The 86,739-nt window shown below is 45.3% G+C and carries 74 protein-coding genes and 1 tRNA gene; 36 read left to right on the top strand and 39 right to left on the bottom strand.

Translation table 11 applies throughout. From position 1 onward, the window contains the following. Window positions 1-619: 619 nt before the first annotated feature. A complete protein-coding gene (locus QUA57_RS10830) occupies window positions 620-1,159 on the bottom strand; it encodes a SprT family zinc-dependent metalloprotease (protein ID WP_333060817.1) in 540 nt (179 codons plus the stop codon). A 71-nt stretch (window positions 1,160-1,230) separates the two neighbouring features. Continuing rightward, the gene (locus QUA57_RS10825; protein WP_333060821.1) at window positions 1,231-1,362 is read right to left on the bottom strand and encodes a hypothetical protein; all 132 of its coding nucleotides are present in this window, start codon (window positions 1,360-1,362) and stop codon (window positions 1,231-1,233) included. Between the two features lie 197 nt (window positions 1,363-1,559). Between QUA57_RS10825 and QUA57_RS10820 the strand changes: the two genes are divergently transcribed. From QUA57_RS10820 to QUA57_RS10810, 3 genes are all read left to right on the top strand, one after another. Continuing rightward, window positions 1,560-1,979 (top strand): GIY-YIG nuclease family protein, encoded by a 420-nt coding sequence (locus QUA57_RS10820; RefSeq protein WP_333060816.1) that lies wholly within the window; start codon window positions 1,560-1,562, stop codon window positions 1,977-1,979. Window positions 1,980-1,983: 4 nt separating this feature from the next. Continuing rightward, window positions 1,984-2,190, top strand: a complete 207-nt coding sequence (locus tag QUA57_RS10815; RefSeq protein WP_333060813.1) for a hypothetical protein — start codon at window positions 1,984-1,986, stop codon at window positions 2,188-2,190. Window positions 2,191-2,380: 190 nt separating this feature from the next. Further along, the gene (locus tag QUA57_RS10810; protein ID WP_333060811.1) at window positions 2,381-3,028 is read left to right on the top strand and encodes a peptidase M15; all 648 of its coding nucleotides are present in this window, start codon (window positions 2,381-2,383) and stop codon (window positions 3,026-3,028) included. On the opposite strand, the gene QUA57_RS10805 is transcribed toward QUA57_RS10810, so the two are convergent. Further along, window positions 3,029-3,472 (bottom strand): helicase-related protein, encoded by a 444-nt coding sequence (locus tag QUA57_RS10805; protein WP_333060819.1) that lies wholly within the window; start codon window positions 3,470-3,472, stop codon window positions 3,029-3,031. It lies immediately after the preceding gene. A 135-nt stretch (window positions 3,473-3,607) separates the two neighbouring features. Between QUA57_RS10805 and QUA57_RS10800 the strand changes: the two genes are divergently transcribed. The 7 genes from QUA57_RS10800 (at window position 3,608) to QUA57_RS10770 (ending at window position 11,609) form a co-directional block, all read left to right on the top strand. Further along, window positions 3,608-4,378 carry an SGNH/GDSL hydrolase family protein gene (locus tag QUA57_RS10800; RefSeq protein WP_333060809.1) on the top strand — a complete coding sequence of 257 codons (771 nt, stop codon included), beginning with the start codon at window positions 3,608-3,610 and terminating at the stop codon, window positions 4,376-4,378. Window positions 4,379-4,709: 331 nt separating this feature from the next. Continuing rightward, window positions 4,710-6,134 carry an aspartate ammonia-lyase gene (locus tag QUA57_RS10795; protein ID WP_333060808.1) on the top strand — a complete coding sequence of 475 codons (1,425 nt, stop codon included), beginning with the start codon at window positions 4,710-4,712 and terminating at the stop codon, window positions 6,132-6,134. 173 nt (window positions 6,135-6,307) lie between these two features. Next, window positions 6,308-6,634, top strand: coding sequence for a hypothetical protein (locus tag QUA57_RS10790; RefSeq protein ID WP_333060807.1), 327 nt, complete (start codon window positions 6,308-6,310; stop codon window positions 6,632-6,634). A gap of 125 nt (window positions 6,635-6,759) precedes the next feature. After that, window positions 6,760-7,719: a DUF362 domain-containing protein gene (locus tag QUA57_RS10785; RefSeq protein WP_333060806.1), complete on the top strand. Its 960-nt coding sequence runs from the start codon at window positions 6,760-6,762 to the stop codon at window positions 7,717-7,719. Window positions 7,720-8,488: 769 nt separating this feature from the next. Then, window positions 8,489-9,748 carry a glycosyltransferase gene (locus QUA57_RS10780; RefSeq protein ID WP_333060804.1) on the top strand — a complete coding sequence of 420 codons (1,260 nt, stop codon included), beginning with the start codon at window positions 8,489-8,491 and terminating at the stop codon, window positions 9,746-9,748. A gap of 740 nt (window positions 9,749-10,488) precedes the next feature. After that, entirely contained in the window at window positions 10,489-11,427 is a 939-nt protein-coding gene (locus tag QUA57_RS10775; protein ID WP_333060803.1) for a class I SAM-dependent methyltransferase, read from the top strand. 26 nt (window positions 11,428-11,453) lie between these two features. After that, window positions 11,454-11,609: a hypothetical protein gene (locus QUA57_RS10770; RefSeq protein ID WP_333060801.1), complete on the top strand. Its 156-nt coding sequence runs from the start codon at window positions 11,454-11,456 to the stop codon at window positions 11,607-11,609. 292 nt (window positions 11,610-11,901) lie between these two features. On the opposite strand, the gene QUA57_RS10765 is transcribed toward QUA57_RS10770, so the two are convergent. The 10 genes from QUA57_RS10765 to QUA57_RS10720 all read right to left on the bottom strand — a co-directional run bounded on the left by QUA57_RS10765 (window position 11,902) and on the right by QUA57_RS10720 (window position 23,890). After that, window positions 11,902-12,708: a WecB/TagA/CpsF family glycosyltransferase gene (locus tag QUA57_RS10765; protein WP_333039945.1), complete on the bottom strand. Its 807-nt coding sequence runs from the start codon at window positions 12,706-12,708 to the stop codon at window positions 11,902-11,904. Between the two features lie 117 nt (window positions 12,709-12,825). After that, on the bottom strand, window positions 12,826-13,908 hold the full coding sequence (locus QUA57_RS10760) for an NAD-dependent epimerase/dehydratase family protein (RefSeq protein ID WP_333060798.1): 1,083 nt from the start codon (window positions 13,906-13,908) through the stop codon (window positions 12,826-12,828). A 59-nt stretch (window positions 13,909-13,967) separates the two neighbouring features. After that, window positions 13,968-15,197, bottom strand: coding sequence for a glycosyltransferase (locus QUA57_RS10755; RefSeq protein WP_333060796.1), 1,230 nt, complete (start codon window positions 15,195-15,197; stop codon window positions 13,968-13,970). A 92-nt stretch (window positions 15,198-15,289) separates the two neighbouring features. Next, window positions 15,290-16,450, bottom strand: coding sequence for a glycosyltransferase family 4 protein (locus tag QUA57_RS10750; RefSeq protein WP_333060794.1), 1,161 nt, complete (start codon window positions 16,448-16,450; stop codon window positions 15,290-15,292). 1 nt (window position 16,451) lies between these two features. After that, window positions 16,452-17,360 (bottom strand): glycosyltransferase family 2 protein, encoded by a 909-nt coding sequence (locus QUA57_RS10745; protein WP_333060792.1) that lies wholly within the window; start codon window positions 17,358-17,360, stop codon window positions 16,452-16,454. Between the two features lie 62 nt (window positions 17,361-17,422). Further along, on the bottom strand, window positions 17,423-18,676 hold the full coding sequence (locus tag QUA57_RS10740; RefSeq protein ID WP_333060791.1) for a glycosyltransferase family 4 protein: 1,254 nt from the start codon (window positions 18,674-18,676) through the stop codon (window positions 17,423-17,425). A gap of 24 nt (window positions 18,677-18,700) precedes the next feature. Continuing rightward, a complete protein-coding gene (locus QUA57_RS10735; RefSeq protein ID WP_333060789.1) occupies window positions 18,701-19,642 on the bottom strand; it encodes a glycosyltransferase family 2 protein in 942 nt (313 codons plus the stop codon). A 19-nt stretch (window positions 19,643-19,661) separates the two neighbouring features. Beyond that, the gene (locus tag QUA57_RS10730; protein ID WP_333060788.1) at window positions 19,662-20,879 is read right to left on the bottom strand and encodes a hypothetical protein; all 1,218 of its coding nucleotides are present in this window, start codon (window positions 20,877-20,879) and stop codon (window positions 19,662-19,664) included. Then, complete coding sequence (locus QUA57_RS10725; RefSeq protein WP_333060787.1) at window positions 20,876-22,213, bottom strand: flippase; 1,338 nt, start codon at window positions 22,211-22,213, stop codon at window positions 20,876-20,878. The genes QUA57_RS10730 and QUA57_RS10725 overlap by 4 nt, the downstream gene beginning before the upstream one ends. Before the next feature lie 255 nt (window positions 22,214-22,468). Then, window positions 22,469-23,890, bottom strand: a complete 1,422-nt coding sequence (locus tag QUA57_RS10720; RefSeq protein WP_333060785.1) for an O-antigen ligase family protein — start codon at window positions 23,888-23,890, stop codon at window positions 22,469-22,471. Window positions 23,891-24,095: 205 nt separating this feature from the next. Between QUA57_RS10720 and QUA57_RS10715 the strand changes: the two genes are divergently transcribed. The 3 genes from QUA57_RS10715 to QUA57_RS10705 all read left to right on the top strand — a co-directional run bounded on the left by QUA57_RS10715 (window position 24,096) and on the right by QUA57_RS10705 (window position 28,728). Continuing rightward, window positions 24,096-25,568 (top strand): polysaccharide biosynthesis/export family protein, encoded by a 1,473-nt coding sequence (locus QUA57_RS10715; RefSeq protein ID WP_333060783.1) that lies wholly within the window; start codon window positions 24,096-24,098, stop codon window positions 25,566-25,568. Between the two features lie 135 nt (window positions 25,569-25,703). Then, window positions 25,704-28,040, top strand: coding sequence for a polysaccharide biosynthesis tyrosine autokinase (locus tag QUA57_RS10710; RefSeq protein WP_333060782.1), 2,337 nt, complete (start codon window positions 25,704-25,706; stop codon window positions 28,038-28,040). Window positions 28,041-28,362: 322 nt separating this feature from the next. Then, window positions 28,363-28,728, top strand: coding sequence for a response regulator transcription factor (locus QUA57_RS10705; RefSeq protein WP_039886668.1), 366 nt, complete (start codon window positions 28,363-28,365; stop codon window positions 28,726-28,728). A 65-nt stretch (window positions 28,729-28,793) separates the two neighbouring features. Here the strand turns inward: QUA57_RS10705 and QUA57_RS10700 are convergent, their stop codons facing one another. The 8 genes from QUA57_RS10700 to QUA57_RS10665 all read right to left on the bottom strand — a co-directional run bounded on the left by QUA57_RS10700 (window position 28,794) and on the right by QUA57_RS10665 (window position 42,020). Further along, window positions 28,794-29,291: a hypothetical protein gene (locus tag QUA57_RS10700; RefSeq protein ID WP_333039921.1), complete on the bottom strand. Its 498-nt coding sequence runs from the start codon at window positions 29,289-29,291 to the stop codon at window positions 28,794-28,796. Between the two features lie 346 nt (window positions 29,292-29,637). Then, on the bottom strand, window positions 29,638-32,556 hold the full coding sequence (locus QUA57_RS10695) for a PAS domain-containing protein (RefSeq protein WP_333060780.1): 2,919 nt from the start codon (window positions 32,554-32,556) through the stop codon (window positions 29,638-29,640). 425 nt (window positions 32,557-32,981) lie between these two features. Then, complete coding sequence (locus QUA57_RS10690; RefSeq protein ID WP_333060779.1) at window positions 32,982-34,457, bottom strand: ATP-binding protein; 1,476 nt, start codon at window positions 34,455-34,457, stop codon at window positions 32,982-32,984. Window positions 34,458-34,637: 180 nt separating this feature from the next. After that, window positions 34,638-35,099, bottom strand: coding sequence for a response regulator (locus QUA57_RS10685; protein WP_333060777.1), 462 nt, complete (start codon window positions 35,097-35,099; stop codon window positions 34,638-34,640). Further along, window positions 35,062-37,020: a CHASE3 domain-containing protein gene (locus QUA57_RS10680; RefSeq protein WP_333060775.1), complete on the bottom strand. Its 1,959-nt coding sequence runs from the start codon at window positions 37,018-37,020 to the stop codon at window positions 35,062-35,064. Before QUA57_RS10680 ends, QUA57_RS10685 begins: the two co-directional genes overlap by 38 nt. A gap of 722 nt (window positions 37,021-37,742) precedes the next feature. After that, window positions 37,743-38,951, bottom strand: coding sequence for a 4-hydroxy-3-methylbut-2-enyl diphosphate reductase (locus tag QUA57_RS10675; RefSeq protein WP_333060773.1), 1,209 nt, complete (start codon window positions 38,949-38,951; stop codon window positions 37,743-37,745). 274 nt (window positions 38,952-39,225) lie between these two features. Next, window positions 39,226-40,659, bottom strand: coding sequence for an ammonium transporter (locus QUA57_RS10670; protein WP_333060772.1), 1,434 nt, complete (start codon window positions 40,657-40,659; stop codon window positions 39,226-39,228). Between the two features lie 443 nt (window positions 40,660-41,102). Beyond that, window positions 41,103-42,020 carry an SGNH/GDSL hydrolase family protein gene (locus QUA57_RS10665; protein WP_333060771.1) on the bottom strand — a complete coding sequence of 306 codons (918 nt, stop codon included), beginning with the start codon at window positions 42,018-42,020 and terminating at the stop codon, window positions 41,103-41,105. 282 nt (window positions 42,021-42,302) lie between these two features. On the opposite strand from QUA57_RS10665, the gene QUA57_RS10660 reads away from it, so the two are divergent. Then, window positions 42,303-42,905: an IS607 family transposase gene (locus QUA57_RS10660; protein ID WP_333060769.1), complete on the top strand. Its 603-nt coding sequence runs from the start codon at window positions 42,303-42,305 to the stop codon at window positions 42,903-42,905. Window positions 42,906-43,328: 423 nt separating this feature from the next. On the opposite strand, the gene QUA57_RS10655 is transcribed toward QUA57_RS10660, so the two are convergent. Together QUA57_RS10655 and purE are read right to left on the bottom strand one after the other, a co-directional pair. Further along, window positions 43,329-44,930 (bottom strand): ammonium transporter, encoded by a 1,602-nt coding sequence (locus tag QUA57_RS10655; RefSeq protein ID WP_333060818.1) that lies wholly within the window; start codon window positions 44,928-44,930, stop codon window positions 43,329-43,331. 83 nt (window positions 44,931-45,013) lie between these two features. After that, on the bottom strand, window positions 45,014-45,535 hold the full coding sequence (purE, locus tag QUA57_RS10650; protein WP_333060767.1) for a 5-(carboxyamino)imidazole ribonucleotide mutase: 522 nt from the start codon (window positions 45,533-45,535) through the stop codon (window positions 45,014-45,016). A gap of 234 nt (window positions 45,536-45,769) precedes the next feature. Between purE and nagA the strand changes: the two genes are divergently transcribed. The 3 genes from nagA to QUA57_RS10635 all read left to right on the top strand — a co-directional run bounded on the left by nagA (window position 45,770) and on the right by QUA57_RS10635 (window position 48,502). Then, window positions 45,770-46,999, top strand: coding sequence for an N-acetylglucosamine-6-phosphate deacetylase (gene nagA, locus QUA57_RS10645; RefSeq protein ID WP_333060765.1), 1,230 nt, complete (start codon window positions 45,770-45,772; stop codon window positions 46,997-46,999). Window positions 47,000-47,207: 208 nt separating this feature from the next. Continuing rightward, window positions 47,208-47,894 carry a magnesium protoporphyrin IX methyltransferase gene (bchM, locus tag QUA57_RS10640; protein WP_333060764.1) on the top strand — a complete coding sequence of 229 codons (687 nt, stop codon included), beginning with the start codon at window positions 47,208-47,210 and terminating at the stop codon, window positions 47,892-47,894. 215 nt (window positions 47,895-48,109) lie between these two features. Further along, window positions 48,110-48,502 carry a DUF423 domain-containing protein gene (locus QUA57_RS10635; RefSeq protein ID WP_039886547.1) on the top strand — a complete coding sequence of 131 codons (393 nt, stop codon included), beginning with the start codon at window positions 48,110-48,112 and terminating at the stop codon, window positions 48,500-48,502. 40 nt (window positions 48,503-48,542) lie between these two features. Here the strand turns inward: QUA57_RS10635 and QUA57_RS10630 are convergent, their stop codons facing one another. Beyond that, window positions 48,543-49,637 carry a hypothetical protein gene (locus QUA57_RS10630; RefSeq protein WP_333060763.1) on the bottom strand — a complete coding sequence of 365 codons (1,095 nt, stop codon included), beginning with the start codon at window positions 49,635-49,637 and terminating at the stop codon, window positions 48,543-48,545. 881 nt (window positions 49,638-50,518) lie between these two features. Between QUA57_RS10630 and QUA57_RS10625 the strand changes: the two genes are divergently transcribed. Both QUA57_RS10625 and QUA57_RS10620 read left to right on the top strand, forming a co-directional pair. Next, entirely contained in the window at window positions 50,519-51,952 is a 1,434-nt protein-coding gene (locus QUA57_RS10625; protein WP_333060762.1) for a phosphoglucomutase/phosphomannomutase family protein, read from the top strand. A 368-nt stretch (window positions 51,953-52,320) separates the two neighbouring features. After that, window positions 52,321-52,596 carry a LapA family protein gene (locus QUA57_RS10620; protein WP_333060761.1) on the top strand — a complete coding sequence of 92 codons (276 nt, stop codon included), beginning with the start codon at window positions 52,321-52,323 and terminating at the stop codon, window positions 52,594-52,596. A 14-nt stretch (window positions 52,597-52,610) separates the two neighbouring features. On the opposite strand, the gene QUA57_RS10615 is transcribed toward QUA57_RS10620, so the two are convergent. The 3 genes from QUA57_RS10615 to QUA57_RS10605 form a co-directional block, all read right to left on the bottom strand. Then, complete coding sequence (locus tag QUA57_RS10615; RefSeq protein WP_333060760.1) at window positions 52,611-53,558, bottom strand: hypothetical protein; 948 nt, start codon at window positions 53,556-53,558, stop codon at window positions 52,611-52,613. A 154-nt stretch (window positions 53,559-53,712) separates the two neighbouring features. Next, entirely contained in the window at window positions 53,713-54,771 is a 1,059-nt protein-coding gene (locus QUA57_RS10610; protein WP_333038504.1) for a hypothetical protein, read from the bottom strand. Between the two features lie 561 nt (window positions 54,772-55,332). Next, window positions 55,333-56,007, bottom strand: coding sequence for an Npun_F0813 family protein (locus QUA57_RS10605; RefSeq protein WP_333038506.1), 675 nt, complete (start codon window positions 56,005-56,007; stop codon window positions 55,333-55,335). Window positions 56,008-56,946: 939 nt separating this feature from the next. On the opposite strand from QUA57_RS10605, the gene QUA57_RS10600 reads away from it, so the two are divergent. From QUA57_RS10600 to QUA57_RS10585, 4 genes are all read left to right on the top strand, one after another. Then, window positions 56,947-57,020: transfer RNA gene (locus QUA57_RS10600), tRNA-Arg, on the top strand. Between the two features lie 345 nt (window positions 57,021-57,365). Beyond that, window positions 57,366-58,994 (top strand): site-2 protease family protein, encoded by a 1,629-nt coding sequence (locus QUA57_RS10595; protein WP_333060759.1) that lies wholly within the window; start codon window positions 57,366-57,368, stop codon window positions 58,992-58,994. 240 nt (window positions 58,995-59,234) lie between these two features. Beyond that, complete coding sequence (locus QUA57_RS10590) at window positions 59,235-60,185, top strand: PIN domain-containing protein (protein ID WP_333060758.1); 951 nt, start codon at window positions 59,235-59,237, stop codon at window positions 60,183-60,185. Between the two features lie 268 nt (window positions 60,186-60,453). After that, window positions 60,454-61,122, top strand: coding sequence for a hypothetical protein (locus tag QUA57_RS10585; protein ID WP_333060757.1), 669 nt, complete (start codon window positions 60,454-60,456; stop codon window positions 61,120-61,122). A gap of 116 nt (window positions 61,123-61,238) precedes the next feature. Here the strand turns inward: QUA57_RS10585 and QUA57_RS10580 are convergent, their stop codons facing one another. The 3 genes from QUA57_RS10580 to glpX form a co-directional block, all read right to left on the bottom strand. Next, window positions 61,239-64,250: a UPF0182 family protein gene (locus tag QUA57_RS10580; protein WP_333060756.1), complete on the bottom strand. Its 3,012-nt coding sequence runs from the start codon at window positions 64,248-64,250 to the stop codon at window positions 61,239-61,241. Window positions 64,251-64,546: 296 nt separating this feature from the next. After that, complete coding sequence (locus QUA57_RS10575) at window positions 64,547-65,839, bottom strand: glutamyl-tRNA reductase (protein WP_333060755.1); 1,293 nt, start codon at window positions 65,837-65,839, stop codon at window positions 64,547-64,549. A 145-nt stretch (window positions 65,840-65,984) separates the two neighbouring features. Further along, window positions 65,985-67,022 carry a class II fructose-bisphosphatase gene (gene glpX / locus QUA57_RS10570; protein ID WP_333038520.1) on the bottom strand — a complete coding sequence of 346 codons (1,038 nt, stop codon included), beginning with the start codon at window positions 67,020-67,022 and terminating at the stop codon, window positions 65,985-65,987. Between the two features lie 494 nt (window positions 67,023-67,516). On the opposite strand from glpX, the gene QUA57_RS10565 reads away from it, so the two are divergent. Continuing rightward, window positions 67,517-68,134 carry a CP12 domain-containing protein gene (locus QUA57_RS10565; protein WP_333038521.1) on the top strand — a complete coding sequence of 206 codons (618 nt, stop codon included), beginning with the start codon at window positions 67,517-67,519 and terminating at the stop codon, window positions 68,132-68,134. A 113-nt stretch (window positions 68,135-68,247) separates the two neighbouring features. Here QUA57_RS10565 and QUA57_RS10560 read toward each other — a convergent pair whose 3' ends face one another. The 5 genes from QUA57_RS10560 to QUA57_RS10540 all read right to left on the bottom strand — a co-directional run bounded on the left by QUA57_RS10560 (window position 68,248) and on the right by QUA57_RS10540 (window position 72,860). Continuing rightward, the gene (locus QUA57_RS10560; RefSeq protein ID WP_333060754.1) at window positions 68,248-68,634 is read right to left on the bottom strand and encodes a VOC family protein; all 387 of its coding nucleotides are present in this window, start codon (window positions 68,632-68,634) and stop codon (window positions 68,248-68,250) included. A 150-nt stretch (window positions 68,635-68,784) separates the two neighbouring features. Continuing rightward, the gene (locus QUA57_RS10555) at window positions 68,785-69,456 is read right to left on the bottom strand and encodes an SOS response-associated peptidase (RefSeq protein ID WP_333060753.1); all 672 of its coding nucleotides are present in this window, start codon (window positions 69,454-69,456) and stop codon (window positions 68,785-68,787) included. A 106-nt stretch (window positions 69,457-69,562) separates the two neighbouring features. After that, window positions 69,563-70,507, bottom strand: coding sequence for a UV DNA damage repair endonuclease UvsE (gene uvsE / locus QUA57_RS10550; protein WP_333060752.1), 945 nt, complete (start codon window positions 70,505-70,507; stop codon window positions 69,563-69,565). A 233-nt stretch (window positions 70,508-70,740) separates the two neighbouring features. Beyond that, window positions 70,741-70,947 (bottom strand): hypothetical protein, encoded by a 207-nt coding sequence (locus QUA57_RS10545; protein ID WP_333060751.1) that lies wholly within the window; start codon window positions 70,945-70,947, stop codon window positions 70,741-70,743. Window positions 70,948-71,207: 260 nt separating this feature from the next. Continuing rightward, window positions 71,208-72,860 carry an AarF/ABC1/UbiB kinase family protein gene (locus QUA57_RS10540; protein ID WP_333060750.1) on the bottom strand — a complete coding sequence of 551 codons (1,653 nt, stop codon included), beginning with the start codon at window positions 72,858-72,860 and terminating at the stop codon, window positions 71,208-71,210. 1,044 nt (window positions 72,861-73,904) lie between these two features. On the opposite strand from QUA57_RS10540, the gene QUA57_RS10535 reads away from it, so the two are divergent. From QUA57_RS10535 to QUA57_RS10515, 5 genes are all read left to right on the top strand, one after another. Then, entirely contained in the window at window positions 73,905-74,609 is a 705-nt protein-coding gene (locus tag QUA57_RS10535; RefSeq protein ID WP_333060748.1) for a DUF1003 domain-containing protein, read from the top strand. A gap of 141 nt (window positions 74,610-74,750) precedes the next feature. Further along, the gene (locus tag QUA57_RS10530) at window positions 74,751-75,476 is read left to right on the top strand and encodes a cadmium resistance transporter (protein ID WP_333060747.1); all 726 of its coding nucleotides are present in this window, start codon (window positions 74,751-74,753) and stop codon (window positions 75,474-75,476) included. Window positions 75,477-75,595: 119 nt separating this feature from the next. Continuing rightward, window positions 75,596-76,222, top strand: a complete 627-nt coding sequence (locus tag QUA57_RS10525; RefSeq protein ID WP_333060745.1) for a hypothetical protein — start codon at window positions 75,596-75,598, stop codon at window positions 76,220-76,222. Between the two features lie 245 nt (window positions 76,223-76,467). Beyond that, on the top strand, window positions 76,468-76,971 hold the full coding sequence (locus QUA57_RS10520) for a hypothetical protein (RefSeq protein ID WP_333060744.1): 504 nt from the start codon (window positions 76,468-76,470) through the stop codon (window positions 76,969-76,971). Beyond that, a complete protein-coding gene (locus QUA57_RS10515) occupies window positions 76,940-77,179 on the top strand; it encodes a hypothetical protein (RefSeq protein WP_333060743.1) in 240 nt (79 codons plus the stop codon). Before QUA57_RS10520 ends, QUA57_RS10515 begins: the two co-directional genes overlap by 32 nt. Window positions 77,180-77,275: 96 nt before the next feature. Here QUA57_RS10515 and QUA57_RS10510 read toward each other — a convergent pair whose 3' ends face one another. Then, entirely contained in the window at window positions 77,276-78,337 is a 1,062-nt protein-coding gene (locus QUA57_RS10510; RefSeq protein WP_333060741.1) for a mannose-1-phosphate guanylyltransferase, read from the bottom strand. A gap of 218 nt (window positions 78,338-78,555) precedes the next feature. Beyond that, window positions 78,556-79,167 (bottom strand): thylakoid membrane photosystem I accumulation factor, encoded by a 612-nt coding sequence (locus tag QUA57_RS10505; RefSeq protein ID WP_333060738.1) that lies wholly within the window; start codon window positions 79,165-79,167, stop codon window positions 78,556-78,558. Between the two features lie 325 nt (window positions 79,168-79,492). Here QUA57_RS10505 and QUA57_RS10500 point away from each other — a divergent pair, with 325 nt between their 5' ends. From QUA57_RS10500 to QUA57_RS10475, 6 genes are all read left to right on the top strand, one after another. After that, entirely contained in the window at window positions 79,493-80,395 is a 903-nt protein-coding gene (locus tag QUA57_RS10500; protein ID WP_333060737.1) for an undecaprenyl-diphosphate phosphatase, read from the top strand. Between the two features lie 452 nt (window positions 80,396-80,847). Beyond that, window positions 80,848-80,994, top strand: coding sequence for a hypothetical protein (locus QUA57_RS10495; protein ID WP_333060736.1), 147 nt, complete (start codon window positions 80,848-80,850; stop codon window positions 80,992-80,994). Window positions 80,995-81,054: 60 nt separating this feature from the next. After that, complete coding sequence (locus QUA57_RS10490) at window positions 81,055-81,297, top strand: hypothetical protein (RefSeq protein WP_333060734.1); 243 nt, start codon at window positions 81,055-81,057, stop codon at window positions 81,295-81,297. A gap of 185 nt (window positions 81,298-81,482) precedes the next feature. Then, entirely contained in the window at window positions 81,483-81,686 is a 204-nt protein-coding gene (locus tag QUA57_RS10485; protein ID WP_333060732.1) for a hypothetical protein, read from the top strand. 86 nt (window positions 81,687-81,772) lie between these two features. Further along, entirely contained in the window at window positions 81,773-82,420 is a 648-nt protein-coding gene (locus tag QUA57_RS10480; RefSeq protein ID WP_333060730.1) for a GNAT family protein, read from the top strand. 161 nt (window positions 82,421-82,581) lie between these two features. Beyond that, on the top strand, window positions 82,582-85,140 hold the full coding sequence (locus tag QUA57_RS10475; RefSeq protein ID WP_333060729.1) for a sigma 54-interacting transcriptional regulator: 2,559 nt from the start codon (window positions 82,582-82,584) through the stop codon (window positions 85,138-85,140). Window positions 85,141-85,250: 110 nt separating this feature from the next. On the opposite strand, the gene QUA57_RS10470 is transcribed toward QUA57_RS10475, so the two are convergent. Together QUA57_RS10470 and QUA57_RS10465 are read right to left on the bottom strand one after the other, a co-directional pair. Continuing rightward, window positions 85,251-85,514 carry a hypothetical protein gene (locus QUA57_RS10470; protein WP_333060727.1) on the bottom strand — a complete coding sequence of 88 codons (264 nt, stop codon included), beginning with the start codon at window positions 85,512-85,514 and terminating at the stop codon, window positions 85,251-85,253. A gap of 42 nt (window positions 85,515-85,556) precedes the next feature. After that, a complete protein-coding gene (locus tag QUA57_RS10465) occupies window positions 85,557-85,940 on the bottom strand; it encodes a hypothetical protein (protein ID WP_333060725.1) in 384 nt (127 codons plus the stop codon). An 82-nt stretch (window positions 85,941-86,022) separates the two neighbouring features. Here QUA57_RS10465 and QUA57_RS10460 point away from each other — a divergent pair, with 82 nt between their 5' ends. After that, the gene (locus QUA57_RS10460) at window positions 86,023-86,634 is read left to right on the top strand and encodes a LysE family translocator (protein ID WP_333060723.1); all 612 of its coding nucleotides are present in this window, start codon (window positions 86,023-86,025) and stop codon (window positions 86,632-86,634) included. Window positions 86,635-86,739: the final 105 nt, after the last annotated feature.

Raw genomic sequence — 86,739 nt, 5'->3', positions numbered from 1 at the left:
TTGGTTAATCCACAGCACTTTAAAAACTGGTTTACAAGCTGCTGCTACTGTACTTCATAAACCTGGAATCGGCTGTAATACTGCAAATGTAAGTAATTGAACGCTTGGACTGCTTGAAGTTATTCCAACTAAAACCGATCCTGTTGCAAAAATTAAAAGGATTCCAAATATAAACAAGTATTCGGGTTGAACTTTTAACCCTTGAATTATTTCTAGATGTGCACTATTTTTTTCTGAATTATTAGTATCTGTAGGCATCTATTTAAATTGGCTCCTAGAAGATGATATTTTCAGTTAAATCATAACTTTTCAATTATGCTAGCGTCTAGTATTTACTTCGATTCAAAGTTGTCTCACCCTCCAGTAATGTCTCATATCAAATTCGGTTAATAGGCAGCACTATCAAAATCGGATAATCCAAGATGGGCGTTAGCTGGAGCATTTCTATTGTGTGTGCCATCAAACGGATTTGATATCACAGGTGAATAAAGGTATAGCGAGAGTTTCCAAGTTTCTAGAGCCCAATTATGAAAGCGATCGCAGCCACTTCTTACCCATCCCTAAAGGTCATAGCTTGCCCCATTCTGGGCTAACCACTGCTTACGATCGCACCAATCACTCACAATTTGCTCGACCCTATCCAGAACGCATAATTATGGTTCGGTTCAATCAAATGCACCCACTCGTGAGCCACCACATACTCTATCATGGTTCGCGGTAGCATCGCCACTCGCCAATGAAAATATAAATCTCCCTTGTTTCCGCAGGAACCCCAGCGATAGCCTAAATCTCGCACTTGCACCGAACGGGGAGAAGCTTCGAGGCGATCGACAACAGCAGCAATTTGTGTATCTAAAATCGAGGAAAGGCGATCGCAATACCATCTAATAAACGCTTCTCTCCCCTGCGTCTGGGCTTCCCGCTGCAATTCAAAGCGACTTTGATAGAATCTCAAGGGTGGCTTTCCCTTGACTCCATCCACCAGTTTGAGGCGATACCTGCGTCCCAGATAGTAAAATCCTTCGCCTGATACATATTCTTTAGCAGCAGTGGGAGGATTGAGGGATTCTTTCTCGATCAGTTTGCTGTAAATCCATAAACGCTTATCGTTGACAACTTTTTCTAATATTTTTATTGGCACTTCTGGGGGAGTTGCCAAAATTAATTTACCATCTCGTTCGATGGTGATGCCGATCGTGCCCCGTCTTTTTGTCTTTTATCTTTTTGGACTTATATGCGATAGTTGTAGCCCTGTTCGGTGAGGAAGAGTTGCCGGTGTCGGGCAAAATCTTCCTCGCAAGTTTGTAGCGATACTAATGTATAAAAACTCGCAGTATGTCCATCTGATTTCGGGCGGAGAATTCGTCCGACGCGCTGCGCTTCTTCTTGGCGAGAACAATACTTTCCGATACTTGAATCAACACATCGGCATCGGGTAAATCGACGGCAAAATTGCCCGCGCGAGATAGAATTAATCTGGGAATCTCTTTGTGACGGAATGCTTCGTATAACCGATCGGGTAGAAAACCATCCCTAGTGGATGATGATTGTAACAGAATTTGTGGGATTATGATTTCTGTGCAATCAGCGTTCTTGCCTTCATGCCAACGAATGATTCTGACCTACAAATCCAAGCGCGAAGAATTCTAGACGCGATTGCTTTCATTCCTTTTGAGCAATGTCAACCCTTGACCCGTGGGTTTGAGAGCATTCCTGCGCGTCCTGGCATTTATGCAATCAGGCACAGAACTGATGGATTGCTCTACATCGGTAAAACCAAGAGCTTACGAGGTCGCTTCAGTGGTGGGCACAAAGCTTTTTTGTGGGCATGGCTCGATAAATATAGCGATGAAGACATACGGATTGCAGTACAGACAATTTCTCACTGGGAGAACCCTGCGTTACTATTGGAGCTAGAAGCCATCATTCTAAGAGCTACTGAACCCCCTTACAACGTCCAAATTCCAACTGAGATGTAAAGCCATGCAAGCCAAACTTCAAGAGCAACTTTCCCTCGCTGATGCCGAAGTTATTTTAGGACGTTTTCCTGAACGAATTCGTGCTGCCCTAATTGCTCGTGCTGCTGAAATTGAATACCCAATCGAAGCAGTCATTGAGATGGCGATCGCTAGTTTCCTTGACACAGAGGCATTAGGTTTTGCAGATTGCAAACTGGGACGCGGACAATAACAGCGTCAACTGGCGATCGCGCCAGTCTAACAACCCGGTTGGATCGAACTACCGAAAGATATTGGTGGTGATGCAAAAGTTATTTCTAGCCACTCAACCGGAACGTTGCTTTTTGCTGAAACAATGCTTCTAAATTATCTGCCAGTGTTTAACATTAAGCTATTCACCTCTAATTGCTGTAGTTCATTCTATGAGAAAACCACAAACTGTTAAAGCTTTGGAAGAGCTAGGACGGGTTCAACTCTCTAAGAGTTTTTTCATGCGTGAGTTTCTTTATTCAGAAATCTCTCAAATTGAAGGTATCCCTAACATTCCTAGCGATCCTGATTTGGCGATCGCAGCAGGAAAGAATTTGTGTGAGAGGGTGCTTGAACCAATTCAAGATGCGCTTGGTCGGATTAGTATCCGCTCAGCCTATCGTTCTTGTGCGGTGAACGCCAAAGGAGCAGAGAATAAAAATCAGTACAACTGTGCCAGTAATGAGTCTAACTATGCACAACATATCTGGGACGTAAAAGATTCAGAGGGGTATATGGGAGCAACAGTATGTATTATTCTTACATCATTCATCCCTTACTATGAACGCACTCAAGATTGGACAGCATTGGCATGGTGGATACATGACCACATTGATGCTTATGCAGCAATGACCTTTTTCCCAAACTATGCAGCGTTCAACATTAGGTGGAGCGAGAATCCTAATGTTTCAAAAACCATTTCTAGCTACGTAAGAAACCCGCACACTGGTAAGAATAGCGGGTATCTGACAAAGGAGGGGATGGATAATTTCTTAGGTTTGCATGAGCAGTTTTACCAAGAATTTATCGACGATCGCTGACTAAACATCTTTTTGAACTTCTATGCGATAGTTGTAGCCCTGTTCGGTGAGGAATAGTTGGCGGTGTCGCGCAAAATCTTCCTCGCAAGTTTGTAGCGATACTAATGTATAAAAACTCGCAGTATGTCCATCGGATTTCGGGCGGAGAATTCGTCCCAGGCGCTGCGCTTCTTCTTGGCGAGATCCATATTTTCCCGATACTTGAATTAACACATCGGCATCGGGTAAATCGACGGCAAAATTGCCCGCGCGAGATAGAATTAATCCGGGAATCTCTTTGTGACGGAATGCTTCGTATAACCGATCGCGCTCAGCCTGTTTTGTCTTCCCCGTAATCAGAGGCAAATCGGTAATTTTGGCGATCGCATCTAACTGCTCCAGAAATTCACCGATAATTAAAAAAGGAGCGCATGAAGCGTTAACGGATGTAGAGTTAATAACAATTCGGGTTGAGCGATGGGAGAATTGGAACGAATATAACTTAGGGTGAATGGGAGCGCTATGCAGCTAACAGCGCTCGTAGATAACTCTTAATCGATCGTAAGATGAGAAAGTAAATTGCAGCCCAAGCCTAAAAACATGATATTGAGCAAACGTAGTATTTTGTTGAGCGCTCTTGTATTAGTAGTGCTGGGAAGTTCAATTTTTCTAAATATTAGTCTCTACAGTCGAGCTAAACAGTTTTATCGCGAACTCAATCAAACTCGTTTAGATCCTCTGGGATTGAACGAATATCCTACAAATCTCAAGCAAGTTACTAATACCGCTCAAACTCGTGTGGTTTTCTTTGGTGACTCTAGAGCAGCTAGTTGGATATCGCCTAATATCAGTGAATATGAGTTCATTAACCGGGGAATTAGCTCTCAAACCTCAGTTCAGACGCTCCAAAGATTTGCCGCTCATGTGCGCCCTCTAAAACCAAATTTAGTAATCATTCAGGTTGGTATTAACGATCTGAAAACCATTGGCTTGTTTCCCGAACGCAGAGATGCGATCGTTGCCAATTGTCAAGCGAATATTAGGCGAATTGTAGAAGAATCTAGGAATCTAGGTGCAGTAGCGATCGTGACTACTATTTTCCCAGTAGGAGAAGTGCCACTACAGCGCAAGCCTTTTTGGTCTGATGAGATAAGTCCGGCGATTAAAGAAGTGAATGCCTACATCGCCACATTAGCTGGAGAAAAAACTATAGTGCTTGATACCTTCTCTATTCTTGCCGATAGTCAGGGCATGATGTTGCGGAAATACAGATCAGATGAACTACACTTAAATGAACAGGGGTATGTGATTATCAACAAGCATCTGTCGCAACTACTCAATACAAGGGGAGGGAAAAAAGGACAGAATTAGGCTATGGTGTTAGCACATATTTTAGTTTAAAAATCTTGTGAAACGGGTTTACTTATATGATTACATCTGAGTCTATCTGCTGGACTGCGCTCGCCATTGTACGATTTAAGATTTGAGATTGCTTGTATCACCAAAGTTTAGATATTGCTTGCAGTTGCAGTCTTTTTGGAACTGGGATTAATTTGAGATTTAACCCCAAAGTGTGAGATAATTCTTTACAATCGTGACTTGTGCTTTTCGCCGCCAGCGGACCCAGTAAAGCAGCAGTGGCAGTCAGCGCTGTTACAAAAAAATTGTGCGTGCAATTCCTAATTATCACAAACCAGACAATATGACCCAAAAGCCAACCACAACCTATCGCACTGAAAGCGACTCGATGGGAGACAAACAAATCCCATCTAATGTCTACTACGGCATCCAAACCCTGCGCGCAGTTGAAAATTTCCCGATTAGCGGCATTAAGCCTTTATCAACTTACGTTGATGCTTGTGTTTTAATTAAAAAAGCAACGGCGATCGCCAATGGCGAACTCGGCTGCATTCCCCAAGACATTAGTCAAGCAATTGTCCAAGCAGCCGATGAAATCCTAGCTGGCCAATTGCGCCATCAATTTGTAGTTGATGTCTACCAAGCCGGGGCCGGAACTTCTCACCACATGAACGTTAATGAAGTTCTTTCAAATCGCGCTTTGGAAATTATGGGCGATGAAAAAGGCAACTACAAGCGGGTTAGTCCTAACGACCACGTAAACTACGGTCAATCGACAAATGATGTGATTCCGACTGCAATTCGGATCGGCGGATTGTTGGCATTAGAAAAAACTCTGTTTCCGGCTTTGTCGGATGCCGTAGTCGCCCTAGAAAACAAAGCAGAAGAATTCAAAGATATTGTTAAATCCGGCCGCACTCATATGCAAGATGCTGTGCCAGTTCGACTCGGCGATACCTTTGGCGCTTGGGCGCAAATTCTCAGAGAACATACCTTGAGAATTGACAGGGCATCCGATGATTTGACATTCCTGGGATTGGGGGGAAGTGCAGCAGGAACAGGCTTAAATACTCATCCTGACTACTGTCAAAAAGTTGCTGAAATTCTCTCAGAATTAATCGACCACCCCCTGAAACCAGCAAAGCATTTAATGGCTGCTATGCAGAGTATGGCACCGTTTGTAAATGTGTCCGGTGCACTGCGAAATCTCGCTCAGGATTGCGTTAAAATCTCCCACGACTTGCGTTTGATGGACTCCGGGCCGAAAACGGGTTTGAAAGAAATTCAACTGCCTCCTGTGCAACCGGGTTCGTCAATTATGCCGGGAAAATACAATCCTGTGATGGCAGAAATGACATCGATGGTTTGTTTTCAAGTTATGGGTTACGATAGCGCGATCGCCCTGGCAGCCCAAGCGGGACAATTAGAATTGAACGTGATGATGCCCCTGATTGCCTACAATCTCATTCACAGCATCGAAATTTTGGGCAATACCATCAGCGCTTTGACTACACAATGCCTCGCCAAAATTGAAGCTAAGGGCGATCGGTGTCTCGCTTATGCTGAAGGCAGTCTCGCCCTCGTTACCGCCCTCAACACTCACATCGGCTATCTCAACGCCGCCGCCGTCGCCAAAGAATCCTTAGAAACGGGCAAATCTTTGCGGCAAATTGTGCTAGAACGGGGTTTAATGAGTGCAGAAGACTTGGCAAAAGTTCTAGATTTAGAGAAAATGAGTGCGATGCCGGTATCTTCTGCTAACGTTTAGGATCTCGCAGGTATCAGCTAGAAACTAGAAGGCTGAACTCGATTGAATTCTGCCTTCTGCCTTCTGATTTCTGCCTAATCCCTGTCACAGGTTAAAGTTAAACAATTCAGAATTCAATTTTTTTATAATTAATTCTGATTTTTTTTATAGTCTAAAGTTTGGGAGCAAGATTTATGCGCGCAGGTTCCTTTGCAAAATTAACTCAAGATAAAGAGAACACAACTCAAGTGACATTTCATTATGTGGAAGGTCACACAGAAACGTTTACTATTCCAATGCCTGCACAAGAATTCCAAGAGGAAGTGCTGACTTTGTTAAGTCAACCTTGGTTGACTTTCCATTTAGCCGATCAAACGGTCTTTATTTGTACGGCCCGGTTGGTAAAAGTAGAAGTAAAACCCGCGCTTCCCGACCTACAAGGCCAAGGAATATTCTCTAACTCGCTGCGAGTTAGTACCATGCAGCGGGCTGCTGTGGGTAGATTGCCGATGAATAGTTAGGCTTCCTTTGCATTGAGATGATTCAAGGTAACGCACGCACGGATCACCCTACTTAGAGTGATCCGTGCGTGCGTTACATTTAGATTATTCCCGATCGATAACCAATTACCAATTAATTCATAATTATGTCTGCTGTTAGTTTAATTCGTGCCAATTCATACGATCGCCAAATCTTGCAAACCTCTTTAGAAAGTTTGCTGGCACCCTTGGGCGGAATCTCGGCTTTTGTCAAATCGGGCGATCGGGTTTTACTCAAACCCAATCTCCTGACAGGTTCTCGCCCTACAAAAGAATGCGTCACCCGCCCGCAATTGGTTTACTGCGTGGCTAAAATGGTGATAGAAGCGGGAGGAAAACCCTTTTTAGGCGATAGTCCAGCTTTTGGTAGCGCTATGGGTGTAGCCAAAGCTAACGGTTATTTGCCGCTGTTGGAAGAACTGAATTTGCCAGTAGTTGAGTTTCAAGGAAAACGCTACGAAACTGTCAGCGAAGATTTCAATCATCTGCGAATTTGCAAAGAAGCAATGGAAGCGGATGTAGTGATTAATTTGCCCAAACTCAAATCTCACGTTCAATTAACAGTGACAATGGGCGTGAAAAATTTGTTCGGCTGCGTCCCCGGCAAAATGAAGGCTTGGTGGCACATGGAAGCTGGCAAAGATAGCGCCAGATTTGGTGAAATGCTTGTAGAAACTGCCCGGGCAATTAACCCAAATCTGACGATTTTGGATGGCATTATCGGTCACGAAGGTAATGGACCAAGCGGCGGCGAACCGAAGTTTTTGGGAATTTTGGCCGCCTCTGATGATGTGTTTGCTTTGGACAGAACTTTAGTTGAAATTATTAATGCTGATCCGGCGGCGGTTCCCACTGTAGCTGCGGCGATGAGATTGGGACTTTGCTCGAATTTAGAGGATCTTGATTTTCCGCTTTTGCAGCCGGAAACTCTCAAGGTTTTGGATTGGAAGTTGCCGGAAAGCATGGTGCCAATTGACTTTGGTATGCCCCGCGTGGTGAAGTCGGCCTTTAAGCACCTTTATATCCGGTTTATTAAAGAAAAGTTCAGCATCAAGGCTTCGCATTAGCGAAGACAGAAGGGTAAAATTTGTTTTTTTTATTCCTTCTGCTTTCCATTGCTAATTGTAAAGAAATATTATTATATTACAACATATCTATTTATGTAAAGTTTTAATAAATTTCTTATAAGTTTATGGTTTAAGTAGGTAGGCGGGATTAAACCGCATAATGTAACACTATGTAAACAGGTTTAAGTCAGCCAGTAAGTAGGTATGCGGGACTAAACCGCATAATGTAACACTATGTAAACAGGCTTAAATCAGCCAGTAGAGAGCATTTGGAGACTTGGCCCTCATTTACCTAGGGGCGTTTTTTCGCGCCGACTTACTTAAAGCATTTGCCTCGCCGTACTCGCAACTGGCGCTCATTCTTGCTAGCTAGAAGCAGTTAGATAATTTCATTTAAGTATAAACACTTGTAACAGCCCTTGTTTTAACCAAATTTACCCTATAATTGCGCTTTTCTTTATAATTGACCGCTCAATTATAAAGATTGAGTAAAGCTCGTAAAAGGTTATTGACAGTTATACGTAGATCGCAGATGATGGCGACATATCAAACAGACCTTACCTTAAATAATAAAGGTCTAATCGAGTTGCTGCGTCCATCTTAAGTATTAGATATCTCCCAAACAGAGTCTGAAATGTTGCTTGTATCAGGCGGCGAAATTTAAATTCGGTAGATGTCTGTTATATAGATCGATCAACAGCCCTTGCAAAGTACAGCAAAGATTCACTACCGCATCCGTAAAAACTTCAAATCAGGAACTACCTTCCCTATGCTTACTAACAACAATCTGACAATCGTACAGCCACTAAAAGCCAAGTTTTTGCCAAACGGTGAAGTTTTACTCACCCGCAAATTGATTGAAGCAGTTGGTGAGTTAGCCAAGTATTGGTCGGGTGATATTACTGTGATGATGGAAGAAACGAAAGAAGACAACGACCAGATGGATGCAAAAATATTCAAACTTGATCTATTGCCATTCAAACTGGAAATAATTTCTTTTGATAAAATTACCCCAGCTTTACTACATCAGCATCAGAGTGCGCTGGTATTGGCAGCCCCGGAATACAGACAGAACCATATCAGTAAAGTGTGTAAAATAGCGGGAGTACCGTGTATTTACGTTTCCGAATACAGTCTGAAAACTCGCAAACAGATCGTGAATGTGAGTACGAGAAATCCCCTGATTCGCTTGCGGAGAATAATCTGGACTTACAGTCAGGAATATAAGCAGCGCAAGGCGATCGCAATGGCAGAGGGCTTGCAGTGCAACGGCACGCCTACATACCAAGAATACAAGCAGCTCAATCGCAACCCACAGTTGTTCTTGGACACGCGGATTAGAGAGGATATGTTAGCAACAGAAGCTGACATTGAACGTCGCACTGAAAACCGCTCTCAAGATATGCCTCTTCGGCTAGTATTCTCAGGTCGCCTAATTAAGATGAAAGGAGCAGATCATTTACTTGAGGTCGCTAGAGAACTCAAACAACTGAAGGTGAAATTTGAAATGTTCATCAGTGGTATTGGTGACTTAGAAGAGATGATGCACCAGCAAATAGCTGCAAATCAACTTAATGATTGCGTGAAAATGCTCGGAGTGCCTGACTTTAAAACAGATTTTTTCCCCTTTGTTAAGAACAATATTGATTTGTTTGTTTGCTGTCACCGGCAGGGCGATCCTTCTTGTACTTACATAGAAACTATGGCTGCTGGCGTGCCAATTGTTGGGTATGCTAACGAAGCATTCCAGGGAATTGCAGAAATGTCGGAGACAGGATGGGTGGTGCCAATGAATCAGCCTAAACAGATGGCGAAGAAAATTGCAGCACTCAGCTACAACCGAGAAGAAATTAAATCGATGTCGTTCAAGTCGCTGAAGTTTGCTCAACAGCACACCTTTGAGAAGACTTTTCAAGCTCGCATAAAACATATGCAGGCTATTGCCTACTCAACGCGGCCTCATCCAGTCACCGAAAGTCAAGTATGTGAGGCTCCCGATATGGTTTTGGCGTACACTCAACTGCGTTAAGAATCCTTCTGCCTATGATTGAGACAGGTTTCATTAAGGTAGCCACGGCAATTGGAGGTCTTGTAAAGGCAAGGGTTGGGGTGAGCGATCGCCATTAGATGTAGATGTTTTTTTCAAACTTAATAGCATCAAATTCTACTGGGCGATCGCACTTCTTCCATAGGTTCTCAAGTCTCCTTTAACGGGTTACATTTTCTTGGCAACTACCAGATCCCACACCAACTCTCAACCATCGAGTGACCCACTCATTTTCCTTTCCACCGGAACTGGCAAAACTAACAGGGTTTTTAGTTTAAATCTTGTTAAATCAACGGCTTCATTATTTATTAGGTATATGCACAAATGCTTTTATTAGTATCATACTTTAGAGGTATATGATGTTTCTAACTTAATGTATACTTTAATTATTGCTGAATTCTTGACTAGAGAAAAACTTACTCTCCGCCCGCTCGCTGAAGGTGTAGTTTTTTATCAAAAGTGACAAAGCCAGCTAAATGCGTTAACTTAAATTCGATGTTACGTGAAAACCGCGCCTCAGTAATGGTATTCCCAAAACTTCATAAGTTTTAGGCCTTCATCTCCTGTATAGAGGATAACACAATTATCACTGGCACATAACGTCCCGGAGTGATCTAACATAAGCGGTTATTAGTACATCCAGTTCCTAAGTAAGGAAAACTAAAATGCAAAGTCAAACGTGCTTAAGCCCTACCGTCGTCTGCCCGATATCGGGACAGAGTATGAAACCGTGGCTATTCATACCCGGTGATTGGCGCAGACCTCCAAACAATGAGTCATTTCAATTGTACTGGTGCGAAAAGTCACAACTTGGATGCATTCATCCTCTACCCGAACTCAACAAAATCGCCAGCTTCTACGACATCGATGAGTATTATACTCATCATATAGACTTTACAGGCTTCGTATCTGCCTCTTCTATTTCCTTTTTCGATAAATTGCGTACCCATCTAGCTTGGCGTTTCGATCGCGGAGTAGATGTCACAAGTAAATGGTGGAAGCAACAGTTCGGGACTGCTTCCTCCTCGATCTTAGAAATTGGTTGCGCCAACGGGCACCTGCTGCAAGAACTGCAAGCAGATGGTCACAAGGTCTGGGGCGTAGAACCCGATCAACAAGCTTTAGTGTTGGCCCAGCAGCGAGGTCTTAATGTACTTTATGGTACTGCTGAATCTTTGCCCCCGGAAGTCCAGTCTAGACAGTACGACATAATTGTGATGAACCACGTACTCGAACATACCAGAGATCCTTTACTTGCACTCCGCAATGCCATGCAGTTGCTCGTGGGTGGCGGCAAATTGGTGATGGAAGTACCAAATAACTCTTGTATTGGGCTGAAGTCATCAGGGATTGCATGGATGCATCTAGATGTACCAAGGCATTTGTATTTCTTCACACCGCAGAGCTTTCGCGCTATCTGTGAAAAAGTAGGATTTGAGATAATTTCTACCCAGTTTAATGGCTACTATCGCCAATTTGAAAACACTTGGATCAATGATGAAAGAAAAATTTTCAGTGTGTTCGATTTAATGGGATATCATCAGATAGTAAAGCCAAAGGAAAACAGTAAAGTCCAAGCTTGGAAGCTACTGCTGAAAACAATTTTTGCTGCTGATGAAAACAAGTACGATTCGATCCGGATTGTGGCACAAAAGCCATAGCAATCTCGAGGTAAGGGCAATAAACTTTGGCTTTGATTATCAAGTTTGGTTACACACTCACCATACTTTTGCGAGCCTCTGCCATCATCGCCCATGCCAGGAGTACAGTCAAACCAAATGCGACTATTGACCCAGCAATCCACCTGACTCGATCGAGACTGACGCACAAACTTTGTATGTAAGGTGTGCAGTCCGCAGCTTACCACATAGATAATGTAAAAAGTGTTTTCTGGCGTAATATAGTTTCGGGTTGCATCGGAATAATATATTGGGATCATGTCAGTGGGAGCTTAAGAGATCGCTACCAAAATCGCGTTCTCTTAAGCTCTCACTATAATTCGGATGCCACCGGATTTGATATAAATTTTATTGAATATGCGATCGCAGTTGCACCTCAGAACGATTAGTTACGATATGTTTGCTTTTTTAATTTTTTCTTGTGAGTACCCATAATTCACAAGAAACTTTTAAATTTCAACCATATAATACTTCTTCTGCGGGCGGCGTGGCGTCTGTGGGGTCGAACTGTTTGATTTTCAAAGCTTGTAGCAAAAACAGCCAGATATAAAGCGGATTCAAAAAAACATACCGCTGCCAAAGGCGCCGAGGTTCCTTAATCATCCGAAACAGCCATTCCAAACCTATTTTAGATAAAAAGTCAGGAGATTTAGCCAAATTACCCGCATGAAAATCGTAAGCAGCACCTACAGCAATCAGCGGCATTGATAACTCATCGCGGTATTCGTAAGCCCAGACTTCTTGTCGCGGACACCCCAAACCGACAAAAGTAATTGCTGCACCGCTGTTGCGAATTTGCTCTGCAATTTCTTGTTTCTCTTGGGGCGAAACGTGCCTAAATTTAGAAGGCTGAGTTCCAGCAATAATTAACTTGGGAAAACGCTGGCAAAGATTGCGAGATAAAGCTTCCAGTACAGAAGCTTGAGATCCGTACAAATAGATAGGTAATCCTTCTTCTGCCGCACGTTCGCAGATTTGTAACATCGCATTCGGCCCGCAAACTCGATCGGGCAATTCCGTATGGTAGAGCCAATTTAACGCCCACCTGACGGGCTGTCCGTCTGGCAATACTAAGTCAATGTGATTAATCCGATAACGATGAGTGCTGTCGAGCACTCCAGTCATTACCCCGTGAACCGCTAGAGCAGAAACTGACATTGGTTTTCCGGCGCTGGCTGCTGCAATAATTTTGCTAACAGCCGCTTCATAATTAACGGCATTAACTAATATGCCCAGTACATTCTTTTTCCCTTTATCAATCATGGAGCACCTCTTTAAGTCAACGCTCGCAGTTACACTCATAAATCTCCCCTAAGATTTGTTTAACCTTGTATTCTTCAATCTTTTACCGAAATTCCCAGCACATTCTTTTTGCCCCGCTCAATCATTGGAATCCTCTTTCAGCCAACGATCGCGGTTACATTCATAAATCTCCTGTAGGATTTGTTTAACGTTATATTTCATTTTCCAGTTGGGATAGTGACTGGAAAATTTTGAATTGTCGCTAATCCACCAAATGTGATCGCCAATGCGATTCCCTTCAGCGTAAGTCCAATTAAATTTGCGTTCTGCAATTGCCTCACACATCTGAATCGCTTCTAACATCGAACAATTGCTGTATCGGCCTCCTCCTGTATTATAAACTTGGGCGCTTCGGGGAGCTTTATAAAATTCATAAAATGCCGAAATTAAATCTGCGCTATGAATGTTATCGCGAACTTGCTTGCCTTTGTAGCCAAACACGGTGTAAGGAGTTCCCGTGACAGCACACTTCATCAAGTAGGCTAGGAAGCCATGCAATTGAGCTCCTGAGTGATTTGGACCCGTCAAACAGCCGCCGCGAAAACAAGCGGTGTTCATATTAAAATATCGACCGTATTCTTGGACTAAAACGTCAGCAGCTACCTTAGAAGCACCAAACAAACTGTGCAGGCACTGATCGATTGACATATCTTCCCGAATACCGCTTTCGTAAGTATGGCCTGGTTCAATTTCCCACCTGTGTTCTAATTCAATTAAAGGCAAATTGTTAGGCGTATCGCCGTATACTTTATTGGTAGAAGTGAAAATGAAAACCGCTTTAGGACAGTACAAGCGAGTTACTTCGAGAAGATTGAGAGTGCCATTGGCATTGACGGTAAAGTCTATTTTCGGAGCACGGGAAGCCCAATCATGGCTGGGCTGGGCTGCTGTATGAATTACTAATTCGATCGACTCGCCGTACCGCTGAAAGATATTGGTAATCGCTTCATAGTCGCGAATGTCCACATCTAAGTGATAATACTTGGTACCCAAAGACTTTTCTAGCAGTTGGCGGTTCCAGTTTGTAGAACCATCAGCACCAAAAAAGAACTGGCGCATATTATTGTCGATCCCAACTATATCTAAGCCTTGTTTGGCAAAGAACTGACACGCCTCAGAGCCAATTAAACCCGCCGAGCCAGTAATGATTGCAACGCCCACGTTTCACCGCCTGAAAAAATATAGTTTTCTTTGTTTTGCCCGATCGAACCCATCAGAAGTTATCCTGATTTTCCATCGAATACATCTTCGCACAATTGGGCAAAGAATAAACCTTTAACATCCCAATCATAGATTTCCCTGACGCGCGTTTGACCCGCTCGACCCAAGCGATCTCGCAATTCACGATCTTGGGCTAAACACACTATAGCTTCTGCTAGACCTTGCACAGTGCGATCGGGGTCAGTAGCAGCCACTTTAATCCCCGTTTGAGCCGTCACTTGAGTAGCCGGTCCCCCCAAATCCAAACAAATCGTGGGACGACCAACCCCCATCATTTCCGTGCAAACAAAACCACCAGAGTCATGCAAACTCGGATGGAGGAGAACGTGAGACTCCCCCATTTTAGAAAGAGTTTCAGTGCGAGATAAAGTTCCCCAAAAAAATACTTTATTTGCCAGTCCCAATTCTGTGGCCAAAGCTTCCAAACGCTGCCTTTCCGGGCCGTCTCCGACAATCCAGTATTCCGATTGTTCCAGCTTCGCCTCCGCAAATGCACGGAGTCCCAAGTGCACCCCTTTCCAATGTAAGAGACGACCAACACTGATGAATCTAATTGGTTGCTCAGGCGGGGTAGGAAATTGCTCTAGTTCTTGAATTTCCTGCTGCGACAAACCGACTTGTGAGAAAATCTTCACGTTTTTTGCTTTGAGAAATCGGAGTCTGGCTGCGGTTTCTTCCGTAGTCGCCAGCGCCACGGCACTGCGACGCGCCGTCAGACCCACAAACGGATCGCGTTCTCCTAGCCTTTGAGCCAATGCCCGCAGCGTTTCGTAAATTTTTCCCCGGCGGCTAAAATCTTGCCAAAAAGCCTTTGGTGCTGCTTCTGCACCCCCCACCGGCCCCCAAATAAAAGGATGCGGCAACAGCGCCAAGAAACTTGGAGACCAATGTTTGACATAAGTTACGTGATGTACTATGTCAAAACCAATTTCGCGATCGAGCTTCCGAGCGATAAAATAAGCCCAGATTTGCCACAGATAGTAGTGAAGTTGCAGCAATCCTTGTTTCCCCTTCCAATCTTCGCTCCACCCAAACGGATCAAAATAAACAAAGTGCAGGTTTGGCACTGGGTTCCGCTCTAGTTCTGCTTCAATGTACGATCGACAAAACGTGCGAGTAAACACCCAACTTTCGTGATGTTTAGCAGATTGGATAACAGTATTCCATCCTACTCCCTCTTCGGAGCCGAGATTCGGTTCGCAAGCAAACGCAGATAATAAAACTTTCATGGCTAATTGGTAATTGCTAATTGGTAATTGCTAAATTTCCCTCTTCCCTCTCTCCGTTAAATCCTTTACACTCATCCGTTGCCGAACTTGCTTCACCTATTCTCCATCAAAAAAGATGTAACTTCGACGTAAGCTTTAGCTGCTGTTTCGGGAGTTTTTTGAGAAATTATCTGTCGTGAACGCTCTCCCATCGACTCAATCAAATCAGGAGCATCTAGAAAAATTTGCATTTGAGCCGCTAAGTCTTGAGCACTGCTAGGGTCGAAAATATAACCGTTCTCGCCTGAAATAATTAACTCACAGGAAGCTGCACCATTTGAACACAATACTGGTTTTCCCAACACCATCGCTTCGGGTACAACCATACCCCAGACATCCTCAAAAGTAGGAAACACAAAAATATCAGCTTGCTGAAAATAAGCACCTAAATTTCCATATTCCACCCATCCCGCCCACATGACTTGATCTTCAAAATCGCACTCTTTAATAAATGCTTCCAGTTCTTCCCGCTGATCTCCCTTGCCAATAATTAACAGCGAATAATCAACATAACCTAGACTTTTAAGAATAGCGCAAGCTTCTAAAAGCGTTTTAATTCCCTTTCTCCCCGTTATGCGCCCTACATACAGAAAAATCGGGCGTTTTAACTGCAATTTGGGTGGCTGAGTTTGATCTAATCGTTTCAGCAAAGCTCCCGCATCAGGTACGAGATAGGTTCGGGTAAAAATTTTATCCTCCGGTACGTTGAGAACTTCCATCAGATATTTTTTACCTGCATTGCTATTGGCAACAAAAGCATCGGCAAACCGCACAAGAATGCGGCGCACAAATGTCCTAAAACTGGAATCTCGAAAGTCTGTATTTGGGGAACTACCATCGTAAATAATCGCAATTTTCCACCTCAGTAGCGGTTTTAAAAACGCAACAATTACAGTCCACAAAGAGAAAGCTTGGGGAAAGACCACGTGAGGTCTAAATTTTAGTAAATAGCCGATAATACTAGGCGATACTACAATGAATCCGCGATCGTATCCTGTTTCTATCTTTTCCGTCTCGACAAATGTAGTCTCCCCTACCAACTGAATTGCCGATGCTCCCGGCAGCGTAGGATCGAACCCAGACCAAACACGACCAGTATAAAATACAGTATTCTTAAAAATTTTTGTAAATTCCCTCAAAACAGGCTGCCAGTAAGCTCCCAGTTCCACTTCCGGGACAAGCCAAGCAATGCGGAGTTCATTTCTATCAACCATCCTATTCACCTTGAGTTTTGTTTTTAGTCAATCCCAGTTTACTCAACACTGAAAGCCAAACTAACCTGCGATAAGGTAGCAGCCAATAAATTGGCCACAACCAGCCACCATGCCGCTGAGTAAATACTTTCCACTCTTGAGCCGGTTGCAGGGTAGTATCTTTGAAGGATAAACCTTTGGGTTTACTCATTTTATCCAATCCTTCACTTAAATTATCAGCAGCCGTTTTAGTCACCTGGGGGTTGAGAGAACAAGTTCCTAAATAGCCAGGAGCAATCCAAACTGTACATCCTTTCTGTCTGGCTCGTAAACCATAATCCCAATCGCCAATATAATGGACAAAAGCTGGATCGAGGTTGCCGACCTTTTGCACAACGCTGCGGGGAATTAATACGCAGTTGCCGTGCATAGTATCGCAGATCTGAGGCTCTTTTGTTGGTTCGAGGATACCATATCGGAAGGGGTGCAAAGGGTTATTTCGCACAACACCTCCGTATGTTGTTTGACCCGTTTCGGGGTCGCAGGTAGAACCGCCAATGATGGCTTTGGTTTCTCCTTTTTCTAATAATTTTTGAGTTGTTTCTAGCAAGACACTTACGGTGTCTCGATAAATAAGAGTGTCATCATTTAACCACAGGTAGTAGTCGGGATCATCTTTCATTGCTTCGGTGAAAGCCCCACGCATTCCCCCGTTCCAAAATAAGTTCCCATCGCCGGAAAAAATATTGACTTGAGGATAGATTTGACGAACTGCCTCGCTGGTGCCATCGGTACTGGCGTCATCGACTAAATAGGCTAAAATATCAACATCGGCTGGAAGTGCCTGCTTAAAAAGAGCCTCTAAGCAAGCTAATGTTTTCTCTTTGCGGTTAAAGCAAGTTAAAAGGGCGGCGATTTTAGTACGGTTCATTATTAGCAATTTGGTGGCTTTTAGCGATAGCCCGGTAAAATTTACTACGTAAAATCTGATTTTTACTTTGGAGTGGACACAAGATCGTTAAAAACAGACAAATAGCGATTTGCTTGTATGTCTAAAGTAAATTCTTGTTCCACTTTCTGGCGGGCGCGAATACAAAGTTTTTGATGCCGATGGGGATCTTCTAAAACCCAAGCAATTCCTCGCGCTAAGTCTTCTGTTTCATAAGGTTTAGCTAAATAGCCATTGGAGCAGTGTTCGATCAGATCGGGCAGTCCCCCAATATTAAATGCGGCGCTGGGGATGCCACAAGCAAGGGCTTCCATGACTGTATTGGGCAAGTTATCTATCACGGAAGGGGCGACAAAAATATCTGCTGCTGCATAAACCGTTGCTAGGGAAATATCATCTGCGAGTTTTCCCAAATAGTGAGTTTTAAAACCCAGTTCAATGGGATTGTCGGGTTGAGAAGAGCCAAAAACCAGCAACTCTATCCGATCTTTCCAGCCTGATTTACTGAGGCTTTGTAAAGCGGGTACGAGCAAGTTAAATCCTTTCCAGCGATCGCCTGTTCCACTTGCACCTCCAAAGAGTACAATTTGTTTATCTTGAGGCAAATTCAAGATTTCTCGCGCCCAGTGACGATTTATGGGTTTGTACTTTTGAGTATTGATGCCATTAGGAATTATTTCAACTCGAAAATCTTTGAATAAAGAACTAGAATGAGCGCATTTCGCTAACCAAACACTAGGGCTAACCAAAGTTAGGTTAAGCTTATCCCAAGCTTTAACTTTCCGCTGCCACACCCACCGCGACAAATCCGAATCTTTATTACTGTGAAGTTGCGGACAACTACCACAAGATTGAGTGTAGCGATTGCAATCTTCACTATAGTGACAGCCACCTGTAAAAGGCCACATATCATGCAGCGTCCAAACTAAGGGCTGCTTAAACTTGGGAATACTTTCTACTTGTAAATAGCCCCCACAAACCCAGTGTAAATTAATAATATCAGGAGCGAGTAGATCCAGTCGATTCGATAGAGCATCTGGCAGCACTTCTGTAGAAAATATAACGGGGTTTCTCTTAGGGTAGAGCCGCAATGGTGCGTTAGATAAAGTTGAAATAATCTTGTCAAACTTATTCGCAATACTATTCTGTGACGAAATTACATTGCGATCGGCACTACTCTTATTTTTTACCAGCATTTGCGAAGACACACCAATCCCCTGGAAACCTTGGTGCAGTCGATAAGCGGCGCGGGCAGCCCCCCCTTCACTATCAGAACAATTGAGAAGTACAACCTTCATTTCCCCTGCCTCTCCTCTAAATTTCTAGGTGACTTTGCCTGATTTTTTCAAAAGTTTATTGACTTTTTTTTGCACCTTCTTTAGCAAGGGCGGATCGTAATCATATAAAGTGTTTTCAGTAAAATTATCTGCTTGCACATCCCGAATGGCAAAGGCTGGGTGTTTCATGGGAAATGTTATAGCTTCTACAGGCATATTACTATAAGGACTGTTGACATCCTCCGTATTAGTTCCCCCTACACCATGTCCGATATTAGAAGCTAAATTGACATTTGCAAGAATATTCATACCATTTTGAATAAAACTAGCAAATGTCCACTGAAAAGCCCAACTCTGTAATTTTTTTTCATAACAAAGCTGAAAAGTATTTGTCCAAACTTTTACAGCATGGGAGTCTCCTAGTACATCCATCAAAAAATTACCATCCCGAATTTCCGGCCACAACTTCATATCTAAATCATAATGCTGCCAAGCTCGCCTCCAACTTGCCCAGCTCCAGCAGTGATTATAGCGAGAAAAGTAGTAACTATAATCAGTTCTTTTTCGCCCAAACTGAACATTTTGACCAGAGATTGACAGAATCCGCTGATCGTCTCGGTAACGCTCCAGCAATTCTTCAGCGAAGCGGAAAAAAGTAGGATGAGGGAGACAGTCATCCTCAAGAATAATTGCCTCTTCCACTTGATCAAACACCCAATTCATACCGCTAGAAACCCGCAGGCGACAACCGAGATTTACGTCTGCGTAATTCTTCAAAACTTCGCAGTCCCAATCTACTTGGTCAATAATAGCTCTAGCAGCAGCACATTCTTGATCTTCTCCAGGCCTATCTGGACGTGGGCCGTCAGCAATTACTAGCAATTTGGGAGGTTTGGCCTGACGAATTGCCTCAAATACTTTAGCCGTTGTATCTGGACGTTTGAAGATGATAAAAGCGACGGGTGTTTGGATTCGGTAATTGAACATTTATGCGACTCTACTTTTTCTAGTAGTCTTCAACATCGGAATTAACAAGCTCAGCATTCATCTGCGATTTAAAATTAAACCACTTCTGCAGCATCACAGCCGCTATGTATGCCAGTGTATCATTGCTAGTCTGATAGGGCAAAAATCTATAGCGAAAACTAGCCATTCTCGGGTCACGTTCTTGGTATAAAATATCTTGGGCAAAGTTCCCCCAACGCTCATCTATCAAATCAATTGTCATACCAGCATGAGCCGAAGGTAGCAACATATTAGAGCCGTGAAGACCAATTACTAAGCGGCTTTGTGAATAAACACCGCATATTTCCTTTTCAACTTTTTCATTAAAACTATCTACTCTGTAATCTTCAATCCATTCTGGAAACTTAGTTTTTGTCCCCAAACCAGCTACTGCAAATTTTGCTTCAGGTACTTGCAACCTAATTTTCTCAAATAACTGCTGAATTTTTAAATTTTGCAATGGCAATGCCCTTTCTCGTTGATTTAGCTTTTTCAGAATTCGGAACAGCAAACCGTTAACTAATAAACGATCTTCCCGCCAAATAAAAGTGATTCTTGTTTCTGGCTCCTCAAATTTGTGTTTCGGAACTCTAGTAAACCGCGTGATGTCAAACTGGCTAGGATGAGAATGGGCTTCACTGACATAAATTTCATCAAAGCGTTTAGTTTCTTCCTCTACAAACTCGGCGAAGCTGGGATAGTAAGTTTGACCATTTTTTAAAGAAATAGGTACTGTCCAGACTTCTGCAACTTCATCAGGAACCATCCACCTTAGAAACTTAGGAACTATCACAACTAACCCGAAGTCCGAGTTGCATTCTAAGTGCCTTTGTGCATTTAGCAACTTCAGCAGGGAATGACCATAAAGATGATCGATACAGTTTAAGATAATTACCCGCTTGCTGGGTTTAAAAATCTCTTTTACAATCTCCAGTTTTTCTGAGTGAGGATTTTGTAGTGAATTGAGTAATGGTTTGCCTAGCCATTCTTTTATGTTAGCAAATTTTGCAAAAACTTCCCCTTTGTTTGTATCAACTTGGACAGAGTTTCTGACTCCATGACCTACTCTTAACTCGTCGAGTATTTCGCTACCACATCCCGCGCACTTACAGTCCAGAACAATATGTATCCCTTGCCACAAAATTTTTTTTGCATTGAGTTCAGTGTCGCAATAGGGGCAATTCGAGCGCTGTTCGATTTTAGGTTTAATTTGAATCACTTTACTAATCCTCTGATTCTACAAGCTGCCTTGTATAAGTTAAGCGAGCGCCAGATGAAAGTTGCGAATGGGCGCAATTCCTTAATCAAGAAATTGACTAATATAATTACGTAAAAATAAGTTATCAGAGTAGCTGTGGTTGCTCCCAAAGCTCCATACTTAGGGATCAGCAAAAAGTTCAACCCTACATTTAAAGTAGATCCGACTACAGTCAAATAAAGACCGTAGCGCAACTGACCTTCTATGTTTAAATATGTGCTCCGTGCTACTCCAAAGTTACTGCCAAATTGCGCCCAAACATAGATTCCAAGCACCGCTGCTGACTGTGCATATTTGTCACCGTAAAGTAGATGCACTATCCAGGGAGAAAGTAATGATATCGGTATGGCAACTCCCAACCACAAAAATATCATTATATCAGAATAAATTTGAAATTTATTTAGATATTCTTCATAATTTGTCTTTCTCAAATTCGCTAATTTGGGAAAAATAGAGCTGGATATGATCATCGGCAAAAAATCGCAGATTTCAGAAATTTTAACAGCGGCAGCATAATAGCCCAGTTCGGCATTTTTATTCATCGCACCGAGCATTATCTGATCCGTTTTTGAGTACACATAAACAGCAAATCCCGACAAAATTATTGGCCAACTCTCCGATAGCAGTTCTTTACACTTTTCCCAACTGAAGCGCCAATCCTTAATTTTATTCCCCGTAAGCTTATAAAAATATACATAAGCGATTCCTACCAATGCGACCTCTGTCAATCTAACCCAGGCGAAGGCAAGCAGGGGGGCTTTAATTGTTACTAACGCAATTCTGACAGCAGCAACTAAAAAACATACCGAATTTTTAGCAAACACTGTATATTTTGACTGGATTTGGGACTGGAACCAAAAATTGATAGCCTCAAAAGCATTAAAGATAGTTCCTGCTGCGATGATACCTACCAGCCACCGAGTCAGAGTGTCGTTGGGCTTGACTAGCGCAATCACGGTGACAGTTAACAACAAAGTGATGCAGCCACCAGTAAATTGCAGTCCGAAGGCCGTTCCCAGGGTCTCATTTTTGCATTCTGGGTCGCGAGCGATATTCCTCACTACCAGAGTACCCAACCCCATCGTTGCCACCGAACTAAAGAGCGACACAAAGGCGATCGCGTAGTTGAGCAATCCAAATTGTGTCGGACCAAGATAGCGAGCCACCCAAAGGCCCACAAACAGGCCTAGACCCATCTGCAAGATTTGGTCAGTGAACAGCCAAGCTATGTTGCTGAGTACCTGGCGCAGATTAGGGCCGAGCCTTTGACTGACCGCAGTTAACTTATCTAGCATCAGAATATTTTAAATCTTTACAAAACACAAACGCGGTTCTAGCAGGGTCGGCAATCTCGCAAAATTAGACTGGTTGATCCTATAACAACATATCACAACTTGAGGGAACATCTCACTTTTGCAGCAGACCTAGAAATTGGAGTTTTTAGGCAGGAGGCAGAAGGAAAGAGGAAGAAGGAAGGAGCCAGAAGAAGTGTTTTTACAAATAGGAGATGTTCCCCAACTTGACCCCCGAGCCGCCCAATAAAGCTTACTTCAATGGACAGTGCGAGCTAAAGAACGCCTTTGAGGGTTACTGGTGCTACTGTTAGAACTATTGTTAGCATTATCTATCGCAAGTCGAACCGTCAACATTACGTAACTCAGCCAAGGATTTCCTATATCTATAATATAACCTTCTGTGATGTTGCTCATAATAATAGAGACTAGAAAACAAATAGGTATTCCTGCTCCTTCCAACGTGCTACGACTCAAATACCGAACTGCGTAAGCTAAATTGAGCAGCAAGGAAGTCATCATTAAAATTAATCCCGGCCAACCGAAGGCTAACAATATCCCAATCCCCCCATTGTGAGGGTTTTCAGGTTGAAATCCACTAGGAGTATAAATAAAATAAGCAGGAGTACCCGCTCCTAACTTATCTTGTTGAAAAAATCCATCGTATCCGTAGCCAAACCAGGGACGCTGATTGACCGCAGCCATTAACTGCGGCCAGAATTCGGTCCGCCCAGTTAGAGTCAAGTCCTTGCCTAACCCACCTACAATAATATCCTCTAGGTTGTCTACTACAAAAACAGTCATAATTATGCTGACGACCAGGAAACATATAATCGCAGTAAATGCCCACTGAAAAGTTAATTTTTTTAAAAAATTTAGTGAGGACACTGCAATTATTAATATGATAGTAATCACTAGAGCAGATCCCGATTTATTAGCCCTTACTAGGTAAAATGAAAAGAACATCATTCCCAAAGCAATCCAGCGCTCTTTCTGAGTTTTAGCTCCTTGAGAATAGTGCAAATACCAAAATGCCGTACAGAGAGCTAAGACTCCCCCCAAAGAATTTTTAGATTGGGTTAAGCCGACAAAATCGCCTGCTCCAGGGGGTTTCATTACAAAACTTGCCAAACCGATTGCCGTGTATCCCCAGCGCCAAAAACGAGATAAATCCTCCCATTTATATTGGGCTGCAATGTAAAACCCGAAAGCAGTAAATCCTGAAAAAGCTAGCCCTGCTCTTAGCGTTTCTTCAGGAACTAGAGACCATAATGTAGATAGTAATGGAAGTAATGTATAAAGTAAAAAAAAAGGATTCATCCTCAATATCTTGGCAAAAATTTCTATAAAATTGCTACTAAAAACTTTAACCCTTGAAGTTAAAATTAATACTACCCAGGGGTAAAAAAAATAAGGTATGAGTTTTAAGATACCACCTTCGGGATCTTTCAAGTTAACAAAATGCAAGTAATTAAAAGGAGGTTGTGTCAGAAATGGAGAGATAAAAATGTAAAGACCAGCAAAGCTTTTTTCTAAAGCCAAACCTACTTTTTTATAACTAGCAAATTGAAATAATAGTAGAGTTACTATCGCGACTATAGCAATTAGCATCCATGTCAAGGAAGAAGTACCTAAAATCAGCTCTTTCACCATATTTGGTATAGACACTGGTTGAGTCATAATTGCTTTCCTTTGTCACCAACAATATCAAATTATATAGATATAAAATATAGCCGTCAACCCGCAACCACGCTAACACAGAAATTAGGGATAAAGCAAAAATAGAGCATCCTTTTTTCGGCGATAGCTTAAAATAATGAGCTTTTTGCCCCGCACTCAAAAGGCTACACTTATATAAATCATAGTCAATAAAATTAGGTGGTGTATGGTTAACACCCATTTTCCAAGACAGATAGCCCCGTCGGTTGTGGGTGTTGTCTTGTTTGCTTCCACTGTTATCGCTGACGCCAGAAGCACCCCGGCACAACTTCCCATCCCCCTAGGCGCAGAGCAAGCCCAGACGGTTCCGCCCGTTAGGAGAGCGCCGGAAAGCTATAAACTCGGCGGCGGCGATCGCATCCAAGTAGAAATACTCGAAGTACCCGAACTCAGCCGCGGCTACGAAGTCCTTTCCGACGGTTCAGTCAACCTGCCCCTGATCGGCTTGGTCTCCATCCGTGGCCGCACCTTAGTAGAAGCCACCAACATCATCCGCAACGCCTACCGCCGCGTCCTCAAAGACCCCATAGTCACAGTCAGCCTCGTCGCTGCCCGTCCCCTCAACGTCGGCGTCATCGGAGAAGTAACCAGGCCCGGAAACTTCACTATTACCCTAACTCCCGGGCCGGGAGCCTCGCCGAGTGTCCAGTACCCCACTGTCACCCAAGCGATCAGACTCGCAGAAGGCGTCACGGGTGTCGCCGACATCCGCAACATCCGCGTCCGCCGTCCCCAACGAGACGGCCCCGATCAAGTGCTCAACGTCAACCTGTGGAAATTCTTGCAAGAAGGAGACATCTCTCAAGACATCATTTTGCAAGACAGAGACACAATCGTGATTCCCACAGTCGCCAACTTCAACCAAGCAGAAGCTCGTCAATTTGCGACAGCAAACTTTTCGCCACCCCCAGAAAAACCTCGATCGATCTCCATCGTTGGTCAAGTCACCCGCCCAGGGGCTTACGTCGTCATCGGCGGCAACACCACAAACGACCTCAGCCGCGAAGGTTTCCCTACCGTCATCCGGGCAATTCAGCTAGCCGGCGGCATCACCTCCGATGCCGACATCCGGCAAATCCAAGTGCGGCGCGTCACCAGAAGAGGCGAACAAATTATCCCAGTCAACCTGTGGCAGTTCCTAGAGTCCGGCGACGGCGCCCAAGATACCATCCTCCAGGAGGGAGACACGATCATCGTTCCCAAAGCTACAATCGTCAACCCTGCAGAAGCTGGTGTGCTCGCCAACACTAACTTTGCCCCCGTCGGCATTAACGTTTATGTAGTAGGAGAACTCAGAACATCCCTCGATCCCTTGAGGCTCCCAGCTAATGCCACACTGAATCAAGCTTTAATTTCCAGAGGATTTTTTGGCTACGAGAATACCAGAGCTAGAAGGGATAAAGTTGAGCTAGTCCGCCTCAATAACGACGGTACAGCTACTAAACGGACGATCGAAGTCAATTTAACTCAAGGAATTAACGAAGAAACCAATCCTCAACTTCGCAACAACGACATGATTATCGTATCTCGCAGGGGGCTCGTCAATTTTGTCGATCGCATGAACGCTGTAATAGGACCTGTCGGGCCAGCTACGGGAGTGTTAAATTTTATAAACGTTCTCCGATTTTTATTCAGGTAAGAAGGCGGCGGGTGAGGTGGATAATTCCTGGCAAAGGCTAGAATAAACGAAACAATAAGATTACCCAACCGCGACCTGGCCGCTTCAAAAATATCAACCTCAAAAACATCAACCTCAAAAATACCCTGGCTGAATATGGATAGCAGACAAGATTACCAACCCTTCACACCCAAATCGAATGGCAAACTGCCGGAGTTATCTGCTCAGAACTACAGAGATCACTTCGTAGAGGAGAGAGAAGAAGAAAAGCTAGACTTGTCCTGGTTGTTAGGCGTCGTGCGCCGTCGCTTCCTGGTCATGGCAGCAGCCACGATAGCTTTGAGCGCCCTGGCAGGAACAGCGATCGTCGCCACTTCTAAAAGCATAACGGTCGAGTATGAAGGCTCTTTTTCCCTGTTAGTAGAACCAGCCACGGCTGAAGGTTTGCAATCCAAACAATTAAACAATACCCAAGCGGCGGACTTAGCAAGAATTAATATAGAAGGAATTAGCTTGCTAGACTACGAAACCCAAATTAGGATTTTGCGAAGTCCCAAAATGATGCAGCCAGTGATTGAGGAATTGCGGGCTTCGTATCCCAAAATGAACTATAGCGAACTGATCTCAAAAATGTCGATCCAGCGCATCAGCTACACGAAAGATGGCAAACAGCAAGGCACAAAAATTTTACAAGTTCGTTACAAAGATTCAAACCGAAAAAAAATTTACAGCGTACTGAATAAAATTTCTAAAGCTTATCTAGATTACAGCTTGCAGCAACGGCTGATGGGCATTAATCAAGGTATTAAATTTATAGATACGGAGATGCCCAAGCTCCGAGAAAGAGTGGAAGTTCTGCAACTGCAAGTCCAAAGACTGCGGCAGCAAAGCAACTTGTTTGAACCTCAGATAGAGGGAAAATCTCTGTCTGAACAAGTTCAAAGCATTCGGGGTAAGCAAGTAGAAATTAGAGTTCAGCTAAAAGGGATGCGAAACCTCTACCAAAGTTATGAAAAACTACTCAACGAAAATAATCCTCAAGGGCTGCTGATGACCCAAGGACAAGCTTACGGCGCACTCTTAGGTCAAATTCAGAGAATAGACTCGGAATTGTCATTAAAATTAGCTCAGTACAGAGAAGACAGTTTGCCAGTTTTAGCGTTGCGAAAAAGTCGGGAAGAACTGGTTTTAACCGCCACTCAACAAGCAAGAGAAGTGGTGATGGGAAATTTAGAAACCCAAATTAAAGAAGTTGAAGCGCGTGATCGCGAAATGACTGCTTTGCAAAATGGTCTCAACCAAAAAATCAGAAACTTTTCAGTTACAACCCGACAATACGACAATTTACAGCGGGAACTGCAAGTAGTTACTAAGAGTTTGTCGGACTTCTTGGCAAAACGAGAAGCCTTGCGGATTGATGCGGCTCAGCAGCAAATACCCTGGGTGCTGATAAATCCTCCGGAAATTCCGCTAGACAAATTTGGCAGGCCTATAACAGCTACCGTCAAACAAACCAAAAAACAGTTAGCGCTGGCAGTAATTTTAAGCAGTCTGCTGGGCATAGCAGTCGGCTTGCTTGTAGAGGTACTAAATACTGTGTTCCACACTCCAGAATCACTGAGAATGGCCACAAGATTGCCAATACTCGGGGTGATTCCGTTTACCAAAAAAGTCAAGCGCAGACCGCCAGCCAGACAGAGAAAACTAACATCGGCTCGCTCGAACTCGAAAGTGGAAGTAGTCGAACTGGGCGAACCTAGAGATACTGGTTCTATGAGCGGGGGACCAAGTATTTTGAGCGACTTGGACTATCAATTTTTAGAAGCATTTCGATCGCTCTACACGAACATTCACTTGCTCAGTGCAGGCACGGCAATTCGATCGCTCTTAGTCGGCTCAGCCGTAGCCGGAGACGGCAAATCTACAGTAGCTTTGCACCTGGCAGCCACAGCAGCAGCCGTCGGACAGAGAGTATTGTTAGTAGATGCAGATTTGCGCTGCCCGCAACTGCACGCGAAGTTAGGACTGCCAAACGTGCGTGGCTTGGGCGATGCCATTTCCACAGATCTCAGTCTCAACGACGCGATTCAACGAGCCCCGAACCAAGAAAATTTGTTCGTACTCACCGCAGGCCAAATTCCCCCCGATCCGATCAAGCTTCTTTCTTCCAAAAAAATGCACTATCTGATGGAGCAATTTCAAGCATTTTTTGACTTAGTAATTTATGACACCCCGCCACTAGCAGGCTTGGCAGACACCCACTTGATCGCAGCTCACACAGACGCTACGATTATGGTCGTCCAAATTGGGCAAACAGACCGATCGCAAGTTCGCAAAGTTTTAGAAGAATTAAAGATTTCTGGAGCTTTCGTCTTGGGAATCGTTGCTAATGGCTGCAAAAACACCGGTCACAGCTACCGCCAGCGCCCGGTTGTTTTAGACACGCTCTACGACCAAAAACTCTCGGCTTTAGGTACGAAACATCCTAAGTAGACAAATGTTGATGCAGGCGGCCGAGCGCCGCCGTCCTCAACCGGAAACGCACAACCAAGCTATACCCTCATTTTTTGATAATAGTACCATTTGAGAAAGAAAATGATAGACTAACGGACATAGCCTCGTGTGTCAACCGAGATTGCGCGGATCTTTGAATTTTGCGGTAATTACTCAGAAAATGATTGAGAAATCAGCAAAAGTGGGTAAACTACATTTAGCAGAGCGCAATCTCAATCAGGAAAAGACACCTTTGAAGGTGAACGTTAGTGTAAACGTTAATGAGAACGTTTCAACCCAGAAACTTGGTAGGGATTATTCTATGAGTACAGTTATGGTTGTTGATGATAGCGTCACTCTGCGGGAGATGATCGCCGACTTGCTCAAAGGTAGAGGACTCAACGTCACGGTAGCGAGTGATGGCGTAGAAGCTCTAGAACAGATCAAGGCTAACCGCCCAGATTTAGTCGTTCTGGATATCGTGATGCCCCGGATGAACGGCTACGAAGTCTGTCGCCGGCTCAAAAGCGACCCTAAAACCCAAAATTTGCCGGTGGTAATGTGTTCGAGCAAAAGCGAAGAGTTCGATCGCTATTGGGGAATGAAACAAGGAGCCGACGCTTACATCGCCAAGCCATTTCACCCACAGGAATTGGTCGGCACTATTAAGCAATTGCTGCGAGGTTGAGGTTGAGGAATAGGGACAGGAAAAAATTGTCTTGAGCGCTGATTATTTCTGCTCCCGCAGCCTCTCTAAACTACTCGATTGACAATAGTCCAAACATCCCCGTCCGATCGCACGTAGGGAACAGAAATACTCTTAAAACCAGTAATAAAAGGCTTGTAATAAACCTGCCAGTAGCTGGGACTAATTTGGTCGGCGATAGCTTTGAGTCCCTTCACTTCCGCCGCCAGTTCCGCCGCCAGTTCATTAATCCGTTCCGCGTGTCCCTGAGCGAGCAATCTTCCTTCTTCAACTTGCTCCTCCATCGGAGTGATTCTTTGCAACTTTACCGACTGCTGCTGTTTCTGACTCAGTTGAGCAGACAGAGCCGCGATCGCGTCATCTATACCCTTGACTTCGGCCGACACTTGTGCTGTTTCCCTCGCGTGACGCCGATAAGCATCGGCGATCGCTTGGGGGGAATCACCCGATGGGACAACATCGGCAATACTAAGCTGCTGGCGTTCCAGGCGCAATTCCTCAATTTGAGAGTAAATTGCTTCTATATCTGTCTGAAGTTTGTCCACCTAATTATTACCGCGTGGTTGTTGGATATTTTAGCATATTAACACAAACCAATCACCTAATCGGCATAGAAATTGCATATTTTAGGCGAACTCGAAACAAAGCCCCACAAGCAGAATTTTAAAAGTTTGAAAAATACAAATTTTTATATTTCTCTGTTGAGCGATTTCCGTCGATATCCAGTCGGGTTAATCAGGTCGTGTCCGGTATAATCAGCATTATAGATTTGTAGTGAGGAAGGCAAGTACGAGCGAGTTTTACTAGGATTAAAGTCGTCACTAAAAACACAATTCCCACTTCCAATTGACCAATTTCCAATTACCAATTCCCAATTATTAAGATAATTTTTTAGGTTGTTAGCCCTTGCGGCCTCAACTGGACTATAGTCTCTACTAAGACATCCGGTTGCACAGGTTTAGAGAGATGTCGATCGAAACCCGCAGCAAAAGCACGATCGCGGTCTTCATCCCTAGCATAAGCCGTCAGAGCGATCGCCCAAAAATTCCCTGTCTGCGTGTTCAAAGAACGCAGCCTTCGTAGCAGCGAATAGCCATCTTCCTCCGGCATTCCGATATCGCTGACCACAATATCCGGGCTAAACTGCGAAGCCACCTCAAACGCCTCAGCAGCAGATGATGCAGCCATGACAGCAGCCCCGGCATCTGCCAAGACAAACTTCATAAATTCCCGCGAATCAACCTCGTCATCAACCAGCAAAACCTTAACTCCCAGTAAATTACCAGCGCCAGCCAAAACCTGCGCTTCCTCGTCGGCGATCGAATTTACCTGCATCGCAGGGAGACGGAAACTAAAAGTCGATCCCATATCCAGTCCCGGACTCTGGGCCCAAACCGTGCCACCGTGGAGTTCTACCAACTGCCGGACGATCGCCAGACCCAGCCCCAAACCGCTATAATTGCGAGTAATCGTAGCATCCGCTTGGCGGAAAGACTCAAACACGTAAGGCAAAAAATTCGGTGCAACCCCAATTCCCGTGTCGGTAACAGCCAACTCAACATCCGAATCAACTCTCGAAAGCCGGATTTCAACTCGCCCCCCGCGCGGCGTAAACTTAATCGCATTCGTCAGCAAATTCCAAATCACTTGCTGCAAGCGGCCGGGGTCTCCTGATACCCAAAATTTCTGATTTAATTGAGATTCAGGATTCCCAGGAACCTTCCCAATTTCGGAAAATTCAGCAGTCTCCAAGCCCAAATCTCCAATTGCAAACCGCAAATCGATCGACTTAGCATCGGCAGCCAACCGCACAGTATTCACCGCTGCTTCCACCATCGAAATCAAATTTACCGCAGAAGGATTCAACGTCAACTTGCCGCGAATAATTCTCGAAATATCCAGCAAATCATCAATCAATTGAGTTTGCAATTTAGCATTTCGCTCGATCGTTTCTAAAGCCCGCCCAGTAGCAGCCGGACTCAAACTGCGTTGCTGCATCAGTTGCGCCCAGCCCAAAATCGCGTTTAAGGGCGATCGCAACTCATGAGAAAGAGTTGCCAAAAACTCATCTTTCATGCGATTTGCCTGCTGAGATTCCTCGTAAAGTCGGGCATTGTCGATCGCCCCCGACACCGCCTGAGCCAACTGCATTAAAATAGTTTCATCATCTTCGGCAAACTCCCCCTCATACTTGTCCGACAACTGAATCAGTCCCAGATTTCTGCCGTCCCGAGTCGTCAGCGGTACAGCCAGCCAGCCCCGCATCGGCGGGTGCTTCCCCGCAGCCTTGCCGAACCCCCGCCAGGCCGGGTGAGCCTCTAACTCGCTTTGAGTCATTCGCATCGCCTGTTGGTGCTGCCAAACTTGTTGGTAAATACCCGTACCGTCTGGCTCTTCGCAGTAATCTTGCCACGCGGCGTATTTTTCTGACATCGAAAACTTGCTAATTCCCGCATCCCAGTTGGCGGCAGGGTTGAGGTTGACCGCTACCTGGTGGACTTCCAGAATTTGGCGGGCGCTATCGGCAGCTAACTGAAGTATTTCTGCCACCGACAGCGTGGAGTTGATAGCAACTGACGCGGAGGTTAACTTTTGCAGGCGGTGCAAATACGACCGCTCGCGGGCCAACGCCCGCGAGCGGTCGTATTCTAACTGTTTGCGATCCGTAATGTCGATCGCCACGCCGGACAGCCGAAGGGGTGTGCCGGATGCGTCAAAAACCACTCGCCCTTTGTCGTGAAGCCAAATCACTGAGCCGTCGGGTCGCACTTTGCGGTACTCCGACTCGTAAACTCCCGTGCCCCTGAATGCGGCCTCCACATCTGCCAAAAACCTTTCTCGGTCTTCTGGATGCACCGCATTCTTTTTTTGCTCAAAAGTACCATAGGTGCTGTCTGGCCCCAAACCCATTTGCGTTTCGGCATTGGACGAACGGCGGACTTCCCCCGATACCACATCCCAGGTAAAAGCGATCGTGTTAGCTGCTTCTAGAGCAAAGCGCAAATTTTCCTCGCTTTCTTGCACCCGGGCTTCCGATAATTTGCGATCCGTAATATCCCAAACCACGCCGATCGATCGCACCGATTTACCCGTCTCATCATCAAAAAACTTGCCCCTACCCGAGATCCAGTGCAAGCTGCCGTCGGGCCAAAAAACTCTAAATTCGTACTTGTATTCTATTTTGTTTTCTAAAGCAAAGGCAACAGCGTCGGCGCTCGATGCCTGGTCATCCGGGTGAATGCAGGCAAAAAACGCTTCGTAAGTTCCCAGAAAACTGCCTTTTTCCAACCCGAATAACAGTTCGTGTCCCTCCGACCAAACAACCTCGCCAGTTAATACATTCCAATCCCAAGTTCCCATTTTCGAAGCTTCGATCGCCAATCTCAGCCTTTCCTCCGAAATTGCCAACTGCGCTGACGTTTTCGCGTAGTTCTCGCGCAACTGCTGTTTTTTCAAGCTTTCGCCCACGGCCCCCGCCAGCCGCTTTAAGTACCGCCCTTTGAACACGTAATCGCTTAAGCCGGCTTTCATAGCTTCCACTGCCACTTGTTCGCTGCCGCTGTCAGTACACATAATTACCGGACAATTCGGGTAGAGGCTGTGAACTTTTTGGAGAATAGTTAATCCGTCGCTCCAGTGCAGTTGGTAGTCCGTAATTACTATATCAAAACCGCCCGCTGCCAGGACTTGTTCGAGAGTTTGGATATCAATAACCGATTTAATTTCTAAATCGGAAAAACTTTTCCTCAGTTCTCGATCGATCATCAGGCGATCGTTCGGGTTGTCGTCGATTAACAGAATAGACAGCATTAGCCTTTTAGTTTTTGTATTGGCGCAAACATTCTTAAATCTAACAATATGTTATTGAGCAATCTCGACAATTGAAATATGTACTTGGTGAGTTAATTAGAGTTGCCGATAAATTTATTGTATTTGCTTGTATTTTATTATATTTTACAGCTTGTAATATCCTCAACCCGCCTTTTACGGGCGTGCCCACAAGCAAATTAATTAAGTAAGTTGTTGTAAAACAGATCGGAAAGCCTGCTCAGCCGGGAACGGTGCAAGAGATTACTTAACTATCATTATACTAATTGTTTATTCTGTCTTCGGGTGTGAACCAGCGGCTTGATTGATTTTTTGAGCTACAGCAGAATATTGCTGTTAAAACCCTCTTGCGTAGAACCTCATCTTTTTTAAATCCCGATTCACTGCGCGTTGCCGAACTTGCTTCCTCAACTCTGGCACTTGCGTAATTTTACCCAGAAGCGGGTACCGATTCCCAAAGTCGATTTCACCCCGATCGCACCCCCCATCCGCTCGACTCCTTTGCGAGCGATCGCCAGCCCAATTCCCGTCCCCGGATACACTTCTTGACCGTGCAGGCGATCGAACAACCCAAAAATTCTCTCTTGAAATTTTTCTTCAATACCAATGCCGTTGTCTTCTACCCAAAGATAGATATATTCCTCCTCAGCTTCTGCATAAACTCGCACCTGCGGCTCTATTCCCGGCTGCACAAACTTAATAGCATTGGAGAGCAAGTTAGCCAAGACTTGCAGCAGCGTACCAGGATGGGCCAACACCGTAGGTAGCCGTTCAACAACCGTTATCCGAGCTTGTTTTTGGGCAATTTCAGCCTCTAGTTGCGCGATCGAGCCAGCCACAATTAAATTAAGAGAGACTGCTTTTAGCGGCAAGTTAGCTTTGCTGAGGCGGCTGTACTCTAGCAAATTTTCGATTAAAGTATTCATCAGACTTGCAGCGTCATTAATCCGATACAAGTAATCCTGGGCGGTAGCATCCAACTCGCTGCTTCTATCTTGGAGCAACGTTTCAGCAAAAAACGAAATTCCCCGCAGAGGAGCGCGCAAGTCGTGAGAAACTGAATAGGTAAACGATTCGAGCTGTGCGTTAACTTCTTGTAACTCAGCAGTACGCTCTCTCACGCGCTCTTCCAAAGTTTCATTAAATTCCCGCAAAGCAAGTTCAGCTTGCTTGAGATCGGTAATATCTTCTACCAATCCCTCAATGGTACTTTCACCTTCTGCGCTGTAGAGATATTGAGTAAACCGAATCCATTTTACTCGACCGTCTGCCAAAGGAAATGTAATTTCCAGATTTTGACCCCGAGACTCCCGTGAATCTAGGGGTTGCAAAAACAATTGCTGCAGATAAATCCCTTGGACATCTGCTAAATTGCTGGCATCAAACAAGCGCAAAAAAGCTTGATTGCTTTCCAAAAGCTTCCCCTCGGAAGTCGCTCGAAAAACTCCGACATTTAAGCGTTCTAGCAGAGAGTTAAGTTGATTTTCTAGTCGGGCGACTCGTTCCCAGGCGGCAACTCTATCGAGTACGCCGCGAACCGCAACGCAAAGGCGGACGTAGTGCTTCGGCGACTTGATAATGTAGTCGTCCAATCCGGCTTTCATGGCCTCTACAGCAATTTCTTCGTTGCCAGTATTCGTAAACATTACAATCGGGCATTCTGGATAACGGGCTTTAATAGTTTTAAGCACATCTATACCGTTCGTCCATCGTAGTTGGTAGTCGGTAATTACCAGATTGAATCCGCCTCGATTCAGTGCTTCCGCAAATAATTTATCGTCGGGAATTTCCGTTATTTTCAATTTTGAGAATTGTCGCTCTAACTCGCGTTTGACGAGCAGCCGATCCGTTGGGTTGTCGTCAATTACCAGAATGTGTACCACTTTAACAATTTATAATTTGGCTGTTAGCTAGAGTGCCAGTCAATTACTATTAATAAAAATGTTGAATGTTGCCATTTTAAAATAAAAAATGACGCGCTTCCTAACTAAAAACTTAATTCACTCGTTACCCGAAACAGCGTGGTAACGAGGAAACAAGCAATAAAAACAGGTAAACCGCCACTACAAACCACCAAATTCTCTAGGTTCCGGCAGTTCGGTATAGTTGAGCCAATACTCTCTAAAACTCTGCATCATTTCTACTAAAGAAGCAAACCCGACGGGTTTAACTAAATAAGAATTTACCCCTAAATCGTAAGCTCGCTTGACATCAGGTGTTTGCCTAGAAGAAGTAAGCATAACCACCGGCAAACGTTTTAGTTCCGGCTGCTGCCTCAGCCAAATTAGAACTTCGTGACCGGATCGCCTGGGCAATTTCAAATCCAGTAAAATTATCGCAGGTAAAGGATAGCGATCGCGATCGCTGTATTCTCCGTCCCCATTTAAATAAAAAACCGCTGCATCTCCATCTCGGACAATTTGCAGCGAAGTATTAGCAAAAGTCTCATTGCGAAATGCCCGCTGCATCAATAGAATATCAACGGGGTTATCTTCCACCAGCAAAATCGTCTGCGTTTGGGTCATGCTTCCTCAGTTGTATCCAAAATCGACTGCCTTGTCCTACTTGAGATTCCACTCCAACTTGACCGCCCATGCGATCGACTCCTTTTTTTACAATAGCTAATCCTATACCAGTTCCGGGGTAAGATTCGATACCGTGGAGCCGTTCAAAAACCCGAAAAATGCGTTTTTGATGTTCTTGAGCAATACCGATGCCGTTGTCTTCTACCCACAGACGGATTATGGGGACTGGCAATAGAGGGCTGACCATAAGTAACTGGGAATGTTCCCACTGTCCTACAGTTCCCCTTTCCAATTCTCCCGCTGTATCGCTGTCTGTCTCTCCCTCTTCAGGCAGCTCAAGTTCCTCGGCCCATATCTGCACTTGGGGTGGTGTGCCTTCTACAAATTTTATAGCATTGGTGAGCAGATTGGCTATTACTTGAACTAAAGTAATGCGGTGGGCAATTACCGCAGGCAAGGGCGCTCGAACACTGATTTGAGCGTGTCTGGATTTAGCGTCAGCTTTTACCATAGCAATTGCCTCGGCCACAGCAGATTCTAAGTCTAAAACTTGCAGCGATAAATCACTGCGGCTCAGGCGGCTGTAAGCAAGCAAATCTTGGATCAATTCTTCTAGTTGTTGCCCAGAATTAACAATTTGCTGGGCGTATTCTTGACCGAGTTCGTCGAGGAGGTCACGGTAATCTTCTAATAAAGCTTCAGCCAATCCTTGCATTCCCCGCAGCGGGGCACGCAAATCGTGGGCTACGGTATAGGCGAAAGCTTCTAATTCTTCGTTAGCTGCTTGAAGTTCATTGGTGCGGAGTTCCACTCGCCGTTCTAAGGTAGCATTGAGCATCCGAATTTCTGCTTCTGCTTGTTTGCGCGCAGTTACGTCAAGGGCGGTACTAATTACTAGACTTCTGCCGTCGGAAAGCTTGCCTAAAGGTGCGGAATAAAACTCCCAAATTCGAGTTTCGCCGCTGGCTGTGGAAATCATATATTCGCCTTCAGAAATGCGGCCGTTTAATTGGTGCAGCCGATCGATATGTGCTTGCACTAGCGATTGGCGGCTGTGGTAAGCTTTTTCTGTCCAATCTTCAATTGTGGGAATTTCTGAGTATTCGTAGCCTGAGAGTTCTGTCCAAGCGCAGTTAATTTGCAAAACTTCTCCGTTTTCAGCGTGCAGCATAATTGGCAGCGGTGCGTTGAGAATGGCGCGACGGAAACGTTCTTCGCTTAATTGGAGGGAGTGGCGATCGTGCTCTAGCTGGTCTAAAAGTTGATTTTGGTTAATTTCGGCATTGTCGCGCAAAGTTCGATCGCGCTTCACCAAATAGTAAACCAACACCATCAACAGGAAATTTACTAAACTCGCAACGGTAAAACTCAGGATTGTCAAATTAGCGCTTTTTTTAGATTCTCGGGCGCGCTGCTGCAATAGCTGAGTTTCTTCGGCAGTCATGGCGGCTATCTGCTGCCGAAGGTTCCCCATGATTTGCTTTCCCCTACCAGTTTTTATTTGCCACACGGCTGCTGCTAAGTTTTGTTGGCGTCGCAGATTGAGGGTTTCTTCCAGGTCGGCTAATTTAGAGTCGATCGCAATTTTCAAATCGCGAAGGCGCTGTTGCTGCCGCTTATTGTCAGCCGTTAGCTGCTGCAATCCGACTACTTGCTGGTTGATGCGGGCGATGGCGCTGTCATAGGGTTCTAAATACCGTTCTTCTCCAGTCAGCAAATAACCGCGCTGTCCGGTTTCAGCATCTTTTAACGTGGAAAGCGTAGCTTCGAGTTCGGTTAAAACTTGGTGAGTGTGGCTCACCCACCGTTCGTTTTCGATTAACTTGAGAGTGTTGCGGTAGGAAGTTGCCGCATTGAAAATTAGCAGCGCCACTACCATTCCGATACCTGCGGTGATTTGGGGAGTCAGCGATTGTTTCATGAAATAGTCGGCGTGGGAGTCCTGCTTTTTTTATTGTAGCTGGATTAAGAATACCCAAATTTTTCGCGCGGTCAGAAACGGCGACTAAAGCCTATAAATTTAAGGCTCAAATGTGCGATCGATCTTGTGTCTAGTTTAGCCTCACTCCTCCTCGCATCCCTCTTAAGTCGGAGATTCAATAAATCGCTCTCTTGCGTTTCGTGGTGCAGGGAGACACCAGACAATCTAAGATAGCCTGCAAAGCTTAATTCGCCTTTTTTGTATCAAGTTTTGTATCGTTCGTGTTCCTTGGGCAGTTTCAAATTGTGGCGCAAAGAAAAGAGTTTTTACGTATTGACTCCAGTTGATTCTTGGGGTATATTTTAGATAATGGGAGTAGTGAAATAAATTTAAATTTAGCTACTATTTCCATTATAAAATAATACCTTATCAAACTAGCGAAGTCAAGCTTTTTACCACCAAAAAAAAGGCGAATTTTTAATATTTTATTTAAAAAATAATTTTTGGGAGGCAGGGAGAAATTCACACAGGCGATGACGCGGGTGAATAGTATCAGAAATCAGAAATGCGATCGGGTAATTGCAGAGAATTAATGCGTTGAAGTTAGTTGAACATCATAATTATATCTTTTTGCGAGCGAGACGCTCGATCGCACTCGCAAAGAGACACTTGCCCTGCACTGAAAAAAATATGCTTCCGAGTGCAGTGCCGAAACAATATAATTACACAATCGCAGCCGCTGCTTTCATCGCGAAAATGCGCTCGATCGCATCTTCAACAACCTTATCAGGCGTAGAAGCACCCGAAGTCACGCCGACTACAATTTTACCATCCGGTAGCCAACCTTCAGTTACGACCAAATCAGCCCCCAAAGGCTTGTGTTCGATCCGATTTCCCGGTAAAATGCGCTCCGCACAATCAATGTGATAAGAAGGAACAGTTTTGTCGATCGCAATTTCCTGCAAATGCGTAGTATTAGAAGAATTAAAACCCCCAATCACCAGCATCAAATCCAACTTTTCCTCAACCAAACTCAACATAGCATCTTGCCGTTCCTGAGTCGCATCGCAGATAGTATTAAAACTCAGAAAATGCTCGCTCAAATTCTCCGGCCCGAACTTCCGCATCATCGTTTTTTCAAACAACTTGCCAATGTTTTCTGTCTCAGTTTTGAGCATAGTAGTTTGGTTAGCAATTCCAACCATTTCTAAATCTCGATCCGGGTCAAAACCAGCAGAATAAGCCTTACTAAACTTAGCAAGAAACTCATCGCGATCGCCCCCATGCAAGATATAATTGCTGACATATTCAGCTTCTTGCCAATTCAGCACAATCAAATACTTATCAGCAAAAGAACTCGTAGCAACAGTTTCCTCATGCTTGTACTGACCGTGAATAATCGAAGTATAATCCTTTTTTTTGTGCTTCTCAACAGTATTCCAAACCTTAGAAACCCAAGGACAAGTAGTATCAACAATCTTGCAGCCCTTATCATTAAGCAACTGCATTTCTTGCACACTCGCTCCAAAAGCAGGTAAAATTACCACATCGCCACTATCGACAACAGAAAAATTTTTCTGCCCATTCTCAACAGCAATAAAACCAACTTCCATATCCCGCAAATGCTGGTTGACAGACGGATTATGAATAATCTCATTAGTAATCCAAATCCGTTCCGAGGGGAAATGCTGGCGAGTCTCGTAAGCAATAGCTACAGCGCGTTCCACCCCCCAGCAAAAGCCAAAAGCCTGAGCCAGCCGGATCGTAACTGTGCCGCGTTCGAGTCTGTAATTATTGTCGCGAATTTGCTGGATCAGACTGCTTTGATAAGCCGTCTGCATTACCCCAGCTACCTCAGCTTCGTGTCCAAAACCCTTGCGGTGGTAGTTTTCAGACTGTTGGAGCGATCGTTTAAAAGCTTTAGTATCCATGCGGTATCGAGTTGAAATCTAGGTTAATTACCTTTGATTTTAGAACCATTGGAGAATTCTCATCTCAAATTTGAAAACCCCGCCTGCAACAATTGCAAAACGGGGCAACCCAACTACTATTATTGACTCTGACTGCCAATCACAGATTCAAACCTTCTTATGCACAAAATCCCGCAAAGAAATCCGGTTTATTAGAAAAATCGGGGTTGGGAGTCGATAAATCTCCAAAGAAACTGGGTTTCACAGGCTTGAGTGCGTCAGTCTTAGGCTATTTTCAAATCTTCTTAGGCGCAAAAGGAGAACTCGATTCAAACGAACTGAAACCCCCGGCAAAATCCTCACCGTAAGCTTCTTCCCCATGCTCGCCGATATCCAAACCTTGGTCTTCAGCAGATGACGGCACTCGCAGTTCCATAAACTGCCCCAAAATTTTCAGGATCACAAAAGTGCCCACAGCCGCAAACACGTAAGTAACTACAACGCCTATAAACTGGGTCACGATTAGCGCCGGATTCCCCGCAAACAGCCCGTCATTGCCGGCAGCATTAACCGCTTTAGTCGCAAACACGCCAGTCAGAATCGCGCCTATAGTTCCGCCGACGCCGTGAATCGGGAAGGTATCCAAAGAGTCGTCAAATCCCAGCTTAGCCCGGAAACTAACGGCAAAGAAGCAGCAAACCGAAGTGATCGATCCGATCAAAAGCGCTCCCACTGGAAGCACGAATCCAGCCGCAGGTGTGATTCCCACCAATCCCGCGAGGAAACCGCTAGCAATTCCCACTGCTGTCGGTTTGCCTCTGAGCACCCATTCCACAATTGTCCAAGTTAAACCTCCGGCTGCTGCAGAAATCATCGTGGTGACAAAAGCCACTGTCGCTAAAGAACCAGCTCCCAAAGCGCTACCGCCGTTGAAGCCAAACCAGCCGAACCACAGCATCCCTATTCCCAGCAAGACGTAGGGTACGTTGTGAGGGGTGTGGGGCTTGTTCAAGTGGTCTTTGCGGGGCCCGATCATCCAAGCTGCGACAACCGCAGAAACACCGGAACTAATGTGTACCACTGTGCCGCCGGCAAAGTCCAGAGATCCGATCGCCTGCAGCCAGCCTCTACCCCAAACCCAGTGGGCTAAAGGAGAGTAGATGAAGGTAGACCACAGCAGCACGAACCAGAAATAGGTTTTAAATGTTACCCGTTCGACGATCGCCCCGGAAATCAAGGCTGGAGTGATGATGGCGAACATCATCTGGTAAACCATGAAGACTTGGTGGGGTATTGTTGGTGCGTAGCCGATCGGATCTGGTGTGTCCGCTGTGACCTTGTTCAAGAACATCCAGTCGAAGCCGCCGATGAAGCTTTCGATCCCTTGACCAAAGCCTTCGGACGCTGGAGTGGAAACGTCAAAGGCCAAACTGTAGCCCCACAGCGTCCAGGTGACGCCGATGACTCCCATCATGACTAAGCTCATCATCATGGTGTTGAGGACGTTGCGCGATCGCACCAGTCCCCCGTAAAAAAACGCCAGCCCTGGTGTCATTAACAGCACCAGTGCTGAGGAGACCAACATCCAGGCGGTATCGCCGGTGTCGATCGGATTCGGCGCCACCGCAGCAGCAGTACCAGCAGCATCTTGAGCTAAGGCATTGTCCGTCAGCGGTACGCTTAACAGCCACAGGGCGATGATGCCGATCGTTAAACTTTTTTTGATCACGTTAGTTGTACCTTCTCATACTCAGCAATTTTCAGGGAAGACCGAGCCGATTTTAGATGCGAGGATTTTAGATGCAATAGTTATTTGGTTTTAAGTCCCTGTTTTAGCGGAACAAATCTTCAATAGATAATTCCCCAATCCTCAACCCCCCGACTTCGTATATCCGGACTCATCTAAATTCGTCAACCCTCAATCCAATGGTCTATGCCTTTTGGATTGCACCATTTGTACCAACAGTTATTCTGTATCACCCTATACTAAATAGCTAAGTATCATATTTCTTAATCTATCAGTGGATACTTGACATAGCTAGTGACCACAGAGTATTTGGGGAGGGGGGAGTTGAGGAGATGGCAAGAGTTTTGAGTTGGGGAGAGGGGGAGGAGGAGAGGGGGAGAGTTAGGGAGAATGTTACTTTATCCTTTATCTTTAAAACGGATGACTCATGACTCATCTTTCAACTGCATCTGATCGAACAGTTGCAGGGCCGATCGCCAAACCAGATAACCTTGATCGTTAAGGTGCAAGCCGTCTGTGCTGAGTTCAGTTGGCAAATTCCCGTCAGCATCCGCAAACAGCGGGTACAAATCCAGATACAAAACATTTTCAGAACTAGCAATTTCTTTCAGCCGTCGATTTATTGCCCTAATCCGACTGTTAGGAATCGCCAACAGGCGATCGCGATTTTCCCAAGTAGCTTGTTCCCCGCTGTGGGGCAAAATCGACTGCACAACAACTTGTGCTTTGGGGTGAGCCCAGCGCAAATCGCGAATAATCTGCCGCTGGTTGTCCAAAATCCCTTCGTCGCTGGTTCCCCGCAACAAATCGTTAATCCCAATCATCACAAACACCGTATCCGGCGCAGTTCGATCGAACAACTGCAACCGCTTCAGCAAACCCACGGAAGTCTCCCCCGAAATCCCTTGATTCAGCCAAATTCGATCGACTGGTAACAGTTTGGTCGGAAACCACATACTTAGAGAATCTCCAGCCAAAACACTCAGCCTTGAGGGTCTATTCGCCGCCGCCGCCTCAGCTTCGCGACCCAACTGCGTCACCCACTGCTGGTAAGTCCATTTATGTCGCGGTCCGGCAACAGGCACGTCTAGCACTGCCTTTGTAGAGATCGCCGGTTGGCCAATTTGTTCCTCAGCCGCTTCTGCCGTCACCGCATCATTCGCCTGGAAGCTTTCTGTCAAGTTGTTTCCCCGCAGCAGTAGTTGAGCAACTGTGAATATCAGTACCCCGTTCGTCACCAAAGATAGCAAAGCCCAAACCGGAACAGTTTTCGATCGGCTAACTTCCATCCCTAAGAGGGATTTATGAGTTCTACTTCTGCTACCTCCTCCAAACTTCTCCATAAACTCAAGCTATTTGCAGGCCTCACACCGAATAATTTGCACTGATTGCTGCATCAAATTTTACCACTCAATTAAAGCCTCAATTCTTGTAAGAATCAAGCACTGTGCTGTGTTGGGCAAGGGCGGCGATGCAGAACTTTGCTTTTTCGCACTACTTTACCATAAAAAATCTGCTTACCAAACTTTCTGGCTCCGCAATCGGATTTGTCCAACCCGCAGACCGGGACAAAAATATATCTAAAACTTACCGAAATTACCCATTTCTGATGCTAAAATCCAAAAATGAAAAAATTAACTATAACTGAAGCAGCCAAACTTAAAGGTGTGAGCGCTTCCACCTTGCGTCGGTGGGAAGCCGAAGGCAAGCTAATACCCGAACGCACCGCTAACGGTCACAGACGCTATGACCTAGCTAATCTTCTCGGATTAAAACCCAACGGCGCTTTAACCATTGCTTACGCTCGGGTTAGCAGTCACAACCAAAAAGATGATTTAGACAGACAAAAACAAGTCTTGGAATTGTTTTGTGCATCTCAGGGGTGGCAATTCCAAATCATTGATGATGTAGGTTCTGGGGTTAATTACAGTAAGCGGGGTTTACAACATCTAATTAGGGCGATCGCAGACAATCAAGTAGAAAGGCTGGTATTAACTCACAAAGACAGACTGCTGAGATTTGGTTCTGAACTAATTTTTAATTTGTGCGAACACTTTGGGACAGAGGTAGTGATTATAAATCAAACCGAAAATACTAGCTGTGACGAGGATTTAGCTAAAGATATACTAGAAATAATCACTGTTGTCTCCACCCGCCTTGATGGCAGCAGGAATCCCAAAAACAAGCGCGTCGTTGAAGAACTTAAAGCAATTGCCGGTAAACTCTAATCAATACACCAGTTTGCAAAGTTCGTTAGTTACAGATTCTCAATTCCCAATTACCAATTAGCGGCGCACATCTCATGCAATCGCCAACTACTATATGTAAGGTGTTGCATAATAGCGGGATGATTTGGATTTTTTTGGTCGGATGGACTCTAGTAGCGCGAAGGCGTGTATTTTCACAGCAGGCGGGACACCCCACCATAATCATCCTCAAATTGTGCAACGTCATATGTCAGCCATTAAAGGTCAACTAAAAATAAAATTATGCCCGCGTTCGCATCGAAGATTGAAACGCGAGCACAACGATAGACAGCCATAACTTAGCAGCTATTTCAGATTGTGGTCTTTCTGAATAAAGGCGTGAATTAGCTGATAAATAGCTAATCTAGGACACGAAAGCTGAATTGGTCGCTCCCTTCGCACGCTTTACAGTTTGGTAGTCTTGCCTCCAGAACCCCCACCATAACCGCCGTAGCTGGTCTCACTTCTGTTTTCCAAGCTAGTTTCCTTCACAAACCCGGTGTAAGCTTCCATCCCGTGTTCGCCGATATCCAAACCTTCAGCCTCCTCTAAAGCAGAAACGCGGATACCCAGCAAAGCTTTGAGTGCGGCCCAAAAAATCGTACTCAGCAGCACGGTCATCCCGCCTACAGAGATAATGCCGACCAACTGCGCCCAGAGTTGACCGAAACCTCCGCCCACAAGCAATCCGGCTGCCGGGCCTGTGGTATAAAGTCCAGTTGTCGGCCCGTCAGCAAACAAGCCCACTGCCAGAGTTCCCCAGATGCCGCAGACTAAGTGAACTGAAGTTGCGCCTACAGGGTCGTCAATTTTCAAGTTGTCGAAGAAAGTTACTGCGAAAACTACCAGGATACCGGCGATCGTGCCGATTATGGCAGAGTTGGGGATGTTGATCCAAGCGCAGCTCGCTGTTACCCCGACTAAGCCTGCGAGGATGCCGTTGATAATCATCGAAAGGTCGGGTTTGCCCAGGTACAGCCAAGCCGTAATGGTTGCAGCAACTCCGCCGAAGGCACCCGCAGTGTTGGTGGTGAGCGCAATATGGGCGATCGCATTTGGATCGACTGCCATTGTCGAACCGGGATTGAACCCGAACCAACCCAACCACAAAATCAAACAGCCCAGGGTGGCAATGCTCATATTGTGTCCCGGCATCGCCACAGTATCGCCGTCGCGGTACTTGCCGATCCGTGGCCCCAAAAATGCCGCTCCCATCAAAGCAGCCCAACCGCCTACCGAGTGAATCACTGTCGAACCGGCAAAATCGTAGAAGCCTGAGTCTGCGAGCCAGCCGCCGCCCCAAATCCAGTGTCCGGTAATTGGGTAAGCAATGCCTACTAGCAGCAAGCTGAAAATTAAGAAGTCAATGAATTTCACTCGCTCTGCAACTGCTCCAGAAACGATCGTTGCAGCAGTTCCCGCAAAAACTAATTGGAAAAAGAATTTAGCGTTGAGGGGGACTCCCGTCCAGTTAAGCGAGTCGAAAATACCTTGATAAGCCTCTCCTGTGGCGGGGCTGTTGTCGGCTACATTCCACAGAAAAAATCCGCCGCTGGTGCCGATAAAACCGTTGCCGTCGCTGAACATTAAGGCAAAGCCGATCGCCCAATATGCGATCGTAGACAGCGCAAAAACAATCAAGTTTTTGGACAACACGTTAACCGCATTTTTCTGACGGCAAAAACCGGTTTCCAACATACAGAAACCAGCGTTCATAAAGAACACTAGCATCGCCGCCACCATGACCCACATGGTATCCATGCCCACCTTAAGGCTGGCTAATTGTTCCTCGGTGGTTGGCGCGGGAGCTGTTTGGGCTACCGCCGCATATCCCCATACCAAGACGATGATTGCAGCTAAAGGTATGCAGGCTTGCCAACTTGGAGTGAGGCGGGCGATCGCCCGTTGTAACTTCTTCAACCTGTTGACTTTCGTAAAAAATTTAGCTGCTGGCAAATTTAAAGCATCCCGCCTGACTTGTTTCGACTTTTTCTTTCCGACAGTCATTTTAATCACTTTTACCCTCTTTACGGCTAGTAAGCTCAGCAATATTCGGAAAACTTTCCAATCTTACTACAAAAGTTTATGGATTATTTGTTGAGATTGAGATAGTTATGATAGCCTAGCTCTTCTAATTGATTTTGTTTTTTCAGTACAGATTCGGACAAATTTTTGCGGTAATGCAAGACTCGCTCTAGCAGTTCCGGCTGATGAGCTGCCAGTATCTGAACTGCCAGCAAGCCAGCATTTTTAGCGTTGCCGATCCCCACTGTTGCTACGGGTATCCCCGCTGGCATTTGCACAATCGAGTACAGCGAATCTACCCCTTGCAGGTGGCGGCTGGGTACAGGCACGCCAATTACTGGCAAGGGCGTTAAAGATGCTACCATACCCGGGAGGTGCGCCGCTCCCCCGGCTCCTGCGATAATGACTTTCAAGCCTCGTTGGTGCGCGGTTTGGGCGTATTCCACCATGCGATCGGGGGTGCGGTGCGCCGAGACGATCGCCACGGAGCAAGCAACACTGAATTCTTCGCAAACTGCGATCGCATCTTTCATGGTTGGCAAATCCGAATCGCTACCCATGATAATTCCAACTGTCGCTTGATTCATAAAATTTTCAGATTTGAGATTTCAGATAAATGCTAATTTTAAATGATTGCGTTAACTCAAATTTAGATATTTTGTACAAAAACTGAGCCTTAAAAGCAATTTTGCCACAAGCCCCCGTCTGAGCAGCCCTGGAGCCAGCAAAAAGCAAAAAGCTCCCCCTCCTCATCGCCAGCCACCGGATTTATCCGTAGCGAATATTAAACCTAAAATCTAAAATCTAAAATCTAAAATCCGATGACTCAAGTCACAACCCCACCTGCCGCCCGCACAGATATTCTCAATGTTCGCCTCCCCGGTTGCAAGGATTTGCAGATGCTTGCTATTGACGAAACGGGCATCATTCAAGAAGTTTGCCCGATGGACGCCGTATTTAAACGGATTTGTCCTCCCGATTTGCAAGTGCTTGATGTAGCAGGCGATTGGCTTTCTCTAGGCGGTGTTGACTTGCAGATTAACGGCGCCCTCGGTTTTGCTTTTCCCGATTTAGAAAGCAAGCATATGGAAATGTTGCCGAAAATTTGTCAATTTTTGTGGAATCAGGGAGTCGATGCTTTTTTGCCGACTTTAGTGACAACTTCGCTGGATAAGTTTAGGCGATCGCTCTCGACTATAGCTGATTATATCCGCACTGTACAAACCGCTGCTCCGGCAACAATTCAGCCCAAAACAGCGGAAATTCTCGGTGTTCACCTCGAAGGCCCTTTTCTCAACCCCCAGAAGCGAGGAGCTCACCCAGTTGAGTTTTTATTACCGCTCACTATAGAAAATGTCAAGCAAGTTTTAGGAGATTGTGCCGATATTGTCAAAATAATTACTTTAGCGCCGGAGTTAGACAGCACTGGCGAAGTCATTTCCTATTTGCAAAGTTTGGGAATTTCCGTCAGTCTCGGACACTCCCAAGCGACGGCAGAGCAAGCGCAGCAAGCATTTGAGCGGGGAGCTTCTATGGTAACTCACGCTTTCAATGCGATGCCGAGTTTGCACCACAGAGAACCGGGTTTGTTGGGAGCGGCGATTGTTTATCCGGGCGTAAAATGCGGTTTAATTGCCGACGGCAAGCACGTTTCTCCGACAATGATTGATTTTGTGCTGCGCGCTGCTAGGTATGAAAAAGGCGTTTTTTTAGTGAGCGATGCTTTGGCTCCTTTGGGTTTGCCTGACGGTGTTTATCCTTGGGATTCCCGACAAATTGAAGTCAGAAAAGGTACGGCTTGGGTAAGATTAGATTACCACTCGCCCCTGGAATCTGCTACTTTGGCGGGTACAACTCTACCGCTGTTGGCGGGAGTGCAGAATTTGGTGGAGTGGGGGATTTGCGATGCCGAAAGTGCGATCGCCCTGGCAACTGAATCTCCGAGAAGGGCGATCGGAATTTCGGGAATTATTGGCAAATCGGCAACTCAATTGTTGCGCTGGAATTTAAATGCGGCGACAAAGGAATTGACTTGGCATCGACTATTTTAGCCTGTTATACCCTTTTAGATTAAATAATTGAAAAAGTGGGAATCAGCCAACTGGTATTACCCGATAGATTTTAGATTTTAAATGTGCCGTTTTCAGCGAAAATCAAAAATCGCCCATCTAAAATCTGTTGTTGCAAGTTGCACATTTTCCGAACCGGATTGCTATATAATATCTAACCGTTGGCAATAACTCAGCAGCAGGCAGATCGATGAATTTGGTAGACGACAAGACTATTGTTAGACAGTATTTTAACTCGACGGGATTCGATCGCTGGCAGCGAATTTACGGTGAGGGCAAAGTCAATAAAGTTCAGCTAGACATCCGCACCGGCCACCAGAAAACAGTGGATACAGTCATCGAATGGCTGCAAGCTGACGGCAATTTGCCCGGGCTTTGTGTCTGCGATGCCGGTTGCGGTGTAGGCTCTCTGAGCATTCCTCTGGCTGACGCTGGGGCAATTGTTTGCGCTAGCGATATCTCTGAAAAGATGGTAGCAGAAGCTTACGATCGATCGACAGCAGTTCCCGGCAAGCTCTACAACATCTCCTTCGCCGCCCAAGATTTGGAAGCTTTAACCGGCAAATTCCACACAGTGATTTGTTTGGATGTGCTAATCCACTATCCTCAAAATAAGGCGGCAGAAATGATCGCTCACCTGAGTTCGATCGCCGAATCGCGACTAATTCTTAGTTTTGCACCCAAAACTTTAGCACTCACCGCCCTCAAAAAAATTGGTGAACTTTTCCCCGGCCCGAGCAAAACTACTCGGGCTTACCAGCACCGCGAAGCTGATATTATCAAAATCTTAGAAAGCAATGGTTTTGTTATTAACAGAACAGCGATGACTAGCACTAGCTTTTACTATTCTCGCTTGCTGGAAGCTGTGCGAAAATAGGTTAAAAATATCTGCAAAAAAGCTAATTTATCATCAGCCTAGGGTGCGCCCCGCGCACCTTCCCTTCCCAGAGTGAGGCCAGTGAACATCTCTACTATGCGATTGCTTCGCGGAGGCTCGCAATGACAAGTAAGGCACGCACCGCGCACATTTGATATGAACAATTAGATGTTTTTACCTCCTCCTTCTTCCTTCTTCCCAATTCAATAAATATTATGTCAACGCTAATTTTAATTCGCATTTTTATAGCAGCGGCAGCCGTATTCGGAGGTTTATCCGTTGCAGGCGGTGCTTTCGCCTCCCACGCTTTGAAAAATCAATTGAGCGATCGAGCTTTAACCATTTTTGAGACTGGCGCCCGATATCAAATGTACCATGCCCTGGCTTTATTACTCGTCGCTTTACTCTTGAGCCGCGCCCAAGAGTCTCAAACCTTTTTTGCAGTGGCTGGATGGGCTTTTATTGCCGGCACAATCATCTTTTCAGGCAGTTTGTACGCCCTGAGTTTGAGCGACATCAAATGGCTGGGTGCAATTACGCCACTGGGGGGAGTTGCTTTTATTGCCGGTTGGGGATGTTTGGCAGTCGCAGCTTTTAGTTTTAAATAGGCAATTGGTAAATGTGAGGCAATTCCCAATTTCCAATTATCTAATTTTCAAAAACATCGCTGGAAAACATCTCAGTCAGAGTACGCAAGTAAGGTACAAATACCGTTAAATCTTCAGCAGGAAGCCGCTCGCATATTTCCCAAAATAAAATCAGCAGCATATCCTGCACTAACTCCCAACTTACATGAAGTTTCGGGTACAACATCACGCAAATTGGAAACAATTCTTGCTGTACCGGGTGAATGCTACCTTCCAGAACGCACCAGCACAAATAGCTTTGAAAAATCTCGACATCCCGGATACCAGAAATTTTTATCTCGCGATCGCTCAAATACCCGCTGCTGCTGCGGTATCCTTGATGCTGGGCACTAGCTCGATCGTACACTGCACTAGCAATCTGAGTCGTGTGCTGCAACAAATGCTGAACGGCTAATAGAGCTCTTGAATTCGGGGGCTGATTCGCCGCAGCCTCGTTAATCTCTCCGTAGGGAAGGTGCAGGTAGTCGTCTACAACTTTTAAGTAGGGCGCAAATTCCGCTCGCTCTGACTCCGAAAGACATCCTAACAAGATTTTGCTAGTGTATTGAAACTCCATTGTCACAAATCCCAGCACTAACGGATCTGTCTCTGAGTATTTTCGCCTCACTTTGATAATATCTTTTCCCACCAGCACTGACAACCGGAAAACAGGTTCTCTATCCGCATAAGCGCCTATTGCTTTCTGATATAAGGTGCGAGTGTCGGCGGAAATTTCTAAAGGATTAATTAAGCTCTTATCGATCGCGTGCCGGTCTATTTGTTTCCCTAAAAGAGCTTCTACTCTACTCCAAGCTATCTCGCTAGCTAATTTCAGGGTATCTGTCAATTTGTCAACTATTGGGGCTCTATTTCCCTCAAAATTAATTAAATCGAGGCTGGGGAGAATTTGGCGTGGCGCTTGCTTCTCTCGTGCCGCCACTGTACTGTAATATTTTTTTGCCCAGCTAACTGCGAAGGAAGAAACGCTGACACCTCTAGCTTTTGGGAGTTTGTCAGTGTCCGGTCCGGTAATACCTTGGGACGCCTGACTTGCGCCCTGTTGAAATTGGTCTGCTGCTGGTAAAGATTTGGAAGATATTTGTGAAATACCCGTCATGATAAACCTCGTTTTTTTATTAAGTCGCACCCGATATATTCCCCTATTTTTTAACGTTGTTAACTACAATTTTCTGCCTTTGTACGCTGACAGTCATCAGCCATTACGCTTAAAGCTATAAGCCATTTGGCTCGACTGCCTGCATCTTTTATAAGTTGCACATTAATAACGTTATTTATTGTGCGATCGATCACCATCACCCTGTGATCGCGACCCTAATCGATTTTTTTGACGTATAAAGAAGGCTGGAAATAAATTTAATTTGTGTTAAAAGCTGAGAATTAAAGTTAAGTCTGCTTAAAAAAACTTCTGCTTGAAATACCTGATCTTTGTTTTGGAGGGCTTTGGGTGAGCGCCCTAATCTCTTTAAGAAGCTAGGCTACAGCAAGCTCTAGGGGTGACTTTGGTTAATTTATTTCTATAGCTGAATTAGAAATGTATTTTTAGTCTGGCGATTGTTAGGAAACCATAACAAATTTAACGATCGGCTTTTCTAAATAAAAAATTAAATTTGAGATGAGAATCAGATTTATGTGCATTTAGTTAATAGCATTGCCAGGGCCGTTTTTTTGCGATCGGTTTTTTAGCTTCCCTGTGAAGCGAAGCTATCCCGTAGGGAATCACCCCCAATTGATCGTCGTCCATTTGATCGACAAACTACCCTTCAAAACCGGAATGAGCGAGTGACTCGCCCGGTCGCCCGCACATTTTGCCAAATCCGGCGGGTTCGAGTCCTGCCGGAGGCCCAAGCCTGTCCCTAGAACGATAGGATTAGGTTGATTGGACACCACGGGCGATCGATCCTCACAAACAGCACGGCCAGTACGTCTTTAAGGCTATGGCTTCGGGTAGGATTAGTAGGACGAGAGGAAGTGGATAAAATGAGCGCTAGCAGCAATTCAACTGAAATTAAGTTCGGAACCGATGGGTGGCGAGGACTGATTGCCCATGACTTTACTTTTGCCAACGTGCGAAAAGTCACCCGGGCGATCGCCAGTTACCTAGAAACCGCTTACACCAAAGACCGCCCAGTTCTAGTCTCCTACGATACCCGCTTTCTGGCAGACGAGTTCGCCCGCACCTCGGCGGAAGTATTGGCAGATTTGGGATGGACTGTGAAAGTGGTCGATCGAGATTGCCCCACACCAGTCATCGCCTACAGCGCCAAGCATCTCAACTCTGCAGGAGCCCTGATGTTCACGGCTTCGCACAATCCCGCACCTTACTGCGGCATCAAATACATCCCCGACTATGCGGGTCCGGCCACCCCGGAAATTACTGATACAATTGTGGCAAATATTGCTGGTGCTTCTGATGCCCCAGCCAAAGGCAGCCACAACGATAAAATCTCCAGTTTTGACCCGAAACCCGAATATCTGAAGTTTCTTTATACTTTGATCGATGTGGAGCGGATTCGCTCTGCTAAGTTGAAGGTGAAGTACGACGCTCTCTACTCGACTTCTCGCGGCTATCTCGACGGGGTTTTGGAACACTGCGGCTGCGATGTCGAAAGTTTTCATACCTACCGCGACGTGCTGTTTGGGGGCGGAATGCCGGAACCCAAGGGCGAACAGTTAGTTGAGTTGGTGGAAGCTGTTAAGAAGGATTCGGCGGATTTGGGTTTAGCTACCGATGGCGACAGCGATCGCTTTGGTATTGTTGACGAGTTGGGAAATGTCTTGACTCCAAATACTGTACTGTTGCTGCTGGCGCGTCACTTGGTTAAGAATAAAGGATTGACTGGGGCGATCGTCCGTACAGTCGCAACTACCCACTTGCTGGACAATTTGGCCGCCAAGTACGGTTTAACAATCTACGAAACCGCAGTTGGTTTTAAATACATCGGCGAAAAAATGCGGGAAACTGCGGTGCTCATCGGTGGCGAAGAATCTGGCGGTTTGAGCGTTTTGGGTCACATTCCCGAAAAAGACGGGATTTTGGCTGATATGCTAGTTGCTGAGGCGATCGCCTATGAAGGCAAACCGCTTTCTCAGTTAGTCGAAGAAGCCATTAAAGAAGCCGACGGCCCCCTGTACAACAAACGTTTGGACTTGCACCTAGAAGAAGCCCACAAAGCAGCCGTTTTGGAATCTTTTACCAAGAATCCCCCCACAGAAATAGCAGGTATCGGCGTTAAGGAAATCGGCCGCAAAGACGGGATTAAACTTTATCTTGAAGACGGTGGCTGGGTACTGCTGCGGCCTTCGGGAACCGAACCCTTGATGCGCGTTTACATGGAAACCAATTCTGTGGAAAAAGAAAGCCAAGTTGCCCAACACATGGAAAAGGTAATTTCCCAGTTAGAACCTGTTTAAATTTCTACCTATTCCAACGGGGGTTTTTCCCCTAGCGCTTGGGATTGTGAGGTGCGCTTCGGTGCACCTTACGTATTTTTGATAACTCTGGCAAAGCCTCTGAACATTAATCATCGATACTGCTGGGCAAGTTATATATTTGCAATACACTTGGATTTGTTTAAGTTTGGGAAGTGTAAATTTATTTATGTTTGTTTAATTTTTAATTAATTTAAAAAATTCTCTATTTTTTCCGTCTCTATTTGACTTTTCCCCTAATCTTATTGTATATTGTTATATAATGGGGTGTTTGCAAAAATAAAAATTTCACATATATTTCAATTATAAAACAAATATACAAGTTAAATTATTAGCCTGTCAACCGGTTTATGAAAACAATTCCTCTGCTCGCCATTAGTTTTTTAGTAGCAATTTTAGTAAGCGCGATCGGCATTATCTCAGTGCAAAACGCCGCCCCAGTATCCTTAAACTTTATCTTTTTTCAATCGATACAAGTGCCAGTAGGAGTAGTATTGGCAATGAGTCTGAGTGCAGGACTGATCGGAGGTGCGCTACTGCAACCGCTGTGGAACCTTTCAGATTCCCAAAACTCACGGCGTAAATTTCAGGCAAATCCAGAAGAATCCGACACCGTACAATATTAAATAGATTTGAGCCCTTAGAGGGAATATACCTGACCGTCAATCAGCAGCCGAGTAATTCCCTTAGCTCGCAAATAAGGCGCTGCTTTTTGCAGCATACTGCTGTCAGGAATCTTGAAAACCCTTTGATTGCGAGTAGCAAATCGGCGCGCCACTCGGTGATTGTCAAACACTGCCAGGGTTTTCTCGCGAATTTCCGCCGCCGGAATTTGACCCAGTTCGCCAAAAGCTTTTAGAGGTCTGGTGATTAACTCGGCTGCCCGATCGACCACCAAATAACAAATTTTGGGCAGAGATGCTTCGCTTAAAGGCAAAACTTGAATTAGTCCTGTACCCCGAAGCTCGATCAACTCGCTCGACGATAGTGAACCGAGGAGACTACCTTCAGACAGAGAGTCTTCATCCTCTACATCTTCGTCTAAGTCGTCATCTAAATCGTCTTCATCATCCTCATCGTCGTCCTCGAAATCGCTAAAGTCTTCACCTGCCAGCAGCCCTTCTGCTGGCAGCATTGCCTTTAGTTCACCAGTCACAACAGCGCGGTGGCTTTGAGCGCCAAGATTGGCTGCTGGGGCATCTGGCACATCAGAAACATCCAATTCTGCAACTGGTTCAGGGACTGATTCAGAACGCTTTCGGATCGTCGGTCTCGAATTTGAGGCTGACGGCAGGACAGGGACTGACTCCGACAGGGGGACAGCTACAGGATCGATTTCGCCATCTGGCGACGACTCAGTAGTCGCCTCTGTCGGTTCAGAAACACTTGTGCGATCGGACAAACGCTTTTGTTTTTGCTGGACTAGAAATTCGTATTCCGGCTCCGACAAAGCACCCTGAAGGATGCGCCTTACAGTCGAACTGCTCACTCCGTAGCGCTTTGCCAGAGTGATAGTATTCTCGTTGGACTGTCGGTACAGCCTGATGAGTTCGCGTTTGTCTGAATCGGAGAGTTTTGTAGGCGTCATGCCAAGTTTTCCAGCAAAAAGACGTGAAAAGACGCAGGCTAGCAGTCAGCGAACTGTGATTTTTGATTTTCGATTTCAAGCTCACAGATGCAGACAAGGGCAAAAAAGCTTTCGCTTCCCTATCGCTTGCCGAAGCAACCCCAATCTCAAATCGCTACGCTGCGCGACGACTGCGCCTGCTCTGGCGAGAACGGGTTGAGATGTCATGTTCCAAGATAGCTCCTATTCCGAACAGGATGGCGCTGAAAACAAAAAAGACTTCCAGCAAACTGCCGCTTTGATAACTACCCTCAGCCTGAGTATCGCGCCATTTAAAATACATATCTGCGATGTAAAGCGAAAAAGTTGCAGCCGCAATCATTCTCCAAGATTGGGAAAAACGTCCTCCCCAAAACGCCAGCAGCAATGCAGTAGCAATAATCAGCAGAAAAACGTCCCCGACGATGTAAAACAAATTGATTGCATTTTTGTGAGGCGCCAGTTGCTTGTCTAGTGCCATCACCCATGCGGGAGCTTTGATTTCTGCTTCTTCTTCTTCGGGTGCTGATGCAGGATCAGTCGCTGTTGCTCCTTTTGCCTGCAACTTAGAGGAATTTTCCAAAGCAGGCGCTCTTCCTGTTGCAGTGGTTGCTGGTTCAGATTCTGTCACTACTTCTTGAGTGGCTGCAGGAGCCATTCCTAGCTGGGCCCTCCAAGAGTCAGGTGCAGCAACCCAGATAGCTACAGCAATGCCGAAGGCTGCAATTCCCGCTAACAAACCCCACTGCCAAATTTCTAGATTCAGTCGCTTGGAAGTCACAGCTACAACCATGCCCCCGATCAGGACCACATAGCTGCCCAGATAAAACGCATCCGCAGGAGACACGTCCGGGTCTAACTCGAAATACAGTTCCCAAATCCCGAAAAGCACGCCTGCTATGAAATAGAACAGCATCCCCAGACCTATGCCCAGCCAGACGTTGCGCCCGCTGACCATGTGCGGGCTTTGCCAGTTTCTAAAACAGACTAAAGCCGCTCCCAAGTATGCTCCGCATTCAAAAATGTAAGTGCCGATCGAGTACCAAAGAGGTAAACCTTCTTCTGCTGAGAGGGGGACGCTGAACAGCAAAAAGAACAGCAGCGCCATGACAGCCCAGACAATGCCCGCAATCACTAGGGTCTGAGCTGACAGTAAAGATGAAGATGTAGATGACTTTTCTGAAGTGCTACTCATAGGGATTCCACGAGACCTAACTAGCGGTTGAACGCACCCCATCTCAATCTTTGATTCTAGATGAGGATGCTTTCGCCAAAAAACCTTAAAAAAACCTTGCTCTGACGCTTCCGGAATAACTGGCGTCCTCAGTGTGTCGTGGGGACTTTTGCCCTCGTACACTCTAGAAAGACTAAGTAAGAATAATATCTATTTACTAATTCAAGGAATCAGTCGTTAGTCGATCTTGTACCCGGAAATATAATGATAGAAATACGGTATATGTCTCCACCCTTAAGGCTTTTACAGTACCCAATCTATCTCGGAAATTCTACCCTCAAATGTTGAGGTATCTGTTTTTTTTGCTTTCACACTTCCCCACTTATATCAATGATTGTGGGTGGGGACTGCGATCGAAACTTAGTTAAATTGCCAGACCATAGGTGGCATCCAAATCGAATCAACAATTTGGTTGGTCAATACAAGTTGGCAATCCCACCTGTATATCGCGTACCCCCTACAGTGCAATTATCTAAGCTAAATTATCTCAGTCCAATTGTCTGAGCAATTGTCAAAGATTTTCTATCCTGCGATCCACAATTTGTTGAGGGCGGATTGTTTCAGCCAATCTAGAAACTGAGTCCGATCCGGGCCGGGCATATCTTGCAGCACATCGCTGACTCCCTCAGCAAAGTCCGTATTGCCAAAATACGATTTCCCCAAACGGTGGAGTTCTTGCAATAAGGTTTTGAGATGCTGCTCTTGCCAAGGAGGCACCTTGTGAGTTTGCAAGGGACTAACGGTTAGCCAGTTTTTGATCGCATCAGGGGAGTCTGCCTGGGGGAAGTTTCCCTGCTGAAATACCTTGGCGATATCTTTCTGAAACGATGTGGCTTGCCTTGCGCCTAAGAGGTCTTCTACATCGAAGTAAACAGCTTGGAGGAGCAGCAGACAACCCTGCGCGAACAGTGGTGCTTTGGCTGCTTCATTCCCTGCCGGTTCTTCACCGGCAAGCTGATCTAAACGGACTTTTCCCCAGACGCTATATCTATCCGGCTCTTCTAGCAGAACACAGGCTTTGCCTCGGTTGTCGGTTAAGTCCCGCCACAAGGCTCTGGCGTCTTCTGCTTGCTTGCCGTTGAAGGCGCTGATCAGGCGAAAAGTCTGCCCCTGATAATTGAGAATGGGAATTTGTTGATCCCGTTTTGGGTGTTGAAAATTTGTTATTTCAACATCCTGCCGTTTCAGAATAAACATGACACTGCGATTTGACTCCTGTCATGGCCGAGGTGCTGTGCTTTTGACACTCCCATGCCTTTAGGCAAAGGGATTCTTGATTCAGCGAGTCCACTTAAATTAGCAGGATTGCTCCCGATCACCTAGAGATGGTTCTCTCCTCAAGCGTTCCGATACTTTTTTGCTAACAAATGCTAACAAATATCTGAGCTGAGATAGTCTCTCAGCCTGGGCGTATAAATCAATGCACGAAGGAAAATCCCCCGCGCACAATTTACGACTGCTGTACTGGCAACGCTTGATTTTCGCGCTCGTGCCGAGCGGGCGATTGACTGTTTTGCTTTGATGCCGTAGAGGAAGCTTATATATAGGCTCCTTAGCATCAGGGATTTTCACCTGAGTCTTTCAATCCTAGTTCTACCACATTTTTATCAAATATCAAGTCGAGCAGAATGTTAGCAAACATAAGTAAACATCAGCCAATTAGTCATTCTGTCTCAACTCATACCTAAAATCAGGGAACGAGCTCTGGTTTTTAGGTAATGCGGTCAGCGTTTTAGGCTTTGCCACTAGGGGATGTTAACATAACCAATAGAAATCTGGGAAAAAGCACCTGTGACTCTTGTGCTGTCTGAGTTCCGTCTGAATTGGGAGAGAGAGCCGATCGACCAAATAGTTGGGTTTCACCTCGACCTCTAAATACTTTACCCGAGTTCACGTCCTACCTAGTTTTGATTGTAAATTTACAATTGTGCTGTTTGCAGGTGAGTCCTCCAGCTTTTGTCAGATAGAGTCTTGGAGGCACAGACACTCTCATAACCTTGGTTTTTTTTCCCGACCCATCGCGCTGCACGCCATATTTTTGTACATCAAAGCGCTTTCTGCGTAAGTCATCACATAATTTACTTGCTCGATCGCACACTGCACCGATACAATAATCTTGTTAGCGATTTTTGAGTTGGGTGCGTAACTCAGTTGGATAGAGTAGCTGCCTTCTAAGCAGCGAGTCGCAGGTTCAAGTCCTGCCGTACCCGTTACACAAATTTAATGACATCAAGGGTTTCAGCACTTTTCTACCACCAAGGAAACAGCGGCTGAGATCTTATTTGCTTCGGATTTGTTTCCCCTGCCCGAATCCGAAACAAATCCGTGAAAAAGCGCCCCCTGCCAAACCGCGGCAAATCTTGCCGCTTCCGGGCGATAGACACTGCTACCCTTCTGAGTATATGCTTGCCACAGCGGATGTGGTATCATAAAAAGGCTATTGTGTCAATAGCCCAGATCCTGTGATGTTTAAACAGCACCAGCAGCAGGTTGTGGGCCGAGTAGCACTCAGGGGTTATCCTTAATAATCAGGCTAGTTTCCGACAGGTTTGGATATGTTCCCAGCAACTCTATTTCATATTCCCCAAAATTTAATGCTATTACTCGACCGCAGCGCGATCGACCGATTACAGCCCCTATTGGCGCAAGCAACCGGAATGCCTATAGTTGCATCGGAAAATACGGCAACAATTGCGCTCGTATTGGTTGCTATGGGAATTCTGGGTTGGGGATTTTATCGCGCCAGACCTTTTGGCAAACTGGGAATTTTGGCTTGGTTGCAGTCTGTTGCACTGATGAGTCCCTGGCTGCTGTTCTTTGGTTTGTTCGCCGCCGGAATTTACCTCAATCTAGTGGCGGTATTGTTGCTGCTAGTGGCATCGACGGGATTGTACATTTATCTGGGTCGGCAATTGCGTAAGGCTGCATCCGATACAGTGCTGCCACGGCCGGATGCTGGTGAGGTAAAGTCCCAAAGCGATGCTTTCTCGGCCCCTGAGTCGCAGCGACCACCAGGCCCAGAAACCATTAAGATCGTCACCTCGTCGCCTGCGAATAATGAATCAGAAATAATTCCCGTTCCAGTTGAAGACCTCAAGGCAATTAAAGGCATCTTTGGAATTGATACTTTCTTTGCCACAGAAACGATTCCCTATCAAGATGGGGTAATCTTGAAAGGCAATCTCCGGGGAGACCCTGAACAAGTACACTCACGCTTGACGGCAAGTTTGGAAGAAAGATTAAACGATCGCTACCGCCTATTTTTAGTAGAAAATCAGGACGATAAGCCGGTAGTTATTATCTTGCCCAGCACCAACGACCCGCAGCCAACAACCGTGTCTCAAAAAATCCTAGCCGTCGTGCTAATGCTGGCAACAATTGCTACTAGCTTAGAAACAGGCGGTTTGCTGCTAGGTTTCGATTTCTTTAACTCGCCGGCTAGATATCTAGAAGTTTTGCCAATTGCAGCCGGAATTTGGGCGGTTTTAGGCTCTGGGGAAATTGCTCGCCGAGTGCTGGCAAATCGGTACAAGGTTGGCTTGAGTTGGCCGTTTTTTATACCAACTTTGCAGATAGGTTGTTTTGGAGCGCTCGACCGTTTTGAGTCCCTGCTGCCCAACCGTAAAGTTTTGTTTGACATCGCTTTTGCCGGGTCAGCCGCTGGAGGGATAGTTTCTGTGCTAATGCTGGTAACGGGTTTGCTGCTGTCTCACCCCGGCAGTTTGTTTCAAATTCCCGCAGAATTTTTCAAGGGCTCGGTTTTGGTGGGAACTTTGGCAAAAGTGGTTTTGGGTTCGGCGTTGCAGCAGCAGATTGTTGACGTTCACCCGCTGGTAGTTATCGGTTGGTTGGGCTTGGTAATAACGGCGATTAATTTGATGCCGGCGGGACAGTTGGACGGGGGTAGAATCGTGCAAGCCATCTACGGTCGGAAAATAGCCAGTCGCACTACTTTAGCGACTTTTGTGGTGCTGGCCATCGTTTCTTTAGTTAACCCTTTGGCTCTGTATTGGGCGATCGTGATTCTGATTTTACAGCGGAATTTGGAGCGGCCGAGCCTCAACGAGCTGACTGAGCCTGACGACGCTCGCGCGGCTTTGGGTTTGCTAGCTTTGTTCTTGATGATTGCTGCCCTGTTGCCTTTGACTCCGGCTTTGGCTGGCCGTCTGGGAATCGGGAACTAGCAGTAGTCGGGCATCTTTGGTAATAGGCTCTTGGGTTGCGGTAAATTAGTGGAATATAGGAATTGAGCGCTCAAACTGGGAAATGAAGGGCGATCGGGTTCCTAACTACTAATTTCCAATTAAGACCCCCGCCCAGGGCAATTTATCTACTACCAAAAGTTGATTTATTTATAACCCAAAATTTGTTTAAACTTGATCGATTAAGTTTAAATAACTTATCTGAGCCTATAGGATAAAGTCATGGCTAATCAACTTCCTCCTGTATTGGTAACTTTTGATGCAGATGTTTTAATGACTGGCAGAACCCAAGTGTGGCAAGAATATTCCAAGGTGGGAACTTGCTATATCCCGGAAGTAGTGTACGACGAAATAGATCGTCTGACAGGGCAAGCGGTGGAAAAAGCTCAAGAGCAAGTAGCTAGAGAGTTTATGCGATTTTTTGCCGACAGCGGCTGGATTGCAACTGACGCTCAGGAAACACACCGAGCTCTCGAACCTTCGATTAAAAATCAAAGCAAGCCAGCAATGCTCGTGGTGGCTACGGCTCAGTGCGTTTACGGTTTGGCTCAGGAACACCCGGACGCATTGGTGATTTTTGTGTCCAACAGCCAGCCTCTGCTGAAGCGGCTGGCTTCTGTAGGCGCTACGAATCTCTGCGGGATTACCGGGGCGATGTTGTTAAATTGGGCGAGGAAAGGAGAACGCCCGCCGGCGGCGACTCAGCAATTGCAAAGTTTGATGCGTACCCTCGCCGAACGCAAATCGACTCAGCGCCCTAACAGCAGAATTCAGGATGCTGCTGTAGGCAAAACGGGGGCTTCTGCTAGCCAGTTAACGGGAACCCGCGGCGCTTCTGAATTGAAGTCGGCTAGCAGTTTTACTAAAACTAATAAAACGGGTTTGACTGAGAAGCGCAGTGCGAGTTCGCGCCCCAAAACGCCGCGGCGCAGTCGCGAGGAGTCGAGAGATTACGAGCCGGCTGTCTATCGCATTAAACATATTACACCTCCGAAAAAAAGGAACAGCGGTTTTCTGTCTACTGTGTTCAATTTTTTGGGAGCGTTATTTTTCTTGACGGTAGCGGTAGGTATTTTGTGGCGAGTGTTCGATGTTAGGGGTTTTAGAAAGACTTTTGTGCCGGCTCTACCACAGCCTGTGCAACAATTTGTTAAGTCTATCGACCCTAAATAATCTGGTTTTCTGAAACTTTCACCCTCAGATACGGCTGACTTGTGATTTCTGTCCTCGTTAATCTTGCACCTGGGGAAACTGGAATAGCACGCTTGGTTCACAAATTAGTTCCCTCCCCTAAATATAACGGTAAGGTTCTTGTGGCGCACCCTACGTTTAAAATTTCTGGCGTTTAGAATTTCTGGCCTTAGTCCGCTGGGAATTTTCAACTGCTACTATCACAATAGAAGATGAACACTTCACTTTAGTGCTCTAAAAATCCATCGCCATGCTGAACGGGAACGAAATAATTAGTGGAATAGCACTAGCTTTTGCGGGTTTTGCGTATGCTTTAGTATTTTTTGTTCTTCTTCCCTTCAGACAGTACGATTATGCAGCACCACTTGGGGCAATAGCAATGGCGATCGCCCTTACTCTAGCAATGAATTGGCTACTATCTGCATCGTTGCTAACTGGCTGGAGTTGGGTGGCTGCATTATTTGGTTTTCAGATAGCCCTGATGTTTTTTGGTAGCGTGTTTCTGGAAGATGGGCTGTACCTGCCAAATTTGTTGTTTTTTGGAACTATTATCGTAGGATATACGAGCGTTTATACCAGTTTTTCACAACAAAAAACGCTGGTAATTGTGGGTTTATGTACAGTATTTTTCCTAGCTTCAATGTACTTCTCTTTGATTGGCGGCTATTTGATCAAAGGCAAAAATCCGTTTCAGGGTTCTTCTATCCAGATGCTGCCGCTGTTGAATCAAAGGGTAGAAATTATCACTGACAATCCCAAACAATTGTATTTGAATGACCAAACAGGCGAACTCACGCATATTAACCGTTATGAGGTGACTGTGAAACTAGATTCTGAAGGAGACGAGAGATTGATGTGGCCCTATGTCAATGTTTGGTGGCAGGATATCAAGGCTGCTAGCGCACAGAAATCGCAGTAATTTATATCGTTTCGGGTTGCATCGGAATAATAAAATCGAGTTGACTGTTCACTGTCAACCGTCAACAGTCAACAATCAACAATCAACAATCATGAGCAGTGTAACCGGAATTTATCTCATTCACTCTTTAAAGCTGGTTCAGTTCCTTCTAGAGGTCGCACAATTGCGGGTTTATTGGTAGATTGTTGCTGAAAAAGTGCCTTGAGTGCCAAGTCAAGATTTTCTGCCATGACGATGCGGTTTTCGTAGGCAGCAATAACTCTGACTAAAGTTGGCAAACTATTGCGTTCTGCTTCTAAGTAAAGAGGTTCCACATACAGTAAAGATTGTTCAATGGGAATTACTAATAAGTTTCCTTGAAGTGCTTTGGAACCCTGGCGATTCCAGAGAGATATTTGTTCGGAAATAACAGGGTCTTGGTTAATTAAAGCTTCTATTTGTTCCGGGCCGTAAACTAATCGCTGTTTGGGGAACAGATACAGCAGCAATTTTCCGTAATCCCCACCATCCGAGCGTCCTGCAATCCAAGCAATTAAATTGTTGCGACTTACTGGTGTAAATGGCAGCAGCAAAATAAATTCTTCTGCTGCTTCCGTTGGCAGTTTCGTAATCAAATAATACGGTGCTACGGGCTGCTGTTCGCTGCCATAAATTTCATTGGGAACTCGCCACAAATCCTCCCGATTGTAAAACACTTGCGGGTCATCCATATGATAAGTTAGCAAACGTTCGGATTGAAGGCTCAACAAATCTACTGGATATCTGATATGTTTGCGGAGAGCCGGAGGCATTTTGTCAAGGGGTTTGAAGAGTCCAGGAAAGATAGAAATCCAACTGTTAATAATCGGATCGGAGGGATAGGCAACGTAGAAGTCAACAGACCCGTTGTAGGCATCAATCACTACTTTAACGGAGTTGCGAATGTAGTTAAACTCATGATTTCCCGGGTCAGAATACGGATAGCGATCGCTCGCTGTATAGGCATCGATAATCCAGTAAAGATAGTTGGGAGATTTCTCAGTAGCCGAGGGTGAAGGTTTAATCTTCTTGCCATTTTCATCTTTTTCTTTTTCTATATCATCATTGCTAAGATTGGCGTTTGCTACTACTAAATACGGATCGGAATCGTAGCGCAAAAAAGGAGCGATCGCCCGGACTCTTTTGTTAATGTTTCGGCGGTACAGTAATTTAGTTTCTGGCGTAAAATTGCGCGTCAGCGCCATTTGCCAATTTTTGAGATAATTAGCAAACAGCCAGCGCCGCCACCTAGAACCGATCGCAATTCCGCCCTTACCGCTGTAAGTATTGTAAACATTTTCTTCGCCGCTGGGATAGTCGAATTCTTGGACTTTTGTGGGCGCCATCGCGTCTGTATCGGTGATTTCGCCGTAGTAAATTCGCGGGTAGCCGATCGGAATACTGGCCCGAATTCGATCGCTGGTTATTTCCAAAGCAGTCTCTCCTTTCTGGGCTGCAACTCCAATATCTTTGACAAAATAATCGGGTAAACCGCCGACACCGACTGTATTTACCGGAGAAATAGTAAAACCGTAACCGTGAGTGTACACCAGGTGTTCGTTTACCCAAGTTTGAGCTTCGGGGGCAACTGCTGTGTAATCTAATTCCCGCGCTGCCAGAAACACTTGTTGGCTTTCAGAATCTCCCTTTTTTGCTTTTTCATTTTTGATTGTGTAGCGCTCGATATCCGCATCAGGAAATGTATAGTAGGGTCGGATTTGCTGTAACTGTCGGTTGGTTTGCAGCAGCGGTAGCTTGTCCCACAGCCGGATGTTGCTAATAGTAAGTTTATTTTTTTCTAAGTCGGCATAAGTAAGTTTTCCGGCGGGATCGAAAGTTTTTATTTCTATATTGTTGAGGTCAAAGGCTTCTTGAGTAAAGGCAATACTGCGCTGAATGTAGGGCTTTTCTCGTGCTAGTTCGTTGGGTTTAACTAGGAGTTGCTGCACAATTGTTGGCATCAGCCAACTTCCCAATAAACTTAAAGTTATCCACGCTAAAGTAATCTTTTTTATGAGTTCATTTTTAATTTTGAGTTGGTAAACCTGGCACAGCATCAAAAGTGCGATCGCCCCCGCCAAAATACTCAAAAATCCGTAGCAGGGCAGCCGCACCGTTACGTCAGCATAATTTGCCCCGTAAGTAACGTCTCCCCGCGAATACAGCAATGCGTAGCGCCCCAGCCAGTAGCGGAATGCGGCGGCTAGCATTGAAGCTGCACCCAACCCGTACAAGTGTCGCTGCTGCGATCGAGAAAACCCCGAAAATCTCCCTTGACTCAGGCTATTTCCCGACAGCAAATATGTTAAAGCACAAGATACTAAACTGTACAAAAATACAACTGTCAGCCAGAAGCTTAGCAAATCTAGTATTGGCAAAATAAATACATAAAAGCTAATATTTTGATTAAAAAGAGGGTCGGTTGTGTTAAAATTAGTAGGGTGAAAATATTGCAAAACATTTGTCCAGCGACTGGCGACAATAAGCCCAATCGCCAAACTGAGAAAAAGGGCGATCGCCTGCAGCCAAAAATCAGGCTTAATTGCCACAGCTAACATTGCCCCCACCAGCAAGCCCAACTGCCACCAGTGAGAAAATAGCTGCACAGCTATTTGCTGGATTGACTCAATTCCCAACTGCACGGGCGGTGCAGGCAAATTGCCAGCTATACCGAAATAGGTGAGGCTGTTTGCAGCTAACAGCCCGCAGTGAATTACTATAAAAGTTGCGATCGAACTCAATCCGAATACCGTCAACAGCAGCCAGGAAAAGGTAATTTGGGATTTAGCAACAGGTAATTCGTAATTCTTCCCAGCTTTGTTAGCCCTCAGTGAAGCGAATAGCGCCCCCGCAACCGGCGATTTCATTTCCTCTGCGGGATGTTGCAGGCGGCGGGCTAAAGCTAAATTTCCGAGCAAATAGACAGAAGAAACAGCAATTGCGATCGTCCCCAGCAACCCTTGAGTTTTCAGCTTTAATAGAAAAACCTGAAGATATCCAACTTCCTGAAACCAGAGAATTTCTGCCGCAATGCGGGAGGCAAACTCCAAAACCAGCCACAACCCTACAATCGATAAAATTAAGGGATAAATTCGCCTTCTTAAAGTCATAACAATCAGCTAGAAGTAGGGACATTGCATTGCCCATATCTGTCAACTTAACCCAAAACCTCACTCTTAGACGTAAGTCCAATGCTAATAGATCGAGTCCTCGGAATGAAGAGTAATTAACTAATCACTTCTTCAATCCTATGCAATAGGACTTGAGCTTTGAGCCAGCGCTTGAAACCCTGTCTAACTGATAGTTGAGTGCTAAGCTGATAGCAACGGACAAATGCGTAAGTCCCTACACATATAACGTGCAATTAACCGAATGTGAATCGAAAATTGAATCGAAAAAACTCCAGCTAGCTGTACTGCTGATTGACATCCACATCCAAATTAAACAGTGTTTGCAAAGTTTGCATCGCTTGTCGCCGCGCCTCAATATCCTGCTGAGCGCGCAACTGTACCATCGGATCGTGCAAAATCTTATTCACAATCCCCCTTGTTAAAGATTCAATCACGTCTTGATGTTTCTCCGAAAATTCCGAACCCAGACGCGATAAAGCTTTTTCTAACTCTTGTTCCCGAATCAATTCTATCTTATCCCGCAAACAGCTAATAGTAGGAACCGTTTCCAGACTGCGCCACCAGAGATCAAAAGCCTCTACTTCCTGTTCCAGCAAGCCCTGAGCTTCCATTGCCATTTTGCGGCGGCTTTCGTGATTTTGAGCTACCACTGCTTTCAAGTCGTCCACATTAAACGATCGCACATTAGCGAGTTCATTCGCATCTGAGTCAATGTTGCGTGGCACAGAAATATCCACCAACATCAAAGGGCGATTCGGGTCTAAAACCGATTCCAATTTAGCTTTATTTAACAGTGGCTCGGTAGCTGCCGTACTGGTAAAAACCAAGTCAGAATTGGCAATTATCTGCATCATTTCCGAGAGTTGATACAGGTGCAATTCAGCATCTTTAAACTGACCGGCTAACTCCAGGGCGCCCCGCACAGAGCGGTTAACGATCGAAATATGGCTAGCTCCTTTTGAGAGCAAATGCTGCACCAAAAGCCGCGACATTTTGCCAGCACCGATAATTGCAATTTTGCTGCTTGCTAAATGCTGACCCTTCATTTGAGCCAATTCTGCTGCCGCCGAACTAATCGAAACTGCACCGGTACCGATGCTAGTTTCTGTGCGAACTCGCTTCCCTGCTGTGAGAGCTTGCTTGAACAAGCGCTCTAAAATTCTGCCTACACCTTTGTACTGCTGGGCGAGTTTGTGAGTTTGTTTCACCTGAGCCAAAATTTGTCCTTCTCCGAGCACCAAACTGTCGAGACCAGAAGCGACTCGCATCAAGTGCATCACCGCATCTTCGTGCAGCAAAATAAACAGGTGAGGGCGCAAAGACTGCAAAGGAACTTTACTGCATTCTGAAAGGAACTGAATAACCTCTCGCACACCCGGTTCCGACTCGCTGGTAACAATATAAATCTCTAAGCGGTTGCAAGTGCTGAGAATAGCAACCTCTTGAATGTGCGGGTAGCCGCGCAATTGGGCGATCGCCGCTTCAACTTTGTGTTCTGGAATGCTTAGTTTTTCGCGAACTTCTACCGGCGCTGTTTTGTGGCTGAGACCTACGACTGCAATATTCATATCTGTGATTTGTCACTATTTCTTTCTTAGTTGTTAACAGTCACCTGTTATTAGTTCTTAGTTTATCGCTAATTGCTAATCATCGGTGACTGTTAACCGTTAACTGTTAATTGTTAACATTTAACTGTTAACCACTAACTAATCACTAATTCAATTGCAAAGATTTCGGCTGGTCAAACATATGGATTGTATCCACAAACCGAGCAGTTTTTGACTGAGAAGAAATTACCAAACTTTCAGTGCGAGCGCCACCGCCAAAGAAGCGAACTCCATCCATCAACGTTCCGGGAGTAATCCCGCAAGCTGCAAACAGAACTGTTTCTCCAGATGCCAACTCTTCAGCATTGTAAATCTTGTCTGGGTCTGTGATGCCCATGTCTTTAAGTCGAGCGATATTGCTCTCTTTGCTTTCACCGATCAAACCAGTTTTTACAACAGCCGGATCGTAAATTAACTGTCCTTGGAAGTGACCGCCCAAGCAGCGCATTGCTGCTGCGGAAATCACACCTTCGGGTGCAGCGCCAATACCCATAAGTGCGTGGATGTTGGAACCAGAAAACGCGCAAGAAATCGCTGCCGAAACGTCGCCGTCGCTGATCAACCGAACTCTTGCACCCGCTTGCCGAATTTCATTAATTAAATCTTTGTGTCGGGGGCGATCCATGACCACCACCACCAAATCTTCAATACTGCGGCCGAGACAATCAGAGATAATTTTGAGGTTTTGAGTCGGCGTTTTGCGAATATCTACATGATTCTTAGCAGCCGCAGGAGCAGCCAATTTGTTCATGTAGAAATCCGGTGCCGCAAACAAACCACCTTTTTCAGAGATTGCCAAAACTGCCATCGAACCGTTTTGACCGTAAGCGACCAGGTTAGTACCTTCGCAGGGGTCAACAGCGATGTCAATTTCGATCAATTCATCTATGTTGCAGACATCTTTGGCATCTTCGCGGGTACAAATACCTACTTGTTCACCGATGTAAAGCATTGGTGCGTCATCGCGTTCGCCTTCGCCGATCACGATGCGACCGCGCATATGAATTTTGTTCATGCGCTCCCGCATGGCTTCTACAGCCACTCTGTCGGCTTCATCTTTCTCGCCTTTGCCCATCAAGCGAGCGGAGGCGATGGCTGCCTGCTCAACTACTTCGATAATCTCTAAACCGATTACATTGTCCACGAACTAGATCCTCCCAACTGCTGATGCGTGCCTTGTGCTCTTTTGCACTCCCAGCCATCAAGTTTATCAGAGGCGGGGATCTCTGCGAGCGCAAGCACTTGCTTAGTTTGTGTTAACTTTTGCTTCTTTGAGACTGGGGCTGGAAAATCTGATCCCAACAAGCTCAAAGAGCGATCGCCCCAATACTTGACTCTTGCTTGGAGGATCGCACGCTAGCCCCGTCTGAGCGCTAAATCGCGGAGTCCAGAGGTTCCGGGGAAGCGAGGGGCTGTTTCAGGCAACTTGTCATCCCGAGTGCCGTTAAAGGTTTTATGATTAGTTTGCGATCGCACGATTTCTCAGAAACCTGGTGGCTAGACCGGATTTATCGTTACTAAACCCAATCTTTTGGTAGAAACCGGGTTTCGGAGGGTAAGTCCTAATGATGATCACAAATCAAATGGACAGCCCCAAATCGGGACGCAGTAGACTTTATCAGCGGGAAACAATAAAAAATGATGATGAAAGCCCAAGATATTATGACAACAGAAGTTGTTACCATTCGCGGTTCAGCAACGGTAGCTGAAGCGGTGGCGATGATGAACGATTTGTGTTTGCGCGCTTTAATTGTCGAACGTCGCCACGAACAAGACGCATACGGCATTGTCACGGAAACGGATATTGTCTATAAAGTAGCAGCCTACGGAGTAGACCCCAAAAAAGTCCGCGTCTTCGAGATTATGACCAAACCGTGCATCACGGTGAATCCAGACTTGGGCGTGGAATACGTGGCTAGGTTGTTCGCGAACACCCGCATCCGCCGGGCGCCGGTGATTAAGGACGAGCTAGTGGGCATTATTTCGGTCACGGATATATTGACAAAAAGCGATTTTGTCGAGAAGCCGAAGAGTATTTTATTTGACGAAGAAATCGAACAGGCGATCGCGGATGCCAGAACTATCTGTGCCGAGAAAGGCGCTACTTCTAGAGAGTGCGCGGTAGCGTGGGATATTGTAGAGGAAATGCAGGCTGAGGCTTCTCACCAGCGATCGATGAAGCTTGAGAAAACGGCTTTTGACCAGTATTGCGAGGAAAATCCCGAGGCGGCTGAAGCGCGGATGTACGACAGTTAATTTAGTCATTAGTTATTAGTTATTAGTTATCAACTCTTATTTATGGATTGATAACTAATAGCTAATTATCGGAAAGAGCTTTTTTTCTGAGAGCCTCACGAAAAATAAAAATCTTAAGTGTTTGGCTCAGTCATACAAAACACGTTCAGCTTATTCCCATCAAGATCGCGAAAATATCCCGCATAAAACCCCGGCAACACGCCTCTTTGCCCCGCCGCTCCTTCATCCTTAGCCCCAAGTTCGATCGCTTTGTTATAAACTAAGTTGACTTTTTCGGGACTGTCAACTTGAAGAGCTATCATTACTCCATTCCCAACAGTTGCTCTGTTACCATCAAAGGGTTTTGTAATAGCAAGTGCTGGTCGCTCTGGAGAAACGCTCCATGCGATAAATCCCTCGAATTCCATGAATCGTCGAGCGCCAATTTCAGCAAGCAAAGCATCATAAAACTTTGCTGCCGTTTCAATATCGTTGGTACCGAGTGTAACGTATCCGATCATATTTTTGGTCTTCTAACTGATGTTAAGATTAAAAAAATGTTTGAGCAAATAACAACTGAGTTAAACTGATCCTTATAAAACCACAGCTACAACTCAAACATCATTTTAGATCATAACTCAAACTATCTCGGTTTTCTCCGATCCAATGATTTATTGCCGATCGCTAATACATTCGGGAGTGTCTCTAGTGGGGCTGTTGACGATCGCACTTACCGCTTTTGCTTTCATGGCTTCGGACGCATAGGGCTTTAACAAGGGCAAAACATCCTGAGCATTTTTAACAGCAGGATCTAGCCACTGTTCCCAATCGCTGTCTGGGAGAATCACCGGCATTCGATCGTGCATCGGCTGCACTGTTTCGTTAGCCTCGGTAGTAATTATACTGCAAGATACAATGTTTTCTTTTTCTGGAGATTCCCAATTTTCCCACAAACCGGCAAACGCAAAAGGTTCGCCGTCTGCCTTTTGAAAATAGTAAGGCTGTTTGTTCTTTCCCTGCTGTTGCCATTCGTAGAAGCCGTCAGCGACTATCAAACATCGCCTGTGCTTGATGGCGCTGCGAAAAGCAGGTTTTTCGGCTACTGTTTCCGATCGCGCATTGATCATCTTGCTGCCCATTTTCATGTCTTTTGCCCAACTGGGAATCAAACCCCAGCGCATAAATTGAAACTGTCGCTGCATTTTTTCTTTTTCAACTGTTACTGTGGCAACTGATTGAGTTGGGGCGATATTGTATCGCGGTTTGATGTCTGGAACTTCCGACAGTTTGAAGAATTCGGCGATGATTTGACCTGAAGTAGTTAAAGTGTATCGTCCACACATAATTTATAATTGGTATTAACAAAAAGGTAGATTGCGATTTACCGTTGGGCGGGGCGGGTTTTCTAGATTATTGGTGTTAGGCAAAGATGGTTTGTAAAACCCGCCCCTACGACACATTGCTAAATTGTGGAACATTCGCAGACAACCATTCGGCGCGCAACTTTTCAATAGCTAATTCTTTAAATTTAGCTTCTACTTCAATCCAAGGAGCTTGATAATAGCAATTAGGCATTTCTGTAATTAAATCACTGTGGCGCGGATCGGCAAAAAATTCTCTGCCATTCGATATGTGTACTAATTGCCATTCAGGAACAGACCAAGTTGTGCGGGCTGCTGCGAGCATTTCTGCCACACTGGGCTCGTCGTAAGTTTCTAAATGTTCGTGAATGACGTGGTGGTGGGCGTCAAAAACCATTGGTACGCCTGTGTCGAGACAAACTTCTAAAATTTCCGAGGAACTGTAAGCGTATTCGTCATTTTCAAAGGTTAAGCGCGATCGAATTGATTCGGGTAAATCGCGGATGACTGACTTGAGTTGCGAAGTACGATCGCTCTTGCCGCCGTGAATGTTCATCAGTGCCTGGGGTGATCGGGGCTGTCCCAAGATATCTAAAATTAAAGCATGAGTGGCGAGAATTTTAATGCTGTTTGCAACGACATCAGGCTTGTCGGAACTGAGCACGACAAATTGATCGGGGTGGAGTACCAAACGGATGCCCAAAGACAAAGCGCGATCGCCCGTATTCCGCAATTCCTCAGTCATGGAGTGTAGCACTGCTTCCCCCAAATCTGTATCTGCAAAAGGGAACAGTGCAGAAGTCATGCGGTAGAGCTTAATTTGATTAGCAAAACAGAAGTCGATCGCTTTGTCAAGCCGTTTTAAGTTGTCTGTATAAAGCTCGCGCAATACCGTTTCTTGTTCAGTTCCCGAAAGCTGTAAAAGTCGCTTCCGGGTGACAGTGCGAAAGCGCACTGCATCGGATGTTGTAATACAAACTAATCCCAATTCCGGCAATTTTTCCTGTTCCACTACTTGGTTAATCCCGCTCATTTAGCAATAATCCCTAACTTTAATTTTATGTTAAATAGGTTTTTCATAAGGACTTGAGTTCTTAGTCTTGAAGTTTTTAGGTACTACTGAACCTGCCCAAAGAGTCCGGCAGAGATTGAAATCGCTGGCGGACTCTGGAAGTGCAAGATGTAATTAGTACCAACCTAATTTTTATCAAACCTCTAATCAACCGCGTTGCAGATAGCATATCGATGCCAATTTAATCGATATAACTATTGCTGTTCTTGGCGAGAATCAGCCTCTTCGTCGGGCCGCGCGGTGGCAACAGGATTTTCCATTGCTTCGTTATGGAACGGATAACCGGATGTTTCTTGATTTAGCGGATCAGCGGGTTGGTCTTCAGGGGATGTAATTTGACCGTTAGTGTTGGTATTGGGTTTTGTGGAAGAGCCTTTATGGCTGGCGTGACCGCTACTCATCTTTTTTTCCTCAATTAGGTTTATCGAACAATTTCTAGCTTAGACTTAGCTGCTGCGGGCGATCGCCTATCTTAAGTCAGAGATGTTGCTTAATAGTTGAGGATGCTATAGCACTCCTGGCATCAATTGTGAAATATTTCTCTTCTATTCTCAAGATTCGCGTCAATAGCGTGTTCGCGATTCGTTCACAAAAAAAGCCAGTTGCGCCTTTCCCGAAAGGATTGCTATATCTCCGGATTTGCCCCATTTCCTCTTTGCCATCAACTCCGCAAACGCCCTGATCTGAGAATGCTAATAATTAACCAAAAACCCAAAAAACTCGCGGCCCCAAACAAACCAGTGCTCAGAAAAGATAGCTGAGAAGTTTGCGCGTTAGAAGAAATAATTGCCGCCCCCACAATCAGCGAACCCACTACAATACTAAAAGAAAGTCGGTTCGCAGAATCCCCCAGAGTGCGGCGTAGCGGATCGAGTTCTTTTAGTGTCAAATTCCACTTCAAAGTTTCCGAAGTAACCCGGTCTAAAAGCACTTCCACCTGTCGCGGAGATTGCAAAGATAAGCTTTTGAGATCGAGAGCTGTTCTCAACAGAGCTTGTATCGGGTCATCTCCTAATAACTGACGCCGAAACATATCGGTCATCAGCGGTTTGACCTGCTCTACAATATTAAATCTGGGATTAAAAGAGCGCGCCAGTCCTTCCAAATTCGCTAGAGTTTTTGCATACAAACCGAGATTGCTGGGCAGCCGAATTTTATTTTTGCGGGTGATTTCCAGCACCTCATAAAAAATTTCCGACAAGTTCATTTGCGACAAGCTCACATTGTAATACTTGCGTAGCATTCGAGCCAAATCGTTCTCTAGATTAACTAAACTTGTCGGCTGAGCAAATTCTGCCATTTCCAAAGTTAATTGAGCGCAGCGCTGAGCATCTAAATCTACAATTGCCAGCAACATTTCTGTCAAATTCTGCTGAGTGCGCGGGTCTAATCGGCCGACCATGCCGCAGTCCAGCAAAGCTATCCGGCTGTCGGTTAGATAAAATAAATTGCCGGGATGCGGGTCGGCGTGAAAGAATCCGTCGATATATAACTGCTGGAAGAAAACGCGGCAAAGTAGCGTTGTAATTTCTTCGCGTTCGGCATTTATATCTCCTTTGTGGCGAACTCCTTGCAAATCGCCTAACAAAATCGGGACTCCGTTCAGCCACTCCATTACTAAGAGTTTTTTTGTAGTTAACTCCCAGTTAATTTCTGGTAGGACAACTTGTGTGGGGTCAAACCATTTACTTTTAGATAAATTGCGGCGCAGTTCGTCTGTGTAGCTGGCTTCTTGAATGAAGTCTAGTTCTGCACGCAGGGCGATCGCAAATTCTTCAGCTAGGGCGACAATATCGTATTGTTGACCGAAGTCTGTGAGCATGACAAGTTCTGCCAAACCTCGGAGGACGGCGATGTCTTGTTCGATGACAATCTCAATACCGGGACGCTGAACTTTGAGGGCGACTTCGCGGCCGTCTTTTAAAGTAGCTTTGTGGGTTTGGGCGATCGAACCTGCGGCGACGGCTTCGGTGTTAAATTTGGCGAAGGTATTTTCGAGAGATTGTGTGAGTTCCTGGCGGACGATTGCTTCTACTTGTGACCACGGTACGGGCGGTACTTCCGCTTGTAGCGTGGAGAGGATTTCGATGTAGCTGGCCGGTAAAAGGTCGGGACGGGTGCTCAGCAATTGTCCCAATTTGACAAATACTGGGCCTAATTCGACGAGGATGTTGCGGAGAACTGCTGGAGTTGGGAGACTGGGTGCGTCGGTTTTGCGGCCGGTTAGGAGGCTTTTCATGTAGTCCCAACCGTTGCGGAAGACGACCTCTAGAATTTCTCCTTTGCGAGAAGTGTTTTGAACTAGGCTAAACAAGGGGCCTCCGGGTCGATCGGGTTTAAGGGCTATATAACTACTAGGATAGCGCTGTTGACCGGGCTGACCAGTGTCTTGGGGAATAACTTGGGGGAAATAGTGGGAATGGGCGTGACAGCTTTCGGGTGTGGGGGCGATCGGTTTTTGGCTTCGGCATTACTCCTCATAGTAATATACATTTAAAGCATACATAATATTTTTATAATTAAAAACTTATACGTCAATAAATTTAATTATATAAGTAAAGTAAATATTCAGATTTAGGAAGGGTCAAGAAGATGAGTGCAGTTGATGTAATATTTACAATTTTTGAGTCGAGTAATGAAGGTTTAGAATAGTGGGAAGTATCTACGAGTTGGCGGTGTGATGAGGGATGCACAGAAGCAGCCGCCTGAAATAGTTGCTATGTTGCCTGAAGTAAACTCTAATCTTTCTCCAGTATCAACCCTACTATCTCAGTGTGGTTCAGTGGTCGGTATCCTCACTTTTACTGTCTCATGTATAGCATTTATTGTCGTACTACAGCGGTTAGAAGAAATTGAACAACGCTTGAAGCGAATTGAGCCTAAAATAGACTTGAGTTTTTATGCTCCAATCAAGTGGGAACAATTGTGATATCCCATTTAGGCAGGATTTCGGAGCGATGCCAGAACCCGAGGTACTCTTCTAGTTCCTGAGATGAAACCTTAATCCCCTTTTCATAGGTCGTTTCTAGCAAATGTACAATTGGTTTGAGTTTCTTCCACGTCATATTTGCAGCCGAGTTGACCGAGTAAGGCAAACGAGAACTGTCTGCCACTGAGTATCACAGTCATCTGCTGGGATTGGTTCTAAACTTCTAGCTTTGCCGCCTCTGGATAAATTACCAATCTTGACTTTGGCTTTACTATTTCCCAACCAGTCTATAAATTGAAGTGATTGATTTGATAAAAAAGAACATTTGCTCTTATGAGTGGAGCTTGACTAAAGTAAAGGCATCAAAGAAAAACGCCAGCGAACATTAAGCAGTCAGCTTCAACTAGACATTCACCCGTGAGGTTTGCCATGAAATCCACTTTATCCAACAGCGTTAACGCAAAAATGAAAACCCCCAGCCATCAAAGACCTTTACAGCTTACGCCTCAAAAACCAGAGGAAAAAACCTTAACTCGCGGACAGCAGTTAGCAGATACCCTAGCAGCGAAAGTGGGTTCGTGGCCCTTTTTGATTGGACAGACAGTAATCCTCGCCGGGTGGGTGGGCGCGAACCTGACACCGGGCATTCCTCACTGGGATCAGCAGCCCTTCATCCTCCTCAACTTAGTATTCTCCTTTGCCTCTGCTTACACTGCACCGATTGTGTTAATGAGTCAAAACCGCCAGTCGGATGCCGAACGCGAACAAAACCTCTACAATCATCAAGTTAATCTCAAAGCTGCTCACGATGTGGTACTGCTGCACGAAAAGCTCGATCGATTAAGCCACCACATTCCTGACTTAATGGAAAAGCTCAATCAGCAACAGCAATCTGTCAGTCCCATCAAAGAGATGGTGATGCCAGCCCCCGTTAAGGCAATTACCGAAGTTAATGAAGCAGCTAAGCCGTCTGTTTCTGAGCAGAAGCAGAAGGCTGAGGTTCCCATACTACTTCCCCAAGTATTTAAATCGAACTTTTACTCATCAAAATATGCAGAAGTGATGCCAATTTCACTTCCAACTCAAAAGCCATCAACACATTCGGTATCCGCGTTAAGCTATTTCAAGCTGTGACAAGCGACGTTACTAACCAGTGAATGAGAGCATCAGTCTCGCCAATCTGTTAAGTAACAGTTTTAACCTAAAAAACCTATAAATCAATTAATCTCAGGCATTCTTTCAGCCATACTAGCATCACAATCTAGGCAGTTAGATATGAACCCCTTCATTACCGCTATTTCCACAGGTATTACAGCTTTCGCCGCCACAAATTTAGATGATATTGTCATCTTGCTGCTGTTTTTCTCCCAAGTCAATGCTGTTTTTAGACGGCAACACATTGTTACAGGACAATATCTTGGGTTCGCAGCACTGGTGCTGCTTAGTCTTCCTAGCTTCTTTGGCTGTATGATGGTGCCGCGCCCTTGGGTGGGGATGTTGGGGTTAGTACCAATTGCCATTGGAGTCAGCCGCCTGCTAAATAGAGATACAGAGGCTGATGATGAAAATACTGCTACAGATTCGCCTCAATCCACTATCTTTGCTAGTCTTTTATCGCCACAAACTTATAGCGTAGCTGCGGTGACATTTGCTAATGGAGGTGATAATGTGGGGATTTATGTCCCGTTGTTTGCCAACTGCACTTGGGATAGCCTGCTAGTGATTCTGAGCGTCTTTTTCTTGCTAGTGGGTGTCTGGTGTTATGTGGCGTATCAACTAACTCGCATGAGCGCGATCGCGACCCTACTTGTCCGCTACGGTAATTCCCTTGTTCCCTTCGTTTTAATGGGTCTGGGTACGCTGATCCTGCTCGATAGCCATACTCTAGAGAATCGCGGTTTAACGGTAGTTACTTTAGCTATCAGTTGCTTGTGGCTGCTGATATTGCTTAAAGACAGTTATCAATCGTTAGAGACTGCACCTAAAGTCGAAAAAATTTAGGCAAGCTAGAGTTCAAGTTTCCGCCACTTTGCTGAAGTTGAAAAATAATTTATAACTTCAGCAAAGTGGAGGGGTTTTCTAAGAACAAACTCTGATTTATTACACAAAGGACAACAAAAATGAGCAAGTTTTTCAAACTAATTCTGGTGGCTTTAGTGCTTTTCGTAAACTTAGCTGTAGCTCAGCCTTCTTGGGCCGGCAAAGATTTCACAAAGGGGGCTGACTATGCGGAAGTAACACAGGAATTGAATCAACTTTTGTCAGCTCAGAGCGATCCTTCGACTGCGGGTTATACGCCTGAACAGTACCAACAGCGGTTGGCCGAATTGCAAATGCAGAAGTACGTGATCGAAACTGCTAAAAAGCGGGCTCAGTGTCGTAATGCAACCGGGCAAACGCTGGCAGTTTATGCGAATAAGCCGAAAAAATCGCCGACGCAACTTTATTTCCTAGCAGCCGGTGAGATTACAGATGATGATTGGGATTGCGATGGTATTTACTTGCCAGCAGGGGTTCAAGCTACTTTAGGCCCGGCGACTCAGCCACTTTCTTTGGCTGAACCGGTTGCTATTAAGGTTGTAGATGGTACGCCGCTAATTGCTACAACGAGTGCAGCAACGGGCGGTATTCAATTGAATGTTGCCCCTGCTAAAGTTTTTAAAGCGGGTGAGACAACTTGGACCCTGCCCTCGTTTTCTCAGGCCCAGATTAATGCACAAGTTCCTACGCCGGAACTGATTGATTAATCCTTCTTTAGGAACGGTTAATAGTTGGGGACTTGGGAAAAAATAAAGTCCCAGGCAGAATAGAGGAGAGGCAATGCCACCATTGGCGATTGTCTCTCCTTTTTAGATGGCAAAAAAGCCAGAAGATGCTGAGTGATGCAATATGATGTACATCATTCGATCCAACTCCTTAGAGTTAGTCTCGGACAATAGAGTCATTTATAAAGTTGTATTTCCTTAAAGATTACGATTAGGAGGTTTTTTCAATGAAATGGCTAGTTTTACTAGATGTTAAAAAGTCGGATTTTGACAATTTGTCGAACTTGCTGCGTTCATCAGATGAGTTGAGCTTAATGGCAGAGAATGGTGAATATTACCTAACTTCTTCGCGCTGGGAATCACTAACAAAGCCGTCTGATGTACTTTTTGAAGCTACTAAACTTCTTCAAGTTATAAGTGCTGTTGCAATGATTCAGTTTACAGATTTTCCACGTCTTAAGCCTCATATCATCTGGGAAGTTGACGAAGAAGGTAAGCGTCAGAGGTGGGTTGCGCTTTCAGCCACAATTAGCGTGGATTCAAGTTCTTTTTCTATCCAACTAGAAAGCGGTCAAGATATAATCCGTAATTTAGAGTTTGAATCCTGGAGGAAGCTGGCAGAAGAAGACGAGATAGTTAAAAATGTTTTCAGACAAATTACGGACTTTGAACATAACTGGATTAATCTTTACAAAGTTTATGAAATTGTCAATAAAGAAAGCTGCTGGTAAAAAAAAGATTGAACAGTGGATAACTAAAGATAAGATTAGCCAATTCACGCATACTGCTAATAGTCAAAGCGCAATTGGTGATGATGCACGGCATGGTGTCGATAAGCACGCTCCACCAAAAGAACCTATGTCACTATACGAAGCAGATGCTTTAATTATGACTCTGCTACAAAAATGGCTTCAGTGGAAGTGCGAACAACAAAACTAGAAGAGTAAAGTACGACACAGATTAAGAAACGAAAGTCGGGCTCAAGGCTGATTAATTCTTTGTGGATTCGCCTGCCCAATCTGTGCCGTACTTACATCACAACAAATCTTTCAATTTCTCATCTTCTCCCAACACTTTAATCACCTGTTTAATCTCCTGCGTCCGGTCCTTTTTCACTATCAAAGTTACGTTGCCATCTCTGACAACTACCACATCCTCTAAACCAATGGTGACAATCACCTCGTTTTCATCCGCTGCATAGAAAATGCCGCCTTTGGTGTCAATCCCGACGTGTTTTGCTAACTCGACATTCGGTTTGTCTCCTTGCAGCAAACGGCCGATCGCATTCCAATCACCCAAATCGTCCCAGCTAAAGCCTACAGGCAGAACACAGGCTTTTTGCGTCTTTTCCATCAGTGCGTAATCGATGCTTATTTTGGCTAATTCCGAGTAAGCCTGTGCGCCTTTTGCTTCCAAAGCAGCCATCATTTCCGGTACATGATTTCGCAATTCTGTCAAGACTGTTCCGACTCGAAATACAAAAATGCCGCCGTTCCAACTAAACTTGCCGCTGGCGACAAATTCTTCAGCAGTGGTGCGATCGGGCTTTTCCGTAAACCTCGCCACCCGATAAGCCGGAAAACCCCCAAAACTGCCAATTTCCTCGCCTTGTTCGATGTAGCCGTAACCAGTCGAAGCATAACTCGGTTTTACTCCCAAAGTGGCGATCGCATCCTGATTTTTCGCCAACTCTGCCGCCGCTTCCAAAGTCTTGATAAACTCCTGTGGTTCCCCAATCCAGTGATCCGCCGGGAAAAAACCAACAACCGCATCCTCACCGTAACGCTTCGCAGTTTCTATAGCAGTCCAGGCCACCGCTGGCGCAGTATCGCGGCCCTCCGGTTCCGCCAGCAAATTCTCCGGTGGTAACAGTGGCAACTGTTCGCGAACCCCCGCAGCCAACATTTCCGACGTTACCACCCACAAATCGTCCCAACCGTTACCTAATTCCAAAAGTCTTTCCGCAGTAGCCTGCAGCAAACTCTTGCCGCTACCGTCGAGACTCAAAAACTGCTTGGGCCGCTGCTTGCGGCTCAGCGGCCAAAAACGTTCGCCTTTACCACCGGCCAGAATCACAGGAATTAAGGTTCTACTCATTGTTTAAAGTTTAAATAGTTCACGTCCATTTTGCCCTGATACCCGAGATGGTGTTTGTAAAGAATTACTGAGGCACAATGATGATTCACTGTTGACTGTTGACTGTATCACCCTAAATGTAGGGCGCGCATTGCGTACCTTACCCAATATAAAACAACAAAACTCTCGTTAAGGAATCCTTGAAAATTGCTATAGCGACTAGCAATTACCATTACCTATTACTTCGACAATTCGATATTGAGTTCGTTCACGACACGGCGTTTGAGCGGGATAGATTTTTCTCTGGGAAGCAAGTCAAATACTTTCCGAAAAGCATCATCTACCTGTTCAAATGGTATTTGTCCTTTCTCATTAAAAACTACTTTACCCGATTGGTCTAGGATGACAGTTTGAGGTACGAAACCTTCGTAATAATGGCTCGGTTCGGTGATTTCTGGTGACGGTTGTGGAGGCAAAGAGTCAATTGTTATGGGCATAAAATCGGCTTCGCGGCCGTAAAATTCCTGGAGTTGAGAGACGACTATCGCGTATTGCTTGGAGTCGCTGCTGTCATCAGTATAAAAAACTAACAGTACGGGTTTATGGCGTTTGAAAGAATCTGCAATCTTGACTTTAGGAGGAACTAGGGAACCGTTGCCGGCGTAGAGGGCAAAGATTGTACCGTCAAAGCGATCGTCGGTAAGAGTTGCTAAAGCTGGCGCCGTGCCGCTTAGCAGTATGAAGCTAAGTGTGAGCGCTACTGTTACAAGACTGGCTGACAAGATTCGCCTCAGCCAGCGGATGCCAGAAGCAGCAGTAACAATTGAATTTTTGTTCTCAGGAAATATCATAGGTTGTGGGCAGTTGCTGTAACGAAAGCGAAATCAGATGCAAAAACTTTCCTAAGTCTATCAGCAAAATGTAGGCAAAGGTTGTTGAATAGGTTAAAGTAGTTTCGGCTCGATGATCATAAATTGCTGATACTTGCGATCGACAAGGCGATTCTACAGCCCGAAGATCACTATTTGCGATCATCGACTTTTCAGGGGCGGACAGTTCCAGTCCGCGCCACAATAAAATTTATTTGTGGTGGGGTGGGCTTCTAGCTTCCCAGAAGGCTGCATGATCTTAAATTAAACTGATTACTAGAAACTGACAACTGGGAATTCACAACTAATGATAGCTTTGCTTGACGCACTCCTCGCCCAAACGCCCGCTGCTGAGGTTTCCGGGCCTGCTAACATCAATCTGGTGCAGGCGATTGTTTTAGGAATTATACAAGGATTAACAGAGTTTTTGCCCATCAGCAGCAGCGCTCATTTGAAGGTAGTGCCGATCGCCCTGGGATGGGGCGATCCGGGGGTTGCTTATACTGCTGTAATTCAGTTGGGCAGTATTGTCGCAGTGCTTTGGTATTTCTGGAAAGACTTGACAACTATAACTTTGGGTGCTGTAGATGCTGTGGTGCGGCGCGACTACAAATCGCAAGAGTTTCAACTGGCGCTGGGATTTGTTTTGGGAACAATACCTCTAGCCTTTTTTGGGCTGCTAATCAAGGCATTGGTTCCAGGTTTTGACAAGTCGCCGCTCAGGAGTTTGGCCAGCATCGCCATTGCTTCGATAGTCATGTCGCTACTTTTAGCAACAGCAGAAAAAATTGGCAAGCGCAATCGCACTTTTGAAAAGTTAACTGTTCAAGACGGTATTTTGATGGGATTAGCTCAAGCAATCGCATTGATTCCGGGGTGTTCGCGATCGGGTTCCACTCTAACAGCAGGATTGTTCATGGGATTGGAAAGACCTGCCGCCGCGCGGTTTTCTTTTTTATTGGGAATTCCCGCGATTACTCTGGCTGGATTAGTGGAATTAAAGGGTGATTTGGCACAAGGAATCGGCGATGCTGGAGTTGCAGCTTTGATAGTGGGAACGATTTCGGCATTTGTGTTTTCTTATTTGTCGATCGCCTGGCTAATGAAGTTCCTGCAAACTCAAAAGACGTGGATATTTGTATTGTATCGGCTAGCTTTTGGCGTAGCCATTTTAACGGCGCTCGCAGGTGGGGCAGTGCGAAATATATAAAATAGGACTGACTTGAACCTAATTATAGCCCTTCTCAAGGGCGGTGAGTTATGTCCGGTAATGGGTAAGAAAGCAATCGCTCGCCCTCGCACCTTACTCACACTTTTTTGCCCTATATATGCCGTAAGAGCTGCAACTTGACAAGCATGAGAGTTTAAGGCTTTGACAAAGGGATATTCAGCTCTCAACGCTGTATTGTGACGATACATATCTTTTTGTTCCACACCTCGGTTGCCCATCCAAAAACGGACACATTTGTTGCGGACAAACTGAGCGGTTTTAATCGCTTCGTCTGCAGCAGCGTATTGAGTTGTTTTTGCCTTAGCCTTAAACTCTAAAAGTATCATTGACGTGGAAAAACTTTACGTAATTATTGTAGTATAGAAAAGCCGTCAAGCTAAGGATGGGGCTTGTATCCTATTAATTTCGGTAACGCTAAAAGGAGAGTGGCTGTGAAAAAAGTAGCAGTATTTGGCAACGCTGGAGGCGGTAAATCAACTCTCAGCAAGAGATTATCCGACATCACTGGGTTGCCGCTTTACGTCTTGGACAAGATTAAATATCGATCGGGCGGCGTTGAGGTGTCACAGGAACACTAGAAGCGCGCCCATCAGGAAATTTGGCAGACTGACAGATGGATTATTGACGGGTTTGGTTGCATGGAAACCGTCTGGCTGCGACTTGATGAGGCGGATACTCTGGTTTATGTCGATCTACCGCTATACGTGCATTTCTGGTGGGTGACTAAACGAATGATCTCGGCTTACTTTAATCCGCCCGAAGGCTGGCCAGAAAATAGTCCAATATTCAAGGGTTCGATGATCGGTTACCGCGTGCTTTGGTTGTCTCACAAATATTTAACTCCAATGATATCGCCAATATATCGATCGGGCGCGAAGTAGCAAAAGTGTTTATCACATCATATCTACTGAACAGATTTCGCAATTTTTTGAGTCTATTGAAAATGAGACCAAGATTAAAGATGGTGAACTGATATAATCAACTTAATGACTCAGTTACGGTTCACATTAATACGATTAATTTATGGAACCCACACTGGAAGCTAAGTTGTGATGCCGATCGAGAGATGGCTGCAACTACCCGCCAAGCTGTACAGGAAAAAATTGCAGGCGATCGCACGTTAATGTTGGCCTATCATTTTCTGTATCCGGGTATCGGACATTTGCGCGCGCGAGCCATAGGGGTGGAGTTGAGTGACAAGCTGTCAACTGGTAGTTTGAAAGTTAATTCTACTTGCGGAAGTCATGCAAAGGTTATCTGCCGCTACTAACCTTTGCCTTTAGACAGTTTCATTGTAATCTATAATCGAGCAGTAAATTATTGCTAAGAAATGCTGTAGATCGACGATAAAAATTTATGCAGCAACAGAATTGGCAACCACCAGAATATATCCAACTCAAGGGTCAATTTGTCACCCTGAAGCCCCTCGTTCCAACAAGAGATGTAGGTGAACTCTATTCGATCTCGCATGGCACTCCTGAAAAGCAAGCGGTGTGGAACTATCTGTTCTATGGTCCGTTTGAAAGTCCCTCTGCCATGCAATACTGGATGGAAAGAGAAATGATTGGTAAGTCAGATCCTTTGACTTGGACAGTCTTTGAAAACTCCAGTAATACTCAAGTGGGGATTGTCGCATTACTAGCGATCGTTCCCAATCACAGTCGAGCAGAAATCGGTCATGTGTGGTTTAGCCCTGCTGTACATAAAAGTAAAGTTAATACAGAGTCACAGTTTTTATTACTTCAGCATCTTTTTGACGGCCATTCATACCGTAGAGTTGAGTGGAAATGCGATGCACTTAATCATGCTAGCCGAACTACGGCCGCCAGAATGGGATTTCTCTATGAAGGGCGTTTCCGACAACATATGATTGTTCGTGGCAGAAATAGGGATACTGATTGGTTTGCAATGACAGACAAGGAGTGGGGACGCTGTAAAGTGAATTTTGAAAAGTGGCTTTACTCAAACGAAAAACTCTCGTTGATGGAACTCAACAATGGCTGAGGTTAACTTGGAATTATGATGAGGATTTTTGGCACTATAATATATAGCAGTTTTCAGCTATTGGTACAAAGAAACCGGGTTTCTGGGGTGTGCTTCATAAACTTGGAATCTGTTATATGCTACACCAACTATCACGATTCGGCTTTCGCCGACGCTAAGCGATGTCTACCGAAACATTAGTTAACTGGCTCGAAGAGAGTACCGAATTAGGCATATTATCCCGCGAGATTTTACAGGCGATCGCGGGTGAAATGGAAATGGCAACTTTTCCCGCCGGATTTCGAGTGGTAATTGAGGATACGCCTATCACTAATCTCTATATTTTAGAACGGGGACAAGCCGATCGCTACCGCAGCAAACAACCGGGATTAATGTGGGCGAGTAGTTTGTTGCCGGGGGCGATCGTGAATTTATCTGCCCTCCAGCGATCGCAACCTGCAGATAGCCGAATTATAACTCGGACAGAATGTCAATTTTGGGTAATTAGTGCCGATCGCTGGCGTGGTTTGCTAGAAAGATATCCACGGATCGCCGAAGCCTACGCTCAACGTTTGGCGACGAAATTAGAGCAGCTAGAAGCAGAAATTGCCTACGAACGAGAGCGTCAAAATGCCCTCCGCAGCTATCTAGTACCTAGGGCGAAACGGGGAGTCATTGGCAATAGTCGTTATGCAGTGAAATTGCGCCAACAAATTCGCACGGCATCGAGTGACAGCCGATCGGTATTAATCTCTGGCGAACCTGGTTTAGAAAAGGATAATTTAGCTGCTTTAATTCATTTCGGTTCCCATCGCCGCAACGAGCCAATTATTCAAATTAAAAGTGCTTTACTTCAGGCTAATGGAGCGGAATTATTCGGGCGGTTAGGCGGCAAACCGGGGCTGTTGGAATGGTTGGGGGAAGGGACGTTAATTTTAAATGACGTGCAAGAATTACCCGCTCAATTATGCCCCCAAATTCAGCAATTATTAACCGATGGAACCTACAGGCTAGTTGTCAAGGAAGGACAAATACCACCACCACCGCGTTCTAGTAATGCCCGGATAATTTTAATCTCAGAAATTGTGCAGCCCAAGCTAGATAAGCTGACACAACACAAGATTAAAGTCCCATCCTTGCGGGTGCGAAAAGCAGATTTAGAAGCACAGGTTAACTATTATCTCAATATCATTGGTCGCAAAAAAAAATTAGTCAAGCCCCAAGTTACACCGGAAGCAATTCGCCGCTTACAAGCCTACGATTTTCCAGGGAATTTGCAGGAATTGCAGGGAATGGTCGATCGCGCTTTAGTTCAAGCACAGGGGAGTCAGGTATTAACGGAAGAAGTGTTTTGGGCCCAGGCAGCGAAGAAACAAAAGTTTCGGCTGAATTTATTAAATATTTATCCAAAATTACGGCAATTTTTACGGAGCGATTGGTATCCCGATCGCGTAAATTATTGGTTTACCACCTGGGTGTTTGCATTGGTGGTAATTATCCTGTTTGTTGCTCCCCAAGATCGACAACATAATTTTGCCCTAAATATCTTTTGGGCGTGGTGGTGGCCGTTAATTTTATTATTATTCCCCATCATCGGGCGATTGTGGTGTGCTTTTTGCCCTTTTATGATTTATGGGGAAATCGTCCAAAAACTATCCCTGAAAATTTTCCCTCGAACTCTCAATAAATGGCCGCGCCAACAAGCCGAGAAATGGGGTGGCTGGCTTCTATTTGGACTATTTACTCTGATATTTCTGTGGGAAGAGTTGTGGAATTTAGAAAATACCGCCTATTTATCCAGTTGTTTGTTGTTGCTCATCACCGCCGGGGCGGTAATTTTTTCCCTAATCTTCGAGAGGCGATTTTGGTGTCGTTATTTATGTCCGATCGGGGGAATGAATGGATTATTTGCTAAACTCTCAATTATCGAACTTCGCGCCCAACAAGGAACCTGCGCGGCGGAATGCAGCACCTACCAATGTTACAAAGGCGGCCCCGGCTTGGGGGAAGGATTAACTACTAATGGCTGTCCGATTTATTCCCATCCCGCCCAATTAACCGATAATAAAGATTGCGTGTTGTGCATGACTTGCTTGAAAGCTTGTCCGCATCGATCGGTAGAATTAAATCTGCGCCCTCCCGGCATTGAATTATGGACTACCCACGTTCCTCACAGTTATGAAGTTGCCCTGTTATTTCTATTATTAGGCGGTATTTATCTGCATCGCTTGCCGGAGATAAATAGTTGGTTGGGGCTGGGCATCAATTTAGAGCAATTTTTACCTCATTTAGGGCTGTCGATCGCAGTGTTAATTATCCCGCCGATGATTCCCCTAATTGCCTACGCAATCATGCAGGCAATTTATCGATTGGGACAAGCAGAAACCATGCCATTTACAACCTACAAACCCCTCTCATTTGTCTCTCTCGCCTACGGTTATTTACCGCTGGTCTGGGGCGGGAGTTTGGCTCACTATTGGCGATTGGGTTTGCAGGAAGGCGGTCGAGTGATTCCCGTAACTTTTGCCACTTTCGGACAAATTAGAGATGATTTACCGAGTTTTATTGGCGATCCAGCAGTGATTAGTTTTTTGCAAGGTTTCACTTTGATTGTATCATTGTTAGTTACAATATTTGTGACTCAAAAAATTGCCAAGCGCTCAATTAAATCTTTGATTCCACAACATTTAGCGAGTTTGTGCCTGATGGTGAGTTTGTGGTATGCGATCGTGGGTAGCTAAAAGGGACATTTACCTGTTCTCCGAAGGCGATTAAACATTAACTATCAATTATCAACTTTGTACAGATCGTAAAATCCAATTGGTAGCATCTGGCACGCCATCTTCTTCCATTATCTTCCTTCTTCGATCCACCACTTATAAAGTGTCGAATTTCTTTCAGCCGTTATAACTCGGAGTTTTTGACCGTCGGCTGCGCTAAAAATAAAGCTACAAAATCCCAAACCCGTACCCCTACAGGCTTGCAATTCTGGATACCCAGATCGATCGACACGATCGCGATCGGAGGGCGATAAATAAGAGTCGGAAACTGGTTGCCACCCAGCATTAATTAAAGCTTGTCTCACCTCGGCATAGGGATTATCCTGACGCAACATTGGTAGGGGTTGAGAGAGTTGAATTTTTGCCGGTTTTACCTCCTAAGAGACGATCGAGGGTTGTTTTTCTGCGCTATTATTGGTAGTTGTAATGGTTAAAGTTTTCCCATCTGCTGTGACAAACTGAAAATGACACAATCCCCGTGCCGTTTCCGGACAAGCGACAAGTTCTGCAAACCAAAATTTGCTGATAATATATTTCTCGATCGAATTTAAGGCTGCAATCCGACCGGGGGAGTAATCATTGTAAGCAGCTTGCCACCCCGCATCTTGTAAAGCTGCCCTAGCTTGCGCATAGGACATATTTTTTGCTAGAGTAGGTAGCTCTTGTGCCGAAACAGAAATGCAACTGCAAACGATCGATTCAATGGATAGGGCGATCGCACCCAAGAGAAGGTGATGCCCGCCAAGAGACCTGCGTTTCATTGAATTTTATCAGCTAAAAAATCCACACCTGTTATAGCAAATGTTCTACAGTTAGTTTCCGGATTTGAAAGTAGTTAGCGATATGAACTTTAGTAGTATTGTAGCATTATTCTGTGCGATGACCGTCTTGGCTGCTATTCCCAGCATCAGCGTATTGGCTGTTTCCACTCGATCGGCCGCATTTGGATTTATTCACGGTGTTTTTACAACCCTAGGAATAGTAGTTGGTGACATCATTTTCATCCTGATAGCCATTTTAGGTTTATCGCTGCTTGCGGAAAAGATGGGAAACCTATTTTTTCTCATCAAATATCTCGGCGGGGCTTATCTCATTTGGTTGGGAATAGGTTTGTGCAGGTCAAAATTGCAGGATGTAGAAGCGGCGGAAGTTGTTAAATCCTCTTGGCTGTCCAGTTTTTTAACGGGACTGTTTATTACATTAGGCGACCAAAAAGCAACTCTCTTTTATCTCGGTTTTTTTCCAGCATTTCTCGATCTTTCCAAAATATCTTATTTTGATACTGCCATCATCATTGCAATTGCGATAATATCCGTAGGTGGTGTAAAAATGGGTTACGCACTCGCGGCCGATCGAGCTAGATTGCTGATTAGTTCTAACATCAGGAAAGGCATCAACATTGCTGCTGGCTGCGTCACGATCGCGGTGGGAATATTTTTGATAGCAAAAGCTTAGTCCTTCGGTCGAAAATGTTTAACCATATCCAATACGGTTCAGTTAAGGCTCAAACCCTGGTAAATTAGGTATTGTTTCCAAAAATGGAGAGTAAGTTAGCGTGCA

The sequence above is a fragment of the Microcoleus sp. Pol7_B2 genome (assembly GCF_036701035.1).
GTDB lineage: Bacteria > Cyanobacteriota > Cyanobacteriia > Cyanobacteriales > Microcoleaceae > Microcoleus.
Note: the sequence above shows the minus strand (reverse complement) of the source record. Positions and strands in the feature narration are given on the sequence as shown.

Excerpts from the sequence above, each read along its gene's own strand:
- QUA57_RS10815 (WP_333060813.1), top strand. The coding sequence starts at position 1,984 with ATGCAAGCCAAACTTCAAGAGCAACTTTCCCTCGCTGATGCCGAAGTT.
- QUA57_RS10810 (WP_333060811.1), top strand. The coding sequence starts at position 2,381 with ATGAGAAAACCACAAACTGTTAAAGCTTTGGAAGAGCTAGGACGGGTT.
- QUA57_RS10800 (WP_333060809.1), top strand. The coding sequence starts at position 3,608 with ATGATATTGAGCAAACGTAGTATTTTGTTGAGCGCTCTTGTATTAGTA.
- QUA57_RS10795 (WP_333060808.1), top strand. The coding sequence starts at position 4,710 with ATGACCCAAAAGCCAACCACAACCTATCGCACTGAAAGCGACTCGATG.
- QUA57_RS10790 (WP_333060807.1), top strand. The coding sequence starts at position 6,308 with ATGCGCGCAGGTTCCTTTGCAAAATTAACTCAAGATAAAGAGAACACA.
- QUA57_RS10785 (WP_333060806.1), top strand. The coding sequence starts at position 6,760 with ATGTCTGCTGTTAGTTTAATTCGTGCCAATTCATACGATCGCCAAATC.
- QUA57_RS10780 (WP_333060804.1), top strand. The coding sequence starts at position 8,489 with ATGCTTACTAACAACAATCTGACAATCGTACAGCCACTAAAAGCCAAG.
- QUA57_RS10775 (WP_333060803.1), top strand. The coding sequence starts at position 10,489 with ATGAAACCGTGGCTATTCATACCCGGTGATTGGCGCAGACCTCCAAAC.
- QUA57_RS10765 (WP_333039945.1), bottom strand. The coding sequence starts at position 12,708 with ATGATTGATAAAGGGAAAAAGAATGTACTGGGCATATTAGTTAATGCC.
- QUA57_RS10755 (WP_333060796.1), bottom strand. The coding sequence starts at position 15,197 with ATGAAAGTTTTATTATCTGCGTTTGCTTGCGAACCGAATCTCGGCTCC.
- QUA57_RS10750 (WP_333060794.1), bottom strand. The coding sequence starts at position 16,450 with ATGGTTGATAGAAATGAACTCCGCATTGCTTGGCTTGTCCCGGAAGTG.
- QUA57_RS10745 (WP_333060792.1), bottom strand. The coding sequence starts at position 17,360 with ATGAACCGTACTAAAATCGCCGCCCTTTTAACTTGCTTTAACCGCAAA.
- QUA57_RS10740 (WP_333060791.1), bottom strand. The coding sequence starts at position 18,676 with ATGAAGGTTGTACTTCTCAATTGTTCTGATAGTGAAGGGGGGGCTGCC.
- QUA57_RS10735 (WP_333060789.1), bottom strand. The coding sequence starts at position 19,642 with ATGTTCAATTACCGAATCCAAACACCCGTCGCTTTTATCATCTTCAAA.
- QUA57_RS10725 (WP_333060787.1), bottom strand. The coding sequence starts at position 22,213 with ATGCTAGATAAGTTAACTGCGGTCAGTCAAAGGCTCGGCCCTAATCTG.
- QUA57_RS10720 (WP_333060785.1), bottom strand. The coding sequence starts at position 23,890 with ATGACTCAACCAGTGTCTATACCAAATATGGTGAAAGAGCTGATTTTA.
- QUA57_RS10715 (WP_333060783.1), top strand. The coding sequence starts at position 24,096 with ATGGTTAACACCCATTTTCCAAGACAGATAGCCCCGTCGGTTGTGGGT.
- QUA57_RS10710 (WP_333060782.1), top strand. The coding sequence starts at position 25,704 with ATGGATAGCAGACAAGATTACCAACCCTTCACACCCAAATCGAATGGC.
- QUA57_RS10705 (WP_039886668.1), top strand. The coding sequence starts at position 28,363 with ATGAGTACAGTTATGGTTGTTGATGATAGCGTCACTCTGCGGGAGATG.
- QUA57_RS10695 (WP_333060780.1), bottom strand. The coding sequence starts at position 32,556 with ATGCTGTCTATTCTGTTAATCGACGACAACCCGAACGATCGCCTGATG.
- QUA57_RS10685 (WP_333060777.1), bottom strand. The coding sequence starts at position 35,099 with ATGACCCAAACGCAGACGATTTTGCTGGTGGAAGATAACCCCGTTGAT.
- QUA57_RS10680 (WP_333060775.1), bottom strand. The coding sequence starts at position 37,020 with ATGAAACAATCGCTGACTCCCCAAATCACCGCAGGTATCGGAATGGTA.
- QUA57_RS10675 (WP_333060773.1), bottom strand. The coding sequence starts at position 38,951 with ATGGATACTAAAGCTTTTAAACGATCGCTCCAACAGTCTGAAAACTAC.
- QUA57_RS10665 (WP_333060771.1), bottom strand. The coding sequence starts at position 42,020 with ATGGAGAAGTTTGGAGGAGGTAGCAGAAGTAGAACTCATAAATCCCTC.
- QUA57_RS10660 (WP_333060769.1), top strand. The coding sequence starts at position 42,303 with ATGAAAAAATTAACTATAACTGAAGCAGCCAAACTTAAAGGTGTGAGC.
- QUA57_RS10655 (WP_333060818.1), bottom strand. The coding sequence starts at position 44,930 with ATGACTGTCGGAAAGAAAAAGTCGAAACAAGTCAGGCGGGATGCTTTA.
- purE (WP_333060767.1), bottom strand. The coding sequence starts at position 45,535 with ATGAATCAAGCGACAGTTGGAATTATCATGGGTAGCGATTCGGATTTG.
- nagA (WP_333060765.1), top strand. The coding sequence starts at position 45,770 with ATGACTCAAGTCACAACCCCACCTGCCGCCCGCACAGATATTCTCAAT.
- bchM (WP_333060764.1), top strand. The coding sequence starts at position 47,208 with ATGAATTTGGTAGACGACAAGACTATTGTTAGACAGTATTTTAACTCG.
- QUA57_RS10635 (WP_039886547.1), top strand. The coding sequence starts at position 48,110 with ATGTCAACGCTAATTTTAATTCGCATTTTTATAGCAGCGGCAGCCGTA.
- QUA57_RS10630 (WP_333060763.1), bottom strand. The coding sequence starts at position 49,637 with ATGACGGGTATTTCACAAATATCTTCCAAATCTTTACCAGCAGCAGAC.
- QUA57_RS10625 (WP_333060762.1), top strand. The coding sequence starts at position 50,519 with ATGAGCGCTAGCAGCAATTCAACTGAAATTAAGTTCGGAACCGATGGG.
- QUA57_RS10620 (WP_333060761.1), top strand. The coding sequence starts at position 52,321 with ATGAAAACAATTCCTCTGCTCGCCATTAGTTTTTTAGTAGCAATTTTA.
- QUA57_RS10615 (WP_333060760.1), bottom strand. The coding sequence starts at position 53,558 with ATGACGCCTACAAAACTCTCCGATTCAGACAAACGCGAACTCATCAGG.
- QUA57_RS10610 (WP_333038504.1), bottom strand. The coding sequence starts at position 54,771 with ATGAGTAGCACTTCAGAAAAGTCATCTACATCTTCATCTTTACTGTCA.
- QUA57_RS10605 (WP_333038506.1), bottom strand. The coding sequence starts at position 56,007 with ATGTTTATTCTGAAACGGCAGGATGTTGAAATAACAAATTTTCAACAC.
- QUA57_RS10595 (WP_333060759.1), top strand. The coding sequence starts at position 57,366 with ATGTTCCCAGCAACTCTATTTCATATTCCCCAAAATTTAATGCTATTA.
- QUA57_RS10590 (WP_333060758.1), top strand. The coding sequence starts at position 59,235 with ATGGCTAATCAACTTCCTCCTGTATTGGTAACTTTTGATGCAGATGTT.
- QUA57_RS10585 (WP_333060757.1), top strand. The coding sequence starts at position 60,454 with ATGCTGAACGGGAACGAAATAATTAGTGGAATAGCACTAGCTTTTGCG.
- QUA57_RS10580 (WP_333060756.1), bottom strand. The coding sequence starts at position 64,250 with ATGACTTTAAGAAGGCGAATTTATCCCTTAATTTTATCGATTGTAGGG.
- QUA57_RS10575 (WP_333060755.1), bottom strand. The coding sequence starts at position 65,839 with ATGAATATTGCAGTCGTAGGTCTCAGCCACAAAACAGCGCCGGTAGAA.
- QUA57_RS10565 (WP_333038521.1), top strand. The coding sequence starts at position 67,517 with ATGATGATGAAAGCCCAAGATATTATGACAACAGAAGTTGTTACCATT.
- QUA57_RS10560 (WP_333060754.1), bottom strand. The coding sequence starts at position 68,634 with ATGATCGGATACGTTACACTCGGTACCAACGATATTGAAACGGCAGCA.
- QUA57_RS10555 (WP_333060753.1), bottom strand. The coding sequence starts at position 69,456 with ATGTGTGGACGATACACTTTAACTACTTCAGGTCAAATCATCGCCGAA.
- uvsE (WP_333060752.1), bottom strand. The coding sequence starts at position 70,507 with ATGAGCGGGATTAACCAAGTAGTGGAACAGGAAAAATTGCCGGAATTG.
- QUA57_RS10545 (WP_333060751.1), bottom strand. The coding sequence starts at position 70,947 with ATGAGTAGCGGTCACGCCAGCCATAAAGGCTCTTCCACAAAACCCAAT.
- QUA57_RS10535 (WP_333060748.1), top strand. The coding sequence starts at position 73,905 with ATGAAATCCACTTTATCCAACAGCGTTAACGCAAAAATGAAAACCCCC.
- QUA57_RS10530 (WP_333060747.1), top strand. The coding sequence starts at position 74,751 with ATGAACCCCTTCATTACCGCTATTTCCACAGGTATTACAGCTTTCGCC.
- QUA57_RS10525 (WP_333060745.1), top strand. The coding sequence starts at position 75,596 with ATGAGCAAGTTTTTCAAACTAATTCTGGTGGCTTTAGTGCTTTTCGTA.
- QUA57_RS10520 (WP_333060744.1), top strand. The coding sequence starts at position 76,468 with ATGAAATGGCTAGTTTTACTAGATGTTAAAAAGTCGGATTTTGACAAT.
- QUA57_RS10515 (WP_333060743.1), top strand. The coding sequence starts at position 76,940 with ATGAAATTGTCAATAAAGAAAGCTGCTGGTAAAAAAAAGATTGAACAG.
- QUA57_RS10510 (WP_333060741.1), bottom strand. The coding sequence starts at position 78,337 with ATGAGTAGAACCTTAATTCCTGTGATTCTGGCCGGTGGTAAAGGCGAA.
- QUA57_RS10505 (WP_333060738.1), bottom strand. The coding sequence starts at position 79,167 with ATGATATTTCCTGAGAACAAAAATTCAATTGTTACTGCTGCTTCTGGC.
- QUA57_RS10500 (WP_333060737.1), top strand. The coding sequence starts at position 79,493 with ATGATAGCTTTGCTTGACGCACTCCTCGCCCAAACGCCCGCTGCTGAG.
- QUA57_RS10490 (WP_333060734.1), top strand. The coding sequence starts at position 81,055 with ATGGAAACCGTCTGGCTGCGACTTGATGAGGCGGATACTCTGGTTTAT.
- QUA57_RS10485 (WP_333060732.1), top strand. The coding sequence starts at position 81,483 with ATGGCTGCAACTACCCGCCAAGCTGTACAGGAAAAAATTGCAGGCGAT.
- QUA57_RS10480 (WP_333060730.1), top strand. The coding sequence starts at position 81,773 with ATGCAGCAACAGAATTGGCAACCACCAGAATATATCCAACTCAAGGGT.
- QUA57_RS10475 (WP_333060729.1), top strand. The coding sequence starts at position 82,582 with ATGTCTACCGAAACATTAGTTAACTGGCTCGAAGAGAGTACCGAATTA.
- QUA57_RS10470 (WP_333060727.1), bottom strand. The coding sequence starts at position 85,514 with ATGTTGCGTCAGGATAATCCCTATGCCGAGGTGAGACAAGCTTTAATT.
- QUA57_RS10465 (WP_333060725.1), bottom strand. The coding sequence starts at position 85,940 with ATGAAACGCAGGTCTCTTGGCGGGCATCACCTTCTCTTGGGTGCGATC.
- QUA57_RS10460 (WP_333060723.1), top strand. The coding sequence starts at position 86,023 with ATGAACTTTAGTAGTATTGTAGCATTATTCTGTGCGATGACCGTCTTG.